This is a genomic window from Serratia sp. SSNIH1 (assembly GCF_002935055.1).
GTDB classification, from domain to species: domain Bacteria; phylum Pseudomonadota; class Gammaproteobacteria; order Enterobacterales; family Enterobacteriaceae; genus Serratia; species Serratia nevei.
Genome location: NZ_CP026383.1, coordinates 5068032 through 5180162 on the forward strand (window position 1 = coordinate 5068032; position 112131 = coordinate 5180162).

A 112131-nucleotide genomic window follows, 5' to 3' on the forward strand; every position below is an offset into this window, starting at 1 on the left:
CAAGTTCAACTTATTACGTAAGCAAACTGAAGGGGACCCGCTGCAAACGCAAACCAGTATAGCGGTTCTGTCTACTCAACATGAAGCCGCAGATAAAAGGTGTACTGAACAGGCAATAGAATTTCACTGACAGTAAAATTCTATTGCCAAATACCGAAAGGAATGCTTTACTTATCACAGGTCAGGCGTTCCGCCTGAGCTGTGTTCTTTAAAATGATTGTTCTCATCGTAACAGCGAAGGTCTAGCGTAATTGCCTGCTTATCAGGCCGCTCCTTCATCCGGTGTTGGAGATTTTGACGGGCAGACTAGCGTCATCGGTCAGTCTGAAGCACGTTCGTCATGATGGTGATTTGTAGCCAGTCGCGATACACGGCTACTAGGCAACTGCACTATCGGAATTAACGGGGCTTCATCGTCGCGAAGACTGGTGTTGGGCTTGCGCATCGGGTTGGCTCCTTTCGGCCATCGCCTTGTTACGGGGCTTCGGCGTTTTGCCGATTCAAAGGAGAGCAACATGAATCACGATACTTTAAAGAACACCATCGCAACGCTTGAAAAGCTGCGCGATGCTCACTGCAGCCAACTCGATGCTGGCGCTCTGGCAGAGCTGGAAGATGTATTGCGTCAGTTACGCATACATCTTGACAGCCCGGTAAGAAGCGGGTTCCGGTTTGACGATATCGTCTTCCGGGCACTGCGTATTATTGACGTTGTAGTTCGTTTGATCACAAACATTGATGATTGGATGAAATAATGCAACAGAGCCAAGACGCAGCAGGCCCAATATTTATTTGCGGAGTTAATTATGAATATCGGACAGGCTATCAAGTTATGCAGAACCAGAAGGGGAATATCACAGACGGATTTAGCTCGGAAGGCAGAATGTTCTGTTTCTTATCTTTCCATGCTCGAAAACAATAAGCGAGATCCGACGCTTTCAACCCTTAACAGCATTGCTTCTGCTCTCAACATTCCTGTTAGCATTATTTTCTTTATTGCAGCAGAGGCCGGTGATCTTAACGGTATTGATAAAGGACTCCAGGGAGAACTTGCGCGTACTGCGTTGGAGCTGCTTAATGATTCACACTCCGTCTGACTCCCCCTTCTATAGCAAACGACGCATCAGCAGTATGACAGCGCTATCAAAAGCGCTGAACATCTCTCCTATCGAACTCCTTAATCTAGCCAATCGTGCGGACCATATGTACCGACTCGCCAGCACGATCACTAAGCCTGACGGAAGTACGCGCCAGACTTGGGATGCATATGCACCTCTAAAAAAAGTACAACGCAATATCAGGCGCAATATTCTTGATTACGTTGTTTATCCAGCATATTTGACAGGTAGTCTGAAAGGTTGTGATTATAAAACCAATGCAACTTTACACGCTGGTTCTACGATTGTTATTAATGAAGATATCACGCGTTTTTTCCCGTCAACTTCAGACACAATAGTGCATAACATATGGCAACATTTCTTTGGCTTCGATAATGAAGTAGCTGAATGTTTAACCAAGCTGACGACCCGACAAGGGGAACTACCTCAGGGTGCCATCACTAGTTCATTTCTGGCTAACTTGGCGTTTTGGAAAGATGAACCGGCACTGCAAGCCAGTTTTCGAGCAAGAGGAATAATTTATTCCCGCTACGTTGATGATATCGCCGTCTCGTCAGTAAACTTTCTTGATAAACCAGCTAAAACGAATGTGATAGCCTCGATTTATGGCATGCTTTCCAGGCATGGTTACCAGCCTAAACGAGCTAAACACGAAATCAGAACATCTGGGCAACGGATGGAAGTTACCAAACTTTCGGTGAATTCAAAACCCGGTCTCTCTTCCGCTAAGCAAAGTCAGATACGATCGGCAGTCCATCATTTGGAGCAAGCCATTCTTAGGGGCGAAATTATCGAGTTCGATAAGGGCCCTTATGCACAAACATTGGGACTAGTTCATTTATTGGCCAGATTCCATCCTGGCAAAGCAAAAAAACTTAAACAGCGCTTGCTTGCTCTTAAGAGTGCGGGGCGCACGAATATGTATCCATAGTGTAAGAACCAGGGCAAAAATTTTTTACTAAGGCGAAGGCATGGCAATCTTTGACATTGAAAAGGACGAATTACTTCGGCTCTCCGATACTCAGCTAGAAGAGTTGATAGCTCGGCTAGCTGAAGCTGAAGTGACAATGTATGGCCATAGCCCAGCATGCGTAAATTGGTCTGGTTCAATTACCGCCCCTGACGGAGGAATTGATATCCATGTTCAGATTCCAGTTGATCAACTGAAGGCTGGTTTTCTTGTAAGGCCTGATACGGTCTTTCAGGCAAAGAAACATAAGATGCCAAAGGCTGCAATTGAGAAGGAAATAGGCACCGGCAAAGCACTTTCCCCCATCATATCTGAACAAGCCAGAAAGCAAGGCAGCTACATCATTGTCAGCCTGGGTGATGATTGCTCGCCGTCAGGAAAGGCTGATCGTCTCAAAGCGATGAGGGACGCAGTAAAAGATGATCCTAACAAAAGCACTCTTCATCTTGATTTCTACGACCGTTCCAAACTCATTCAATGGCTGCGCCAACATCCATCAGTCATGCTGTGGGTAAAAGGGAAGCTTGGACAAGGGTATTCCGGTTGGCAACCCTACGGAGCTTGGAGCAATCCACCCCAAGGTGTTATAGACACTTTAATCTCAGCCCCAGGTGTAACCATTACTTTACCGTCGGGAAAGGGGCAAAAACTCAAAATTGATGAAGCAATTAGCCCAATGCGTGCTCTTATTCGTTCGACGAAGAAGGCGGTTCGTATTACAGGATTATCTGGTGTCGGGAAGACTCGGATCGTTCAGGCGCTCTTTGATGAAACTGTTGGAACAGATGCGCTTGACCGGACAGTAGCTATTTATGTTGATACTGGCTCTGAGCCAGTACCGTCGGCTACAGCAATGCTTGATAAGCTGATCGCTGAGGACCGACGAGCAGTTATGATCCTTGATAATTGCCCGTCAGAGCTCCATGCTTCGCTTGCCAGCAAGGTATCAGCCGCAGGAAAAGAAGTAAGCCTCATCACGATCGAGTACGACATTAGGGATGACAAACCACAGACAACTGAGGTCATCCATATTGAGACAGATGGTCCAGAGGTGGCAGAGCAACTTCTTATTCGTCGCTTCCCTTCAATTGGTCAAAATAATGCCCGTCGTATTGCTGAGTTTGCAGATGGGAATGCAAGAGTTGCTTTGGCTATAGCTGAGAGAGGGGAGGAAGGCGAGAGTTTGGCTCTACTTTCTGATGCGCAGTTATTTAATCGCTTGTTTGAACAGCGTAATCATCCTGATGGTAATTTACGGGAGCAAGCTGAAATATTGTCACTGGTGTATTCATTCTCGGTATCTAGTCCAGATGCTGCTACCGATGAACTGGAAATATTAGGGGCGCTTTTTGGGTATTCCAGAACCCAGTTATTTAAAGCCGTTACGAAGCTGATGGAACGTCATATCGTTCAGAAAAGATCGCACTGGAGAGCTATCTTACCTCATGCCATTGCTAACAGATTGGCAGCATCCGCACTCGACAGTATTCCCGTTGATCAACTTAGGGCGACTTTTGAAGCTCCAGATTGTGAGCGTTTATTAATGTCTTTTTCGCATCGCTTGGGGTTGTTGCATGACCATCCTGTTGCGAAAGAAATTGTAGAAGCCTGGCTTCAGCCTAAAGGGATGTTAGGAAGAATAGCCGAGTTAAATGATATTTCGTTACGAATACTTGGGTATATCGGACCGGTTGCACCTGAAGCATTGCTCAACAGAGTTGAGGCCGTACTCTCATCATCTGATTTCAAAGGTATGGAACCGGGCTACAATCCTCAGCGACGTAGTATTCTGCGTCTTTTACAATTGATGGCATACGAACCGAACGCCTTTGAACGATGCGCCGGGCTTCTTATTCAAATGGCAGAGGACGAAGCCGATAATAATGACCTGGATTCTGCTCGAAACATGGTCCCAAGGTTTTTCCAGGCGTATCTGTCTGGTACTCATGCATCCCTAAGTCAGCGTATTGCTTTAATGAACGAATGCATTGCATCAAGCATTATTACGCGTAGATCTTTGGGCTTAAAGATGCTGTCAACTGCCCTGGATGGCCCACCGTGGTCAGGGTTTGGGGTTGGTGAGTTTGGAGCTCGACCAAGAGACTATGGATACGAACCCAACTATGATGAACTTGTCGAATGGCGCAGCGCCTTTATTGACGTCATTATCCAATTAGCGGCATCCGGAGATCCTGAGCTTGAAAGGCCTGCAAGATCAATCCTAGCTGACAAATTCAGGGGAATTTGGTTTCAAGAAGCAATGCGAGACAAACTCGTCGATGCTGCCCGTACATTAAATGCTTTAAGTCCTTGGGGGGAAGGTTGGAAAGCCGTTCGTTCAACGGTCTATTTTGACTATACCAAGCATGGCGATGGAGATGATGTTGAGCCGTTGCCGGATAATCTTGCTGCCTTAGAGAAGGAGTTGGAGCCCATTGCGTTAATTCCAACAATAAAGACATACGTGTTGAGTACAAATCATGATTATTGGGCACTGGATGCGGATTTTGATCATGAGGACTCCGATAAATATACCGCAGCCGGAAAACGACTTGAAGCTAAAGCACTTCAATTGGGACAGGACTTTGCCGCATCAAATCATGTACTTGAGGCGTTAGGAGCAGATCTGTTCTCCATCGGTGGAATGCCTTATCGTGCTGTCTTTGGTCGAGGACTTGCTCGAGGGGCACATGATCTACGTATTGGCTGGCAGCGACTTGTTGAACAAATTGAAAAACAGCCAGATGCTAACAAAGACTTTGGAGTTATTGGGGGATTCATCGAAGAAGTTGACTCTGTCGATCCATCATTAGCACAGAAGTTTCTCGACCAATGTGCGCAACATCCTGAACTTCGACAGGTATTGGTTGGCTTGCATCCTTGGCGGACATTTACGGTAACTGATTTTGATCGCTGCATAAAGCATTTGCATGATCCAGACATTAGCCCTTTCATGTATGAGCCTATTCTATGGCGAGAACAATATGCCAATTTGCCGAGAATTCGTCTTCTCGAGCTTGCTGAGCAACTCCTGAGTAAAGCAAGCGGAGACAATGTCATTTTGCATGCGCTCTCCATGAGACTGCATGGTAAAGACAAATCGGTAGATACGCTTGGCGCAGACTTTCGGTTGATTGGTCTTGCTGCTGCAATCCAGCGGGTTAAAAACAGCGACAAAGGCCAAAGAGGGACAATTGATTTTTACATGGAGCGAGTTATCGATGCTGCATTGCGTTTCGATGGTAATGAGGCAAAAAAAATTGAGTGGTTGGACGCAATTTTCAATGTCATTGATGAACACTATGGATATTTTTTGGGGTTCGAGAAGACTATAGCAACAACTGTTGCGTTAATGCCTGAATCATTTCTCAATTGCATTTTTGAATGCACCGAGGAAAAGCAGCAGGGAAGACAGTTCTTTATTCGACGTGGCGGTTTACGCCGTTCTCCTCTTGCTGATGTAAGTACTAGCGTCTTGATTGAATGGTGCCGTGCCAAAAATGATCCCAGTGTTTGGGCTGCCATTGCGGCTGGTGTGACTCTCTGGTCAAAGAATGATGAACAGAATGTACTAACCCTACACGAAGCTGCTATAGAACTATTAGAGGCCTCTCCTGAGCCATTAGCTGTGCTGGAGTCTTTTGCTGAGCGAATCACTCCATCCTCCTGGACTGGTAGCCTGGCGAACATAATGCAAGCTAGATCAAGCGCCATCGGTGCGCTGAGTAAACACGAGCGTCCAGATATCGCCGAGGCTGCCAAAACAGTTTGTGAAAAAATGAGTCAGTGGGTCGAACACCAAAAAGAACGTGAACAAAGGGAAGATAGTGAAAGGGAACAGCGGTTTGAATAAAGGCTAGAAGCCTATACAAACGTTCTGCGATAAGGAGAAAGTAATGGAATCTGCACGTGATAAACGTACCCGTGAGATTGTGGAGGCAGAGGATCTTTGGTTGCTTGATAGCGTTGATACTGAAGGTTACGTATGCTGGGGATGTGGTATAACCATGCATCCTGCTGCATGGGAAAAAGATAAAAAAGTTAGAGCCTATTTTAAAAAGAAACGCCATATTCAACATCATCATGAATGTGATGCTGATGCTGAAAGCACAGTAATTCGCCAGGGCCAGAAGGAGAGTGTCCGCAACATACTGGACAGTGCTCCAGGTTTAATGCCCTCGGGATTAAAGTTGATTGAACAGCGCCCGGTTGTTGAACCAGGTATCGCTGGTGGTGAAAGTAAGTCCAGTTCGACGCGTTCAGCATCCTCAGCATCTGGTGAAGGTTATTCACCCGAACGACAATCCCGGCGTCAAGTGAATGCTATTCGTAATATTTGCCGTGCCTTCATTCGCTTCCCGCATGACCGGGGAATGTCGCTTAACGTTCCCGGTATTAGTGGTCAAATCTACATGACGGCATTTAAAAAGCTCCGAAAAGAGGTTCAACCCTACCCGGAGCCGAAGATCTTTTATGCACCACTACTCTGGAACAAATTTTCTGAAAATGATGAAAAACTCATCATTCCACTGTCTGGCGAATGGGGAAAAGATGAGGCAGGTAAACCTAAACCAACCCGAAGCTACCAGATCCACATCGAATGGGCTAACTGGTCAAAAGCCAAGCGTACCGTGGTTCGTAAAGAGCTGGAGGCTGCTCGTACAGAGGCGATAGAGGCCAAAGGCAAAGGACTAAAAGATAAAGCTTGGGTCTTCTTTATCGGCGAGCAAAATGCTGAAAATCCGGAAATCTTCTACGTTTGCGATTATCGACTCATCTGCGCGATTGTAGGACATATCACTTATCCCTGACGTGAAAAAGCCTTCCCATACAGGGAAGGCCTATGCCGACTTACAGATCGATTTGGCTACAGCCGAAATTACGGTCCCCTTCACCAAAAACTTTGCTTTCAACTTTAGTGAGGTAGTCCAGTCGGGTTAACAGCGACTGGTAGTTCTGCTGGAAATCAGTACTATTGGTATCCAGCACATACTTACAGTTATCAGGAAAATGGACCAGACCAAGGTGATCGTCTCTCGCCAGCCTCAGGGCGCTGTACCAGGCTCCCGTGATCATCCCTCTCAGGTTATCGTCCCGATCGTAATCCCCGAGGTGGTAGTAAGCGTCTTTGTTGAACAACAGGCAAATGTGGTAGTGGCATTTGCCTGACTCAGAATACTCTTTTGCCCACATAATATATAAAGGGCAACGGTAAATGCGTTTACCCTCACGCTCCTTACGGGTACGGTCAGCCTCCAGCTTAGCCCTGAGGGATTCACGCATCCGGGATATCACCCCAGGTTCCAGATTAGGGAAACAACAAATATTGTCACCATTATCAACTATTTTAGGATAGTGAAGATCGACACGTACCGCCGTTAACCTGGGGTAACGGTTAGTCAAATAACATAATAATTTATTAATCTTGTTTCTGTATTCGAGAACGTGTTCTCCATGCGTACCTTGATATGTTTTCATAAGATATACCTGCAGTAGGTCCTACGGTCTGCTATAGACCGTACAAGGATGCCATACAGGCAGGGCTATTCTTGGTCACTATTGTCGGTATATACTGATATCAGATCTTAGTACGGACATACTGTTCTGATTACTACTCTTACCGGTTAATACAGGTAGTAAGGGTATAAGACCATTATATAATACCTATCCAACATCTAAATTTGAGACGAAGGTAGCCCCAGCCTATGATGGCTGTTAAAAAGTTACTCTGTAATTATTTTTAGAATTAACCGATAATCCCGTTATTCCAGTGCCGCTTCACAGTCGATAAACTGATGCCCAGTTTCTTTGCAGTCTCAGCCTGAGTAAATCTTCCTGACTTAAGTTTTGCGATATCACTCCGATAGTTACTCCCCTCCTTTCGTCCTAGTTTTTTTTTAATATGCCGATATCGACTTTTGGTTGATTTCAGATTGTGGATGTCAATCGTATCTTGACGAGCAATCAAAAAAGACACACAACTTTCTGCAGAAGGTTCTATCCTTGAGGCAGGATGGTAGCTGTAGATAAAAATGTCTTTTTGAAGGCAAAAAAATAAAATCTCCTCTAAGTCCTCCACTGTTCTGCCAAGACAGCTTAAGTCTGGAATGACAAGTGTGTCCTGTCGGTTCATTTCATGGTTAATCAGTTGCCTGAGCAAACGTTGTTTTGAAACAGCCTGCTTAACATCTACCTGCTCGATCACAATATGTTCAGGTAGGATATGAAACCTCTTACATATCTCTAGAAGCTGGTGATGAACTGCTACGTGCTCTTGCTGTCCGCCAATGCACATAGTGTAGAAAAATGAACGCATCTGCTGCACTCCGATGTCAGAAATTATTTTTTGATACCTGAACTTTGACTTCTGTACAAAAAACAGCCACAAGAATAGATAATAATTACCATTTTCATTTATCTCTTGAAAGTGTATTAAATGTCCCAGAATTATTTTCTCTCTTCAGCTAATCTTAATTTATATTCTCCTGTGAGTATGGGTTGATAATTATGTCATCCGGTGTATTGACACAACTGAAAGCATCTGTTTTGCGGATCACAGGCAGCATAAGTACCATCTCATTGACATGGTAAATATCTATCCAGCAAATAACCGGATAAGGCATCACAACCTCCTTTCTTCTCAGAACTTCATTTACTCCAAATATAATCAATTGGGATGTGGAAAATAGTCGAACCTCTCCAACATCAAAGTAATAGCCCTCAAAAGAAGTTTTATGGATAAGAATAATGTTTGAATCTCCTAAGACACTTTTTTTTGTTGCATCAAATTTTCTCTGATTGTAAATGTAGATTGCTTTTTCCATATCATAACCTTCCCTTAACGAGGAAAGTCGCTCACGTATAACAGTCTGTTCATCCTTACCCATAAATTCATCATTGGCGTTCAGTTGAAAATAATCCAAGACGGGGATATTTAACGGGCTCCTGATATTAGTTTTCCAGATTAATGAAAAATGTTCTTCCAGAGTTATTTCTTTTTCACCTCTACTCCGATTAATGCTTTCTTTTATAGAAAATTTTAAGAGGTCATTTTTTAGTTCCTTTATTGACCAGTGATGACGGTTACATTTTTCTAATATAGGGATAGCCAAATCCACAGATTCCGCTATAACGGAAGAAAGGGATGTATTTGTTAGCCTAGAATAATTATTAATTACCCCTAACGCTGATTCATTTTTGATCGTGAAGGTGTATTTCTTTTTAGCAATAATCTTTACTCCTCGTAATTTAGATTGCTACTCATGTCTTATAGTTTAGCCTTCTGGACCTTTTCAAAGGCTATTTGCATAAAACTACTCATAATGACGTACAGCTACGATATGGACCTCTCACTCATCGGAAACTGATCCAGTAAAGAAGGTCACTAAGCAACCACCCACAGGATTTCAGACCAATGGACTTACGCGGTGGAAACTTACCAGACTGTTCCAGTTTCCACGCTGTTGAGCGAGAAATAGAGGTAATATATTGCCGCTCTTTTTCTCGTACTAATCGATCGCAAGTTTCACCATAATCTCTTAAGACTTTGATACGTTGTTCATTAGTTAACTTAAAAGGCATCATTTGAGTTTCCTTGTTGATAGCGTGAAATTATCATGCTCGTGCCAGGAAGCATGCGCAACATCCACGATACTCATTAAGGATTGCGGTCAAAAAACACATAATAATCAGCTACTTAACAAATCATTACTTTTGCCTTATTAAGGGATATCTTGCTATGACTGAGGGAGTGTGTACTCAGAAAACCATATATTACAAAAGTGATATTTGAGGGATTCATAATGGAGAAGAGGAGAATCATTGAAGGGGGATGGCTTAAACCACCCTTCATAAAATAAAACTCTCACATATGTTCTGAGAATTACGAGTATATAAATAACTCTCAGATTAAAAGAGATTACTGTTTAGCATCCATTTTTTTGAATTCTGTACACCAGGCCTCAACAGTCTTTAACTGGAAGGAGTAAACAATATCATGTGACTTTGCGAGGGAGTCTAATTTTTTAACAAAATCCTTTGCAGTAAATTTGTATTCTGGATAACACTCTTTGCTAAGAAGATAAATTGCATTTAATGCTACCGGTCTGATTTTAGTATCACCATTGTTATTTTTAAATTTTTTTTCATTATTTGACAACTCTTTTTTTAGTTCGTTATTTTCGGTTCTAAACATTTCAATGTCTTTGATAAAATTTCCTTTATCAACAAGGAAGTTCTCCTTATCTTTATGATAATTTTTTATATCACCTAAAAGATTATTGTTTTCCCTTCTTAAATCATTATTTATCCTCAGTAGTTCTTCAAAATTTTCTCTTGTAAAATCAGGCTTATCAAACATTTTTTATCCTTATAAAATCAATAAATAGCTTACCACCAAAATAAATTACGATACACAATGTGAAATTAACTGGACTAATCTATCCCCAAACACCTACAATCCTAGCAGCAGCTATAAGGAAATTTTTCATGAGAAAACATACATCATCTCAAGTGACCAAAGCAAAAATCCTCCGAGCCGTTGCCAGCTCAACCGCGATAGAAACCGGCGTTTCTGTGCAAAAAATTGAGCAGCAACTCAAAAAAAATCAGGCACAGGCGAAAGCCGTTGGCCTCGCTCGCTAGTCTGGCAAGATATCGCTCACCAACTGCATCATAGGGCTGTAGTTGCCTGAAACACCCGCCTGTATTGCCTTGAAGTAAAACGTCTTGTGCTCATCCCACAGACTGTAGTCCAGTAAGCCCTTCCCCGCCATAACCGACAGTACATCGCAAAGTAGCCTCGACAGACGCCCGTTACCTTCTCTGAATGGGTGGATCAAAATAAACTCCACATGGCATTCAGCCAGATAACTAACCAGCTCCGGGCGAGCCAGGGATTTCAGTTCACTAGACCGAGAAAGAAATTGCCTCTCGAAACCATCCAGAAGCAGTGGAATTCTGTCAGCAGCGGCAAACTGGAAACCGTCCTTAGTTAAGTTGGCATTACGCAATCTCCCCGCCCAGTCGTATACATTCCCCAGCCATTGACGATGCCAGCCACTGATATGCTCAAAAGCCAGCGCCGCTGGCGGCTGGCCTTCGATAAATAGCTGTTCATAAAGCATCAGCAGCAGGCCAGACTCCAGCGACTCCATTTCCTCTTCATCAATGATTCCCAGCTTATTAGCCAGCACTAAGTCTCCAGAACCCGGCTGATACCGTTCTTCTGCTGAATTAAGCTCATATTTTGCCAAGCTCTTACCTCCGTCCAAACAAGTTCACAACGTTGTTTTCCTGCTGTCGCTGATAGTTGTTGACCCTATCTTCCCAGATCTCAAGCGCTCTGCGCTTTTCAGGCAAGTAATCATAACGATCATAGTGTTTTGAGCTGACGTCATTCAGAGCATGGTTCTGAATACGGTCGCGGATCTCTTTGCTGATCCCCGCCTCCCCCATCAGCGTTTTGCAGGTGCGACGTAAATCTCGCGCTGTGAAAATTTTAAACTCAGGATTAAAGGCCCGGAAATACATGATGGAACGCGCCAGGCTATCAGTACGCACCGGGCGCTCACCGTTGGTTGATAGCGGGAAAATATAGGGACTGTTGCTTTCTTTAGTCAGCTCTTTCACTGAGGCTAATTCCTGTAGCGCCGATTCAGTCAGCGGTATCAGGTGCTCACGCTTGTTTTTCGATACATCGGCTATGACCAATAATGTCTTTTGCTGCCAGTCAATCGCGTTCCACTGGCTGGCAATCATTTCAAATGGTCGCTGCCCGCCAGCATAAACACAGAAGCGAATAAGATGCTGCATCAATGACCCAACGTTAGTTGCCTGAGCGAACTGCTCCATGACAAAACGAAGCTCTTCCAGCGTTAACCATGTATCACCCACTTTTTCTGCCGAGGACTGTTTCGGTATGGCCGATACCGGATTGACTTCAAGCCCGAACGTAATGCCCACGCTGGTATTCATCGGATCGTTATCGGCTTTCAGGCCGTAGTTAAATGCCGCCATCAGGTAGGAACGAATTCGGTTCGCATGGACCACCGCATCTCGCTGGATAATGCCTGAGAGGATGGTTTTGATCTGTAGAGGTGTTACATCCTTCGCTTTGGTTTCGCGAGGAATAACCGAATAGCACTCTTTTTCAAGACGCTTCAGTACATCGGCCCAGGTCCGTTTATTGTCGAGCTTCATCTTGTTCACATAGCCGTGTACCAGTTCTTTAAACGATCCCTGCGAACGATGAAGCTGCATGATGTGCTGCTCGGCCAGGCGCTGTTGCTCAAGCTCTTGCTGGGGCTCTTTTCCTTCAACAAGCCAGGCTCCGTACTTTTTCGCCAGCTCATTGGCCGTTACAAGTTTCATCTCAGGCCAGATGCCTAACTGGATGAACTTCTCTTTCTTCCCTTTCTCAACGTAGTAACGGAAATAAAAAACCTTGCTGCCTGACGGCTGAACCTTAACGCCAAGTCTGCCGGTGCCACGCTGAGCGCTGTTGCTCCACACGTAGTACGACGTACTTTTTGTCTTCAATCCACGTATAGCAGTCTCGGTAAGATTAGCGGCCATGAGGTTACCTTTATGAGGATAAGCGTTACCTGACCCAATGCCCATTTTGGGTCAGGTAATGGGTCAGGTAACGATAGTACAATGAGGAGATGAGAGAACCAATCAGAAACAAAAATAACATCATAACCGATTGATTATAGACAATTAAAAATACAACAAGTGTCAATGACGAACGATTAGAAACATGCCAATTTTATGACTCATAATCGCTTGGTCGTTGGTTCAAACCCAACAGGGGCCACCAAATTTTAGCTTTAAAATCATATAAAAAAGCCACTTTTCTCGAAGTGGCTTTTTTATTTTTTGCTCGCAGTGGCGGCAAAATGGCGGCGGTAATGCCGGCCCCCTCAGCTATCTTTCCCCTCTTAACCAGCCTATAGCCAGGCTCACCAGGAAGCCGGCAAAGAAGATCGCGACAGCCACAGCGATAGATTTCCACCACTCATCAAACCAGAACAAGGCAACAAATGCCGCTATAGAGAACAGGCCAATGACTATGGACTCAGCCAAGTCAGCAGTTTGCCGGCCAACAAATTTAACGAACTTCACAAGAAAGGATTTTAGCCAGTTCATTGATTTTATTACTTAACGATAGGAAGTCATCATCACTTGATCATTAGTTAAAATCCAACCGCTGGCTTTTGATTGATCTATCCGCTATCGCTCGCCTCTCACAAGGCTACACAAAGCAATAGTGACAAACACCAGCAACAGGAATATTACCGCGCTCAGAATTCGTTGCCACCATTCGTCGAACCAGAACAGTGAGCCAAACGCAGCGACAGAAAATATCCCGCCCAAAATCGCTTCCACAAGGTGCGACAATCCTTTACCGAGCTTACTGCCCCAAGACTTTAGATAGCTCATGATTCACACCTTCACAGAACATTTTCGATTTGCTGGTATAGGCAACAAAGGGTTCAAGATACTCCTCCGCCAGAAAGTAGATCATGTCCAAATTTCGTGGCGTGAGCTTATGGTACGTTGAGGGATATTGTTCCCGCAAACGACGCGAAGAAACGGCGGCCTGTTCAATAATTCCTTGTAAAATAATGATGTTTAGCCCAGCAATGGTGACACCTTTGAATACTCATTTGAAAAGTGTGCTGCCGATAACCTTTTTCAAAATATGGTGTGTGATTTGCTGAACCAGAATGAACTGCGTCCCCATACGTCCTGTAGGATAACCCTCTGCATGGTTTAATTTTTGGCTTAGCGCAATTTGTGTTTGCAGATCCATTCGCTGATAGCAGTCACGGATAATCACCACTATCAGCTCACGCAGCGGGGTTTCGATACCATAGCCAGCACGAACGACCTTAATAAATCGTTCCGTTTCAATTTAATTGCGGTGCTTAAGCTCTCGGCCGCCGAGCCCTGCTCCCTGCCATGTCCTACGAGCACTATAGGCAATGCCCCTTGGTAAAGACTCTATTCCCTCAAGAATTCCTTGAGCTACGGCTTTCGCATCCATAACAATCCCTTATAAGCACGCTGGCCGTACCCTATACCAACTTCGCCTAAAATATCAACACATCTCTTTCATCCTCTTAGAAAGTCCCGCCATAATGACTTTTTTGTTTCCCGCCGCCGTGCCACACTTCTCTTTCGGCATTCCTGATTTATTCCGACTCATAAGGGCCCCGCATGATCGTCATCTGCGACCACGACAACCTCGACGCCTGGCTGGCGCTGCGCACCGCGCTGTGGCCCTCCAGCTCGCCTGAAGATCACCGCGCGGAAATGCGCGAGATACTGGCTTCACCGCACCACTCCGCGTTTATGGCGCGGGGGCTGGACGGCGCTTTCGTTGGCTTTGCCGAGGTCGCGCTGCGCTACGATTACGTCAACGGCTGCGAATCGTCGCCGGTGGCGTTTTTGGAAGGGATTTATACCGTCGAGGGCGCCCGCCGCCAGGGCTGGGCCGCGCGCTTAATCGCACAGGTGCAGGAGTGGGCGAAGCAGCAGGGGTGCAGCGAGCTGGCGTCGGATACCGACATCGCCAATCTGGACTCCCAGCGCCTGCATGCGGCGCTGGGCTTTGCCGAAACGGAGCGGGTGGTGTTTTACCGCAAAACGCTGGGCTGATCAGGCGGTCTTGCTTTGCCGCTGATGCGCCAGCTGCTCGGCGCGCAGCAGGATCTCCTGCAGATCGTCCTCGTCGATATCGAACAGATCCCCCTCCATCAGTGCCTCGTGCAGATCGGCGCGGGTGATGGCAACGGCATCGATCGGCAGATTGGCCGGTTTGGCCTCCGCCGGCGCCAGCCCGTGCGGGTAGCGTCGCCCGGCCAGGTTATTGAACAGAATGGCCAGCGCCGCCAGCAGCACCGAGTTCAGCAGCACCGGGTACAGCACGAAGTGGTAGCCCATCTGGTGAATGCCGGGGCCGCCGAGGATGGCGGTCAGCGCCACCGCGCCCCCCGGGGGATGCAGGCAACGCAGCTTGAACATCAGGCCGATGGCCGCCGCCGCCGCTATGCCGCAAGCCAGCCCTGGATCGGGGATCAGCAGGCCGGCGCTGACGCCCACCGTCGCCGCCAGCGCATTGCCGCCGACGATCGACCAGGGCTGCGCCAGCGGGCTGTTGGGCACGCCGAACAGCAACACCGCCGAAGCGCCCATCGGCGCGATAAACCACAGGTTCACCTCACCCAAAATAAAGTGGCTGATCCAGCCGGCGAGCATCAACCCCAAACCGGCGCCGGCGCTGGAAATCAGCATCTCTCGCTTGCCCACCGCCAGCGGGTGCGGCCACAGGCGCGCAACGCCCACTTTTACCCGTTCTATCCACTGCGTCTTCATGTTACCCAATACGACTCAATTCACGTGTTGGCAACAAATATATCACATCATCCTGAAGGAGCTCACGGCACCGGAAACCGCGCCGCCCAAGAACTTTTTGCTAACAGATTGATTTTTAGCCTCCCCTCGACAATGATGAATGTTCCCCCCTTAACCCCGAGGAACCGCCGATGTCTCAACCGATCACCGAGCTTTATACCGACAGTGAATTTTTCAGCCCGTACGCCATGTCCGCCTTTGTCGTGCTGACGGAAAAAGGCATTCCGTTCACCGTGAAGCCGGTGGATCTGGCGAAAGAAGAGAACAAAGAGGCGGCCTACGCGGCGCTGTCGCTCACCCGCCGGGTGCCGACGCTGGCGATCGGCGAGTTTCAGCTCTCGGAGTCTTCGGCGATCGCCGAATACCTGGAAGACATCCACCCGGCCCACGCCGTTTATCCGCGCGACGTGAAGCTGCGCGCCAAGGCGCGCGAGATCCAGGCCTGGCTGCGCAGCGATCTGCTGCCGATCCGCGCCGAGCGCTCGACCGAAGTGGTGTTCAACAACGGCAAGTTCCCGCCGCTGTCCGAAGCCGCGCAGGAGGCCGCGCGCAAGCTGATCGCCGCCGTGGAAAAACTGCTGAGCCACGGGCAGGACAATCTGTTCAGGGAGTGGTGCATCGCCGACACCGATCTGGCGCTGATGCTCAATCGGCTGGTGATGCACGGCGATCCGGTGCCGGAGCGCGTGCGCCACTATGCGCACAAGCAGTGGCAGCGTCCGTCGGTACAGGCGTGGCTGGCGTTATCGGAAAAACGGCGCGCCTGAGAAAAAAATCGGCGGCCACGACGCCGCCGTTCTCAATGCCGAGAAACAACATCACTGCTTGAGGGAAGGCAAATCACCATCCAGAGGGCAGATAGCCTAACAATGAAGCGATGGCGTACACCGCGCTGGCCAGGTACAGCAGCACAATGCTGACCTGCAGCAGCGGGTGCGTGATCCAGTTGCACTGCCAGCGCGGGGTCTGGTCGCCATGTTTCCGCGCGCCGCGCAGGATCAACATCGGCATGATCGACAGGATCACCCCGCTGAACACCCCGGCGAAGTAGAGCGCGTTGACGAACGACACCAGCCCGCTGTAGGCCAGCACGAACGGCGGCACTACCACCAGCAGCAGCACACCGAAGCGGCGCAGCGGCAGCTCGTCGTTGCCCAGCCGAAACTTGTCGAAAATATTGGTCAGGAAGCTGCCGCCCAATCCCCAGTACGAGGTCAGCATCGCACACAGCGCGAAGATGTTGGCGGAGAAGAACGCCCACTGCCCCAGCGCCTGGCCCCAGGAGATGGTGGCCACGTCGGAGATGTCACCCAGCCCGCTGAGCGCGATCACCGACATCGGCACCGCCGCCAGCAAAATGAAGGTCACCACCATACCGACGATGATCGCCTTCGGCAGTTGCTCCGGCTTGTCGGCAAAGCCGCGCGCCATTTCCGGCACGATGTACTGCGCCGAGAAGCAGAACACCACCACGTTGAACACCGGCACCATATAGCGCCAGTCACCGTCCAGCAGGTTGCGCATCTGGGTGGTGTCTTTCAGCAGCGTTGCCGCCACCAGCGCGGTCAACATCACCACCATGCCGATGCTGATGAACTTCTCGCCGCGGCCGATCGCTTTCAAACCGAGGTACAGCACGCCGGCGGCGGGCACGAAGAACAGCAAGCTGCCCAGCGCCGGCGAGATGCCGAACAGCGATTGCAGCAGCTTGCCGCTGCCGGTCATGTAGGCGGTAAGTGCCCCGACGCTGTTGACGCACACCGAAGCGAACATCAGCCAGGCGCCCAGGCCGCCGACATAGCGCTTCGCCAGCCCGCTCAGCTGCAGATGCGCGCGAGTGCGCAGCGTGGATTCGGCGACGTACAGCATAGTGATGGTGGTCAGGCTCCCCACCAGCACCAGCCAGAACAGCAGCGGCAGGAAACCGGCCTTGCTGGAGGCGTAGGCGATGGAGAGCACCCCGGCGCCGATGTTGGTGCCGACGATCATCGCCACCCCTTCGAGGAAGCTTAACGATTTGGCGGGTGCAGGTGCTCGCACCCCGGCGGCAAGCGCCGGAGAAACAGAGATATTATCAGACATGCATCATCCTTTATCGCCCGGCGACGCTGGCCGCCGGGATGGGTTAACGTCCTGACGCTCAACAGCTCACATCGATACACAGGTATTTCAGCTCCAGATATTCTTCTATCCCGTAGCGCGATCCTTCACGCCCGAGCCCTGACTGCTTCACGCCGCCGAACGGCGCCACTTCGTTGGAAATCAGCCCGGTGTTGATGCCGACCATGCCGTACTCCAGCGCCTCCGGCACGCGCCACTGGCGCGCGGCGTTCTGCGTGAACAGGTAGGCGGCCAGGCCGAATTCGGTGTCGTTGGCCATGGCGATGGCTTCCGCCTCGTCATGGAAGCGGAACAGCGGCGCCACCGGCCCGAAGGTCTCTTCTTTGGCAAAGCGCATCTTCTGCGTTACGCCGGTCACCACCGTCGGCTGGAAGAAAGTGCCGCCCAGCGCGTGCGGCTGGCCGCCGGTGGCGATCTGCGCCCCTTTGATCAACGCGTCGTCGATATGGCTCTGCACCTTCGCCACCGCATCGCTGTCGATCAGCGGCCCCTGGGTGGTGCCTTCTTGGCTGCCGTCGCCGACTTTCAGCTGCTCGACCGCCGCCACCAGTTTCTCCGCCAGCCGCTCGTAGATGCCGTCCTGCACGTAGATGCGGTTGGCGCAGACGCAGGTCTGGCCGCTGTTGCGGAACTTGGAGGCCATGATGCCCGCCACCGCCGCGTCCAAATTGGCGTCGTCGAACACGATGACCGGCGCGTTACCGCCCAGCTCCAGCGACAGTTTCTTGATGCTCGGCGCGCACTGCGCCATCAGGATGCGGCCGACCTCGGTCGAACCGGTAAAGCTCAGCTTGCGCACCACTGGGCTGTCGCACAGCACCTTGCCCACCTGCGCCGCTTCCCCGGTCACCACCTGCAAAACGCCGGCGGGAATACCGGCGTCCTGCGCCAGTTTGGCCAGCGCCAACGCGGTCAACGGCGTTTGCTCAGCCGGTTTGACGATGATGGCGCAGCCTGCCGCCAGCGCCGGCGCCACCTTGCGGGTGATCATCGCCGCCGGGAAATTCCACGGGGTGATGGCCGCGCACACGCCGATCGGCTGCTTCACCACCACCAGGCGCTGCGAAGCCTGCGGCGCCTGCAATACCGCACCGTCCACCCGCTTGGCCTCTTCGGCGAACCAGGTGATGAACGACGCGGCGTACGCCACTTCGCCGCGCGCTTCCGCCAGCGATTTGCCCTGCTCGGCGGTCATCAGCTGCGCCAGATCTTCCTGCGCGGCCAGCACCTTGTCGGCCCAGGCCAACAGCAGCGCGGAACGCTGCTTGGCGGTCAGCTGTTTCCACTCGTTTTGCGCCCGCTGCGCCGCCGCGATCGCCTGCTGGGTTTCCTCTTCGCTGACCAGCGGAATGCTGGCCAGTTCGGCGCCGGTGGCCGGGTTGATCACCGCTTCGCGCTTGCCGCTCAGGGCATCGCACCATTCACCGTTGATCAGACACTGGCTGCGCAGCAGCTCGGGATTGTTCAATTTCATGCCGTTCGCTCCTTAGTGGGCCAGCGCGCGAGACAGGATGCCCATCGCCTTGGTGAACTGATCGTCCGGGATGGTCAGCGGGTACAGGAAGCGAATCACGTTGCCGTTCACGCCGCAGCTCAGCAGCAGCAGCCCTTCTTCCATCGCCTTCTGCTGCACCTGACGGGTGATATCGGCAGATGGTTTGCCGGTGGCCGGATCGTTGAACTCCACCGCCACCATCGAGCCTTGCGCGCGCACATCGGCGATCGCCGGGCTGGTTTTGCGCGCCTGCTGCAACACTTCCACCAGGTGCTGCCCCAAACGCTGGGCGCGCTGGCACAGCTGCTCTTCGTCGATCACGTCCAGCACCGCATGCGCCGCAGCCACCGCCAGCGGGTTACCGGCATAGGTACCGCCCAGCCCGCCCGGCGCCGGCGCGTCCATTACCTCGGCGCGGCCCGCCACCGCCGACAGCGGCATGCCGCCCGCCAGGCTTTTCGCCATGGTGATCAGATCCGGTTTAACGCTGTAGTGCTCCATGGCGAACAGCTTGCCGGTACGGGCGAAGCCGGTCTGCACTTCGTCGGCGATCAGCAGGATGCCATGCTGGTCGCACAGCGCGCGCAGCGCCTGCATGAACTCGGCCGGCGCCACGTTGAAGCCGCCTTCGCCCTGCACCGGCTCCAGCACGATCGCCGCCACCTGCTTGGGATCGATATCCGCTTTAAACAGGCGATCCAGGCTGTTCATCGCGTCTTCGGTGGTCACGCCGTACAGCGCATTCGGGTACTGGCCGTGGAACACCGAGCCGGGGAATGGGCCAAAGCCCAGTTTGTAAGGCGCCACTTTGCCGGTCAGCGCCATGGTCATATAGGTGCGGCCGTGGAAACCGCCGCCGAAGGTGATCAACCCCGGGCGGCCGGTGTAAGCGCGGGCGATCTTCACCGCGTTTTCCACCGCTTCCGCGCCGGTGGTGAAGAAGGCGGTTTTACACGGGCCGGCGATCGGCGCGCGCTGGTTGATTCGCTCCGCCAACGAAACATAGCTTTCGTAAGGAACGATCTGATAGGCGGTGTGGGTGAAGGCCTGCAGCTGCTTTTCAATCGCGGCGATCACCTTCGGGTGGCGGTGGCCGGTGTTCAGCACGGCGATCCCCGAGGCGAAATCGATCACTTCTTTGCCTTCCACATCCCACAGCGTGGCGTTCTCTGCGCGCTCGGCGTAAAAACCACACATCACGCCCACTCCGCGCGGGGTGGCGTCCTGACGGCGTTGATTCAATTCTGCGTTTTTCATGCTGTTCTCTCCGGTCGGTGCCAGTTACACGTTTCGTTCACATTCGTGAAACAATGCCGTTTATTTACACAGGATGTGGCCCTATAATCGAGTGCCAGTTACGAATAATTGAGGGATCCAATTGCGCTCATTGAGTGGTGATCTGTTGCTGCAGCGCCTCGGCGAGCAACCCGATGACAAGCTGCACAAGCGGCTTTACAACGCGATCCGCACCAGCATTCTCGACGGCAGCCTGCCGCCCTCCAGCCGCCTGCCCGCCTCGCGCGATCTGGCGCAGGAGCTCAGCCTGTCCCGCAACACTGTGTTAACCGTTTATGAACAACTGCTGGCGGAAGGTTACGTGTCGGCGCGCGCCGGCAGCGGCACCTTCGTCGCCGACACGGTGCCGGACAGCTGCCTCTCCACCGGCGGCGCCCCGGCGGACGGCAGTGGGCAACCGCACCGCGTCGAACTGTCGGAGCGCGGCACCACCCTGCTGCACCACGCCAGTGCCAGCCCCAAACAGTGGGGGGCATTCATTCCCGGCGTGCCCGACGTCAACGCCTTCCCCCATCAGCTGTTCAGCAAGATTCAGGCGCGCCTCAGCCGCCGCCCGGCGCCGCAGCGGCTGACCTACAGCAATCAGGGCGGTAGCCCGGAGCTGCAGCATGCGCTGGTGGAGTATTTACGGGTGGCGCGCTCGGTGCGCTGTTCGCCGGAACAGATCCTGATCACCGAGGGCATCCATCAGGCGATCGATCTGGTGACGCGCATGTTGTGCAATCCGGGGGATGACGCCTGGATCGAAGAGCCGGGCTATTGGGGGATCCGCAATATCCTGCGCATCAATGCGCTGAACATCTGCCCGCTGGCGGTGGACGAAGCCGGGCTGGTACCGCCGGAGCAGCCGACCAACCCACCGCGGCTGATCTTCGTGACCCCGTCGCACCAGTATCCGCTCGGCTCGGTGATGAGCCTGGCTCGCCGCCAACGGCTGCTGGCGCTGGCGCGCAACGCCGGCGGCTGGATCGTCGAGGACGACTACGACAGCGAATTCCGCTTTTCCGGCCAACCGATCCCGGCGCTGCAAGGGCTGGAGGCCGACGCGCCGGTGATTTACATCGGCACCTTCAGCAAAACGCTCTACCCGGCGCTGCGCCTCGGCTATGTGGTGTTGCCGCCGCCGCTGGTGCAGGCGCTGAAAACCGCCCACGCCGAGCTGTACCGCGGCGGGCACCTGCTGATCCAGAGCGCGCTGGCGGAGTTTATTCAGGCAGGACACTACACCGCGCATATCCGCCGCATGCGGTTGCTGTACGCCCGGCGGCGCGCCTTCCTGACCGGATTGATCGAACAGCACCTCGGCAAACAGGCGCTCAGCGAATTCAACAGCAACGCCGGATTGCACCTGATCCTCAACCTGCCGGACGAGGCCGACGACGTGGCGATCGCCGCCGCCGCCGGCGCGCAGGGGGTGCTGGTGAGGCCGCTGTCGCGCTACTACATGCTGCCCAACCGCCGGCGCGGCCTGCTGATGGGGTTTGCCTGCGTACCGGAAGAGCAGATGGCCGCAGCCTTCACCCAACTGTTGGCCTGCATTAACGCCCCTAGATGAAAAAGGCGGCCCCCTAGGGCCGCCTTTGCGCGTTACCAGGCCTGAAGCCGCCAGCCGTCCGCCTGCCGGTTCAGGCGGTGCGTCGGCCGCAGCGCCTGCAGGAAGTCTTCGTCGTGCGATACCACCAGCATCGCGCCGGGGAAATCCGCCAGGGCAGTTTCGATCGCCAGCAACGACGCCAGATCCAGGTGGTTGGTCGGTTCGTCCAGCAACAGCAGCTGCGCCGGTTGTCGCCGCCACAGCGCGCAGGCCAGCGCCGCCTTGAGCCGTTCGCCGCCGCTCAGCGAGCCCAGCGGCAGCGCGATGCGATCCGCGCCAAGCTGCAGCTGCGCCAGCCGGGTGCGCAACGCGCCTTCCGCCAGCGGCGAATCCTGCAGCCCCAGATGGTCCATCACCGATAGGCTCGGGTCGAGCTGCGACAGAGTTTGATCGAGGTAGGCCGTCGACAGCGGGCAATGACAATGGCCGGAAAGCGCCGTCAGCTGACCGAGAACGGTTTTCAGCAAGGTGGATTTGCCGCAGCCGTTGGGGCCGGTCAACGCCACGCGCATCGGGCCGTCGATACGCAGATCCAGCGGCGGCGCGCTGACGAACGGCAGCTGCAGCTGATCAAGCACCAGCACCTGCTTGTTCGCGCTCACTTCGCTGCCCGGCAGTGCCAGCAACACCGGTTGCTCGTCCTCCACCCTCTGATAGGCCTCGCGCACCGCCGCATCGAGGCTGGCGCGCTGATCCTGATGCTGTTTGCGCAGCGTGCCGAGGCTCTCCTTCGCCGCCGATTTGTAGGCCACCCGTTCGAAGGAGGCGATGTTCAGCGTATCGACGACGCGCAGCGTTTGCGCCGAGCGCCGCTGGCTCATGTCGTGCTCTTTCTGCTGACGGGCCCGGGTGCGGCGGCGCTCCTCGCGCGCATGTTCCAGATCGGCGCGCGCCGCCTGCAGCTCCGTGTCGCGCTGGCGCCGGTAGTCGTCGTAGTTGCCGCCGTAGCTGCGCAGCGCGCCGGGCGTCAGTTCGACGATGCGCTCCATACGCCCCAGCAGCTGCCGGTCATGGCTGGCGATCAGCAGCCCGCCGTGCCACTGATCCAGCTGCTGATACAGCCAGGCGCGCCCGGCGCTGTCGAGGTGGTTGGTCGGTTCGTCCAGCAGCAGATAATCCGCCTCCCCCAGAAAAGCGCCGCACAGCGCCGCACGCATCCGTTCGCCGCCGCTCAGTGAGCTTGCGACTCGCAGCGGCTCGAAGGCCGGCAACCCGGCGGCGGCAAAGGCGCTTTGCAGGCGATCGTTGAGATCCCAGCGCCCTTCCAGACGTTCGATGTCGTCCGCCAACGGCCGCCCCTGCTCGATGCGCGCCAGCGCAGCGAAGACCTCGCCGTAGCCCAGCAGCTGCGCCAGCGTGGTGTTCACCGCGCTCTCCGGCTGCTGCGCAACGTAAGCCAATACGGCATGGGATTCGACGTGCCCGGTGCCCGGCCGATCCCGCCCGGCGATCAGGCGCAACAGCTGGGTTTTGCCGACGCCGTTGCGCCCCACCAGGCCACAGCGCGACCGATCGAAAGCGAGATCCAGCGGGCCGAACAGCGTTTCGCCGTCAGCAAATTGGCAGGTCAGTTGATGTAAAACGAAATAAGGGGACTGCGCAAAATGAGCCATAAGCACTCCTGAATGAGATCAAAACATCCCCACAGGGCGCGGGAGCGCACAGCGTGGGACCCGATATCAACAGGTGTGGTTGTTCATTTTCGGTTATGGCTCCGCAGAGAGAAGGAATTTACAACGCGCAAAGGTTAACCGATCTTTTGTTCGTTATGCAAACGGTGCCTGAGATTCATGACGTCTATCACATTCGGCACAACGCAGATTCCCAAGCGGCGCGACAACGGCTAGATTTATCTCATCCGACCACTTGTGTTCACATAATAATAACAGATGCTCATCCCCAATCGCTTTCAACCTGCAGCTAGGCGGCAAGTTCGGGCGTTCCCAGGAGCTTACTCAAGTAAGTGACTGGGGCGAGCGAACGCAGGCAACAACGCTGCAGGTTGAAAGAGGCGGGGGATGAACGATGGAGAGTGCAATGAGCAATTATCCTCACCTGCTGGCGCCGCTGGATCTCGGCTTCACCACCCTGAAAAACCGGGTGCTGATGGGATCGATGCATACCGGCCTGGAAGAGCTGCCTGACGGCCCGCAACGCCTGGCCGCGTTCTATGCCGAGCGCGCCGCCGCCGGCGTGGCCCTGATCGTCACCGGCGGCATCGCGCCCAACGACAAAGGCGTGGTGTATCGCGGCGGTTCCACCCTTAACAGCGAGGCGCAGCTGCCTCACCATCGGCCGGTCACCGAGGCCGTTCATCGCGCGGGCGGCAAGATAGCGCTGCAGATCCTGCATGCCGGCCGCTACAGCTATCAGCCACACCCGGTGGGCCCTTCCGCGCTGCAGGCGCCGATCAATCCCTTCGCACCAAGCGCGCTGAGTGAAGCGGAGATCGAGCAGACCATCGCCGACTTCGCCCGCTGCGCGGCGCTGGCGCAACAGGCCGGCTACGACGGCGTTGAGGTGATGGGTTCCGAAGGCTACCTGATCAACCAATTTTTGGCGGCGCGCACCAACCAGCGCGACGATCGCTGGGGCGGCAGCTTCACCAACCGCATGCGCTTCGCCGTCGAGATCGTACGGGCGGTACGCCAGGCGGTAGGCGCAGAATTCATTCTGATCTACCGGCTGTCGATGCTCGATCTGGTGGAAGACGGCTCCAGCTGGCAGGAGATTGAACAGCTGGCGCTGGCGGTCGAACAGGCGGGCGCCACGATCATCAATACCGGCATCGGCTGGCACGAGGCACGCATCCCGACCATCGCCACCATGGTGCCGCGCGCCGGGTTCAGCTGGGTGACCCGCAAGCTGATGGGCAAGGTGGGTATTCCGCTGATCACCACCAACCGCATCAACGATCCGGCGGTGGCCGAGCAGGTGCTGGCGGACGGCTGCGCCGACATGGTGTCGATGGCGCGCCCGTTCCTCGCCGACGCCGCCTTTGTGCAGAAAGCCGCCGAGGGACGCGCCGACGAGATCAATACCTGTATCGGTTGCAACCAGGCCTGTCTCGACCAGATTTTTGAAGGCAAGCTGACGTCTTGCCTGGTCAACCCGCGCGCCTGCCGCGAAACCGAAATGCCGTTGACCATGGCGGAGAAACCGAAAAAGCTGGCGGTGATCGGCGCCGGCCCCGCCGGGCTGGCCTTTGCCACCACCGCCGCCAGCCGCGGCCATCAGGTGACGCTGTTCGACGCCGCCGATCAGATCGGCGGCCAATTCAACATCGCCAAGCAGATCCCCGGCAAGGAAGAATTCCATGAAACCCTGCGTTACTTCCGCCGCCAGCTGGCGCTGCGCGAAGTGACGGTCAGGCTGGGCGTCAAGGTCGAGGCGGCGGATTTAAGCGAATTCGACGAAGTGATCCTCGCCTGCGGCATCGTGCCGCGTACCCCGGACATCCCCGGCATCGGCCACGCCAAGGTGCTGAGCTATCTGGACGTGCTGCGCGATAAAAAACCGGTCGGCCAGCGGGTGGCGATCGTCGGCGCCGGCGGCATCGGCTTCGACACCGCCGAGTACCTCAGCCAGCACGGCGTGTCCAGCAGCCTGGATCAGGCGGAATTCAACCGCGAATGGGGCATCGACGGCCGCCTTGAGCAGCGCGGCGGGCTGGCGGCGCAAGGGCCGCAGGCACCGCGCGCCGCGCGGCAAATCTATCTGTTACAGCGCAAAACCAGCAAGGTGGGCGAAGGCCTGGGGAAAACCACCGGTTGGATCCACCGCGCCAGCCTGGCGATGCGCGGCGTGAAAATGCTCAACAGCGTCAGCTATCGGCTGATCGACGACGAAGGACTGCACATCACCCGCGCCGAGCAGGACAGCTGTCTGCCGGTAGACACGGTGGTCATCTGCGCCGGGCAGGAACCGCGCCGCGAGCTGCAGCAGCCGCTGCTGGCGATGGGGAAAACCGTGCATCTGATCGGCGGCGCCGACGTGGCCGCCGAGCTGGACGCTCGCCGCGCGATCGATCAGGGTACGCGGCTGGCGATGGCGCTGTAAAAAAGGGGCGCACAGCGCCCCTTGGTCATCACGCTCAGCGACGCGCGCCGGATTTCACCGCTCTCAAGATCACGAACTTCTTGTTCGAGGCTACCAGCGTGCAGTTGCCGAACAGACGCTTGAGCTTCTGGTGATAGTCGAGGTGGCGGTTGCCGACGATGCGTAACTCGCCGCCCACCTGTAGGCAGCGCTTGGCGTCGCAGAACATCTGCCAGGCGGTGTGATCGGTAATGGCGTGCTGCTGGTGGAACGGCGGGTTACACAGCACCGCCTGCACGCTTTCGCGCTCGATGCCCGCCAGCGCGTTGTTCACCTCAAACTGGCAACGATCCAGCTCTTGCGGCAGGTTGTGCTCCACGTTCAGCTCGCTGGAGGCCACCGCCATGTAAGATTCATCGACGAAGGTCACCTGCGCTTCCGGGTTTTGCGCCAGCGCCGTCAGGCCAATCACGCCGTTGCCGCAGCCCAGATCGACGATATGGCCGTTCAGGCCACGCGGCAGATGATCCATAAACAGGCGCGCGCCGATATCCAGGCTGCCGCGCGAGAAGACGTTGGCGTGGTTATGGATAAGCCAATCGGTGCCGTCCAGCGTCCAGTCGGTGGTTTCCGCTGCCGCCGGTGGGACGATGTCCGCCGCCTGACAGAAGATCAGGCGCGCTTTCTTCCACGCCAGGCTGGTGCGCGTCGGGCCCAGTACCTTTTCAAACAGCTGCATCGTCGAGGTATGCACGTCGCGCGCTTTGGCGCCGGCGACGATCAGCGTGTCTTCGGTCACAACGTAGCGCAGCGCGCGCAGCTGCTGTTCCAGCAGCGCCAGCGCTTTCGGTACGCGAATCAACACCACCGCCGGCGCCGCCGGCAGCTCGGCCAGGCTGTCCAACAGCGTGACCTGCTCGGGATCCAGACCGTTGAGCTTCAGGTTGTGGCGCGTCGCCAGCTGGCTCATGTACGAGTCGCTGACGCTGTAAGGGCGATGCGCGTGCAGCGCACAGGCTAGGGTGCCGAAGTTATCGTTGAAAATCAGCACCGGACGGCCGCCGATATCTACGTTTTCAAGCTGTTGCAGCAGATATTCGTCCGCTGCTTCCCACGCCTGCAGTTGGGTGGATTCTTCCTGTTGGGGATAACGCTCCAGCTCAAGTTGCTGTGTTCCCAGATCGAGTTGGCTCATTGCCCCTCCTGACTGATAAAATTTGGGCTGTTTATCCCCTAAAAACGCCCGTCAGTAAAATGTTTTTTCGGATAAATTGCGTATGCCAGGATTTGAGCGAAAAAACAGCATAGAATGACCGGCTGAATGGCCGTTGATACGGAACAAGAATGTCTGAATTGACCTACCTGCAAGGCTACCCAACGCATCTGCAAAGCCAGGTGCAGCAACTGATCCATCAGAACCGGCTGGGAGACGTGCTGCTGCAGCGCTATCCGCAGGTGCACGACTGCACCACCGACAAGTCGCTGTATCAGTTTACCGTCGATCTGAAAAACCAGTATCTGCGCAACGCCCAGCCGCTGAGCAAGGTGGCCTACGACAGCAAGATCCACGTCATGAAGCACGCGCTGGGCCTGCACACCGCCATCTCGCGCGTGCAGGGCGGCAAGCTGAAGGCCAAGGCGGAAATCCGCGTGGCGACGGTGTTCAAGGTCGCGCCCGAACCCTTCCTGCGGATGATCGTGGTGCATGAGCTGGCGCACCTGAAAGAGAAAGATCACAACAAGGCGTTCTACAGCCTGTGCTGCCATATGGAGCCGGATTACCACCAGCTGGAGTTCGATACCCGGCTGTATCTGACGCACCTTTCGCTGTTCGGCGAGCTGTATGCATAGCGAGTGAGGCCGTGATAATCTGCGGTTTTAAGCCTGGACCGGAGCTCGCCATGATTCGTTTTGCCGTCGTCGGCACCAACTGGATTACGGAACGTTTTATTGATGCCGCCCATGAAAGCGGCAAACTCAAGCTGAGCGCCGTGTACTCACGCTCGCTGGAACAGGCGCAGGCGTTTGGCGCCAACTATCAGGTCACGCAGTTTTTCGACTCGCTCGAGGCGATGGCGCAGTCCGACGCCATAGACGCGGTGTATATCGCCAGCCCCAATTCCCTGCACTGCCCGCAATCGCTGCTGTTCCTGCGCCATAAAAAGCACGTGATCTGCGAAAAGCCGCTGGCCTCCAACCAGCGCGAAGCGGAACAGCTGGTAGCCTGCGCGCGGGAAAATCAGGTGGTGCTGTTCGAAGCGTTCAAAAGCGCCTACTTGCCGAATTTCCTGGCGCTGCAGCAGGCATTGCCGAAAGTCGGCCGGCTGCGTAAAGCCTTTATCAACTATTGCCAATACTCTTCGCGCTATCCGCGCTATCTCGCCGGCGAGAACCCCAACACCTTTAACCCCCAGTTCTCCAACGGCTCGATCATGGACATCGGCTACTACTGCCTGGCCAGCGCGGTAGCGCTGTTCGGCGCGCCACAGTCGGTGCTGGCCAGCGCCACGCTGCTGGATACCGGCGTGGACGCCCACGGCACCGTCTGCCTGAACTACGGCGATTTCGACGTCACGCTTTCCCATTCCAAGGTCAGCGACTCGGCGATCCCCAGCGAGATCCAGGGGGAAGAAGGCACGCTGATTATCGACAAGATTTCCGAGTGTCAGGGCGTGGCGCTGACGCCGCGCGGCGGCAACCGCCAGGATCTGAGCCAGACACAGCACATCAATACCATGCTGTATGAAGCGCTGACCTTCGCCGAGCTGATTGAGAAGCATCAGGTGGAACACCCGGGGCTGGAGAATTCGCTGATCGTCGCCCGCCTGCTGACCGACATCCGCCGCCAGACCGGCGTCGTCTTCCCCGCCGACGGAGAATGAGATGAAACCGCTGCTCGTGATGCAAACCGGCGACGCGCCGCAGGCCATTCGCCAGGAACTGGCCAATTTTGAAGGTATGTTCCTGCAACAGGGCAATATCGACGCCGAACGCGCGCACATCGTGCATCTGCCCGCCGGCGAACGGCCGTTGCCGCCGGCCGCCTATTGCGGCGTTGTCATTACCGGCTCACCGGCGATGGTGACCGAACAGCTGCCGTGGAGCGAGGAAGCCGCCGAATGGCTGCGTCAGGCGATGGCGCTCAAACTGCCGCTGTTCGGCGTCTGCTACGGCCACCAGCTGTTGGCCTACGCGCTCGGCGGCGAAGTGGGCTATCACCCGCAGGGTATGGAGGTCGGTACGCTGGAGATCGAACTGCTGCCCGCCGCGGCCGAAGACCGGCGGCTCACCCTGCTGCCGCCGCGTTTCAAGGCCAACCTTATCCATTCGCAGAGCGTGCTGACGCCGCCCGCCGGCGCCCAGACGCTGGCGCGTTCGCAGCAGGACGCGCACCAGATCCTGCGCTATGGCGATCACGCCCTGACCACCCAGTTCCATCCGGAATTCAACGGCGCGGTGATGAGCCAGTATCTGCAGTGGCTCGGCGAACTGCATCCCGAGCAGCAAGCCCGCTATCAACAGCAACAACAACAGGTTAGCGACACGCCGTTCAGCCGTCTGCTGCTGCAGGGATTCGTCGTCAGCCTCGGCGCGCAAAAAGCGATGGCCGGCTAACGCGATTCACGTTGACCGCCGACACATTTTGCATTACTTTCTGCTCTGCAAAGGGGAGTAACTTCATTGCCGGTCAATCGTCATTACGATGCGCAAGCATCCGGTTACCGGGCAACCTGATGTCAAAGGTGTAACCACCTTCATCAACGTTGTAAGTGAGACCTTGCCGGAAGGCGAGGTTTGCTTGCAGCGTTCACAGAGCGGCTGGCGTCTTCCGACGTTGGCCGTTTTTGTTTTTGAAGGATACCTCTGATGATGAATTCCGTTGGCACACCGTGGTTATGGGGCAGCTTCGCCGCCGTCATCGTCGTGATGCTCGCAATCGACCTCCTGTTGCAGGGCCGTAAAGGCGCGCACACCATGACCCTGAAGCAGGCCGCCAGCTGGTCGCTGGTGTGGGTCAGCCTCTCCCTGCTGTTCAATTTCGGTTTCTGGTACTACCTGAATGAAACCGCCGGGCGCGCCGTCGCCGATACCCAAGCGCTGGCCTTCCTGACCGGCTACCTGATCGAAAAAGCGTTGGCGGTGGATAACGTGTTCGTCTGGCTGATGCTGTTCAGCTACTTCGCCGTGCCGGCCAACCTGCAGCGGCGGGTGCTGATCTACGGTGTGCTAGGGGCGATCGTGCTGCGTACCATCATGATCTTCGCCGGCAGCTGGCTGGTCAGCCAGTTCCAGTGGCTGCTGTATCTGTTCGGCGCCTTCCTGCTGTTCACCGGTATCAAGATGGCGCTGGCGAAGGAAGATGACTCGGCGATCGGCGACAAGCCGCTGGTGAAATGGCTGCGCAGCCACCTGCGCATGACCGACAGCCTGGAAGGCGAGCGCTTCTTCGTACGCCGCAACGGCATCCTGTTCGCCACCCCGCTGGTGCTGGTGCTGATCCTGGTCGAACTGAGCGACGTGATCTTCGCAGTGGACAGCATTCCGGCGATCTTCGCCGTGACTACCGATCCGTTCATCGTCCTGACCTCCAACCTGTTCGCCATCATGGGTCTGCGCGCCATGTACTTCCTGCTGGCCAACGTAGCGGAGCGTTTCTCGATGCTGAAATATGGCCTGTCGGTGATCCTGGTGTTTATCGGCATCAAGATGCTGATTATCGACTTCTTCCACATCCCGATCGGCGTGTCGCTCGGCGTGGTGGCAAGCATCCTGACGCTTACCTTGCTGATCAACGCCTGGGTCAATCGCCGCAACGATCGCCTGGCGAATAAATAACCACAATCTGTTATCCGGGGCGCTAGTCGCCCCGCGATTGTTTGGCAATTCCCCCAAAACGCCAAACGTTATTGCGATCACACAAATGTAACCAGTATGTTATCAAGTGTTGATCCGCGCTCAGAATTTCATCCCCGCCTCTTTCCAACATCATTCGATTGCTGAATACTGATTCGGCAAACACACTTAGTTACAGAATCATATAAAGCTACCCGGCGTCGTTCCCGCCGCGGCGGCCAGATAACATCAGGAAGAAAGCACTATGCAAAAACTATTACAAAGGATCACGCAGGGTAGCCTGGTCAAACAAATCATGGTCGGCCTGGTGGCCGGCATTCTGGTGGCGCTGGTTTCGCCGGCAGCCGCGGCCGCCGTCGGCCTGCTCGGCACCCTGTTCGTCGGCGCGCTGAAAGCGGTAGCGCCGGTGCTGGTGCTGATTCTGGTGATGGCCTCGATCGCCAACCATAAACAGGGGCAGAAGACCAACATTCGCCCGATCCTGTTCCTCTACCTGCTGGGCACCTTTGCCGCCGCGCTGGTGGCGGTCGTCGTCAGCTTTATCTTCCCTTCTACGCTGGCGCTGACCACCGGCGCGACGGACATTACCCCGCCGGGCGGCATTGTGGAGGTGATGAAAGGTCTGTTGATGAGCGTGGTGGCCAACCCGTTCCATGCGCTGATTAACGCCAACTACATTGGTATTCTGGCGTGGGCCGTCGGGCTGGGGCTGGCGCTGCGCCACGCTTCCGAAACCACCAAGGGGCTGATCAACGACATGTCCCATGCGGTTACGCTGGTGGTGCGCGCGGTGATCCGCTGTGCGCCGCTTGGCATCTTCGGCCTGGTGGCTTCCACGCTGGCGGAAACCGGCTTCGGCGTGCTGTGGGGCTACGCCCAGCTGCTGATGGTACTGCTCGGCTGCATGCTGCTGGTGGCGCTGGTGCTCAACCCGCTGATCGTTTACTGGAAAATCCGCCGCAACCCGTATCCGCTGGTGTTCGCCTGCCTGCGCGAGAGCGGCGTGACCGCCTTCTTCACCCGCAGCTCCGCCGCCAACATCCCGGTGAACATGGAGCTGTGCAAGAAGCTGAACCTGAATGAGGACACCTACTCGGTTTCCATCCCGCTGGGCGCCACCATCAACATGGCCGGCGCGGCGATCACCATCACCGTGCTGACGCTGGCGGCGGTGAACACGCTGGGCATCGCGGTGGACGTCCCGACCGCTCTGCTGCTGAGCGTGGTGGCCGCCCTGTGCGCCTGCGGCGCCTCCGGCGTGGCCGGCGGCTCGCTGCTGCTGATCCCGTTGGCGTGCAACATGTTCGGCATTCCGAACGACGTGGCGATGCAGGTGGTGGCGGTCGGCTTTATCATCGGCGTGCTGCAGGATTCGGCGGAAACCGCCCTCAACTCCTCCACCGACGTGCTGTTCACCGCCGCCGCCTGCCAGGCGGAAGACCAGCGGCTGGCGAACGAAGACCCGCTGAAGGTGCGTTAATCGCGCGTTGCTTCATAAAAAGGCGCTCCCTCGAGCGCCTTTTTTGTCAGCTTTACAGCGTCACCCCGCTTTTAAAGATCGCCAGCTCGCGAAAGTCGTTGGTTTCATTACGCGCCGGGCGGCCGTTGGCGATCTCGACGATCAGATCGACGAAGCGGCTGAGCAAGGTCTCCATTGCCACGCCGTGGATCAGGCCGCCGGCGTCGAAATCGATCCAGTGCGGTTTCTTCGTCGCCAGCTCGCTGTTGGTGGCCAGCTTCACCGTCGGCACAAAGCCGCCGTACGGCGTGCCGCGCCCGGTGCTGAACAGCACCATATGGCAGCCGGCACCGGCCAGCGCGCTGGTCGCCACCGCGTCGTTGCCCGGCGCGCTGAGCAAATTCAGCCCCGGCACGCGCAGCCGCTCACCGTACTTCAGCACGTCCACCACCAGGCTCAGGCCCGCTTTTTGGGTGCAGCCGAGCGATTTCTCTTCCAGCGTGGTAATGCCGCCGGCCTTATTGCCCGGCGACGGGTTCTCGTATATCGGCTGTTGATGGGCGATAAAATAGCGTTTGAAATCGTTGATCATGTCGACGGTTTTGTCGAAGGTCTCCCCATCGCGGCAGCGGCTCATCAGAATGCGCTCGGCGCCGAACATCTCCGGCACTTCGGTCAGCACCGTGGTGCCGCCGTTGGCGATCGCATAATCGGAAAAGCGCCCCAGCAACGGGTTGGCGGTGATACCCGACAATCCGTCCGAACCGCCGCACTCCAGGCCGAACTTCAGCTCGCTCAGGCGGCCCGGTTCGCGGCGATCGTGGCGCATCTCCCGGTACAGCTCGTGCAACAGCGCCAGCCCGGCCTCCACCTCGTCGTCCTGCTGTTGGCACACCATAAAGCGCAGCCGCCGCTCGTCCGCCATCCCCAGCGTGGCGCGAAAGGCATCCACCTGATTGTTCTCGCACCCCAGCCCGATCACCAGCACCGCGCCGGCGTTGGGATGGCGCGCCATGTTCTGCAGCATGATGCGGGTGTTGGCATGATCCTGCCCCAGCTGCGAGCAGCCGAACGGGTGGCTGAACAGATGCACGCCGTCGATCCCGTCCGCCTGTGTTTGCTGCAAAAAGCGCTGCTGGATTTGGCGAGCGATACCGTTGACGCAGCCGACGGTCGGCACGATCCACAGCTCGTTGCGGATCCCCACTTCGCCGTTGGCCCGGCGGTACAGCTGCACCTCGCGATCCGCCGCCTGCGGCGGCAGCGCCGGGAACTGAGGCTGGTAGCGGTAGCTGTCCAGATCGCTCAGGTTGGTTTTGACGTTTTGCGAATGAATATGCTCCCCAGGCGCAATGGCCGCGAGCGCATGGCCGATCGGCTGGCCATATTTGATGATGTCTTCGCCCTCGTCGATCGGGCCGAGCGCAAACTTGTGCCCGCGCGCCACCGGCTGCGCCAGTTGGATGACCGCGCCTTCCAGCTCAACGCGCTCTCCGGCAGCCAGATCGCGCAGCGCCACCGCCACGTTATCCTGCTCGTGAATCTTTATCGTACTTTGCATAAACCGGTCCCGGATAACGGCTACGCCAGTTCTATGGCGAAATAGTTTTTGGCGTTGTCGAAGCAGATGTTTTTCACCATCTCGCCCAGCAGCGCGATATCCGCCGGCGCTTCGCCGTCCACCACCCAGCGGCCGATCATCTGGCAAAGGATGCGACGGAAGTACTCATGGCGCGTATACGACAGGAAGCTGCGACTGTCGGTCAGCATGCCGACGAAGCGGCTCAGCAGCCCGAGCTGGGCCAGCTGCGTCATTTGGCGCTGCATGCCGTCCTTCTGATCGTTGAACCACCAGCCGGAGCCGAACTGCATCTTGCCCGGCGTGCCTTCCCCCTGAAAATTGCCGATCATGGTGCCGATCACTTCGTTATCGCGCGGGTTGAGGCAATAGAGAATGGTTTTCGGCAGGCCGCCCTGCCGCGCCTGGGCATCCAGCAGCCGCGACAGCGGCTCCGCCAGCGGCCGATCGTTGATCGAGTCGAAGCCGATATCCGGCCCGACGGCGGCCAACATGCGGCTGTTGTTATTGCGCAGCGCGCCGATGTGATATTGCTGCACCCAGCCGCGGCGCCGGTATTCGCCGGCCAGGAACAGCAGCACCGCGCTTTTGAACTGCGCACTCTGTTCCGGCGTCGGTAGCTCGCCGTTCAGGCGACGCAGCAGGATCGCATCCAGCGTCGCTTCATCGGCTTCGCCGAACACCACCACGTCCAGCGCATGGTCGGCCACCTTGCAGCCGTGGGCGGCGAAGTGATCCATACGCTTGTACAGGGCGTCACACAGCGTGCTGAAGCGACCGATGGCGATGTCCGCCGCCGCCTCCAGCTGCCGCAGATAGTCATTGAAGCCGGGCGCATCGATGGTGAAGGCCTTGTCCGGCCGCCAGCTCGGCAACACCTTGATATCGAAGCTATGATCGTCGGCGATCGCCCGATGGTGGCGCAGATCGTCAATCGGATCGTCGGTGGTACCGACCATTTTCACGTTCATCTGCCGCATGATGCCGCGCGCGCGAAACTCATCCTGCGCCAGCAGCGCATTGCCGCGCTGCCAGATCTCATCCGCCGTGCTCGGCGACAGCAGCGTTCCAGTGATGCCGAACGGCCGGCGCAGCTCCAGATGCGTCCAGTGATAGAGCGGGTTACCAATGGTGTGCGGCACCGTGGCGGCCCAGGCGTCGAATTTCTCGCGATCGCCCGCATCGCCGGTGCACAGCCGCTCCGCCACGCCGTTGGTGCGCATCGCCCGCCATTTATAGTGATCGCCCCGCAGCCAGATATCGTACAGGTTGCTGAAGCGGGTATTCTCCGCGATCTGCTGCGGCGGCAAATGGCAGTGGTAATCGAAAATCGGCTGCTGCGCCGCGTAGTCATGGTACAAACGCCGGGCAAATTCGCTGTCCAGCAGGAAATCTTCGCTCAAAAACGTCGCCATCTCGGGCTCCTTACCTTACTTGCCGTGGGGCACAGGGATCGAATCACAAAAGTTATCACACCAATTTTAGCAATCGTCCAGCAAATTTTTCCCGCCATCTGCCGTTTTGCTGCCCTCCAATCCCTTTTTTGCTCGTTTTTACGGCAAATGTGCGGCATAAACGCCCTATTTCACCGGCGACAGTATCGCTCAGGCGAATAATTCCTTTTGTGATATCACTCAACTTTTAAACCTGTATGACAGGTTATTGTCTCGCCAGCCGCATCGCCGGCCATACCTTCAAACGGGGAGACATTTCGGATGCGTAAAATTAAAGGGTTACGCTGGTACATGATCGGGCTGGTGACCATCGGCACCGTGCTGGGTTACCTGACCCGCAACGCCATCGCCGTGGCGGCGCCGACGCTGGAAGATACGCTGCACATCACCACCCAGCAGTATTCCTATATCGTCGCCGCCTATTCCGCCTGCTACACCGTGATGCAGCCGGTGGCGGGCTATGTGTTGGACGTGCTCGGCACCAAGGTCGGTTACGCCATGTTCGCCATTCTTTGGGCGGTGTTCTGTATGGGCACCGCGCTGGCCAACAGCTGGGGCGGGCTGGCGCTGGCGCGCGGCGCGGTCGGCATGGCCGAGGCGGCGATGATCCCCGCCGGGCTGAAGGCCAGCAGCGAGTGGTTTCCGGCCAAAGAGCGTTCGATCGCCGTCGGCTATTTCAACGTCGGTTCGTCGATCGGCGGCATGCTCGCCCCGCCGCTGGTGGTGTGGGCCATCGTGGCGCACAGCTGGGAGATGGCGTTCATCATCACCGGCGTGCTGAGCCTGATCTGGGCCATCTGCTGGCTGCTGTTCTACAAGCACCCGAAAGATCAGAAGAAACTGAGCCAGGAAGAGCGCCGTTACATCCTCGAAGGCCAGGAAGCGCAGCACCAGACCTCAAACGCCAAAAAGATGTCCGCCTGGCAGATCGTGCGCAACCGCCAGTTCTGGGGCATCGCGCTGCCGCGCTTTCTGGCGGAACCGGCCTGGGGCACCTTCAACGCCTGGATCCCACTGTTCATGTTCAAGGCCTACGGCTTTAATCTGAAAGAGATCGCCATGTTCGCCTGGATGCCGATGCTGTTCGCCGATCTCGGCTGCATCGTCGGCGGCTACCTGCCGCCGCTGTTCCAGAAATATTTCAAGGTCAATCTGATCGTCTCGCGCAAGCTGGTGGTGACGATGGGGGCGGTGCTGATGATCGGCCCCGGCATGATCGGCCTGTTCACCAGCCCTTACGCGGCTATCGCGCTACTGTGCGTCGGCGGCTTCGCCCATCAGGCGCTGTCCGGCGCGCTGATCACCCTCTCTTCCGACGTGTTCGGCCGCAATGAGGTGGCGACCGCCAACGGCCTGACCGGCATGGCGGCCTGGACCGCCAGCACGCTGTTCGCCCTGGTGGTCGGCGCCCTGGCGGACACCCTCGGCTTCAGCCCGTTGTTCGCCGCGCTGTCGGTCTTCGACATTCTCGGCGCCATCGTCATCTGGACGGTGCTGCAAAACCGCCCGGCCGCCGAAGCGCTGCCTGCCGCGCTGCAGCCGGCCCCGGCGCGCAGCTGATCCCGCCGCCCGGCCGCCGCGCCGGGCCTTTTGCTCCTCTGGCAGCGGTGCCGAATAAGTGGTATAACAAATCCGATGGCCACGCGCCCCCTCCCACCGCACCGTATAGAGCATTCACTATGGAATTCACCGAAACCAGACGCCTGTATCAGCAACTGGCCGCCGAGCTTAAGCAACGTATCGAAAGCGGCCGCTACCCGGTAGGCGACAAGCTGCCGGCCGAGCGATACATCGCCGAAGAGATGAATGTCAGCCGCACCGTGGTGCGCGAAGCGATCATCATGCTGGAAGTGGAAGGCTATGTGGACGTGCGCAAGGGATCCGGGATCCACGTGGTGTCCAACCAGCAAAAACACCTGGTGGTGCCGGGCGACAGCATCGAGTTCGCCACCGCCGGTCCGTTTGAGCTGCTGCAGGCGCGCCAGCTGATCGAAAGCAACATCGCCGAATTCGCCGCCACCCAGGTGACCAAACAAGATATCGTGCAGCTGATGGAGATCCAGGAGCACGCCCGCAAAGAGGATCGCTTCCGCGACTCGCAGTGGGATCTGAAGTTCCACGTGCAGGTGGCGCTGGCCACCCAGAACACCGCCATGGCCACCATCGTAGAAAAAATGTGGGTGCAGCGGGTCAACAACCCTTACTGGAAAAAACTGCACGAGCATATCGACGAACGTTCGATCGCCAGCTGGTGCGACGATCACGATCAAATCCTCAAGGCGCTGATGCGCAAAGATCCTTACGCCGCCAAACTGGCGATGTGGCAGCACCTGGAAAACACCAAGCAGATGCTGTTTAACGCCACCAGCGACGACTTCGAATACAACGCCGACCGCTACCTGTTCGCCGAGAATCCGGTGGTGCATCTGGATGGCATGAGCCACGAGCCGAAATAGCCCAAGCGGTCAAAAACCGTCGGCTTATGTCAGGTAATGTAAAATCCGCTGAATCGATGCCGGAACCGCCGTTTGCCGTGTACTATTTCACCGTCGGCAACGTAGATTTCCCTGTTGCCAATCGTGCTATTTTGGTAGAGTTAGCCCACTTTTTTACCCATTGCTGCGGGGGCGGGACGCGAATAAATGCGCTGGTTGTTTGCCATGCTGATTGCTGTTTTCTGCTGGACCGGTTCGGTCTCCGGCCAACAGCTATGCGTGGCGTTACCCAAGCCAACTCCCAGCGCGCTGAGCAGCCTGCCGCTGCTGGCGGAGCCGGCGCTTTCCCCCTATGATCATGTGTATCGGGCACCGGCCGAAGCGCACCGCAAAGCCCCCGGCAAGTTGCTGCTGCTGCTGCCCAGAGCGCACTCTTTCCCCGGTTCGCTGCTCGCGTCCTCCCTGACGGCACCGGTCTATACCCTGGCCGCAGAGCCGGGCTACCGAATTCGTTTCCCCCGCCAGGACACCCCGGCCCCCAACCGGCTTGCCCAGGTCGACTGGATGCTGGACGCCTCCAGGCAACAGAGCCGGCAGGCCGGCTGGAAAGAAAGCAATATGCAGTACCGTGGCACGCTGACTTACCACCTATGACCGGTGTCGCACCGCTTAGAAACCTTAAAGCAACGCCGTTTCATCGTTATCAGCATTAGGATCGCCGCGCGCTTTCAGCCCACGCCCGCTCCGCCGCTGAGATAAAAATAAACAATGACGTTTTAGGAACACCGGATGGACATCATTAAAGAACTGATACATGCCTTATGGCAGCAGGATTTTGAGACGCTGGCGAACCCTTCGTTGGTGTGGACCCTCTACATCCTGCTGTTCATGATCCTGTTTTTGGAAAACGGCCTGCTGCCGGCCGCTTTCCTGCCGGGCGACAGCCTGCTGATCCTGGTCGGCGTACTGATCGCCAAAGGCACCATGGGCTTCCCGCTGACCATCGTTATCCTGACCGTCGCCGCCAGCCTGGGGTGCTGGGTCAGTTACATACAGGGCCGATGGCTCGGCAATACGCGAACGGTGCAAGGCTGGCTTTCGCATCTGCCGGCCCACTACCATCAGCGTGCGCATAACCTGTTCCACCGCCACGGCCTTTCCGCCCTGTTGGTCGGCCGCTTCCTGGCCTTCGTGCGTACCCTGCTGCCAACCATCGCCGGCCTGTCCGGCCTGAGCAACGCACGCTTCCAGTTCTTCAACTGGATGAGCGGCCTGCTGTGGGTCTTGATTCTGACGACGCTGGGCTTCGCCCTCGGAAAAACCCCGGTGTTCCGCAAGTATGAAGATCAGCTGATGTTCTGCCTGATGATGTTGCCGCTGGTGTTGCTGGTGGTCGGGCTGGTCGGCTCGCTGATCGTGCTGTGGCGCAAGAAACGCGCCAGCGGCCAGAACCCGGGGAAAGGGGCGTGACAGCAAAGCGCCCGCGCTGGCAATACGTCTTGATGATCGCGCTCGCCCTGCTGGCGTTGGCGACGCTGTTGGTGCCCTGCATGGTGCGTACCGAGAGCGAGCTGCGCATTCGCGCCAGCCAGCAAGGGCTGTCGCTGCCCGACGGTTTTTACGTCTACCAGCGCCTGGATGAGCGCGGCATCCGCATCAAAAGCATTACGCCGGAAGGCGATGGCCTGGTCATCCGTCTGGATTCGCCGGAGCAGCAATTGCTGGCGCGCGAAGCGCTGCAAACCATCCTACCGCCCGGTTACCACATCGCGTTGAGCGAGTCCCCCGTGCCGTCGCATTGGGTACGCGAATTTGCGCGTTCCCCACTCAACCTGGGATAATCCCCCTTCATATGAAGGGGTTTCCTTTCATTGCCATTATCTTCATTTTCATTCGCATCGATTAGCTCAAGAATTAATCAGTCGGCACCGAGTCACGGCTGATTCTTTGGGGGCACGCCGGTTTCATGACTATGCTGAAGGGTAACTTCAGCCGGCGATGAACGCCCTCCTCTCGCGCTGCTGCCTTCGGCAGTCAGGAAAGCGGATGCCTGTTCAGGCATCCCATGAAAAGGAACTGAAAGATGAAATTACGCCACTCACTGTTACTGCTGTTGCCACTCTGCACGCTGCCGGCGTTCGCTTCGGCCGCTGAGGGCGGCTGCGCCGCCAAAGCGCAAGACATCCAGCAGCAAATCGACTACGCCACCCAACACGGCAACACCCACCGCGTGGACGGGCTGAAAAAAGCGCTGAGCGAAGTGCAGACTCACTGTACCGAAGCCGGCCTGCAGGCCGAACGCCAGAAAAATATCGCGGAAAAGCAGCGTAAGGTCGACGAGCGCCGACAGGAGCTGAAAGAAGCGCAGCAAACCGGCAAGCTGGACAAGGTCGCCAAGAAGCAGCAAAAGCTGGCGGAAGCGCAGGCTGAGTTGAAACGCGCCCAGGCGGAATAATTTTTTTACACCAGCGGATTTATCGATGAGAGCCCCATCACACGGGATTTCTTAAGCATATGGAATTGATGTCTGGAGTTATCTGCTGGCCATCACCCCTTTGCTCCGGCGAAAAAATCCGCTATGTTAAAAGTCTGTCGAAATAAACGTTAAGGAATAATCACATGGCACATGATTCAAATGCAGAAAACTTACGCGCTGAACTGAAGTCCTTAGCCGATACGCTCGAGGAAGTGCTGAACTCCTCCACCGACAAGCCGAAAGCCGAGCTGGAGAAGCTGCGTTCGAAAGCGGAAGGCGCGCTGAAAGAGACCCGCGCTCGCCTGAGCGACGCCGGTGACAAGCTGGCTTCGCAAACCAAACAGATCGCCGGTCAGGCCGACGATTACGTGCGCGACAACCCGTGGACCGGCATCGGTATCGGCGCGGCGGTCGGCGTCGTGCTGGGCGTGCTGCTCGCGCGTCGTTAATCATGGCTGAACAACCGCAAGTGCGCGCGCAGGGCCCCGCTAAAGGGGTCCTGGATATCGGTCAGCGCATCATCACGATCCTGGTCGGCATGGTGGAAACCCGTGTCCGGCTGGCGGTGGTCGAGCTGGAAGAGGAGAAAGTCAATCTCATTCAGCTGCTGATCATGGCCGGCATGACGCTGCTGTTCACCGCCTTCGGTTTGATGAGCCTGCTGATCCTGATCTTCTGGGCCATCGATCCGGTCTACCGGCTGGTGGCGCTGGGCGCCACGACCGGCGTGCTGCTGTTCCTGGCCGTGGTCGGCACCATCTGGACGCTGGTCAAGGCCCGTCGCACCACGCTGCTCGGCGCCACGCGCAAGCAGCTGGAACTCGACCGCGCCGAACTGGAGCGCGAGCCATGAGCCGCCGCCGCTACCTGGAATGGAAAAAAGAGAGGCTGATTCGCCAGATCCAGCAGCAACGCCTGGATCTGGCCGAACACAAGTCTCTGTGGCTGGAGAAGACCGAACGCATCGACCGCGGCTGGCAAACGGTGTTTGGCCTGCGCCGCTATCTGGTGCTCGGTTCCAGCGTCATGGCGCTGTACGGCATCCGCCACCCCAGCAAGATGATCCGCTGGTCGCGCCGCGCGTTCGGTGCCTGGAGTGCTATCCGCCTGTTTAAAAAGACCTTCTCCGCCAAGTAAGCCCCACATTTTTCCTTCAAACATCCTGTTGCTCCGCCCTCGTTTTCCCCCTAAAACAGCGCTGCTTATCCCGAGGGCCGGGCAACCTGCTGACCAGCGTCAGTTTATTAGCACGCTAAAGATTCAGATTTTTTGAAAAATTACGACAGTTTTACTTGCTAACAACCTGAGCACTTCCCGCTTAACATTCACTCCATCAATACGATATGGGCCGGACAGGGTGAGAGACCCGATATACCGCCCGTTGATATGACTACCGCCGAACAGGCGCACAAAAACACTTTGGAGTAGATGATGAAAAAATTAGAAGATACAGGTTTGCTGGTTGCTCGTATTCTGATGCCAATCCTGTTTATCGTGGCAGGCTACGGCAAAATGGGTGACGCTTATGCCGGTACCCAACAGTACATGCAATCGATGGGCGTGCCTGGCTTCTTGCTGCCGCTGACCATCCTGCTGGAATTTGGCGGCGGTCTGGCGATCCTGTTCGGTTTCCTGACCCGCACCGTAGCGCTGTTCACTGCCGGCTTCACCATTCTGACCGCGCTGCTGTTCCACACTGACTTTGCGGAAGGCGTAAACCAGCTGATGTTCATGAAAAACCTGACCATCGCCGGCGGCTTCATCGTGTTGGCGGTCGCAGGCCCGGGCGGCTTCAGCATCGACCGTCTTCTGAATAAGAAATGGTAATCTAAACTGTCATTCAGGGCCCGGCATGCCGGGCCCTGTCGCTTTTCACTCGGACACCAAGGAGATTCCCATGGGACAACTCGTCGATGGCGTTTGGCAAGACATCTGGTATGACACGAAGTCTACCGGCGGCCGTTTCAAACGTTCAACCGCTCAGTTTCGCAATTGGGTGACCGCCGACGGTCAGCCGGGCGAACACGGCGTGGGCGGCTTCCAGGCCGAAGCCGGCCGTTATCACCTGTACGTTTCTCTCGCCTGCCCCTGGGCGCACCGCACGCTGCTGATGCGCAAACTGAAAGGGCTGGAGCAGATCATTCCGGTCTCGGTGGTGCACCCGCTGATGCTGGAAAACGGCTGGACCTTCGGCCAGGATTTTCCTGAAACCACCGGCGATCCGCTGTATCACGCCGACTTCCTGTATCAGATCTACCTGCAGGCCGATCCGCACTACAGCGGGCGCGTGACCGTGCCGGTGCTGTGGGATAAACAGCGGCAAACCATCGTCAGCAACGAATCCGCCGACATCATCCGCATGTTCAACAGCGCGTTTGACGGCGTGGGCGCCCGCGCGGGCGATTACTACCCGGCCGAGCTGCGCGGCAAAATCGATGAGCTGAACGGTTGGATTTACGATCAAGTGAACAACGGCGTGTACAAGGCCGGTTTCGCCACCAGCCAGGAAGCCTATGACGAAGCGGTCAACGGGGTCTTCAACGCGCTGGAGCGCCTGGAGCAAATCCTGGGGCAGCACCGCTACCTGACCGGCGATCGGCTGACCGAAGCCGACCTGCGCCTGTGGACCACGCTGGTGCGCTTCGATCCGGTGTACGTCACCCACTTCAAGTGCGATAAACACCGCATCAGCGACTACCTGAACCTGTACGGTTTCCTGCGCGACATCTACCAGATGCCGGGCATCGCCGACACGGTCAGCCTGCCGCACATTCGCAACCACTACTACCGCAGCCACGCCACCATCAACCCGCACGGCATCATTTCCATCGGGCCGGCGCAGGATCTGGACGAGCCGCACGGCCGCGATCGGTTCTTCGGCTAAGGCAAAAAAATCCCCTTGCCGCCCGGCAAGGGGATCTCATGCCACCGACGTTAGCGCTGCGCGAACAGGCGCGGAATTTCGCGCAGGAACCAGGCTTTCGCCTCCCCCATGCTGTCGCGCCGCCAGGCCATGATGATGTCGGCTTCGCGGCTGTATTCCGGCCCCACCACGCGAAGCCGTCCGGCCTCGATATCTTTTTCCACCATCGGGTACGGCATGGTCGCCACCCCCAATCCGGCCAGCAGCGCCAGACGTTTGTCTTCGATGGTGCTCACCGTCAGACGCTGCTGCTTATCCAGCAGCTGCACGGTCAACACCGGGCGCTCGCGGGCGGTATCCGCCACCGCGATGCCACGGTACTTCACGCGGGTCACCTCGGACAGCGGCTCCGGCTCCTGGTGGATAGGATGATCCGGCGCGGCGACGTAGACGCTCATCACCTTGTACAGTTTGCGGGTGTTGATCTCCGACGACGCGCGAAAATGCATGTCCGGCGCGATCACGATGTCGGCGCGCCCCTGTTCCAGCCGCTCCCAGGCGCCCGCCAGCACTTCGGTGAAAATCGACACCTGGGTGTTGGCCTTCAGCGCCAGCTTGTCCACCAGCGGAAACAGCAGGCTCGGCGGTGACAGCGCTTCGCTGACGATGGTCAGGTGGGTTTCCCAACCGCGCGCCAGCGCCTCGGCGTCGGTGGTCAGCTTGTCAGCCGCTTCCAGCAGCACCCGCCCGCGCTCCAGCAACATGCGCCCCACGTTGGTGAACTTGGTGCGGTGGCCCGAGCGGTCGAACAGCACCACGTCCAATTCTTCTTCCAATTTTTGCATGGTGTAGCTGAGCGCCGACGGCACCCGGCCCAATTCGTCGGCGGCCGCGGCGAAGCTGCCGCGCCGGTCGATCGCGTCCATCACTCTCAGCGCCTCAAGCGTGAGTGCCCGATCTCTGGCCATCACATCCCTCTGTCAGGAAATTTGAATATGCCGACCAGATTAACTGGCTAACAATCCGACGTCCAGATGCTTACCATTTGGATAATGAATTTAGAGAGCCGATTGCCATGATTACATGCAGAACAGCACAACAATGCGGGCAAGCTGACTTTGGTTGGCTGCAGGCTCGCTACACCTTTTCCTTTGGTCACTACTTCGATCCCAAACTGATGGGCTATGCGTCGCTCCGGGTGCTGAATCAGGAAGTGCTGGCGCCGGGCGCGTCGTTCCAGCCGCGCACCTATCCCAGCGTGGATATCCTGAACCTGATCCTGCAGGGCGAGGCGGAATACCGCGACAGCGACGGCAACGCCGCGCGCGCCAAAGCCGGCGAAGCGCTGCTGCTGGCCACCCAGCCGGGCCTGAGCTACAGCGAACAGAACGTCAGCAGCGATACGCCGCTGACCCGCCTGCAGCTGTGGCTGGACGCCTGCCCGGAACGCAGCAACGAGCGGGTGCAGCGCCTGACGCTGCCGGCGGCGGGCAACCTGCTGCTGGCCTCACCGGACGGCGCGCAGGGCAGCCTGCAGCTGCGCCAGCAGGTCTGGATCCACCATCTCGCTCTGCAGCCGGGCGAAGAGCAAACGCTGACGATTAACGGGCCGCGCGCCTATTTGCAGTCGATTCACGGCACCATCGCCGCCACCGGCGAACGCCACGAAGTGCAGCGCCTGACCTGCGGCGACGGCGCCTTCGTGCGCGAGGAGAATCGCCTGACGATCCGCGCCGAAACGCCGCTGCGCGCGCTGCTGATTGACCTGCCGGTGTAAACCGGCCGGAAAGTAAAAGACCACCTCCTGAGGAGGTGGCTTTACACGACGCCCCCTAAAAGGGGGCCATTTTCGAGTTAATCCTGCAACAACTCCATCTGCTGTTCGATCTCTTGGTCCTTCTTATCCTGATGCCTCACGTATCGCCTGATAATTTCTTCGTTTACTCCTACCGTATCGACAAAGTATCCCCTTGCCCAAAAATGATTGCCCCACAACTTCTTTCGTATATGTGGAAAACGATTGTAAAGCCGGATTGCACTGCGTCCTTTCAGGACGCCCATCAACGTCGAAATCGATAGCTTCGGGGGGACTATCACGACCAGATGCACATGATCTGGCTGAATATTTAGCTCAAGAACTTCACAGTCCTTCATGTTGCAGAGGATATAAATTGTTCGGTAGAGCTCTTTACCCACCTTGTCGCGGAGGATTTTAAATCGATACTTCGGCGTCCACACCAGGTGGTATTTGCAACGCCAGAACACATGTGATGAACTCCTGTATAAACCCATGTTGGTGATTTCCTTCTTACTTGTGGTGAGTAAGCTGGAATATTCCGGCATGGGTTTCCTTCAGGCTAGAGCCTCACAGGTTCAATCACCACCTCCTTAGGAGGTGGTTTAAGGCTTACAACGAAAAACCCCGCGCAACTGACGTTGCGCGGGGTTTTCTTTTGTCGAGGGAGTTGACCGGTAAGCCGGGTTCTGTCGTGGACAGTCATTCCTCTAGGCCAGCAATCGCTCACTGGCTCAAGCAGCCTACCCGGGTTCAGTACGGGCCGTACCATGTGAACCCCTATTTGGCCTTGCTCCGGGTGGAGTTTACCGTGCCACGAACTGTTGCCAGCCGCGCGGTGCGCTCTTACCGCACCCTTTCACCCTTACCTGATCCCGCTTGCGCGGGCCATCGGCGGTTTGCTCTCTGTTGCACTAGTCGTAGGCTTGCGCCTCCCAGGCGTTACCTGGCACCCTGCCCTATGGAGCCCGGACTTTCCTCCCCTCCATCTGTCTCCCCGAAGAGGACGGCAATGAAGCGGCGACTGTCTGGTCAACTCCGGCGCGGATAGTAGCGTCGCGGCGGCGGCAGGTCAACCGCTTTACGGCTGTTGTTGCTCCAGCGCGTGCTTATACAGCGCATTTTTCTTCACGCCGTGGATTTCGGCCGCCAGCGCCGCCGCCTTTTTCAGCGGCAGCTCTTTTTGCAGGAGCGCCAGCGTGCGCAGCGCCTCGAGCGGCAGCGCATCCTCCTGCGCCTTGTGGCCTTCGACGATCAGCACCATCTCGCCGCGGCGGCGCACTTCATCTTCCTGCACCCACGCCAGCAGTTCGCCCACCGGTGCGCCGTGGATAGATTCCCAGGTTTTGGTCAGCTCGCGCGCCAGCACCACATAGCGCTGCGGGCCCCAGACGGTGACCATGTCCTGCAGGCTTTCCAGCAGACGGTGAGTGGATTCGTAGAAAATCAGCGTGCGCGGTTCCTCCGCCAGCGCCATCAGCGTATCCTTGCGCCCCTTGGTTTTCGCCGGCAGGAAGCCTTCGTAGCAGAAGCGGTCGGAAGCGACGCCCGCAGCGCACAGCGCGGTGGTGGCGGCGCAGGCGCCCGGCAGCGGCACCACGCGAATGCCGGCCTCGCGGCAGCGGCGCACCAGGTGATAACCGGGATCGTTGATCAGCGGCGTGCCGGCGTCGGACACCAGCGCGATGCTCTGGCCTTCCTGCAGTTTCGCCAGCAGCTGATCGGCTTTTTGCTGTTCGTTGTGGTCATGCAGCGCGAACAGACGCGCGTTGATCGCGAAGTGTTGCAGCAGCAATCCGGTATGGCGCGTGTCTTCCGCCGCGATCAGATCAACGCTTTTCAGTACCTCTAACGCACGGTGAGTGATATCGCCCAGATTGCCGATGGGGGTGGGCACCACATACAGCGTTGATGCAGAAATGACTGATTGTTGGTGTTGATTCATTGTTTCATCCGGGTTGCCGATTTAATATTGAGCATCTTGAAAAAAACATCACTGGATACAGTATGCTTTCCTCAACATTCGTTCGTACCAAAGCAGGGCGTTCCAAGCCTGTCCGACTTACCGCAGTCATCGCGGCCGCCCTTTTCCTGGCAGGCTGTCCAAGTCGGGCCCCGCAAACGCCGCCCGCCAATATACAGGACGAAGCGAGCGCCAGCTCCGATTACTACCTGCAGCAGTTGCAGCAAAGCAGCGATGATAACAAGGCTGACTGGCAATTACTTGCTATTCGCGCCTTGCTGCGTGAAGGAAAACTGCCTCAGGCCGGCGACCAGTTGAATCAGCTGCCGAAAAATCTCAGCGGCGCGCAGCAGACTGAACGCCAGTTGCTGACCGCCGAACTGCAGATCGCCAACAAGAGCTACGTCAGCGCCCGCAGCACGCTGGGCCATCTGGACAGCGCTTCGCTGTCGCCGAATCAGAAGGTGCGCTACTACCAGGCGCAGATCGCCGCCAATCAGGGCAAAGCGTCGCTGCCCTTGATCCGCGCCTATATCGCTCAAGAGCCGTTGCTGACCGGCAAACCGCACCAGGAAAACCTGGATCAGACCTGGCAGGCGCTGCTGCAGCTGACGCCGCAGGAGATGAACAGCCTGGTGATCAACGCCGACGAGAACGTGCTGCAAGGCTGGCTGGATCTGCTGCGCGTCTATCAGGACAACAAGCAGGATCCCGATCTGCTGAAGGCCGGCATCAAAGACTGGCAGAACCGTTATCCGAAAAACCCGGCGGCCAAAACGCTGCCCGCTCGCCTGAACCAGGTGCTGAACTTCACCCAGGCCTCTACCTCGAAAATCGCCCTGCTGCTGCCGTTGAACGGCCAGGCGAAAGTGTTCGCCGACGCCATCCAACAAGGCTTCGAAGCGGCGAAAAACGGCGGTTCCATGCCGGCGCCGCAGCCTCAAGCCGCGCAACCAGCCAGCGTGCAGGCCCCAACGGCGCCGGCCGACCAGGCCGCCGCGGGTGACATCAACGCCAACGGCGCGGTCAGCCCTTCGGCGCAAGAGAGCCAGCCTGCGGTGACCGCCGCGCAACCGGCGGCGCCGTCCAGTGCGCCGATAACGCCGCTGCAGGCCGCTAACGCACAGGTCAAAGTGTACGACACCACCAGCCAGCCGCTGGCCGCCTTGCTGAGCCAGGCGCAGCAGGATGGCGCCACCCTGGTGGTCGGCCCGCTGCTGAAAGAGAACGTCGATCAGCTGTCCGCCAGCACCACCACGCTGAACGTGCTGGCGCTCAACCAGCCGGAAACGCCGAAGGACAACCTGAACATCTGTTACTTTGCCCTATCGCCGGAAGATGAAGCGCGCGACGCCGCACGCCACATCTGGGAACAGCAGAAGCGTCAACCGCTGCTGCTGGTGCCGCGCGGCGCCTTCGGCGATCGCGTCGCCAAGGCCTTTAACCAGGAATGGCAGAAGCAAGGCGGGCAAACCGTGCTGCGTCAGGACATCGGCTCCGCCGGCGAACTGCGCCAGATGGTCAACAGCGGCGGCATCCGCATGACCGGCACGCCGATATCGAGCGCCCCGGCGCCGCAGAGCGTGACCATCGCCGGATTGACCATTCCTGCACCGCCGAGCGACGTGCCCGCTGCGACCGACGGCAGCGTCGACGCGGTGTATATCGTCGCCACCCAGTCTCAGCTGACGCTGATCAAACCGATGATCGACATGGCCACCAGCTCGCGCGGCAAGCCGGCGATGTACGCCAGCTCGCGCAGCTATCAGGCCGGTGCGGGCCCGGACTTCCGCCTGGAAATGGAAGGCCTGCAGTTCAGCGACATCCCGCTGCTGGCCGGCTCAAATCCTCAGCTGTTGCAGCAGGCCAGCGCGCGCTTCCGTAACGACTACTCGCTGGTGCGCCTGTACGCGATGGGGATGGATGCCTGGACATTGGCCAACCACTTTGCTGAAATGCGCCAGCTGCCGGGCTTCCAGGTTTCCGGCACCACCGGTACGCTGAGCGCGTCGCCGAACTGCGTGATCAACCGCAAACTGCCTTGGCTGCAATACCGTCAGGGTACGGTCGTTCCGGTCTCTTGAACCCACGCGCCTCAGGGGCGGGCTATGAGTTACTGGCCCGCCGTCACCTGGAACACGCCGGGCTCACCTTCTGCGCCGCCAACGTCGCGGTACGCGGCGGTGAGCTCGACCTCATCATGCGCGACGGCGCCACCTGGGTGTTCGTCGAAGTGCGCTACCGCCGCAACGACGCCTTCGGCGGCGCGGCCGCCAGCGTCACCTTTCGCAAACAACAGCGGTTGCTGCATGCCGCCGCCGTCTGGCTGGCGGGGCGCGGAGCCAGTTTTGACACATCATCTTGCCGTTTTGATGTTTTGGCCATTACCGGTAGCCAGTTAGAATGGATACCCAACGCCTTCAATGCGGATTAATCGGGGTTTTGCGGCGCAGACCGGCCCTTTGACTTAGTGGATTAATACAACGTGCTGGATAGAATTAAAGTCTGTTTTACCGAAAGCATCCAAACCCAGATCGCGGCGGCGGAAGCATTGCCGGACGCCATTTCCCGCGCTGCGATGACGCTGGTTCAATCCTTACTCAACGGCAACAAAATCCTGTGCTGCGGCAACGGCACCTCGGCGGCCAACGCGCAGCACTTCGCCGCCAGCATGATCAACCGTTTTGAAACCGAGCGCCCCAGCCTGCCGGCCATCGCCCTCAACGCCGACAACGTGGTGCTGACGGCGATCAGCAACGATCGGCTGCACGACGAAGTGTACGCCAAGCAGGTGCGCGCGCTCGGGCACACCGGCGACGTGCTGCTGGCGATTTCCACCCGCGGCAACAGCCGTGATATTGTGAAAGCGGTCGAGGCGGCCGTCACGCGCGATATGACCATCGTCGCGCTCACCGGCTACGACGGCGGCGAGCTGGCCGGGCTGCTCGGCCAGCAGGATGTCGAGATCCGCATCCCGTCGCACCGCAGCTCGCGCATTCAGGAAATGCATATGCTGACCGTAAACTGCCTGTGCGATCTGATAGACAATACGTTATTCCCCCACCAGGACGATTAAGGAACTGAGATGAAGCTAAAAGCCACATTTGCAGTGCTGTCCAGCGCCCTGCTGTTGCAAGGCTGTATCGCCGGCGTCGTCGTCGGCAGTGCGGCCGTCGCGACCAAAACCGCCACCGACCCGCGCAGCGTCGGGACCCAGGTGGATGACGGCACGCTGGAAGCCAGGGTCGAAAGCGCTCTGAGCAAAGACCAGCAGTTGAAGAAAGACGCCCGGGTGGTCGCCACCGCCTATCAGGGCAAAGTGCTGTTGACCGGCCAGTCGCCTAACGCCGATCTCACCGCGCGCGCCAAGCAGATCGCCATGGGCGTGGAAGGCACGACCGAAGTGTATAACGAAATCCGTCAGGGCACGCCGGTCAGCCTGAGCACCGCGTCCTCCGACACCTGGATCACCACCAAGGTGCGTTCGCAGCTGCTCACCAGCGATACGGTGAAATCGTCCAACGTGAAGGTCACCACCGAAAATGGCGAAGTGTTCTTGCTGGGCCTGGTCACCCAACAGGAAGGACAGTCGGCGGCGCAGATCGCCAGCCAGGTCAGCGGCGTGAAGCACGTCACCACCGCCTTTACCTATGTGAAGTAATCCGTTCTGGCGGGAGCGGCGCCGTGCCGTTCCCGCCCGTTTAATCCAGCTTGTTCTCGCTTAAAAACGCTTCCCCGCCCAGCTGCCGCATCTGGCGCATGATCCACTGCTGTCGCTGTATCACATAACCGGACGGCGCATCGGCCCTGAAGCGATGCGGATTCGGCAATACCGCCGCCAGCAGCGCCGCTTCGGCCGCGGTCAGCCGTTTGGCCGGCTTATGGAAAAAGCGTTGTGATGCCTCCTCTACGCCAAACACCCCGTCGCCGAACTCGACGATGTTCAGGTACACCGTCAGAATGCGCCGCTTGGTCCACACCAGCTCGATGCCCGACGTCAATCCGGCCTCCAGCCCTTTGCGCAGCCAGCTGCGGCCATCCCACAGAAACAGGTTCTTGGCGGTTTGCTGCGACAGCGTGGACGCGCCGCGGATGCGCGTCGGGCGCTTCTCGTTGTGGCTGAGCGCCTTTTCAATGGCCGCCACGTCGAAGCCCCAATGGTCTGGAAACTTCTGATCCTCCGCCGCCATCACCGCCAGCGCCATTTGCGGCGAGATGTCGTCCATCGACACCCAGTCCGAATGGGCGACGTAGCCGAAGTCGCCGCTCAGCCAGGCGCTGACTTGCCGCTCCACCATCACGGCGGAAAACGGCACCGGCAGGAAGGCAAAGGCCGCAATGCCCAACACCCACAGGCCGAGAATCGCGATGACCCCGCGCTTCAGCCAATACCCTGGGCGCAGTCGCCGCCATCCGCCGAGCGATTTTCTCATTCAGCCAGTTCCAGCACCCGCGCCACCAGCTTATCGATGCCGAGGGCCGCCTGCGCGATCGACGGCGCCAGCATATAGGCCGGCGTGGTCACGACTTTGTGTTCGCTGTCCACCACGATATCGTCCACCGGACAAATCACCGGCTCGCCGCCCATGGCGTCAATCACTTCTCCCAGGTCCGGATCGTTGCCAATGGTCAGCCGCGCTTGTTGATTCAGCAGTTTCGGCAACAGCGCCGGCGCGATGCACATCAGGCCAATTGGTTTGCCGGCCTTATGCATCTCGCGCGTCAGACGCGCCAAATCTTCATCGACCCAACATTCCGCGCCGGCTTCGGCGAAATTGCTGAGGTTCTTGGCGGCGCCGAAGCCGCCGGGCACGATCAGCGCATCCAGCTGCGCGGCGTCCGCCAGCGCCAGCGGCTGCACCGCGCCGCGGGCAATGCGCGCCGACTCAATCAGAACATTGCGCGACTCCGCCATCTCCTCACCTGATAAGTGATTAATAACATGGCATTGTGGTTTATCGGGCGCAAAGCACACCGCCTGCTCGCCGGCACGGTCCAACGCCAGCAGCGTCAGCACCGCTTCATGGATCTCCGTACCGTCATAAACGCCGCTGCCGCTGAGGACGACACCCACCTTTTTCATCACTCTTACTCCTGTCGCTGCTGTCAACTGGTTCGTGCTCGGAGTTGACAAACACTAATCTACATCACACATTTTAATGAATCTTCTAACAAGAGCGCTTACATTTGCTATGTTGTTGGCTGTATGATGTTTAGGAATTCGCTACAACCTGCTCGACCAGAACACTGAAACCAATACGCAGGTTCACAATTTCCCTGGTGTTGGCGCAATATTCGCGCACCCCGGCTTAGGTCGGGGTCATTTTTTTTCAGCGTTCTCTACCCAAGCCCGCAGTACCTGCACGTCGTTGCGCCACTCTTGCTTCAACTCATCCACCCAATCCTGCACGTTATCCCACCAGGCCGGCAGCGTCGGCGTTTGAATCTGTTGCGCCAGCTGCTGCAGGTGACGCAGACCGACCGAACCGGCGGCGCCTTTGATCTTGTGCCCTTCCTCGGTGATGCCTTTCTGATCGCGCGCCGTCATGTTGGAGTCCAGCACCGCCAGATAGCCCGGCATCATCTGTTCGAACATCTCCAGGCTTTGGTGGATCAGCTGCGGGCCAACCAGGTCCATGTACTGTTCCAGCATCGCGGTATCGAGTAACGACTCATTAATCTGCATCGCCTTGTGCTCCGTTTTCTTTGAAGTGTGAGAAGGTTGATGATCCCAATAGTGTTTGATGACCTGGGTCAACGCCGGCACCGACAGCGGCTTGCTCAGCACATCGTCCATGCCCGCCTCGAGGTACTCTTTTTTGTCTTTCAGCACGTTGGCGGTCAGGGCCACCAGCGGCGGCAGCGCCTGCCCGGCGTAGCGTTCGCGCAGCGCCCGGGCGATGTCCAGCCCGGTCATGTCCGGCAGCTGGATGTCCAGCAGCACCAAATCGAACTCGTCCGGATCGAACATCGCCAGCGCGTCGTGGCCGTTCATCGCCACCTCGACGCTGTTGCCCAGTTTCTCCAGCACCGAGCGCGCCACGATCACGTTCAGCTCGATATCCTCCACCAGCAGGATGTGCAGCGCCGGCAACGGCAGTTCCTCTTCCTCCGGCGCCGCGCTGGCGGCTTCCTGCACCGCCGGCGCCTGGATGGTCAGAGTGAAGCAAGAACCGTGCCCCTGTTCGCTGCGCACGGTGATGTCGCCGCCCATGCTCTGCGCCAGTCGCTTGGAGACCGCCAGCCCGATGCCGGTGCCGGTGGCCGGACGGCCGCCGCGCTGATCTTTCACCTGGTAATACATGGCGAAGATCTTGTCCTGCTCGTCCTGCGGGATGCCCATGCCCGAGTCTTCCACCTCGAACACCAGCTTTTCCTCCTGCGCCTCGCGCCGCACGCGCACCACGATTTGCCCCTGCTGGGTGAATTTCACCGCGTTGCCGATCAGGTTCCACAAAATCTGCCGCAGGCGCGTACCGTCGGTCACGATCTGCTGCGGCAGCGGCGTCTGCGGCTCCATGATGAACTGCAGCCCTTTCGGCTGCGCCAACAGGCCGGAGAGGTTCTCCAGATCCGCCAGGAAGCCGGTGAAGTCCACCGGCTGGTTGTCGAGCTGCACCTTGCGCCGCTCGAGCTTATCCATTTCGATAATGTCGTTGAAGATATTGCCGAGGGTGATGGCGCTGACGTGAATGGTCTTCAGGTATTTCAGCTGCTCGTCGTTCAGCTCGGTATCGAGCAGGATGCGGCTCAGGCCGACGATGCCGTTAAGCGGCGTACGCAGCTCGTGGCTGATCGTGGAGATAAAGGTGGTCTTCTCCCTGCTGGCGTTCTCCAGCGCGTCCTGGTAGCGCTTACGCTCGGTAATATCGCGGCCGAAGCCCATCAGCCCGTGGCGTTTGCCCACCCGGTCGTAAAACGGCACCTTGCGCAGCTCGAAACAGGCCTTGCGGCCATCGGGATACACCAGCCACTGTTCGTAGGTCAGCGAGACGTTGTGGCGGAACACCTTCTCGTCGGTCTCAATGACCTTTTCGGCGATCTCCCGGCCGTAGACGTCGAACGGCGTCAGGCCGATCAGCTGCTTCTCGCTCTTGCCGGTCAGCAGCTCCATCGCGCGGTTGCAGCCGGAAAATTCTTTGTCTTCGTTGCGGTAGTAGACCAGATCCGGCGAGGCATCGAGGAAGGAACGCAGCAGCGCCGATTGCTGGCCCAGCTCAATCTGTGCCAGTTCACGCTGTTCCATCTCTTCCGTCAGTTTCTCCATCACCTGCAGGCGCTCTTCTTCCGCCTTGATACGGTCGGCGATCTCCTGGTTCAGCTGGCTGATATTGTCTTTGAGCTGCTGATTGAGCTCCAGATCGCGGTGGCGCATCTCTTCCAGCTTGTCCACCAGCCGCGCCAGCCGCTGGCGCGATTCCTCCAGCTGCTCCACCACCACCGAGAGGAAGTAGACCGCCCACGGGGTGATCAACAGGCCGAAGAAGATCGAACGCACCACGTCGATGCTTTCCACTTCGCCGCGCAGCAGCATGGTCACCGCCATCTGCACCACCATAGCCAGCACCACCAGCGCCGAGGCCAGCAGCAGCGAGAAGCGCACCAACCCCAGTTTCACCATTAAATCGACGTAGTACTGGGCCAACACCCGGATTTGCTTCATAGCGGCTCCCATCAGACACAATCTTTTGAATCATACCGTAAATTTTTCCGCTGTGTCTGAGAGTCAAGTCCTGCTAACGTAAAATAGCGGCGTCTGGCGTGCAACGGGCGGTTCATTGCCGCCGAAACCATGAAAAACCACGTTGATCGTTCCGCTCATACTTAGGGATTAATCAATTGTAACTAAAAGACTTTTTATGTGACACCCCCCACACCGCAGCCGCTTGAGAATACCCTTACGTTAATATATTAATGATGCACCGTGCATGACGAATGCTTTCGCAGACACGGATAGCGAAGCCTTGAGGCTTGAAGTAAGGGAAAGGATGTTATCCCGCGGTTTACTTTCACCTGCAGCCGCGTTGTGGCCAGCCCGGCAGGCTTCCTCATTTCCCTGATGTGAGGATTGACCATGTTAACCATCTATCGCACTACCCTGTTCGTCCTGTCTCTGACCGTTATTTTGCCCCTGAAGGCCACCACTACCGTGACCGGCTATCTGAATGAGGAGCAACAACAAATCGCTACGCTGTTGCCGCCGCCGCCTTCAACGGATACGCCGCAGAATCGGGCGGATCTGCAGGCGGTACTGACCATACAGGCTGGCCGTACGGCGGAACAAGTCGCCAAGGCCAAGCGGGATGATCACCTGGAAGACGCCGCCTTCCCCTTCGCTCGCGATATCTTCGGCCCGACGTTCACCGTCGATCGCCATCCGCTCACCGCCGCCCTGTTCCGCCGGGTCTATCAAGACTTTGAACAAAGCCTGATGCCCGCCAAAGCTTTCTATGGTCGCCAGCGCCCCTATGAGGCCGACCGCCGCGTGAAACCGCTGCTGCCACCGCCGGAAGGCGATTCCTACCCCAGCGGACACGCGATGGACAGCTACCTGACGGCGATCCTGCTGGCGCAGATGGTGCCGGAAAAACGCAGTGCGCTGTTTGAACGGGCGGCAAGCAATGCGCAAAGCCGGGTGATTGCCGGTGTGCACTATCCGAGCGATCTGGAAGGCGGTAAGCTGGCGGCGACGGCGCTCGCCGCACGGCTGTTGGCGAACCCGCAGCTACAGGCCGATTTGCAGCGCGCCCGCGCGGAGGTACGCACCAACCTGCAGTTATAACGTCGGTGAATAACGCAGGGCGGCATCCAGCGCGCTGCCCTGCCCGCCGTATTGCTGCAGATAAGCGCCCACCGCCTGCATGCCGCTCCAGCGGTTTTCGCACCACAGCGGCGCCAGCAGCGTGGGCCGACGGGCGCTGGCAGACAGGCGGTGATACACCACCTCGCCAGGCGTGTGGCGGATCATCTCCCCGGCGCTGACGGCGTAGTCCTCCAGCGCCAGGTCGGGCAAACGCCCGGCTCGCCACGCGCGGGCCAGGGTACTGCCGGTCACGACGTGCAGCGGATGCAGCTTGATGCCATCCACGCCGGACGCCACCACCCGCTGCAGCGTGAGCAGATGATCGCGCTGGTTTTCTCCCGGCAGCCCGACGATCAGATGGCAGCACACCTTCAGCCCGCGCTGCCGGGCCCGTTGCGCGGTCTGCTGATAGCAGCGGAAATCATGGCCGCGGTTGATGCGTTTGAGCGTTTTATCGTGCGCCGTCTGCAGCCCCAGCTCCAGCCACACTTCATAACCCTCCTCGCGATACCCCGTCAGCAGATCCAATGCGGCGGGCGGCACGCAGTCCGGCCGGGTACCGACGCACAGGCCGACCATCTCGCTCTGCGCCAACGCCTGCCGATACATCGACGCCAGCAGTTCGACCTCCGCATAGGTGCTGGTATAGGCCTGGAAATAGGCCAAATAGCGCCGCGCCCGGTTGACCCGCGCGGCCTGCTGCGCCAGCTGTTCAGCGATACTTTGCCGCTGCATCGCCTCATCGGCGAACGAAGCGACGTTGCAAAACGTACAGCCGCCGCGCCCCAACGTGCCGTCGCGGTTAGGGCAGCTGAATCCGCCGTGCAGCGTGAGTTTATGGATCTTTTCGCCATAGCGGCGCTGGAGATCTGCGCCAAACATATTGACTAATTGCGGCAACTGCATAATCTTGGTGATTCTCTGTGTTCAAAGCCGCGATGCTAATAAGAAACGGCTTTTCCCGCGATGACAGAGATCAACGCTTTCCCCGCAAGGCGCCACCAGGCATAACTATTCATCATAAACGCAAATAAATTCACTATAATTCTGATGAATTATTCTAATCGTCGCGCAACCGTTAACGGCAATATGACAATGCGGTGAAAAACAGTGACAAACATCAACAAAGAAATATTTTATAGAATAAAATTCTGCCATTAACCCCCGCACTAGCATGGTGCAGAGATTAAGGGGTTGCACTATAGTGAGACAGCTCACACTTCTGTGGGGATCGGCGTTGCCCCACGACAGTGCAAAAACGCATTAAAACACTTATTTTTCAAACAAATAAACATCATTAATTCGATAAGAATCTATCTTAAGCCCACATTTGACCTGCGAATTCTTTCTCGCTAAGTTGGAAGTCCGCTGGAAGCTTTCTGGACGGGCAAACGTCTCGTCATATTTATGCAGTAATTGAAGACTCCCTCTTAAAACAAGTCCTATACCACTTGTGAGACCGTCACGAGAGGCCATTGATGGAGGGCGGAAAAGCAGATTGGCGGGGTTAACTTGCTGATTGGACTTCTGCCTGAAATTGGGAAGCCCCCTCGCAGTAGGTTGTGAGAGTCACGCAGAGCCTGGGGAGGTTCACTGATATGTTGTACGATAAATCCCAAGAGAGGGACAACTGTGGTTTCGGCCTGATCGCCCACATAGAAGGCGAACCTAGCCACAAGGTGGTTCGCACCGCCATTCACGCGCTGGCCCGCATGCAACACCGCGGCGCGATCCTGGCCGACGGCAAGACCGGCGACGGCTGCGGCCTGTTGCTGCAAAAACCCGATCGCTTCTTCCGCATGGTGGCAGAAGAGCGCGGCTGGCGTTTAGCCAAGAACTACGCCGTCGGCATGATGTTCCTCAGCCAGAATGAAGAGGAAGCGCGCCTCAGCCGCCGCATCGTGGAAGAAGAGCTGCAAAACGAAACGCTGTCGATCGTCGGCTGGCGTGAAGTGCCGACCAACCCGGACGTGCTGGGTGAAATCGCCCTCTCCTCCCTGCCGCGCATCGAGCAAATCTTCGTTAACGCCCCGGCCGGCTGGCGCCCGCGCGATATGGAGCGCCGCCTGTTCGTGGCGCGCCGCCGCATCGAAAAACGGGTGCAGGACAACAGCTTCTACGTCTGCAGCTTCTCCAACCTGGTGACGATCTATAAAGGCCTGTGCATGCCTGCGGATCTGCCGCGCTTCTATCTCGATCTGGCGGACCTGCGCCTGGAATCGGCCATTTGCCTGTTCCACCAACGCTTCTCCACCAACACCGTGCCGCGCTGGCCGCTGGCGCAGCCGTTCCGCTACCTGGCGCACAACGGCGAAATCAACACCATCACCGGCAACCGCCAATGGGCGCGCGCACGTACCTATAAATTCCAAACGCCGCTGATCCCGGATCTGCAGGCCGCCGCGCCGTTCGTCAACGAAACCGGCTCCGATTCCAGCTCGCTGGACAACATGCTGGAGCTGCTGCTGGCGGGCGGGATGGATCTCATCCGCGCCATGCGCTTGCTGGTGCCGCCGGCCTGGCAGAACAACCCGGACATGGACGGCGATCTGCGCGCCTTCTTCGACTTCAACTCGATGCACATGGAGCCGTGGGACGGCCCGGCCGGCATCGTGATGTCCGACGGCCGCTACGCCGCCTGTAACCTCGATCGCAACGGCCTGCGCCCGGCGCGCTATGTCATCACCAAAGACAAGCTGATCACCTGCGCCTCCGAAGTCGGCATCTGGGATTACCAGCCGGACGAAGTGGTGGAAAAAGGCCGCGTCGGCCCCGGCGAGCTGATGGTGATCGACACCCGCAGCGGCCGCATCCTGCACTCGGCGGAGACCGACAACGATCTGAAAAGCCGCCATCCGTATAAAGAGTGGATGGAGAAAAACGTCAAACGTCTGGTGCCGTTCGAAGATCTGCCGGACGATCAGGTCGGCAGCCGCGAGCTCGACGACGCGCAGCTCGAAACCTACCAGAAACAGTTCGGCTACAGCAGCGAAGAGCTGGATCAGGTGATCCGCGTGCTGGGCGAGATTGGCCAGGAAGCCACCGGTTCGATGGGCGACGATACCCCGTTCGCCGTGCTCTCCAGCCGGCCGCGCATCGTTTACGACTATTTCCGCCAGCAGTTCGCGCAGGTCACCAACCCGCCGATCGATCCGCTGCGCGAAGCGCACGTCATGTCGCTGGCCACCAGCATCGGCCGTGAAATGAACGTGTTCTGCGAAGCCGAAGGCCAGGCGCACCGCCTGAGCTTCAAATCGCCGATCCTGCTGTACTCCGATTTCAAACAGCTCACCACGCTGGAAGGCGAATACTATCGCGCCGAGACGCTCGATCTGACCTTCGATCCGCAGCAGCAGGATCTGGAGCAAACCATTCGCGCCCTGTGCGACGAAGCGGAACGCAAGGTGCGCGAAGGTGCGGTGCTGTTGGTGCTGTCCGACCGCGCCATCGCGCCCGGCCGCCTGCCGATACCGGCCCCGATGGCGGTTGGCGCCGTGCAAACTCGCCTGGTAGAGAAAAGCCTGCGCTGCGACGCCAACCTGATCGTTGAAACCGCCAGCGCCCGCGATCCGCACCACTTCGCCGTGCTGCTCGGCTTCGGCGCGACCGCCATCTACCCGTACCTGGCCTATGAAACCCTGGCCAAGCTGGTGGACAGCCAGGCGATCGACAAGAAATACCGCGATGTGATGCTGAACTACCGCAACGGCATCAACAAAGGCCTGTACAAGATCATGTCCAAAATGGGCATCTCGACCATCGCCTCTTACCGCTGCTCCAAGCTGTTCGAAGCGGTCGGCCTGCACCGCGATCTGGCGGATCTGTGCTTCCAGGGCGTGGTCAGCCGCATCGGCGGCGCCAGCTTCAGCGATTTCCAGCAGGATCTGCAGAACCTCTCCAAGCGCGCCTGGCTGAAACGCAAGCCGCTGGAGCAAGGCGGCCTGCTGAAGTTCGTGCACGGCGGCGAATACCACGCCTACAACCCGGACGTGGTGAACTCGCTGCAAAAAGCGGTGCACAGCGGGGAATACAGTGACTATCAGGCCTACGCCAAACTGGTGAACGAGCGGCCGGTCGCCATGCTGCGCGATCTGCTGGCCATCACGCCGAAAGGCGAACCGATCCCGGTCGATCAGGTTGAACCGGCGGAGTCGCTGTTCAAACGCTTCGACACCGCGGCGATGTCGATCGGCGCACTGAGCCCGGAAGCGCACGAGTCGCTGGCGATCGCCATGAACGGCCTCGGCGGCTTCTCCAACTCCGGCGAAGGCGGCGAAGATCCGGCGCGCTACCGCACCAACAAGGTGTCGCGCATCAAACAGGTAGCCTCCGGCCGCTTCGGCGTGACGCCGGCCTACCTGGTGAACGCCGACGTGATCCAGATTAAGGTGGCGCAGGGCGCCAAGCCGGGCGAAGGCGGCCAGCTGCCGGGCGACAAGGTCACTCCGTACATCGCCAGACTGCGTTACTCGGTGCCGGGCGTGACCCTGATCTCCCCGCCGCCGCACCACGACATCTACTCGATCGAAGACCTGGCGCAGCTGATCTTCGACCTGAAGCAGGTCAACCCGAAGGCGGTGATCTCGGTGAAACTGGTGTCCGAACCGGGCGTCGGCACCATCGCCACCGGCGTGGCAAAAGCCTATGCCGATCTCATCACCATCGCCGGTTACGACGGCGGCACCGGCGCCAGCCCGCTGTCCTCGGTGAAATACGCCGGCTGTCCTTGGGAGCTGGGCCTGGTGGAAACCCAGCAGGCGCTGGTGGCCAACGGCCTGCGCCACAAGATCCGCCTGCAGGTGGACGGCGGCCTGAAAACCGGCGTGGACATCGTCAAGGCGGCGATCCTGGGTGCGGAAAGCTTCGGCTTCGGCACCGGGCCGATGGTGGCGCTGGGTTGTAAATACCTGCGCATCTGCCACCTCAACAACTGCGCGACCGGCGTCGCGACTCAGGACGACAAGCTGCGCCGCGATCACTACCACGGCCTGCCGGAACGCGTGACGAATTACTTCCAGTTTATCGCGCGTGAAACCCGCGAGATCATGGCGCAACTGGGCGTGAGCCAACTGGTGGATCTGATCGGCCGCACCGAGTTCCTGACCGAGCTGGACGGCATCTCTGCCAAGCAGAACAAGCTGGATCTGTCGCCGCTGCTGAAAACCGCCACGCCGCATCCGGGTAAAGCGGTGTACTGCACCGAAAGCAGCAACCCGGCGTTCGACAAGGGTCTGCTGAACAAAGAACTGCTGGCGCAGGCGCAACCGCATATCGAAGCGAAGCAGGGTAAAACCTTCTACTTCGACATTCGCAACACCGACCGCTCCGTGGGCGCCATGCTGTCCGGCGCTATCGCCGACGTGCACGGCGATCAGGGCATGGCGGCCGATCCGATCAAGGCGCACTTCTCCGGCACCGCCGGGCAGAGCTTCGGCGTCTGGAACGCCGGCGGCGTCGAGCTGACCCTGACCGGCGACGCCAACGACTATGTCGGCAAAGGCATGGCCGGCGGCAGCATCGCGGTGCGTCCACCGATCGGCTCCGCCTTCCGTAGCCATGAAGCCAGCATCGTTGGCAACACCTGCCTGTACGGCGCCACCGGCGGCAAGCTGTTCGCCGCCGGCCGCGCGGGCGAACGCTTCGCGGTGCGCAACTCCGGCGCCATCACCGTGGTGGAAGGCATCGGCGACAACGGCTGCGAATACATGACCGGCGGCATCGTCTGCGTGTTGGGTAAAACCGGCATCAACTTCGGTGCGGGCATGACCGGCGGCTTCGCCTACGTGCTGGACGAAGACGGCGAGTTCCGCAAGCGCGTGAACCCGGAGCTGGTGGAAGTGCTGGATGTCGATCAGCTGGCGATCCATGAGGAGCACCTGCGCGGCCTGATCACCGAACACGTGCAGGCGACCGGCTCTTCCCGCGCGGAAGAGATCCTGGCCAACTGGCCGGAGTGGGCGCCGAAGTTCGCCCTGGTCAAACCGAAGTCCAGCGATGTCAAAGCGCTGTTGGGTCACCGTAGCCGTTCCGCAGCCGAGCTGCGGGTGCAGGCGCAGTAAGAGGTAGGTCATTAATGAGCCAGAACGTTTACCAATTTATCGACCTGCAGCGTGTTGATCCGCCAAAGAAACCGCTGAAGATCCGCAAAATCGAGTTCGTCGAGATCTACGAACCGTTTTCGGAAACCCAGGCCAAGGCCCAGGCGGACCGCTGTCTGTCCTGCGGCAACCCGTATTGCGAGTGGAAGTGCCCGGTGCACAACTACATCCCGAACTGGCTGAAGCTGGCCAACGAAGGCCGCATCATGGAAGCGGCGGACCTGGCGCATCAGACCAACAGCCTGCCGGAAGTGTGCGGCCGCGTGTGCCCGCAGGATCGCCTGTGCGAAGGCTCCTGCACCCTGAACGACGAGTTCGGCGCGGTCACCATCGGCAATATCGAACGCTACATCAGCGATAAAGCCATCGAAATGGGCTGGAAGCCGGACATGTCGCACGTGCAGCCGACCGGCAAGCGCGTGGCGATTGTCGGTGCCGGCCCTGCCGGGCTGGCCTGCGCCGACGTATTGACCCGCAACGGCGTCAAGGCGGTGGTATATGACCGTCATCCGGAGATCGGCGGCCTGCTGACCTTCGGCATCCCGGCCTTCAAGCTGGAAAAGGAAGTGATGGTCAAACGCCGCGGCATCTTCAGCGAGATGGGCATCGAGTTCCAGCTGAACACCGAAGTGGGCAAAGACATCAGCATGGAGACCTTGCTGAGCGAGTACGATGCAGTATTCCTCGGCGTCGGCACCTATCAGTCGATGCGCGGCGGCCTGGAGAACGAGGAAGCGCAGGGCGTGTACGACGCGCTGCCGTTCCTGATCGCCAACACCAAGCAGCTGATGGGCTATGAAACCGAGCAGCACGAGCCTTACGTCAGCATGGAAGGCAAGCGCGTGGTGGTGCTGGGCGGCGGCGATACCGCCATGGACTGCGTGCGTACCTCGGTGCGCCAGGGCGCGACGCAGGTCACCTGCGCCTACCGCCGCGACGAAGCCAACATGCCGGGTTCCAAGCGCGAAGTGAAAAACGCCCGGGAAGAAGGGGTAGATTTCCAGTTTAACCTGCAGCCGCTGAGCATCGAGCTGAACAGCGCCGGCCGCGTGGCCGGGGTGAAGATGGTACGCACCCAGCTGGGCGCACCGGATGCCAACGGCCGTCAGGCGGCGGAGCAGGTGCCGGGTTCCGAACACGTGATCGACGCCGACGCGGTGGTGATGGCATTCGGCTTCCGCCCACACCGTATGGACTGGCTGGCGGCGCACGACGTGCAGCTCGATAAACAGGGCCGCATCCTGGCGCCGGAAGGCAGCGACAACGCGTTCCAGACCAGCAACCCGAAAATCTTCGCCGGCGGCGACGCGGTGCGCGGTTCCGACCTGGTGGTGACGGCGATCGCCGAAGGCCGCAAGGCGGCAGACGGCATCATGAACTACCTGGAAGTGTAAACCTTCCGTACCGCCAGAGGCCCGGCACATTGCCGGGCCTCTGTTTTTAGCCTGCCACGCTTTGTAACAACCTCCCCTCACCTCACCGCTTCAACGCGCTATAGTATTGAGTTAGCACCATTGCGGGGCGCGGCTGCGCCTGACACCGAGATAAGGATAGCGAACATGAAATGCTCCATTTCCCTGTTGGCCGGCGCACTGCTGGCCGTCAGTTTCAGCGCTTCAGCCATGGCGCTGGATTCGCAGGAGGTCGGTTACAATATCGAAGCGCGCGGCGCGCGGCCGGTCGTGGCACAGTTGGGCAAGGCCGGGCAGTTCAGCGCCGTGGAAAACAGCATCCGGTTGGGGGACGACAGCTGGATTGCCCTGGCGCCCAAGCTGGCCGGCGGCGGCAATGCCGGATTTACCGCCGGCATTAAATCTGCCCTCTCCGCGGCCCTGATCTACAACCCGGCGGCGGTATTGCAGGCGCTCAACAAAGGCAACGATCTCCCGCTCAATGACATCTGCACCGCGCCGCCGGAAGTGCAAGGCGACACCGCCATCACCAGCTTCCGTGAGCGCGCGGCCCGTGCCTTGTCCACCGTGCGCGTAGGCGATCTCAGCGCGCCGCGCGATGCCTGCATTGCCGCCTTGAAAGGCTGATCCGTTTCTGCCGGGCAAAAAAAAGCACCCCATAGGGTGCTTTTTCGTTTGTTCGCGCGGGATTACTTCACCACGCGCAGCGCCGGGCGGCCACCGCGCGGCGGCTGCGGCGGCTCGTCGTCCGGGCCGTTGTCTTCCGCGGTATCCGGGCGATCGCCGTCGATCACCGACATCAGGGTTTCCGAAGGGATCGTCTCATTGTCCAGGCCTTCGAACACGCCTTCGCTCTCGTCGTAGGCGGCTTCCGGTTCGAACATCGTGCCGGCGCCGTTTTCACGCGCATAGATCGCCAGCACGGCGGCCATCGGCACCGAAACCTGACGCGGCACGCCGCCGAAGCGCGCGTTGAACTGCACGTCTTCGTTGCCCAACGCCAGGTTGCCTACCGCGCGCGGCGCGATATTCAGCACGATCTGGCCGTCACGCGCGAACTCCATCGGCACCTGCACGTCCGGGCGAGTCACGTCGACCACCAGGTGCGGCGTCAGCTGGTTATCCAGCAGCCAGTCATAGAACGCCCGCAGCAGATACGGGCGACGCGGCGTCATCTGAGACATGTCCATCGCGCTTAGCCCCGGGTTTGCAGGCGCATTTCACGCTCGGCTTCGGTCAGGGAAGCCAGGAAAGCGTCGCGTTCGAAGACGCGGGTCATGTAGCCTTTCAGCTCTTTGGAGCCGGCACCGCTCAATTCAATGCCCAGCTGCGGCAGACGCCACAACAGCGGCGCCAGGTAGCAATCCACCAGGCTGAACTCTTCGCTCATGAAATACGGCGCCTGACCGAAGATCGGCGCGATCGCCAACAGCTCTTCACGCAGCTGACGACGGGCGGATTCCGCTTCCTGACCGCTGCTCTTCTCGATCTTGTCCATCAGCGAGTACCAGTTCTTCTCGATGCGCAGCATCATCAGACGGCTCTCGCCACGGGCAACCGGGTAAACCGGCATCAGCGGCGGGTGCGGGAAGCGCTCATCCAGGTATTCCATGATGATGCGGGATTCATACAGGGTCAGTTCGCGATCGACCAGCGTAGGCACCGTCTGGTAAGGGTTGAGGTCAATCAGATCTTGCGGCAGGTTATCCATTTCGACCTGCTCGATCTCGACGCTGACACCTTTCTCCGCCAGTACGATACGTACTTGATGGCTAAAAATGTCGGTCGGGCCAGAGAACAGCGTCATTACCGAACGTTTGTTGGCAGCGACAGCCATGAAAACCTCCAAGTTATCTAGAAAATACTGCGAATAGCCAACTGACAGGCTGCTATCCTGAATAATCTTGCCGCAGGCCGGCAGCACGCAGCGCGACCCGAGCCCATGAAAAACCGGCCCAGGAGGTCAACTGCACGGCGAACAGGCGCAAAAGTGGGTGATAGTTTACCAGATTTTGCTTGTTTTGTGGGGACGGTGCGGCGAATTCATGTTGAATTGTCTGATATGCCACAGATTTTAGTCGGGGGCGGCGGATTTCAGGCATAAAAAAACCCGGTGAAGCACCGGGTTTTTTGCGTAAATCGCACTGCCGAAGCAGCGGAAATTAACGCTTGGAGAACTGCGGACGACGACGTGCTTTACGCAGACCGACTTTCTTACGTTCAACCTGACGAGCGTCACGGGTGACGAAGCCAGCTTTACGCAGTTCAGAACGCAGAGTCTCATCGTACTCCATCAGTGCACGGGTGATACCGTGACGGATGGCGCCAGCTTGACCGGAGATACCACCACCTTTAACGGTGATGTACAGATCCAGTTTGCCAACCATGTCGACCAGTTCCAGCGGCTGACGAACTACCATGCGGGCAGTTTCGCGACCGAAGTACTGTTCCAGGCTGCGCTGGTTGATAACGATGTTACCGTTGCCCGGCTTGATGAAGACGCGAGCGGCGGAGCTTTTGCGGCGACCAGTGCCGTAGTATTGATTTTCAGCCATTGCCATTAATCCCGATTAAATGTCCAGAACTTGCGGTTGCTGTGCCGCGTGATTGTGCTCGGTGCCCGCGTAAACTTTCAGTTTACGGAACATAGCACGACCCAGCGGGCCCTTTGGCAGCATGCCTTTAACCGCGATTTCAATCACGCGCTCAGGACGGCGGGCAATCATCTCTTCAAAGGTCGCTTGCTTGATACCACCGATGTGGCCGGTGTGGTGGTAGTACACTTTGTCTGTACGCTTGTTGCCGGTTACAGCAACTTTGTCAGCGTTCAGAACGATGATGTAATCACCGGTATCCACGTGCGGGGTGTATTCCGCTTTATGCTTGCCGCGCAGGCGACGAGCCAGTTCAGTAGCGAGACGGCCTAAAGTTTTACCATCTGCATCAACAACGTACCAGTCGCGTTTTACGGTTTCTGGTTTAGCTGTAAAAGTTTTCATTAGAAAGCTTACCCAATAATTAGTTACACGTTGGTGAACACCCAAACGCTCGAAAACAGTTGAGGCTCACACGACCATACAAGTCCAGCAAACCTACCCCTTCGAATAGCCATTGCCGGCACTATAAAGTTTTTGGGAAAAAAAACTTTGTTGTAACGTGGGGTCGCAAGATTATAGAGAAGTCGCTCACAAAGATCGAACGGTTTTTGAATGGAAAATAAATTTATCGCCGGCGGCGGACAACCGGCGATACGGCGGCGGCAAGCCCGGCAGGCTCAGGGCAAATGCGGCAGCTTGAGGTACTCTTCGCTCTGCATTTCCTGCAGGCGCGACAGGCAGCGCTGGAATTCAAATTTCAGCTGCACCCCCTGATAGATCTCGAACATCGACGCTTCGGCGCCGATCACCAGCTTGATGTGCCGCTCGTAGAATTCGTCCACCAACGCCAGGAAACGGCGCGCGGTATTCTCTTTCAGCGGCCCCATCACCTGCACATTATACAGGATCACGCTGTGATACAGCCGCGACAGCGCGATGTAGTCCAGTTGGCTGCGCGCTTCTTCGCACAGCGTGTGGAAATCCACCGCCAGCACGCCGTCCACCGAACGGATAGCCTGCAGCGGCCGATGGTTGATCTGCAGCACCGGCGCATCCTCCCCCGCCTTGCCCGCCAGCTTGACGAACATCCGATCCAGCGTCTCGCGCGTCTGGTCGCTCAGCGGCGTCAGGTAGAGGTGCGCCTGGGTCAGGGTACGCAGACGATAGTCGATGCCCGCGTCGACGTTCATCACGTCGCAGTACTCGTTGATCAGATCGATGGCCGGCAGGAAACGCGCCCGCTGCAGACCGTTGCGGTACAGATCGTCCGGCGGGATGTTCGACGTGGCCACCAGCGTAATGCCGCGCGCGAACAGCGCCTGCAGCAGCGTGGCCAGCAGCATGGCGTCGGTGATGTCGGACACGAAGAATTCGTCGAAGCACAGCACGTCGGTCTCGGCCTTAAAGCCGTCGGCGACGATTTCCAGCGGGTTTTCCCGCCCCTGCAGCTCGGTCAGCTCTTCATGCACCCGCAGCATGAAGCGATGAAAGTGCAGACGCATTTTGCGATCGCCCGGCAAACTGTGGAAGAACATATCCATCAACCAGGTTTTGCCGCGCCCGACGCCGCCCCACATATACAGCCCCTGCACCGGGCGCTGCGGCGCCGTGTCGCCGCCCTTGCCCAGCAAGCGGCTGAGCTTACCGCGCAGCCCGCCGGCAGGCGCGCTCGCCGCCGGCTTTTGCAACAGAGCCTGATAAATGCGATCCAGTTGAGTGACGGCCCGGCGTTGAACCTCATCGGCCTGATATTCCCCCGCATCCAGCGCCTGCTGGTAGCGAGATAACGGTGATAGTGCCTGCATCTGTTCGATGTTCCCTAAGAACGCTTAGAAATTATTTAGCCAACGTTGGCGGCAAGTTGATGCTGATTCGCACCGTTATCGCCACAAATGTCCGCTGCGGGCGCCGCTGAAAACCCTGTAAAAATTAGGTGGAAGCGCATCAGGATTCCACTCGGACAAGGTTAACGGTTATAGTGGATATTATTAAGTGAAAAATCCCTGCGGAACAACGAAGTCAAAATAGGAGTCATCATGACCTGGGAGTATGCGCTGATTGGTTTGGTCGTCGGTATCGTGATTGGTGCGGTGGCGATGCGTTTTGGCAACCGTAAATTACGTCAACAACAAGTCCTGCAGAACGAGTTGGACAAGAGCAAAACCGAGCTGGAAGAGTACCGTCAGGAGCTGGTCGGCCACTTTGCCCGTAGCGCCGAGCTGCTGGACAACATGGCGCGCGATTATCGTCAGCTGTATCAGCACATGGCGAAAAGCTCGAACAACCTGCTGCCGGATCTGCCGATGCAGGAAAATCCGTTCCGCTATCGCCTGACCGAAGCGGAAGCAGACAACGATCAAGCGCCGGTGGAAATGCCGCGCGACTATTCGGAAGGCGCCTCCGGCCTGCTGCGCGGGCAAAGCGCGCGCCGCGACTGACCCCCTTCGCCCGCGGGGCCACCCGCGGGCTTCCTCCGTTTACCGTCTTGACCTTCCCTCGCATTACCTTTACTGAACTTTGCACGCAAATTCACGGTCTTACCCTTCACTATGACAAGGTGATTGCCTTATCATCAAATTTTCATCGGCAGGTATTGAGAGAGTTATAATCAATGAAGAAAAAGTCGTTAATTCTTAGTGCATTGGCAATGAGCCTCGGCCTGACGCTCAGCTCCGTACCGGTGGCCAACGCGGCCCTGCCCGTCGCCGTTCAGGGGCAGCCGCTGCCGAGCCTGGCGCCGATGCTGGAAAAAGTCTTGCCCGCCGTAGTGAGCGTGCATGTCGCCGGCACTCAGGTGCAGCGTCAACAACTGCCGGAAGAGTTCAGACGCTTCTTCGGCCCTAACTTCCCCGGCCAGCAGCAAAGCTCCCGTCCGTTTGAAGGGCTGGGTTCCGGCGTGATCATCGACGCCGCCAAAGGCTATGTGCTGACCAACAACCACGTCATCAACAACGCCGATAAAATCCGCGTACAGTTGAACGACGGTCGCGAGCTGGACGCCAAGCTGGTCGGCCGCGATGAGCAATCCGACATCGCCCTGCTGCAGCTCAGCGACACCAAAAACCTGACCGCCATCAAGATGGCCGACTCCGATCAGCTGCGCGTCGGCGACTTTGCCGTCGCGGTCGGCAACCCGTTTGGCCTGGGCCAAACCGCCACTTCCGGCATTATCTCGGCGCTGGGCCGCTCCGGCCTGAATCTGGAAGGGCTGGAAAACTTCATTCAGACCGACGCCTCCATCAACCGTGGCAACTCCGGCGGCGCGCTGGTTAACCTGAACGGCGAGCTGATCGGCATCAATACCGCCATTCTGGCGCCGAGCGGCGGCAACGTCGGCATCGGCTTCGCCATTCCGAGCAATATGGCGCAGAACCTGAGCCAGCAGCTGATTGAATTCGGCGAAGTGAAACGCGGCCTGCTAGGCATCAAGGGCAGCGAAATGACCCCGGATATGGCCAAAGCCTTCAACACCGACGCGCAGCGCGGCGCCTTCGTCAGCGAAGTGCTGCCGAAATCCGCCGCCGCCAAGGCGGGCATCAAGGCCGGGGATATCCTGGTCTCCGTCGACGGTAAACCGGTGAGCAGCTTCGCCGAACTGCGCGCCAAAGTCGGCACCACCGCGCCGGGCAAAACCCTCAAGGTGGGCCTGCTGCGCGACGGCAAACCGCAGGAAGTTTCGGTCACGCTGGACAACAGCGAGAGCGCCTCGACCAATGCCGAAACGCTGTCGCCGGCGCTGCAGGGGGTTTCCCTCAGCAACGGTGCGCTGCCGAGCGGCGACAAGGGCGTGAAGGTAGAGAACGTGGATAAAGGCTCGACGGCGGCGCAAATCGGCCTGCAAAAAGGCGACGTGATCATCGGCGTCAACCGCCAGCGCGTGGACAGCATCACCGTGCTGCGCAAGGTGCTGGAAGCCAAGCCACCGGTGATGGCGCTCAATATCGTGCGCGGTACTGAAACCATTTATCTGCTGCTGCGTTAATTTGTGCAAAAACCGGGCTCGGTGACATACTGCGCCCGGTTAACTCATGCTATCCTCCGAACATCGTTCACCACACCACGAAAACTCCATGTTTGCTAAGCTCTTGCGTTCTGTCGTTATCGGTCTCATCGTTGCCGGCCTGCTGTTGGCTGCCCTGCCCATGCTGCGCTCTTCCAACGGCCTGTTTGCAGAGAAAACCGAGAATACCAGCGACGAAACACCGGTGAGCTACAACAAGGCGGTGCGCCGCGCCGCGCCCGCCGTGGTCAACATCTACAACCGCAACCTGAACGGCGCCGCCAACGTGCTGTCGCTCGGCTCCGGCGTGATCATGAACGAACGCGGCTATATCATCACCAACCGCCACGTGATCAAAGACGCCCAGCAGATCACCGTGGTGTTGCAGGACGGCCGCCGCTACGAAGCGCTGCTGGTCGGCTCCGACGGCCTGACCGATTTGGCGGTACTGAAGATCGACCCCGGCAACCTGCCGGTGATCCCGACCAACAAAAACCGCGTTGCCCACGTCGGCGACGTGGTGCTGGCGATCGGCAACCCGTATAACCTGGGGCAGACCGTCACTCAGGGCATCCTCAGCGCCACCGGGCGCATCAGTATGAGCACCACCGGCCGACAGACTTTCCTGCAGACCGACGCCTCAATCAACCGCGGCAACTCCGGCGGTGCGCTGGTCAACTCGCTGGGCGAGCTGATCGGCATCAACACCCTGACCTATGACAAAATCACCGACGGCGAAACGCCGGAGGGCCTCGGCTTCGCCATTCCGATCGAACTGGCCACCAAAATCATGGATAAGCTGATCCGCGACGGCCGCGTGATCCGTGGCTATTTCGGCATTCAGGGTAAGGAGATCATTCCGCTGCGCTCCTCCAATTCCGGCATCGATCGCCTGCAGGGCATCATCGTGACCGAAATTACGCCGAACGGCCCGGCGAGCAGCGCCGGTTTCCAGATCAACGACATCATCATCAACGTGGATAACAAACCGGCGGTGTCCGTGCTGGAGACCATGGATCAGGTCGCGGAGATCAGGCCGGGCACCGAGATACCGGTTATCGTGCTGCGCGACGGCAAACGCATTACGTTGAAAATGACGGTGGGTGAATTCCCGGAAGACAGCAATTAAAAAAAGGGCCGGCATTGATAGCCGGCCCTTGATTTTCATCCTGCCGACGCAGCCGCGCCGGCGCTAATCACTTACTCGCCTTTCACGCGCTCGATGTTCGCACCCAGCGCGCGCAGCTTGTCTTCAATACGCTCATAGCCGCGATCGATGTGGTAGATGCGATCGACGACGGTCACGCCGTCGGCGATGCAGCCGGCGATCACCAGGCTGGCGGAAGCGCGCAGATCGGTCGCCATTACCTGAGCGCCGGACAGCTGCTCAACGCCGTGGCAAATCACGGTGTTGCTCTCGATTTCCGCGTGCGCGCCCATGCGGATCAGTTCCGGCACGTGCATGAAGCGGTTTTCGAAGATGGTCTCGGTGATGACACCGGTGCCTTCCGCCACCAGGTTCAGCAGGCTGAACTGGGCCTGCATGTCGGTCGGGAAGCCCGGGTGCGGCGCGGTGCGCACGGTGACCGCTTTCGGGCGTTTGCCGTGCATGTCCAGGCTGATCCAGTCTTCACCCACTTCGATATCGGCCCCGGCTTCGCGCAGCTTGGCCAGCACCGCATCCAGCGTGTCCGGACGGGTGTTGCGGCACATCACTTTGCCACCGGAAACTGCGGCGGCGATCAGGAAGGTGCCGGTCTCGATGCGGTCAGGCAGCACGCGGTACACGCCGCCGCCCAGACGCTCGACGCCCTCGATGGTGATTTTGTCGCTGCCGGCGCCGCTGATCTTCGCGCCCAGCGTGTTGAGGAAGTTGGCGGTATCGACAATTTCCGGCTCACGCGCGGCGTTCTCGATAACGGTGGTGCCGGTCGCCAGGGTCGCGGCGCTCATGATGGTCACGGTCGCGCCCACGCTCACCTTGTCCATGACGATGTGCGCGCCCTTCAGGCGGCCCTCGACGGACGCCTTGACGTAACCTTCTTCCAGCTTGATCTCGGCACCCAACTGCTCCAGGCCGGTGATGTGCAGATCGACCGGACGCGCACCGATCGCGCAGCCGCCCGGCAGGGAAACCTGGCCGCGACCAAAGCGCGCCACCAGTGGCCCCAGCGCCCAGATGGATGCGCGCATGGTTTTCACCAGATCGTAAGGGGCACAGAACTCGTTCACCCCGCTGGCGTCCACGAAGACCGAACCGTTGCGCTCAATCTTGGTACCCAACTGGTTGAGTAGTTTAATGGTGGTGTCGATGTCCTTCAGCTTAGGGACATTCTGCAGCTCAACCGGCTCTTCCGCCAACAGGGCGGCGAACAGGATCGGCAGGGCGGCGTTTTTGGCCCCGGAAATAGACACTTCACCGCTCAGGCGAGTCCGACCCTGCACACGAAATTTATCCATCTGACTACTCTCTGTTATCTAATCTGAAGCTGCCCGCCCGGCAGGGCAAACAGTCTTAAAATCCGTTGAGTTTGCGGTCTCGCTGCCACTCTTCAGGGGTGTACGCCTTGATAGACAAGGCATGAATGCGGTTGTCCGCAATGTATTCCATCAGCGGTGCGTAAACCGTCTGCTGTTTTTTGACGCGGCTCATACCGGCGAACAGTTCACCGACCACGATCGCCTGAAAATGGCTGCCGTCGCCCGTCACATGTACTTCATCCAGTGCCAATGCCTGCATCAGCACGTCTTTAATCTCGTTGGTTTCCATAGTATCCAGTTCTGCCGCTAAAGGATCATAAACAGCCTAGTATCTTAGTGGAATACGATGTTTTCTTAAACTAAAGAAAAAGCCCCTGCATAACAGGGGCTTTGTATCGTTTTACCACGCAAGCGCGGCGTAAAACGCCGCTAAACGGCGGTATCGACAGGTATTATCGCCTGCAGGTTGTAGAGCGCGATCAGCGTTTTCAGGCGCTCGGTGGCGCCGAAAATTTTTAGCGCTACGCCGCGCTCGCGCTGCTCTTCCTGCAGATGCAGCAACAGCGCCAGCCCGGCGGAGTCCACGCGCTCCAGTTGCGCTACGTCGATCGCGGTTTTACCCGCCATCAGCGCGTCGCGCTGCCGCCACAGCGGCTGCAGCGTTTCCCGGTCCAGTTCACCGCGCAGGATCAGCGTCTGCTGCTGTGATTCGAAGCTGAGCGCTGCCGACATCAGTTTTTCTTGTCCAGCGTAATAGGCTGCGCGGCAGCGGCCTGCAGCTGTTTGGTCAGGCCATCGATGCCCTGAGTACGCAGCGTGGATGCCCACTCGTTCTGCTTGGTGGTGATCATGCTGACGCCTTCGGCGATCATGTCATACGCCTGCCAATAGCCGGTTTTGCTGTTCTTGCGCCATTGGAAATCCAGACGTACCGGCGGGCGGCCGCCGTTGTCGATGATGGTGACGCGAATGGCCACGATGTCGGCATTGCCCAGCGGCTGTTCAGGCGCGATCTGGTAAGTCTGGCCGTGGTACATCGCCAGCGCCTGGCCGTAAGCCTGCTCCAGGTAAGCCTGGAAGGCGGTGAAGTAGGCTTCGCGCTGCGCAGGCGTCGCGTCTTTGTAGTAACGGCCCAGCACCAGCGCGCCGGCGTATTTCACCTGCACGAACGGCATCAGTTCCTGATGCACGATGGAGCGCAGGTAGTTCGGGTCCTGCTTGATCTTCGGCTGTTCGTTCTTCAAACGGCTGAAGGTCTTCTGCGCCGCGTCTTGCATCATGCTGTAAGGATTGGTTTGGTCGGCTGCGCTCGCCAGCGGTGCAACCACCAGCAGAGCCACCATCAGTAAACGTTTAAACATGCAGGTATCCTCTCTTAATGATTTGGAACAACGGGTTGCGGTGCGACGCCGGCAGCCGGCTCAGCGGCCGCGTCTCCCGATTTGGCGCTGTCCTGACCGCCGCTTTTATACAGGAACTGGCCGATCAGATCTTCCAGAACCATGGCTGATTTGGTGTCCTGGATGGTGCCGCCGTCTTTCAGAATGGTGGTGCCCATGTCAGGATCTTCGAAGCCCACGTTAAGCGCCAGATATTGCTCGCCCAGCAGGCCGGAGGTGCGGATCGCCAGCGAGCTGGTATCCGGGATTTGGTCGTACTTTTTCTGGATATCCAGCGCCACGCGCGGCGTGTAGGTTTTCGGATCGAGCTCGATGTCCGCCACGCGGCCGATCACCACGCCACCGATCTTCACCGGCGAACGCGGTTTCAGGCCGCCGATGTTGTCGAACGTCGCGTAAATGCGGTAGGTCGGCTCGCTGCCGATCGATTTAAGGTTCGCCACCTGCAGGCAGATAAACACGATGGCGCACAGCGCGATCAGCATAAATGCCCCAACCCAGATTTCACTCTTCTTCGTTTGCATCGAATCAATTCCCAAACATCAGTGCTGTCAGCACGAAATCCAATCCCAACACCGCCAGTGACGAATGCACCACGGTACGCGTCGTCGCCCGGCTAATCCCTTCAGAGGTAGGCACGGCGTCGTACCCGTTGAAAATGGCAATCCAGGCTACGGTAATGGCGAATACCACGCTTTTGATCAGGCAGTTGAGCAGATCTTTTTTCCACTCCACGGCGCCCTGCATCGCCGACCAGAAGAAGCCGCTGTCGATGCCCTTCCAATCCACGCCGACCACCGAGCCGCCCCAGATGCCGATCGCCACGAAAATGATGGTCAACAGCGGCATGCTGATCAGCCCCGCCCAGAAACGCGGCGCCACGATGCGCCGCAGCGGATCGACCGCCATCATTTCCAGGCTGGAGATCTGCTCCGTCGCCTTCATCAGGCCGATTTCTGCCGTGAGCGCGGAACCGGCGCGGCCGGCGAACAGCAGCGCCGTCACCACCGGCCCCAGTTCGCGCAGCAGCGACAGCGCCACCATCATGCCGAGGCTGGCCTCGGCGCTGTAGGTGGTGAGCACGATATAGCCCTGCAGGCCCAGCACCATGCCGATGAACAGCCCGGAGACCATGATGATCAGCAGCGACTGTACGCCGACGCTGTAGAGCTGTTTCAACAACAGCGGCCACTGCTTGCCGGGTTCCGGCCGGCCAATCAACGCGTTGAACAGCATCAACCCGGCGCGGCCGAAGCTGGCGCTGGTGTTGATGCCACTGCGCCCCAAGGACGCTAACGCTCTTAATAACATGAGCTTATTTACTCCCTAAGCCTAGCAGTTCGGTCTGATAATCCCCGGCCGGATAGCGGAACGGCACCGGCCCATCCGCTATACCATCCAGGAACTGGCGCACGCGCGCATCAGGATTGTTCTGCAATTGCTGCGTGGTGCCTTCGGCGATCACCCGGTGATCGGCCACGATGTAAGCGTAGTCGGCGATGCTCAACACCTCCGGCACGTCGTGCGACACCACGATGCAGGTAATGCCCAGCGCATGGTTCAACTCGTCGATCAGCTTGACCAGCACCCCCATGGTGATCGGATCCTGGCCGACGAAGGGTTCATCGAACATGATCATCTCAGGGTCCAGCGCGATCGCGCGCGCCAACGCCGCCCGGCGCGCCATGCCGCCGGAAAGCTCATTGGGCATCAGCTGGGCCGCGCCGCGCAGCCCTACCGCCTCCAGCTTCATCAGCACCGTGCTGCGCAGCAGGGGTTCAGGCAGGTTGCTGTGCTCGCGCAGCGGGTAGGCCACGTTTTCGAATACGGTCAAATCGGTGAACAGCGCGCCCGACTGGAACAGCATGCTCATCTTTTTGCGCGCGTCGTATAACTGACGGCGGGACAACGCGGGAATGTTGTCGCCGTCGAACCAAATCTCCCCGCTGTCCGGCGTCAGCTGGCCGCCAATCAGGCGCAGCAGCGTGGTTTTGCCGATGCCCGATGGCCCCATGATTGCCGTGACCTTGCCTCGGGGCACCGTCAGGTTGATGTCTTCAAATATCCGCCGGTCGCCGCGCGAGAAGCTCATGTCGCGCACTTCGACCAAATTATCTGCCTTATGGAGCATGTTAATGGACCCCTTTACGACTCATCTGTTGCTGAATCTACCCGTGATGTTAAAGCAATGGGCGCAATCCGTCTCATCTTTACAAAAACTTACTGCCATTTCGCGACCAATGGTGCCATTGGTTTTACTTTTCCGCGCCACCCGGTCAAAATTGGCGCCATAACGAAAAAAAACGAAACTGTTCAACTATTAGCCGGGAAAAACCGTTGCTGTAGCTCTAACGCGCGCAACGGAGGGCAAGCAATACCGCCGCATTGACGGCTTTAACCAACGAACCGGGATAATACCCGACAAAGGACCCTGCATGTTTCTCGCGATAGCATTATTAATCGTTGGTTTATTTCTACTGGTGTATGGTGCAGACCGCTTAGTTTATGGTGCTGCCGTGATTTCCCGCTCGCTCGGCGTCCCGCCGTTGATCATCGGCATGACCATTGTCGGCATCGGCACTTCGCTGCCGGAGCTGATCGTGTCCACCACCGCCGCGCTGAACGGGCAGATAGATATGGCCGTTGGCAACGTATTAGGTTCCAACATTACCAACATTTTATTGATCCTGGGCGTGGCGGCGCTGATTCACCCGCTGGCCGCGCGCTCCGAGATACTGCGGCGCGAACTGCCGCTGATGTTAGCGGTCACAGTATTGTGCGGTTTCGTGTTGATGGACGGCACCCTGAGCAGGCTGGACGGCGTGCTGCTGCTGGCCGCCGCCGCCGGCTTCATCCTGCTGATGCTGAAAATCGCCCGGCTGGCGCAGCGCGAGGGCAGCGACAGCCTGACCATGGAACAGATCGCCGAGCTGCCGCAGGACAGCAGCAACACCGTGGCGGTGCTGTGGCTGGTGTTGGCGTTTATCATTCTGCCGCTCTCTTCCAGGATGGTGGTCGATAACGCGACGGTGATTGCGCACTATTTCGGCCTGAGCGAACTGGTGGTCGGGTTGACCATTATCGCCATCGGCACCAGCCTGCCCGAACTGGCCACCTCCATCGCCGGGGCGCTGAAGGGCGAGGATGATATGGCGATTGGTAATATCATCGGCTCCAATATTTTCAACACGGTGATCGTGCTGGGCGTCCCCGCCCTGCTGTCGCCGGGTAGCGTGGACGCCGCCGCCTTCCAGCGCGATTACTGGGTGATGCTGGCGGCCAGCGTGCTGCTGAGCGTGCTGTGCATCGGCCGCAAACACCGCATCGGCCACCTGGCGGGCGCGCTGTTATTATGCGGCTTTATTGCGTATCTTGCGGTGCTGTTCTTTAACCCTTTCAGTACTTTCGGCTAAACCGACGGGAATGAGTATGTCGAACATTGAGTTGCAACCGGGCTTCGATTTTCAGCAGGCCGGCAAAGAAGTGCTTCAGATAGAGCGTGAAGGGCTGGCTCAGCTCGACAGCTACATCAACGCAGACTTCACCCGCGCCTGCGAAACGATCGCTGCCTGTGGCGGCAAAGTGGTGGTGATGGGCATGGGCAAATCCGGCCATATCGGCTGCAAGATCGCCGCGACCTTCGCCAGCACCGGCACCCCCTCATTCTTCGTTCACCCGGCGGAGGCCAGCCATGGCGATTTGGGCATGGTCACCCCGCAGGACATCGTGCTCGCTATCTCCAACTCCGGCGAATCCAGCGAGATCCTGGCGCTGATCCCGGTATTGAAACGCCAGCAGATCACCCTCATCTGTATGACTAACAATCCGGAAAGCTCGATGGGCAAAGCGGCGGATATCCACCTGTGCATCAAGGTGCCGCAGGAAGCCTGCCCGCTGGGGCTGGCGCCGACCACCAGCACCACCGCCACGCTGGTGATGGGCGATGCGCTGGCCGTCGCGCTGCTGAAAGCGCGTGGTTTCACGCCGGAAGATTTCGCGCTGTCGCATCCGGGTGGCGCACTCGGCCGCAAACTGCTGCTGCGAGTTAGCGATATCATGCACAGCGGCGACGAAATGCCCCACGTCAGCGCCGACGCTTCGTTGCGCGACGCGCTGCTGGAAATTACCCGAAAAAATCTGGGCCTGACGGTAATTTGCGACGATCTGATGAAAATCGCCGGCATCTTCACCGATGGCGACCTGCGCCGGGTGTTCGACATGGGCATCAACCTGCACGAGGCGAAGATCGCCGACGTCATGACGCCGGGCGGCGTGCGGGTGCGTCCCAACATCCTGGCGGTCGATGCATTGAACCTGATGCAACAACGCCACATCACCGCGCTGCTGGTTGCCGATGGCGACCAGTTGCTGGGTGTGGTACATATGCATGACATGCTGCGCGCCGGCGTCGTTTAATTAAGGAATAGAACGGAATGGGTATGGTAGAAACCTGCTACGGGCCGGTAGAACAAGAGGTTATGGCGCGTGCCGGGAACATCCGCCTGTTGATTTGCGACGTTGACGGCGTGCTGTCGGACGGCCTGATCTTCATGGGCAACAACGGTGAAGAACTGAAGGCGTTCAACGTGCGCGACGGTTACGGCATCCGCTGCTTGAAAACCTCGGACATCGAAGTGGCGATCATCACCGGCCGCTCCGCCAAGCTGCTGGAAGACCGCGCGCAGACGCTCGGTATCACCCATCTGTATCAGGGGCAATCCGATAAGCTTTTGGCCTTCCGCGAACTGTTGGATAAACTGTCGTTAACGGCAGATCAGGTCGCCTATATCGGCGATGACCTGATCGACTGGCCGGTGATGGCGCAGGTCGGCCTGGCGGTCGCGGTGGCGGACGCACATCCGCTGTTGACGCCGCGCGCCCACTACGTCACCCGCATTGCCGGCGGCCGCGGCGCGGTGCGCGAACTGTGCGACATCATTCTTTTGGCTCAAAATAAGCTGGAGGACGCCAAAGGGCTGTCGATATGAGTAAAACCAAACTGTGGATCACCATCCTGTTGACGGTGATCGTTCTGGCGCTGATCGGCTGGAACATGACGGACTTCAGCGACGAAACGGCCCCTGGCCCGGTCAACGATCAGGATCCGACCTACCAGAGCCAGCACACGGTCACCGTGGTGTACAACCCGGCCGGCAAGCTGAATTACAAACTGGTGGCGGAAGACGCGAAGTATTACACCGCCGGCGAGCTGAGCTGGTTCACCCAGCCGGTGATGACGCTGTTCGATGAGAATGCGGTGGCCACCTGGTCAGTTCGCGCCGATCGCGCCAAACTGACTAAAGACCGGATGCTGTATCTGTATGGTCACGTCGAGGTAAACAGCCTGACCACCACCTCACAGCTGGAAAAAATTAAGACGGACAACGCTCAGGTAAACCTGGTCACCCAGGACGTCACCTCCGATGACGAAGTCACGCTTTACGGGACCAATTTTACCTCTAACGGCATGAAAATGCGTGGGAACCTGCGGACCAAAACCGCTGAGCTGATTGATAAGGTTAAGACCAACTATGAAATTCAGAACCAAAAACCAACTCCGTAACCTGTTGCTCGGCAGCTTAGTTTTGGCCGCCAGCGCCCCCGCTCTGGCGCTGAAATCCGACTCCAGCCAGCCGGTGAGCATCGACTCGCTCAAGCAGTCGTTGGACATGCAAAGCAACGTCAGTACCTTCACCGACAACGTGGTGATCAAGCAAGGCACCATCGATATTCGCGCCGACAAGGTGGTGGTCACCCGTCCGGGCGGAGATCAGAATAAGACCTATATTGAAGCGTTCGGCAACCCGGTAACCTTCTACCAGATGCAGGACAGCGGCAAGCCGGTCAAAGGCCACGCGCAGAAAGTGCGTTACGACGTGGCGACCCAGCTGGTGACCCTGACGGGCAACGCCTATCTGGAGCAGCTCGACAGCAACGTGAAAGGCGATCGCATCACCTATCTGGTGCAACAGCAGCAAATGCAGGCGTTCAGCGATAAAGGCAAACGCGTGACAACGGTTCTGGTACCGTCGCAGTTGCAAGACAAAAACGGGCAAAAAAAGAGTAACTAATCACTTATGGCAACACTCATCGCAGAAAACCTGGCGAAAGCCTACAAGGGCCGTAAAGTTGTCGAAGACGTCAGCCTGAAAGTGAAATCCGGCGAGATCGTCGGCCTGCTCGGGCCGAACGGCGCCGGTAAAACCACCACCTTCTACATGGTGGTCGGCATCGTGCCGCGCGACGCCGGGCGCATCGTGATCGACGAAGAAGACATCAGCCTGCTGCCGCTGCACGCCCGCGCGCGCCGCGGCATCGGTTACCTGCCGCAGGAAGCGTCGATCTTCCGCCGCCTGAGCGTGTACGACAACCTGATGGCGGTGCTGGAGATTCGCCCCGACCTCACCAGCGAACAACGCGAAGACCGCGCCAAAGAGCTGATGGAAGAGTTCCACATCTCCCATCTGCGCGACAGCCTCGGCCAGGCGCTGTCCGGCGGTGAACGCCGCCGCGTCGAAATCGCCCGCGCGCTGGCGGCCAACCCGAAATTCATTCTGCTGGACGAACCCTTCGCCGGGGTGGATCCGATTTCCGTTATCGACATCAAAAAAATCATCGAGCACCTGCGTGACAGCGGCCAGGGCGTGCTGATCACCGACCACAACGTGCGCGAGACGCTGGACGTATGTGAACGCGCCTACATCGTCAGCCAGGGCAAACTGATTGCCCACGGCACGCCGGATGCTATTCTGGCCGACGAGCAGGTAAAACGCGTTTATCTGGGCGAAGAGTTCCGCCTCTGAGCGCCGGCGCGCCCTGCGGGGCGACACCGTTAACGGAAGTAGACAGAAGACTATGAAGCAAGGTTTGCAACTCAGGCTCAGCCAACAGCTGGCCATGACTCCTCAGCTCCAGCAGGCGATCCGCCTGCTGCAGTTGTCCACGCTTGAGCTTCAGCAAGAGATCCAGCTGGCGCTGGAGAGCAATCCGCTGCTTGAACAGACCGATCTGCACGACGAAATCGACGCCAAAGAAATCCAGGAGACCGAGGGACTCGATACCCGCGAGGCGCTGGAACAGAAAGACATGCCGGAAGAGCTGCCGCTGGACGCCACCTGGGATGAGATCTACACCGCCGGCACGCCGTCCGGCACCGGCACCGACTACAGCGACGACGAGCTGCCGGTCTATCAGGGCGAGACTACCCAAACGCTGCAGGATTACCTGATGTGGCAGGTGGATCTGACGCCGTTCTCCGATACCGACGCCGCCATCGCCACCTCCATCGTCGACGCGGTGGACGACACCGGTTATCTCACCGTGCCGCTGGAAGACATTCTGGAAAGCCTGGGCGATGAGAACGTGACCCTCGAGGAAGTCGAGGCGGTGTTGAAGCGCGTGCAGCGTTTCGATCCGATCGGCGTCGCCGCGCGCGATCTGCGCGATTGCCTGCTGGTGCAGCTCTCCCAATACGCTAAAGACACTCCTTATCTGGCCGAAGCGCGGCTGATCATCAGCGACCATCTGGATCTGTTGGCCAACCACGACTTTCGCAGCCTGATGCGATCAACCCGGCTAAAAGAAGATACACTGAAAGAAGCGATGCTGCTGATTCAGTCGCTCGATCCGCGCCCGGGGCAGTCGATCAATACCGGCGAATCGGAGTACGTAATTCCGGACGTGCTGGTGCGCAAGACGCAGAACACGTGGACGGTCGAGCTCAACGGCGACAGCATACCGCGATTGAAGATCAATCAGCAGTACGCCGCGCTGGGCAACAACGCCCGCAGCGAAGCCGACGGCCAGTTCATCCGCAGCAACCTGCAGGAAGCCAAGTGGCTGATTAAAAGCCTGGAGAGCCGCAACGAGACGCTGCTGAAGGTCACCCGCTGCATCGTCAGCCAACAGCAGGCGTTCTTCGAGCAAGGCGAAGAGTTTATGAAACCCATGGTGTTAGCGGATATCGCCCAGGCCGTGGAGATGCATGAATCGACGATCTCGCGCGTCACCACGCAGAAGTTTCTGCACAGCCCGCGCGGCATTTTCGAATTGAAATATTTCTTCTCCAGCCACGTGAATACCGACAGCGGCGGCGAAGCCTCCTCGACGGCGATCCGCGCGTTGGTGAAGAAATTGATTGCGGCGGAAAACCCCGCCAAACCACTCAGCGACAGCAAGCTGGCCACCCTGCTTTCCGATCAGGGGATCATCGTGGCGCGGCGCACCGTCGCCAAGTACCGAGAGTCTTTGTCCATCCCGCCGTCGAACCAGCGTAAACAGTTGGTTTGACCTCTATTGAGAAGGAAGACACTATGCAGCTCAACATTACCGGACACCACATCGAAATCACCGATCCGTTGCGCGAGTTCGTGAACAACAAGTTCGCCAAACTCGAACAGTATTTTGATCGCATCAATCAGGTGTATGTTGTATTAAGTGTGGAAAAAGTGCAGCAAATTGCGGAAGCAACGGTGCACGTGAATGGAGGCGAGTTGCACGCCACCTCGGAAGACGAGAATATGTATGCCGCAATTGATACGCTGATCGACAAATTGGCACGTCAATTGAACAAACATAAAGACAAATTGAAGCAACACTGACACCCTAACCCATTCCGTGAGGTTGCCTCCGTCGCAGCCTCGCCCTTCGGCGCGTGACCCGCATGGGTGGCGCGCCGAACGGTAATCAGGGTTAAAACCGACGAAAAACCGCCTTGCCGGGTACGCCCGGCAGCGCGGTTTTAAGTGAAGATGAGATGAACAACGAATATATGCAATTAAGCTCGGTGTTAAACATCGAGTGCACCAAAAGCTCGGTACACTGCACCAGCAAGAAGCGGGCTTTGGAAATTATCAGCGAACTGGCCGCCAAACAGCTCAATCTGCCTTCGCAGGTGGTGTTTGACGCGGTTCTCACCCGGGAGCGCATGGGCAGCACCGGTATCGGCAACGGTATCGCCATTCCCCACGGCAAACTGGAAGAGGACACACTGCGGGCCGTTGGCGTGTTTATCCGTCTCGACCAACCCATCGCTTTCGACGCCATCGACAACCAGCCGGTCGATCTGCTGTTCGCGCTGCTGGTGCCTGCCGATCAGTGCAAAACCCATTTGCATACCCTGTCGCTGGTCGCCAAACGCCTGGCCGACAAAACCGTATGCCGCCGCCTGCGCGCCGCGCAGAGCGACGAAGAGCTTTACCAAATCATCACCGAGTGAGGCCCGGCCGGCGTGACTTCCAGCCCGGATAACGCTACTGTTTCACGATGACGGATCCGGCTGCGGCCGGAATAACAAAGTTTCCACCGGTGGCGATGAACGCCGCCGCGATGCCAGGGGAGTTGCCACATGGTGCTGATGATTGTCAGCGGCCGTTCCGGTTCCGGAAAATCCGTCGCCTTGCGGGCGCTGGAAGACATGGGTTTTTACTGCGTTGACAACCTGCCGGTGGTGCTGCTGCCGCAGCTCGCCAACACGCTGGCGGAACGCAATATCTCCGCGGCGGTCAGCATCGACGTGCGCAACATGCCGGAATCGCCGGAAGTGTTCGAATACGCGATGACTCAGCTGCCGGACAGCTTCTCGCCGCAGCTGCTGTTCCTCGACGCCGATCGCAACACGCTGATCCGCCGTTACAGCGACACCCGCCGCCTGCATCCGCTCTCCAGCAAAAACCTGTCGCTGGAAAGCGCCATCGACGAAGAGAGCGATCTGCTCGAACCGCTGCGCTCGCGGGCTGACCTGATTATCGACACCTCGGAAATGTCGGTGCACGAACTGGCCGAGATGCTGCGCACCCGCCTGCTGGGTAAGCGTGAGCGCGAGCTGACCATGGTGTTCGAATCCTTCGGCTTCAAGCACGGCATTCCGATCGACGCCGACTACGTGTTCGACGTGCGTTTCCTGCCTAACCCGCACTGGGATCCGAAGCTGCGGCCGATGACCGGTCTGGACAAGCCGGTCGCGTCGTTCCTCGATCGTCATACCGAAGTGCACAACTTCATCTACCAGACCCGCAGCTACCTGGAGCAATGGCTGCCGATGCTGGAAACCAACAACCGCAGCTACCTGACGGTCGCCATTGGCTGTACCGGCGGTAAACACCGCTCGGTGTACGTGGCGGAACAGCTGGCCGATTACTTCCGCTCGCGCGGCAAGAACGTGCAGTCGCGCCACCGCACGCTGGAAAAGCGCAAACAATGACGGTCAAACAGACGGTTGAAATCAAAAACAAGCTGGGCATGCACGCGCGCCCGGCGATGAAACTGTTCGAGCTGGTGCAAAGCTTCGACGCCGAGGTGATGCTGCGCAACGAAAGCGGCACCGAAGCCGAAGCCAGCAGCGTCATCGCGCTGCTGATGCTGGACTCCGCCCAGGGCCGGCATATCGAAGTCGAAGCGACCGGCCCCGACGAAGTCAACGCGCTGGCGGCGGTGGTCGAGCTGTTCAACTCCGGGTTTGATGAAGATTAGTCACTGAGGGCGCTTCTGCGCCCAATCACTCACATGCCCCTCAACTCCGGCTCAGGCAGTCCAGCGCTACCGCTTTAAAGCTGTCGAAGCTGTCGCTGCCCAACAGGCGGCTCATTGAGCGTTCACGCACGAAGGTGACGAACAGCTCGTAGATCGCCATCGCCTCTTCATAGTCGCTCTTGCTGATCGCCAGCAGGAAAATCACGTGCGCGACCTCGCCTTCTCCCCAGGCGACGCCCTGCGGCGCCAGCAGCGTCACCACCACGGTCTTTTTGGCCAGCAGCCCCAGCGAGTGCGGCAGCGCGATGCCCTCGCCCAGCAGCGTGGAAACGATCGCTTCGCGTTCGACCAGCGACGGATAGAAGTCCGCGCCGACGTACCCCTCCTGCTCCAGCTGGCCGCACACCCGGCTGAACAGCTCCGCCTGCGTCAACGGCTCGTTGAGCACCATGAAATGCTCGGCGTCGAAGAACTTCTCCAGCATGTACGGTCGGGTGCGATCCACCAGCACCAGCTTGCCCAGTTGCTCCAGCTGGTAATCGGTCGGGAACGGCGACATCACCACCACCGGCTTGTTCTTTTCGCCGATGCGGGCGTTGGAAATCACGAAGTCTTCGTCGATATGTGCAAGCATCTCGTAATCGCGCAGTGAGACGATGCGCGTCATCACCAGCTGCGGATACTTGCGCGCAATCTGCGCCTGGATCATGCGCACCGTCGAGTTGCCGGTATCGCACACCAGCATCACCTGCGGGTGGCGTTCATAACCGATGTTGTAATGCCGCTCCAGCCCCACGCCGATGTGCAGCACCAGATAGCCAATTTCGTTCTCGCTCAGGGTATAGGGGGTGTATTTACCCCAGCTGGAGACCGCCGCCAGCGTCACGTCGTAAGCCATCGGATAGTGCTGCTTGATGTTGGCCAGCAGCGGATTGGGGATATTGATCTGGTATTTCACCCGCGTAATCATGGTCTTGATATGGGTGAGCAGATCGGCCCGCAGCTGCTCGTCGCCCTGCAGGTTGTAGTTATAGTGTGCGTTGATGTAGGACAGGATGTAGTCCACCAGCGCTTCTTCATCGTCGGCGTTGATCTCGGTCGGCTGCACGTCCTGCACGCGCCGCGCGGCAATGTTGACCCGCAAATAGGCCTCTTCGGCCATCGAGATCTCTTTGCCGGAGGCCGAACGCAGCTCCGCCGCCAGGCGGGTCGACACCTGACGCACCGCGTCGTCGCCGTCTTCCACCTCGAAGTCCGGCAGCGGATAGCCGTCGTTGATGCGCCGCAGCGCCACCGCGCAGTAGAAGATCAGGTACTGCTCGCCCTCGTCCGTCAGGCGAATGGCATATTGCGACAGCAGCGGGTGCAGCAATCCGGCGAACGCCGCTACCTGCGGCTGCAGCAGGATCTCGTTGTTGAGCAGCGGGTTCTCGGCGTCGGCCAGCTGCAGCTGGAACAGCAGATCGGTGAGACAGGCGCGGATCGCCATCTCAGCGCCGAACAGCTTCATACCGTAGCGCGGCTTGGTTTCGATCGTCAATTGATAGTGCGCCAGACGCTCTCTCACCTCAGCCATGTCGTTTTGCAACGTACCGCGGCTGACGAACCACTCGTCGGCCAAATCTTCCAGTTTAAGGGAGAAGGCTGAGGTCAAAAAACGCACCAGCAGATAATGCACCCGCTCCTGCGCGCTGCGCGGGGTGGCGTGCTTGCGGCGCTCCTGATGCTGCAGAGCGCTGAACAGCGCGGCGTTATCGACCTGCAGGCGATAGCCGGCCCCGCGGCTATGCACGAAACGCGCGCCGTATTTGTCCAGAATCTCGTTCAGCGCGGTGATGTCCGCCCGCACCGTGCGGGTGGACACGGCGAAACGCTTCGCCAGCTCATCCTGCGGCAAAGTCTCGGTTTGCAAAGCATCGAACAAGTAAGCCAAACGCGGGTAAGGAAATCGCACCATTCTGTGTCCGTCAATCAGGCAACCCGCCCGGTGAACCGGGCGGGCCACGGGTTACTTCGGCGGCGGCAGGAACGCCATTTGCGAGGGGCTGCCGATCGGCAGATAGCCGCCCACAAAGCTGAGTTTGCCGTCCGTCGGGTTTACGCTGAAGCGGGTAACGTTATCGCTGCGCTGGTTCAACGCATACAGATAGCGGCCATCCGGGCTCAGCGCCAGCGAACGCGGGTAATCGCCACGCGTCCAGGTTTCAGCCACCGGCCTCAACTCACCGCCGGCGCCCACGCTGAACTGGGCAATGCTGTTGTGCAGCCGGTTGGCGACGTACAGCGTGTCGCCGTTCTTACTGAGCGCCAGCCCCGAAGCGAAGCTGGTGCCCTGATACTCGGCGGGCAGCGCGGAAACCGCATGCAGTTGTTTCAGAGTACCTTTTTGGCGATCAAAACGGTAGCTGGTCAACGTCGAGGCCTCTTCGTTCACCAGCAGCACGGTTTCGCCGTCCGGATGGAACACAAAGTGACGCGGCCCCGCGCCGGCGGAAGAGGCGGCGATCCACGGCGGATCGTTCGGCGTCAGCCGGCCGCTCGCGGCGTCAAAGCGCCATTGGTAGATGCGATCCAACCCCAGATCGGTGGAGAACGCGAACTTACCGCTCGGATCGCTGGCGATCATATGGGCATGCGGACCATTGTGATCGCTGATGGCGAAGCTGCCGTTCACCGCCGCCGCCGGTTTGGCCGCGCCCGCCGGGCCCTGCTGTTGCTGCACCGAGCTGGCGGCGCCCAGGCTGCCGTCCGCTTCGATCGGGAAAGCCGCCACGCTGCCGCTGACGTAGTTGGCCACCAGCAGATACCGCCCGTCCGGCGTCGATGAGAGATACACCGGCCCCGCCCCCTGCGAATCCACCTGGTTGAGCTGCGTCAGGCCGCCGTCGGCCGGATTGACCCGATAAGCGGTGATGCCGCCGTGTTTGCCGCCGTTGAAATCGGCCACTTCGCTGGCGACATACAGCGTCTTGCCATCGGCGCCCAGCGTCAACTGCGCCGGATTCGGCACTTTGCTGACCAGCGTAGTGTGGCTCAGCGCGCCGCTGGCCGGATCGACCTGCACCCGGTAAACGCCTTCGCCGTTGGGATTGTAGGTGCCGATATAGGCGAAATGAGATGACGTGGAATTCATTGCATCCTCAGCATGCAGCGCCGGGCCGGTCACGGCCAGCAGCGCCAGGAACAACGCGGTGCGTCGGGTTGGAACCTGCCAGTTTCGCATAGTAATCCTCAGTATATATCCGTCATCTTTCAAGCCGCAGCGTTGTTGGCTGCCCGCACTCACCCCAGTCACTTACTTAAGTAAGCTCCTGGGGCTCCTGCGCTTGCCGCCTAGCTGCAACTTGAAAGCTATAGGCTATAGGTAACGGCGGCGCGGCATGCCGCGCCAGGGGAAAACCTTCGCCTCCCAGCGTTATCCCCGTCATACTTGAAGTTGCTTCTGTGTTGGCTGCGCAGTGACTCGGCCCATCCATGGGCCTCACCCCTTCGGGGCCGCTGCAAGCAGCGTTTAAATCTGCTCCCGGCAGATTTTTCACCCCAGTCACTTACCTAAGTAAGCTCCTGGGGACTCATGCTCTTGCCGCCGGGAAGCAACTCCAATTATTTAGGGCATACCTCATCCCATTGTGCGTTCAGCCCACCAGCTTTTTGGTCATCGCCAGCAGGGTTTTCACGTCCTGCGGACGCGTGTCGCCGCTGGCGGCGTCGATGATCGAGCTGTAGATATGCGGGATCACGCGTTTCACGCCGGCCGCCAGTGCAATCTCGACGATCGGCTCGTAGTTCTCCAGATCGATGCCGCCGGTCGGCTCCAGCATAAAGTCATGCTCGGCGCAGGCCTTGGCTACGTACTGGTATTCGTCCTTGCACTTCAAGCCGCCCATCGGGAAATACTTGATCGAGCTACCGCCCATGTCCTTCAGCAAGGCGATGGCGGTTTCCACCGGCACGATGCCGTCAGGCGCTGCGGCACTCAAGGGGCCGGTAGAAATCTTCACCCAGCCGACGCGGCCGGTCGGCGATACCAGGCCGTTGACCACGCTGTCGTTCTGGCCCAGCAGCGCGCGGCTGGCGCCGACGCCGGTAAACACCTGGTTAACGTGCTGCGGCTGCACCTGCTGAGCGATTAGGCTGACCATCGCCGACTGTTTCGGATCGCCGGCACCCAGGCCGACCGACAGCGCGTTTTCAATCAGGCGCGCATAGCGCAGCATGTCGGTCACCGCACTGTCGACGTCCGGGTAGTTCTTGGAAAGCACGCCCACCAGCACATGGCCTTCCGCCGCGGCGTAGATGTCCTGCGCGTTGGCTTTGGAGCCGGCCAACACGTTCAGGCAGACGCGGTCGCGATAGTAGTTAGGCTGCAGCTTCATGCTTGTTTCTCCGTAAACAGGTTTTTGATACAGCTAAAGACGGTCATCAGCTGTTGCTCGTCGACGCTGCGCACGTCGACCTCAATCTTGCCCTCGTTGGCCTTGTAACCGCGGAAGTAGATGGCAATATCGCCGGTTTTCAGCGCCTGGACGATGTCATAGGTCGACCGCCCCAGCACCGCTTCATCGAAGGCGATCTCGGCGCGGGCGATATCGCGGCCGGCGCTGTCCCAGACGGTCTTGGCGCTGACGCCGGTCAGGGTATTGAGGCCGTCGAGGAACGGCGTCATCCGCTCCACCATCTGTTGCCCGGTGGTTTTCTCAAGCGTCAGATAGCTTTCAATCGCCTGCGTCAGGCCGAGGATGCCCTCTTTGCCGACCTTCATCGCCCGGCCGATGCCGCCGGACTGCAGCTTCACCCACTCGACGTACTGTTTTTTGCCGATCACGAGACCGCTGGTCGGCCCCTCGATGGCTTTGGCGCCGCTGTAGATCACCAGATCGGCCCCCATCTGGTAGTAACACATCAGATCTTCTTCCGCCGCGGCGTCGACGATCAGCGGCAGATTATGCTTGCGCGCCACTACCGCCGCCTGTTCGACGGACAAAATGCTTTTCTGCACGCAGTGGTGCGATTTGACGTACAGGATCGCCGCCGTCTGCGGCGTGATGCAGGCTTCAATCTGCTCCGGCGAACATTCGTTGGCGTAGCCCGCCTCCACCACCTTGCCGCCGCCCAGTGCCACCATGGTGTCCACCGGCGCGCCGAAGTTGACGTTGTGACCGCGCGGCAACACGATCTCGCGCGGCACGGCGATCGGCGCCGAGTGCAGGTTCACCAGCAGATTGGCGTTATCTTTGACGATCGCTGCCGCCACCGACTGGGCGATGCCCGCCGAGGCGCAGGAAACGATCACCGCGTCCTCCACGTTGAGCAGATCGGCGATGTAGGCGCCGGTCTTGTTGACCAGATCCTTGATTTCGAAATAGTGATTCAGGCCGTAGTCAACGGCGTCGATCACGTCCTGGCGCGGCGTGGAAACGCCAAGAATGGTCATGCGGCCGGAGGTGTTGATCACCTGCTTCAAACCGTATTTTTCATAAATCGAAGACATGGGCTGCCTCCCCTTGTTCGGTTAATAGGATTTCCCCGGCCACCACCGCGGCCAGCGGCACCAACAGCTGTTCGCCCTCGGCGGTTTGCCCTTCGGCGTCGGCGAACACCTGTGGTTCGCGGCGCAGTTCAAACAGCGTGAAATCGGCGTCATAGCCCGGCTCCAACCGCCCTTTGCCGCTCAGCTGCAGCGCCGACGCGGCGTTCTCCGTGACGCAGGCGATCACCTGCGGCAGCGTCAGGCCGACGCTGAAAAATTTGGACATCACCGTCGCCAGGCTGTGCACCGGCCCGTTCATGCGGTTGCGGCAGTAAATATCGGAGCTGATGGTATGCGGCAAAATGCCCAGCTTGATCGCCTGGCGCGCCACCTCGAAGCTGAAGCTGGCGGTGCCGTGCCCTACGTCGAGCAACACGCCGCGCCGCAGCGCGCGCTGGATCGACTCGCGCAGCGTGCCCGCCGGCGTCAGAATGCGGTTCGGTTTACCGTTGTAGCAGTGGGTGATGATGTCGCCACGGGTCAGCAGATCGGCGATCTCGTCCAGATTCGGCGGGTTGTTGCCGATATGCACCATCAGCGGCAGCTGGCGGTTTTCCCGCTGGATCTCTTTGGCCAACACCAGCGGCCGGGTGCCGTTCTTGCCCACCACGCTGCTGCTCATGCGCGCCTTGATGCCGATGATAAAACCGGGATGGTTGGCGATGGCCTGGCCGGCCTCGTGCTTGTCGATGTCCGTCAACTCCGCCAGCTCGTTCTGCCGCAGCAGGCCGATGCGCGAGATGTTGAGGAAGGCGAAAACGTTGGTTTTGGCGCTGCGCGTCAGCTGATAAAAGGCGTCGATATCGTCGGCGCCGGTGCTGCCGGCATCGACCACGCTGGTAACGCCACTGGCGACGCCAACCCGATCCGGCTCGTCATGGTAAATCGGCGAGTCGGGATAGCAGTGCACGTGCGCATCGATCCAACCGGCGCTCAGGCGGCAGTTGCCCGCCAGATCCAGTTGGCGAACGGCGCTGACGTCCGCCGCCAACCGCCCGACCGAGGCTATTTTGCCGTCTTTCACCGCCAGATCGATCAGCGTGTCGTCCGCCAGTCTGGCGCCTCTGATTACTAAGTCATACATACCGCATTGCTCCTGTTAGCCCGGGCGCCGCCGCAGCATCGGGCGGCGCCTGGCGCAGGCCTCTTAAGAAATGGCTACCGGGAAGATCGCCCCCAGGATCATCGCGCCGAGGATCGCTCCGCCGGTGATCGGTTTACCCCAGATATAGAACAGCAGCGCGCCGAGCAGCGAACCGATGCCGATCGGGATCGAGGCGGTCATCGCCGACAGGATGATCAACGGCCCGAGGAAGCGGCCCGACGAGTTGCCCGCGCCCATCATCACGTCCGCCCCGTAGGTGGAGTTGCTCTGATTGATGGTGAATTTGCGCGCCAGGATGATCACGTAACCGATCGCCAGGCCGATGATCAGGCCGGTGGCCAGCGAAGCGGCGAAGTTGGCGACCGGGAACACGATGCCGGCCCCCAGCAGCAACGCCGGTACGCCCAGCCCGACGCCGGTCTGGATCGCGCCACCGATGTCCAGGATACCCACCAGCGAGCCTTCGATGATGCGCGCGAACAGGAAGCTGGCGCCGAACGCCGCCACCGCGCCATACACGCCGGTATCCATCCCCGCCCGCAGCATGGAAACGAACGCCACTTCGTTAAAGGCGCCGATGCCGTACAGGTAGTACATGTGCGTCCCGGCGAACACGCCGGAGGACAGCAGGCCAACAAAAATCGGGAATGACCAGTCGGCGTACCAGAAGCCTTTTTGGGTTTGCTCTTCCATCATCCCGCTCCTTATTTACCGCTCAGGGTGTTGTGAATGGCGTCCAGCCAGCCCGGCACGCCGAGGCTGAAGGACTCGAGAACTTTCATGTCGAAGCCGCGGAAGAAGCCGCTCAGCACGAACAGCAGCACGATCACCGCCATCATGATCTTGGTGATCTTGTTCCAGCCACTCTCTTCCACGCCTTTGCCGATCAGAATGCCCAGCACCAGGCCCGGTACGGCGTTGCCCATGATCAGCTGCGCCAGGCCGCCGAAGATGGTGCCCCAGAAGCCGGAACGGCGCCCGGCGTCGATCGCCGCCAGCCAGAAGATCACCGGCATCACGGTGTTCACCAGCAGGTTGGCCGCCGGCACCAGCACCTTGATCGCGGTGACCTGCAGCGCGGCAGGCACGGCGGAAGCGGTGGTGTTGAGGAACGCCACCACCAGCATGCCGATGATGCCGCAGGCAATAGCCATTTTTTTCGGATCGTGCAGCGTTTGCGCCAGATTGCGGTTCTTGACCATCAGGGCCGCCGCGCCCCAGTGCGGGATGATGCGGTGGTCGACGTCCTGCGTGAAGGAACCCGCCGCCACGGAAGACGCCCAGGCGTTGAAGAAGAAGCCCAGACCGAATGAGAAGTGGGAAGCCGGATCGCCCTCGCAGGAATTCAGCTCGCCCAGGGTGCGAAACGCCCCCATGCCCTGTGTTGTCGGTGCGTGGAACATGCGCGCGGCGCCGGCCCCTACGCCGACCCCCACCAGCCCACCGATAATAATCGATTTAAATAAGATGATTAAAAACATCAGTATACCCTTTCATTTATGCTAACGTTTTTATTTCGTGACGAAGACAACCTTCTCGGTATTGATAATGGTTACGTTCACGGTTATTTCCAGAGAAACGGCATAGCGCTTTCTTTCACGCGGCAAAAAGAAGAAAAGAAATTTCTCTTTAGTTATTTTCTCTTCCGCTTTCACTACGCTGACGTCCTGCGGCTCGATACGCAGCAGAATATTGTTGGTGGACTTTAATACCGCGCCCTGCACATTAGCCAAGGCGGAAGCAAAAGCTTTCGCTTTGCTGTCGCCTTTACCCTCCACCTTTACCGATGTGGTATATTGCTCTTTCATTATGGATTGCCATGTTTTTTGACGTAGGCTTCCACCAGTTTCTGGCCCAGCTCTTCTTTATCCATAAAGCCGAAGCCCAGCACGTTGTAGCCTTCGTTAATTGCCGTCACGCCCTCTTCCACCGAACGCATGCCATATTTAGCCTTGTAGCCGTGTTTGGTTTGCGCGGTAATCGCGCCGGCGCCGCCGCTGCCGCAAAAAGAGATGCCCAGCTGCGCGTTTTCCGCTTTCATGACGTCGCCCAGCTTCATGTCCGCCGCGACGCCGGGGATGACCACCGCTTTTCCGCCTGCACTTTCAACGCCTTGGCCAACTTTTTGCCCTTTGCCCAGGCGATCGCCGATCACTACGGTAATTTGACCCATGGTATATTCTCCTGATTGAAATCGATGCGTTAACCGCTATGCGTTATTATCTTTCGCCACTTCGAAGTGCACTGACAGCAAATAGGCTTCTTCGATAGGCAATGTGCCAAACTGATTCACCACGCGCTCCGCCATTTGCATGGATTCGGCAGAGATTTCGTCGAACAACGATTTATCCACCTCCGGCAACGGCTCACCGGTTATTGAACGCAGCACCATGGCGCGAATATGCGATTCCAGCATCTGTTGCTGCACCGCATTGGTATAAATATTTTCAGCATTCAGCATTGCGGTAATATCCGCCAACACCCGAGCAGCGATCGCTCCGGCTTCGCTGACATCGGATTGTTCAATTTCTTTTATCGAAGCAGATCCATCATTCACTTTTCAGTACCCCTAGATCCTACATTAATCAGTAAGCCGTAAAGCGCATCACCTGAATAACCCGCTTTCTATGATGTCTTTACCCTACCCCCGGTAGGATTTTCTGTGTAGACCGGTTTTTTCCAGTTCGAAGTGGAAATCGAATGACGCGCGGGGATCCATTTCGCAAAACGGCACTGCGGTGAAAAAGTCAATGAGATAACAAATAGATAACCGGACTAACCGTTTCTTTTGCCACGATTGACGATAAAAGCCTTCGTGATCGGGATCTCTTTCTTTTCTCGCCCCAACCGCCTACTATCAATAGGACAAATCGACATTACCCACACCCCCGCTCCTCTGGCGCGGGGGTGTTGCTTTGTGTTGTTTTTCCGAATTTATGGGTGCACAGACTGGCACCCTTTGATTTGACTGGAGAGTGGAATGACCAAACCCATCATTACTATTAATGAGCTGGATGCGGAACGCCTGGATGCGCTATTGGAACAACCGGCCTTTGCCAACACCGACGTCGCCGCCGCGCTGAACGACGAGTTGGATCGCGCGGAAATCCTGCCGCCGGAGAAAATGCCGGCCAACGTGGTGACCATGAACAGCCGCGTGCGTTTTCGCGATCTGCACACCGATGAAGAGCACGTGCGCACGCTGGTTTACCCGGCATCGCTGAAAGACAGCCACGATCAGCTGTCAGTGATGGCGCCGCTGGGCGCAGCGCTGCTCGGCATGCACGTCGGCAAGCAGATCTCCTGGCAATTGCCGAACGGTGAAGAAGCGCGGATTGAAGTGCTGGAATTGCTGTACCAGCCGGAAGCGGCGGGCGAATACCACCGTTAAGCGGTTCTCAGGGCGGCATCCGGCCGCCCTTTCTGTTTCAGAGGCAGATAGCGATTAGCACGGCGATCAGCAGCAGCACGTAGATTTTGGCATGCAGCGCATCGCTCACCTTAGGCAAACAGCGCCTGGCAAACACGATCCCCGCAATCCCCGCGACCACCAGCAACCCCAGAATGTTGAGATTGACGTAGCCCAGATACTGCGGCCCGCTCATCTCGTGCCACCCCAACACGATATACATCAGCGCCCCGATCACCGCCACCGGGATCGACAGCGGGTTGGCGGCGCTGACGCAATACTTCATGTCGTAACCATGGCGGCGCAGCAGCGGCACGGTCATCACGCTGCCGCCCACCCCCAGCAGGGTGGCGATGCCGCCGATCAGCGGCCCGCCGCCCCACAGCGTGACGGTGGACAGTTCGGCGCGCGCCGGTTTGATCAAAAAACCCCGGCGGAACAGGCAGTCGGCGATGGTCACTGCCATATAGACCACAAACAGCCCGCGGATCACGCCGTCCGCCAGCAGCGAAGAGGCGAACGCGCCCAGCGCCGCGCCGATGCCGATGAAAAAGATCAGCGGCACGATGGTTTCACGCAGCAGGTTGCCGCTGCGCCAGTTGGTCAGCGTGGCGTAACTCGCGTTGAGGATCATCACCGCCGTCGAGGTCGCCACCGCGATATGCATCGCCTGGCCGGGCTGCTCGCCCGAGGCGGAGATCAAGTGATAGACGAAAGGCACCACCACAAAGCCGCCGCCGAAGCCGAACAGAATGGTGGTGATGCCGGTCAGAAAACCGGCACCCAGTACAATCAAGGTTTCAATCATGGCCGTGCGCCCGCACGAAGTCGTCGAACCCGGCGCAGAACTGCCCCGCCAACGGGTGGAAACGATCGCCGACGAACAACCCCAGATACTGCTCGCGCACGGCGTCATGGTCCACCAGCTCAATGCCCGCCTGTTCTGCCTGCGCCAGCGTCTGCGCGTCCGGGAAACCCCAGTAGCGTGAATCGCCCTGCTTTTCCGCCGCTATCGCTTCGCTATGCTCCGCCCGCATCAGCTGACGCGCCAGGAAAGTGCCGCTCTGCACGCCCAACAGCATCATGTTTTCCAGGAACGACAGATCGTGACGCAGCTCGGCGGGCAGGCGGGCGATCACCGGGCCGGCGTCCCAGTGTTCATCCATTTCATGCAGCGTTACCGCACAGTCCCTGTCACCGTTCATCATCGCGCGGAACAGCGTCATCACCCCGCGATAGCGCGGCAAATCCCCCGGATGCAGGTTCCAGAGCAGCTTGCCGCGTCGGCTGAAGGCGCGCACATAGTCGGCGGAGAATTTCTGATAACAGCGCAGGGAGATCACCCCATCCATATGCCCCAGGCTGCTGATAAACGCGGTGTCGTTGATGTCGAGAACGCGATGCGCTTTGACCCCGGCGGCGGCCAGGAACAGCGCCGGCGGCTGATAGGCGCCCTCGCAGGCGGCGGCGTTGCGGCCCACGAACGGGAACACGAAATCGTTCAGCACTTCGCGCTCATACAGCCCCAGGCGGCGAACCGCCGGCTCCTGCGTGCGCCCGGCGCTTTTCGCCAGGGGAAAATACACCGTAAAGGCACACTCGCCTTTCAGGGCGGCGATCAGATCCTGGCACACCAGCCAGGAGAAAATGTCGTTGCCGACAAAGAGCGCTACGTTTTTCATACTTCAGCCTTCTTTGCGTTGAAAATAGGGTTGTTGAATACGATCTTGCTGATATCCCGCGTGATGGATTCCATCGCCGAGGTGTAAAACAGGTCGCCCTTGGCGGGCGCGCCGAGCGAGTAGAGATGCTGCTCGCGGCCGCGCCGGTCGGCGATTTTCAGCGTGTGCGGGTTGCACTTCACGCCGCCGAACAGGTTCTCTTGCACCAGCCCGTCTTGCAGCAGCTGATGGCTCAGGCGGTTGGGCGGCAGTTGATAGGAAGGCGTGGTGCAGTTGAACAGATACTGCGCGTGCACCCGCGTCTCATGGCAACGGAGGGTAAACCCGTCCTCTCCCTTGCTGATATCCGCCAGGCCACCGCAGGCGCGCAGGCGTTGGCTCTCCAGCGCCGCCACGATCTTGTTGGCGTTCTTGATCGGCATGGCGTGCCGATTGCGCATCCAGGAGGAGTTGTAAAAGCGCATGAAGACCTGCCGGTTGTTGGCATCCATCTTGACCCAGGCGGCGCACACCGCCGGGTGGATCGCCGCCAGATAGCTGCAAATATGCTCCCGGGCAAAACGCGCGCGATTGAGGCTGTCCGACAGATCGCGGTAACAATCGCGCCTTTCCCCCAGCGCCGAGAGCACCGTCAACCGTTCCGGCCCCGGATAGTGGCGCGCCAGCGCGGCATTGATCGCATGCACCAGCTGATGCGCATCAATGAAATCGCTGCCGGCGACAAAGCGCCGCACCCCCTCCACAAACGCCTCCGGCGGCGGACGCATCAGCGCCGGCTGCACGCTGGGGAACAGGCCCGAGCGCGATAAAGCGCAGATGTCGGTCGCCCCCAGGCGCTCCATCAGCTCTACGATGGCGTCAATCGCCGTCAGGCTGCAGCCGATCACGCCGATAGTCGAATAAGGGTTGATCGGCGGCAGATCCTGGTGGGCCTGATAGGCGATCACCCCGTCCACCGGATAGAGACATTCCGGCGGGTTGTGCCCTGAGCACAGCACCAGCGCGTTCATCTGCTCGACGCCGCCGCAGGCGGTGGTCAGCCGATAGCCGGCTTCGTGCGGCGCGATGGCATTCACTTCGGCGGTCACGAAATTCAGCGTCACGTTACTGTCCGCCGCCATATAAATCGTCATGTCGCGAATAAAATCGAGATATTCCCGATACAGCCAGCGCGGCGGATAACGATCCTGGCAAAACTGCGGGAAATGCATGGCAATCCAATCAACAAAGTGCGCATCGTCGAAAATATCCGCCGACATGTTTTCCGGCGTCATATTTAATATATGGCTGTCAAAATCGCTGCTGTATGCCATACCGCCCTTGAAGCCCTGCTTGTCGAAAACCTTCAGAGATAGCGGTCTTTTGCAATGATTAACCGACTTATTTTTTATAAAGTTATACGCAAAAGAGATCCCGGCGGCTCCGCCGCCAATCACACCGAACTTATACATGAAATATCACCTTATAGTCATTGAACTGCGCTAAGAACTATTGCTTCAGGTGTTGGAATAAAATGACGCTTTATTCCTTATTAACTTCTTGTATTACGAGAACGAGAACGTTCGTCCCACCCCGGTGTGAAAACTTGCACGGGTTACCTGGCCGATAAAATAGCGGCGCCCCGAGCAAGCGTTATTTTTCTGCCCCGATAGTAGGGCGACGGCCGTTGGCTTGCTTTATATGAAGGGCCAACTATCATTGCGTTTCGGCCAATCTGCCCGCCAAAGAGGACACATGCGCAATGTCCGCATTGATGACATCGACCACGTAACGCGCGCGGTGATCGCCATCGGCACCGACTACCCGCCGGGGCATCTGCTGCCGATGCACAGCCACCGGCGCGCGCAGTTGCTGTACGGCGCCACCGGCGTCATGCACGTTTTCACCCAGCAAGGCAATTGGGTCGTCCCGCCGCAGCATGCAGTGTGGCTGCCGCCGCAGATGCCGCACGCGGTGAGGATGGTCGGCGTCACCACCCGCAGCCTGTACCTCGAACCCGGCGCGTTGCCCGCAGAACGGCCGCAGGTCTGCCAGGTGGTCAGCGTCACCCCGCTGATGCGCCAGCTGTTGATGGCGGCGGTGGATATGCCGCTGGAGTATGAGCAAGACGGGCGCGACGGAGCGCTGGCAACGCTGCTGCTGCATGAGCTGGCCCGGCTGCAACCCTTGCCGTTGCACATCCCGCTGCCCGCCGATCCTCGGCTGGGCGAGCTATGCCACGCCTTTTTGCAGCACCCCGACGCCCACGACTCCGCGCAGCGGTGGGCGCCTCGTCTGTACATGAGCATTCGCACCTTCAGCCGCTTCTTTCGCGCGCAGACCGGCCTGCCGTTTTCGCAATGGCGCCAACGCGCCTGCGTGGTGCTGGCGCTGGCGCTGCTGGCCGAAGGGCGCAGCGTAACGCAGGTGGCGATGGAAATGGGATATGACAGCAGCGCGGCGTTTTCAACCATGTTTCGCCGCGTGCTGGGGCAGGCACCCTCCTCCTATCTGACGGAAGACGGGCGCGACGGTTGACGGGTTAGCGGAATTTCTTGTGGTTGGCGTCGCGGGTCTGTTTGAACCCCTGCGCCAGCTGCTTCGCTTCGGCGACTTTGCCCTGATTGGCCAGCGCCAGCGCCTGATCGATCTGGCCGATCAGGGTATCCAGCCCGCGGCGGAAATCTTTCATCTCCGGGCTGTCGGCGGCTTTGCTCTCCAGCTTCGGCGGAGTGCCCTGTTTGGCGTCCTGCGCGGCGGCGCGCATGTTTTGCAGGCTCTGTGTGAGGGTAGCGGCGGAATCGGTATTCAGCACCGTTTTGTAGTTTTCCGCCAGGGTGTCCATATCGTCGCCCAGATCGGCGGCGGCCGCCAGCGAACTGGCCGCCAGCAGCGTCAACGCCGCCAGCGCTTTCAGGGTATTCTGCATGTTTGCTCACCTTCCAGTTATTGTTTTAATTAACCCACCGTTACCATAGGCAAGGCCGGGCAAAACCGAAACCGGAGATTTGTAAGCAAGGTTGAGACGGGATAACGCGCAGCCGGCGGGCACCAGCCGCGCAGAGGATCATTGACCGGCGATCTTCATTTCCGGCAGCAGCACCGAACCGCACTGGATATTGCTGCGGGTTTCGATATCGCTGCCGACGCTGACGATGTTGCGCAGCATGTCTTTCAGGTTGCCGGCGATGGTGATCTCGCTGACCGGATATTGGATCTCGCCGTTTTCCACCCAGAAGCCGGCGGCGCCGCGCGAGTAATCGCCGGTAACGCCGCTGACGCCCTGGCCCATCAGCTCGGTCACCACCAGGCCGGTGCCAAGCTGTTTCAACATGCCGGCGAAGTCCGCGCCCTGCCCGGCAATGCGCCAGTTATGGATGCCGCCGGCATGGCCGGTGCTGTGCAGGCCCAGCTTGCGCGCCGAGTAGCTGGTCATCAGCCAGGTTTGCAGCACGCCGTCCTTGACGATATCGCGCCGCTGGGTGCGCACGCCCTCGCTGTCGAACGGCGTCGACGCCAGCCCTTTCAGCAGGTGCGGATGCTCCTCGACGGTCAGCCACGCCGGCAGGATCTGTTTGCCGAGCGAGTCCAGCAGGAAGGTCGACTTGCGGTAAACGCTGCTGCCGCTGATGGCGCCTACCAGATGGCCGAACAGCCCGGTGGCCACCTCGGAGGCGAACAGCACCGGCGCCTTCATGGTCGACAGTTTGCGCGGCGCGAGGCGCGCCAGCGTGCGGCGGGCGCACTCCTGCCCCACCCACTCGGGGCTTTGCAAATCGCCCATCGCACGGCCGATGGTGTAAGCGTAATCTCGCTCCATATCGCCGCCCTGCTCCGCAATGACGCAGCTGGACAGCGAGTGGCGGCTGGAACAGTAGCTTTGCAGCATGCCGTGGCTGTTGCCGAACACCTTGATGCCGTAGTGGCTGTTGAAGCTGCCGCCTTCGGTGTTGGTGATGCGCTTGTCCGCCGCCAGCGAAGCCTGCTCGGCGCGCGCCGCCAGCTCGATGCCGCGATCGGCGTCCAGCTCGATCGGGTGGAACAGATCGAGATCCGGCGCCTCGAACGCCAGCAGATCTTTCTCCGCCGGGCCGGCGCAGGGATCTTCAGAGGTGTAGCGCGCGATATCCAACGCCGCCTGCACGGTGCGGGCGATGGCGTCCGGGCTGAGATCGGTGGAAGAGGCGCTGCCTTTGCGCTGACGGTGATACACGGTGATGCCCAGCGCGCCATCGCTGTTGAACTCGACGTTTTCCACCTCGCCGAAGCGGGTACTGACGCTGATGCCGGTCGATTTGGTGACCGCGACTTCCGCCGCGTCGGAACCGGCGCGGGCCAGCTCCAGCGCCTGAGAGACGGCCTGTTCCAGCGCCTTGCGCTGTTCTGCAACTTGAGTGACTACTTTCATCAATCTGCCATAATTAATCAGAAAATCGTTGAGAAAAGTGCCGGAGCGGCGTAGTTGTGCACGCGGGGCGGCGCGCAAAAATCCTGAGATCTCTGCCGTTGAGTCTAACAGGAACCGCGTTGAATTTCGCATAAAGCCGGCAACCTGTTAGGATTAGCCTCTTTTTAACGGAGCCTACCATGAACAAACAGCCTGAAGACTGGCTCGACGATGTCCCGGAGAATGAAAACGAGGACGATGACGAGATTATCTGGGTCAGTAAAAGTGAGATTAAACGTGATGCCGAAGCGCTGAAAGACCTGGGGGCCGAAATGGTCGATCTGGGCAAAAACGCGCTGGACCGCATTCCGTTGGACGAAGATCTGCGTGCCGCCATCGAGCTGGCGCAAAAGATCAAGAAAGAGGGCCGCCGCCGTCAGCTACAGCTGATCGGCAAGATGCTGCGCGCCCGCGATATCGAGCCGATCCAGACCGCGCTCGACAAGCTGAAAAACCGCCACAACCAGCAGGTTTCGCTGTTCCATAAACTGGAAGCGCTGCGCGACCGCCTGGTGGAAGAAGGCGATGACGTCATTCCGTCTATCCTGGATCTGTATCCGGCCGCCGATCGCCAACAGCTGCGTTCACTGGTGCGCAACGCGCAGAAAGAGAAGGCCGCCAACAAGCCGCCTAAGGCTTACCGCCAGATCTTCCAATACCTGCGCGAGCTGGCCGAAGCGGCCGAAGCGGCCGACTAAGCGCCGCCGCCATCCCGGGATGAAGCCGTTTCATCCCCGGTGATGGGCCGGCTCGCCGCTGCTTTCGCGGATATTGAAGCGCAAGCTGCCTTCCAGCTCTTCTTCCGCCTCTTCAAACAGCAGAATGATCGCGCCGAAACGACGCTTGCTGCGGGCATTCAGGTGAGTGAACTCGATTTCCACCGGCAGGCCGATATCGCCGGTCACCACGTCCCACAGCGCGTCGAGGTTAGCGCCGAACCCCTCGTCCAGCGCAAACTTGCGCGCGAAATCGCGGTAGAAGGCCGGCACATCCTGGATCTGTTCAAAATCAAACTCTACTTTTGCCATCAAACTCACTCCACACGAATGAAGTTTTTGTAATGGTCGCGCGTGACGAAGATCAGACCGTCGCTCGAATACAGCAGGCGATCGGCGCCACGCCGGCCACACTGGTAATTGATGTCCGCTTCGCGCCAGACCCGGCCGCCGGCGCTCGGCAATTGCCCTTCACGGTTAGAGAATCGATCGCCGCCAATCGCCTTGCCCGGCAATACCGCACAGAGGTTGCCTGAACGCGGATCCCAGCCCTGCTCGCGCGCCTGCTTCTTGGTGACGTAATAGTCCGGCAGCCGCTGATGCTGCTGCAGGTAACTCACCACCGTTTGCTGCAGCGTGAGCCGATCGATGCTCTGCTGCTGCCCCGCTGGGGCCTGGACCACCGCCGGATTGCCGCCGATCGCACGGTGCTCGTTGCCGCGCAGCGCGCTGAAGACAGCGATGACCACGGCGATGACAATCGCCACCAGAATCCGCTTGTTCATGACATTCCCTGAAATTATGCCGCCGAAGGCGCCGCAGCTCCCCCAGGCTAGTTAGGTATATAGTCGACCTGGATGAAACTAAGATGACCGGCAAGTAACGTTTTCGCGGCGGCTAAGGTTTCATCCATTCATGACAATGATGCCACTTTCCAGCCGTTCTGGCACTCGGAGTCTCTCTGAAAACGGGCCGCCTCTTATGAGACGGCCGCCGTACCAGGCGCTGCTTTCAGTATAGTCAGGGAAGGCGCCGCATAACGCGGCGCAAAAGGCGGGAACGCATCAATCGATCAAGGCGTGGCGATAGCGATGCAGCATGTCGGCCAGGCGTTTCACCGGCCCGGTAACGCTGAGCGGCGCCTGATTGTCCACCAGCCTCTGCTGGTACTCGTTCATTTCGCCCAGCAAGCGATCGTAGTAATAGGCGCGCTTGACGTCGTTCTTGGCGGAGACCACCCGATCGGCGGTGCTGCGGATCCGGCGGTGGAAGGCCGACAGCTCTTCGCTGGCCGGAATTTCCGCCCGCTGCATGCGCTGGTGGGCGATGATCAGGTTCAGCGCCAGACGATACTTGGCGATGTCGTTCGGGAACATCATCAGCAGCTGGTTGAGCTGTTGATACAGCGCTGGCAGGTGGTTCTGCCGACGGCGCGCCGCCTTGGTGGTCAGCGCCGACACCGCGCTGCTGACGAACTGATTGAGCAGCGTGCGGCCGGTACGCTCGCGCGAATTGTCGCGGATCAGCAGCAGCACCATCAGCCCGACGCAGCTACCGAGGAACTGGCCGAGCGCCCCATCGAGAAACTGGGTGACGTTGAACTCCATCGGGTTGCTCAGCACCAGAATGTTGATCGTCCCCGCCAACAGCCCCAGCGAACCGAGCCGCCGCTTCTGCACCTCGATGCCGATGAAAAACGCCAGCAGGCCGAGGCTGAGACACAGCAGCAAAATGCTCTGCTGCGTCGCCGGCAGGATCACCATGAAGAACAGGGAACCGACCGGGATCGCCGCCAGCATGCCCAGCACGAAATCCATCGCCACCATGCGCGGCGCCGGGGTGCGCATCGCCAGCGAGGTGATTACCGCGATGATCACCATAAAACCGCTGCCGGACGTCCAGCCGGTCCACAGCCACAGCAGGCTGCCGAACGCCGTCGCCACAAAGGTGCGCAGGCCGTTGATCATCGCGTGATGCCCTTCCGCCGAGGTCGGCTTGACCACGGTTTCATTGCTCAACACGCCCTCTTCCACCGCGCTGATGCTGCCGTTGGTGTGTACGCCCTTCGACAGCAGCAGGTAGCGCGTCGCCGCGCCGACCCAGCCGGTGAGGGTCGGCAGCGTTTCCTCGGAGCGATGCGTGGTCAGCACCTGGCGCAACAGCTTCATGCGCTTGTGGATCTCCTGCGGGTTTTCCGCCGGCACCATCAGCTGCTCCCGCAGGCTCGCTTGCAGCGCGTCCGGGTGATTCAGCAGGATCAGATAGGTTTCGCAAGCCTGGGTGATCAGCGTCAGCGACAGGGTATGCAGCGCCTTCACCCGGCGGTTGACCTTCTGCCAGCGCGAGGACTCCATCATCAGGTTGTTGCGCATGCCGTCCAGCGCCGTGGTGCTCTTCACCAGATTGCTCCAGGCGCGGTCGATGTCTTCTTTGTCGGCGTTACTGATGCACATCTGCATCAGGCGATATTGATCCACCAACAGCTGATCCACTGCTCGATCGATGTCCTGCTTGATCGAACGCGGCGAGAACAGCAGATCCGCCAATACGGCGCTGACGATCCCCAGCACGATCTCGCTGCAACGCTCGATGGCGAACTGCGGCGCTTCCAGCAGATGGGCCTCGCTGGTGGCGACCGTCACGATGATGATCAGCGCGGTATAACCGGCCAGGCCCCAGGCGTAGGAGTTCTCCACCTTGATCAGCGAAGAGAGCCAGGTGCAGAAACCGGCCCAGATACAGCACAGCAGCAGCATCACCACCGGCGCACGGGCGGTGGTGATGATAATGATCAGGCCGACGAAGCAGCCGATAAAGGTGCCGATGATGCGCAGCCAGCCGCGGTGGCGGATGGCGCCGGAGAAGGGTTCGCCGCCGGCGGCAAAGGCCGGGCCGGCGGCGACGATGGCGGCGGTCATCGCCGACCAGCGCGGGGTTTCCAGATTGAGATGAAAGCCGACGAACAGCGCAAACACAATCGCGAAGCTGAGTTTGAAGGCAAATCTCAGCCGGATAAAGGTTGGGCTGTTCATTAGCCGAACTCACGCAGCCGGTGCATCAGGCGCACAAAGGGCGAACCGCTGTCGGCATTGCGATCGTTCTTGCCGACGATCACCACGGTGGCGGTAGTGCCGGCCGGGTACGGATGCTGTTGGTCCTTGGCGTCCAGCAGGATCTTCACCGGCACACGCTGCGCCAGACGCACCCACTCCAGGTTGCTGTCGATCGAGGCCAGCCCTTTGTTGTTGACTGTGCTGCTGCTGTTGTTCACCGCCGCCGCCACGCTGTCGACGGTGCCGTGCATGATGCGGTTGCTGCCGAGCGGGGTGATCTCCGCACGGTCGCCCTTATTCAGGCCGTTCAGCTTGGTTTCTTCCAGGTACGCCAGGATGTAGAAGGAATCTTTCTTCACCAGCGCCACCGCGACCGATCCACGGGTGATGTATTCCCCGGCGTGGACGTTGAGGTTGGTGATCCAGCCATCGGCCGGGGCGCGCACCGTGGTGCGCTCCAGATCCAGCTGCGCCAGCTCGCGCGCCGCCACGGCCTTCGCCAGCTGGTGTTGCACGGTCTGCAGCGAGTTGTTCGACTGGTCGATTTCTTCCTGCGACATCGCCTGCACGCCCAGCTTCACGCGGCGGCCGGCCTCACGCCGTTTTTCCGCCGCCAGCGCTTGATAGTAGGCGACGTCGGCGCCGGCTTCCGCCAGCGCCTGCTCATAGCGCGGCCGATCGACCACGAACAGCACCTGCCCTTTCTTCACCAGCTGGTTGTCCACCACCGGCACGTCGGTCAGCAGGCCGCTGACGTCCGGCGCGATCGCCACCACGTCGGCGGTAAATTTGGCGTCACGCGTCCACGGCGACTCGGTGTAGAACACCCAAGCCTTAAATACCGCGGCGATACCCAGCAGCACAAAAATCAAAGTGATCGCGATTCGGGTTATTTTTATCGAAAAATTTTTCACAGCGACCTCAAACAAAAAGACATGAAATCAGATAAAACAAGCAGCAATACAGCGCGGTGTTAAACAGCGCCGGATGCCAGACAAAATCGTAAATCCCCGTCGGCTGCAGCAGGCGGCGCAAGAGAAAAAACAGCGCCAGCGACACCAGCAGCTCGAAAAACACCGGCGGAAACGACAGTCCGAAGATGACCATAACCGGAAGCAAACTCATCACTTTTTCCTTATTGTTCACTACGCCGGGGAAAGACACATCTCGCCATTCACATTCTCTTTACATTTTAGCGTGCGCGCGCCACAAATCTTGACCGGACAGCTTGTCCAGGTCACGAACCCGAAAAAAGGTTAAACTTTGGGGCAGACATCCACGACAGGGATTGCGAGGGTGCCGGAGGAGCGGCAGGATTACGTCGCCGATCGCTCTCGCACGTTGGTAAGGTCTATTCACCCGACCACGTTATATTAGCCTGCTTACTATCAAGGCATCAACAATCTGTGATCTAAATCACTTTTAAGCCAGAGTGAATAATGGAAAGATTAAAACGGATGTCGGTATTCGCCAAAGTGGTTGAGTTCGGGTCGTTTACCGCGGCCGCGCGCCAACTCGACATGAGCGTTTCATCGATCAGCCAAACCGTCTCGAAACTGGAAAATGAGCTGCAGGTCAAGCTGTTGAACCGCAGCACGCGCAGCATCGGCCTGACCGAGGCCGGCAAAATCTACTATCAGGGCTGCCGACGCATGCTGCAGGAAGTCAGCGAAGTGCATGAGCAGCTGTATGCGTTTAACAATACGCCTGCCGGCACGCTGCGCATCGGCAGTTCATCCACCATGGCGCAAAACGTGCTGGCGAACATGACTGCCGAGATGATGAAAGAGTACCCGGGCCTGACGGTCAACCTGGTGACCGGCATTCCTGCTCCGGACCTGATCACTGATGGATTGGATCTGGTGATCCGCACCGGCGCGCTGCAGGACTCCAGCCTGTTCTCCCGTCGCCTGGGGCAGATGCCGATGGTGGTGTGCGCCGCCAAAAGCTACCTCAGCCAGCACGGCACGCCGCAGAAGCCGAGCGACATGGTCAACTTTTCCTGGCTGGAGTACAGCGTGCGCCCCGACAGCGAATTTGAACTGATGTCGCCGGAGGGCATCACCACGCGCATTTCACCGCAGGGGCGCTTCGTCACCAACGACTCCTCCACCATGATCCGTTGGCTGAAAAACGGCGCCGGCATCGCCTACGCCCCGCTGATGTGGGTGATCGAAGAGATCAAGCGCGGCGAGATCGAGATCCTGTTCAAAAGCTACCATTCGGATCCGCGGCCGATCTACGCGCTCTATACCGAGAAGGACAAACTGCCGCTGAAGGTGCAGGTGTGTATCAACTACCTAACCGACTATTTCGAACGCGTGGCGGCGGTCTATCAGGGCTATCGCTGAGCGGCGCTCAAATAGCGGTGCGCCAGCGCGCCCAGCAGCATCAGCGCCAGCATGCCGAGGCCCCATAGCAGCCAGACGGCGTAGCCGGCCCAGTTCAGCAGCAGAGGAAAATAGCTCGCCAGCCCGCTGCCCAGCTGTTTCAGCCACGGCAGCCAGGCGTCCAGCACCGTCTGCGGCACCAGGCTCAGCGTACCGTTCACCGGCAACGATGCATTCCCGGCTGCCTCCGCCAACGCCGGGAGCCAGGCCAGCACGCCGGCCACGCCCCAGGCCAGCAGCGTCCATAGCGCCATGGCACCCAGCAGCAGCGCGGCTGTCCAACCGCCCCGGTTCACGGTACACCGCCGCCGCACTGCGGGCAAAAGCGGCTGCCCGGCGGCAACGGCGCGGCGCACTGGCCGCAGGTGGCGCTCACCGCGGCAAATGGCTGACCGCAGCGATGACAATAACGTGCGCCCGGTTTATTCACCGCCTGGCATTCCGAACACTGCGACCCCGGCTCGCCATGCTGGTTATAGCGGTTGCCATGATGCCCGCCGCGGTGACCCGCGCGCTGATGACCGCCGTTAACACCGCCTTGACCCAACAACCTTTTCAGTAAGCTCATCCCGCCTCTCCTCTGTACATTGACGCTGAAGCTCACTGTAAACCCTGGAGTAAACTCCAGGGTAAAGCCCGACGATGAGGATTTACGTTTCATTACATCGAAAAAGTGGCAAGGCTTTGATGCCGTTAACAAAAGCACCATCGGCATTATCCCACGCCGCCGCGCTGCGTTATGCTGCGGGAACCTCTCCCTGCATCAGGAATAACCATGAAAAAAATCATACTGGACTGTGACCCGGGGCATGACGACGCCATCGCCCTGCTGCTGGCCTGGGGCAATCCGCAGATCGACCTGCTGGCGGTCACCACCGTGGTGGGCAATCAGACGCTGGACAAAGTGACGCGCAACGCGCTGGCGGTGGCACGCATCGCCAATATCACCGGCGTGCCCTTCGCCGCCGGCTGCCCGCGCCCGCTGGTGCGCAATATCGAAGTGGCACCCGACATTCACGGCGATTCCGGCCTCGATGGCCCGGTGCTGCCGGAACCCCACCTGCAGCTGGACTCGCGCCACGCGGTGGATCTGATCATCGATACCGTGATGGCTCACCCGCCCGGCAGCGTGACGCTGGTGCCGACCGGCGGCCTGACCAATATCGCCATGGCAGTGCGCAAAGAGCCGCGCATTGCCGAGCGGGTCAAGGAAGTGGTGCTGATGGGCGGCGGCTACCACGTGGGCAACTGGAGCGCGGTGGCGGAGTTCAATATCAAAATCGATCCTGAGGCGGCGCACATCGTGTTTAACGAAAAATGGCCGCTGACCATGGTCGGGCTGGATCTCACCCACCAGGCTTTGGCCACGCCGGCAGTCTGCGAGCGCATCGCCACCCTCGGTACCCGGCCGGCCGCCTTCGTCGGCGAACTGCTGGCATTCTTTGGCCGTATGTACCAACAGGCGCAGGGCTTCAGTGCCCCGCCGGTACACGATCCTTGCGCAGTCGCCTACGTGATCGATCCGAGCGTGATGACGGTGCGCAAAGCGCCGGTGGATATCGAACTGACCGGCACCCTGACGTTGGGCATGACGGTCGCGGACTTCCGCGCGCCGCCGCCGCCGGACTGCCACACCCAGGTCGCGGTCAAGCTGGATCAGGATAAATTCTGGGATCTGGTGGTAGATGCGCTGGAGCGGATTGGCGAAATGGAGTGAGATCTGTGAAACATGGATTAACGCGCTTTTACAGGCGCGTTGGTCCGTCTGGCATGATGGCAACAGGGATAGGCAGACCATCGCTCCGTTATTTACAAGAGCACAGAACAATCTTAAAAAAATTTAATTTAATAAAATTCAAAAAAAACCATAGCAACAAGAATAGTCTTAATAAAAATAAAAAATGGCGTGATAAAGAAAATGTGAAATAAGATAATGAACGGCGATAAATAAAATAACGCCCGCCGCACCGCCATTAGCAACAATGATTTAACAAAAAAATGCTTATCTCATTGGCTCCGTCAGCTGTTTGCCCAGACGCTAGTTGCCGCTCACACGGCGTTTCATTACGCACAAAATAATCACAACAAATTGATTTAAATGCAAAAATAAAACAATGGATTAAAAATTGACTGGAGCGAGATAAATTTGAGAAAATGACACCCCTGTTTTTAAAATAAAGAAAACACCTTTTTTCAGGCAGCTGAATACGGCTTCCCCTTTTTATATAAGCCGTCCCCGCGCTCACAGGGGGAAAGTATTTATCACTTCGATATGAAGTCTTTTAAATTCCTATAAAGCATTTTAGGCATTGAAGCTTCAGCGAATTTAAACCCCAGGATAAGGATAGGGAATCCTCAAAAAATGCATTCAATGAACGATATCGAGACATGGCGAGTTAACCATGACCGATAAAGCCCCCGTTAACGCACCGGCTATCGCCGTGTTGCCCCTGCTGCTGATCTGGATGGCGGTGCTCCTGCCGGTCTATCACCCCAACATGGGCGGCGGCGGCCTGGCGCTGCCGCAAAATATTCTGGCCTGGAGCGTCATGGCACTGACCACGCTGATCGTGACCTTCACCGTTTGCCTTGGCCGTCCCCGTCTTTCGCTTACCCCCACGGCACGCCTGTTGCTGCTCGGCATCGCCGTGCTGGCGCTGCCGCTGCTGTATACCCGCCCCGAGTGGCGCGAAGATGCCCTGTGGCGCTGCGCCGGTTTGCTAGGCGGTTGGCTGTTCTATATCGCCTGTCTGCAGCTGCGCCTGACAGCCCGGCAGCGCAACCTGTTGCTGTACGGCCTGCTGTTCGCCGTCGGCGTTCAGACGTTGCTGGCGGCGCTACAGCTGTTCGCCCCTGCTCTGGCCTGGGTATCTCCTAACGGCAGCCGGGTCTACGGCGTCTTTCAGCAACCGAACGTGCTAGGCAGCTTTATCGCCACCGGGCTGGCTTTGGCGCTCTGGCTGCTGCTTGCCCCTCTCTCTGCGCAGACGCAGCGGCGGCAACTCCCGTTGCTCGCGCTGCTGGCCGCTTTCTCCGCCCTGCTGGTGCTGATCCAGTCGCGCGCCGCCTGGCTGGGCGGTGCCCTGGCGGCGGCGTTGATGCTGTGGCGTTTTGCCCGCCAGCACCCGGCCGTGAGCCGCTGGGCCGGCGGTGCGCTGCTGTTGGGCGTGGCGCTCGGTACCACGGTGTTGCTCACCGGTTTCGGTCTGGATGGCCGCGCGGGTCTGATCGGTCGGGAGCTTTCCAATAGCGCTCGCCTGACCATGCTCCATGACGTCGCCGCCATGATCCTGGCCAAACCACTGCTGGGCTGGGGCTACGGCGGCTTTGAATACAGCTTCGCGCACTTCCGTCTGCAGACAATGCCCTGGCGAGAAGTGTTGGAAGTCGCCGGGCACCCGCACAATGAAATCCTGCTCTGGTGGGTTGAGGGCGGCCTGCCGGCGCTGGCGGGTATCATTATCGTCCTCGTCGCCGGCGCGCTGCTGTTGAAACGCGCCTGGCAACGGGATCGCGAGCAGCCGGCCGGTGCGCGCATCGGGCTGTTTCTGGTGCTGCTGCCAATGCTGGTACACACCCAGCTGGAATACCCTTTCTATCTGTCTACGCCGCATTGGCTGGTGTTTCTGCTGCTGCTGGCGCTGCTGGACGGCCAAACCGGCGAGCCGCGCCCGCTGCCGTTCGCCAAAGCCCTGAGCCTACCGGTGGCGATGGCGGCCATCGGCGTGCTGGTGATGGCGGTCTTTGCCTGGCAAGGGCGCATGGCGCTCACCCAATCGGAACGTACCATGCTGGCTACCATCGACAGCATCGAGCAGATGCCGCCGCCGGCCGCCTGGATCTACCGGGAGCGCAAAACCTTCGACGAGCAATCTCACGCGCTGCTGGTCTATAACCAAACGCGTGATGATGCCCTGTTGACCGGCTATCGGCAGTGGGCCAACGCCTATCTGCAGCGCCGTATCGACGCCAACGTCTACGCCACGCTGATCATGATCTTGCGCTATCAGGGGGATCAGGCGGAAGCCGACGCTCGCCAGCGGGAAGCCGCTTTCCTGTTTTCTCGGGATGCGCGGTTTAGGTAGGAAAAGTGAGGTGAGAGCGTGTTGCTCTCACCTGCCGTCTTGAGACTCACGCGGCAAAATCGCGCACGTTTTATCCAACAGCGATTCTACCGAGGCGCGGTTGCCCACGTCCCAGCCGCGCTTCGAGGCCAGCAAGATAAACCCCCGTTGGCCGGCAAACGTGGTCGGAACGACGGCCACGCCATATTCCGCCAGCTGCTGCGGCGAGAGATGAAAATAATCCGCCAGATCCTTAATCGGATAAATGCCCATCGCGGTTGGCTGCATCACACGGCGCGCATAGTAGGTGTGGCGCAACAGCTTATCCGGCAAGGGACGCCATTGTTCCTCTATGTAGGGGCGTTCCGCCTGCAGCTGGCGTCGCACGTCCTCACGCAGACAGGTCAGGTGGATATGCAATTGGTTCTGGCTGCGTCCATAAGCGGAGTTGATCGCCATACCCAGCCTGTCGTCCGGCACCGGCCCACCATACTCGGCGGCCAGCCGGTAACGCATCAGCCATGCATAGCCAAAATAGTCCGTCCGCTCCCCGGCCAGCAACTGCGGGCTTTCAATGCCGGAAAGCGGCGCCGTCGGCACCAGAATGAAGTGATAGGGGTAACGCGGGTTTTGCAGCACGCTAAAACCCTGCGCTTTCCCCTGCGGCATATAAATCTGCTCACACGGGGCCGGATCGCGCTTTTGCTGATAGTTGGCCATGCAGAGCTTATCGACCACGCCCCACAGCGCATCGGAACGGGCGCAGCCCGTCAGGGAAAGAACGCCCAGCAACAGCAACCAACGCTGGGTAGACACACCAAAGCACGCCATCGTCATCTTTCTCGGCATCATCGCCGCACAGCACTCTTTGCGTGGGCGAGAAAAAACTCAAAATGGGGAATGAACAAGGGGCCAGTGCATGGCCCCTTGAGGAAAGATTACGCCGTGCCGCCGACGGTCAGCGTATCCAGTTTCAGCGTCGGTTGGCCGACGCCTACCGGCACGCTCTGGCCTTCCTTGCCACACACGCCCACGCCTTTATCGAGCGCCAAGTCGTTGCCGACCATCGAGATCTGCTGCATCGCCTCAATGCCGGAGCCGATCAGCGTCGCCCCTTTCACCGGTTTGGTGATGCGGCCCTTCTCGATCAGGTAGGCTTCGGTGGTGGAGAACACGAACTTGCCGGAGGTGATGTCCACCTGGCCGCCGCCAAAGTTCGGCGCGTACAGCCCGTACTCGACGCTGGCGATGATCTCTTCCGGCGTCGATTGGCCCGCCAGCATATAGGTGTTGGTCATACGCGGCATCGGCAGATGCGCGTAGGACTCGCGACGGCCGTTGCCGGTCGGCGCGACGCCCATCAACCGCGCGTTGAGCTTGTCCTGCATGTAGCCTTTCAGCACACCGTTTTCGATCAGCACGTTGTACTGGCCCGGTACGCCTTCGTCGTCGATCGCCAGCGAACCGCGCCGCCCTTGCAGGGTGCCGTCATCCACCACGGTGCACAGCTCGGAAGCCACCAGCTCGCCCATATGGCCGCTGAACACCGAGGTGCCACGCCGATTG

Annotated in this window: 115 protein-coding genes, 1 other RNA gene and 2 pseudogenes (1 of these 118 cut by a window edge); 56 read left to right on the forward strand and 62 right to left on the reverse strand. The window is 58.8% G+C overall.

The annotated features are described in order from the left end of the window. Window positions 1–515: 515 nt before the first annotated feature. The 5 genes from C3F38_RS24400 to C3F38_RS24420 are packed head-to-tail and all read left to right on the forward strand — an operon-like array spanning window position 516 to window position 6899. Complete coding sequence (locus C3F38_RS24400; protein ID WP_055317743.1) at window positions 516–755, forward strand: hypothetical protein; 240 nt, start codon at window positions 516–518, stop codon at window positions 753–755. Window positions 756–806: 51 nt separating this feature from the next. Continuing rightward, window positions 807–1097, forward strand: a complete 291-nt coding sequence (locus C3F38_RS24405; RefSeq protein WP_004104673.1) for a helix-turn-helix domain-containing protein — start codon at window positions 807–809, stop codon at window positions 1095–1097. Beyond that, window positions 1078–2049 (forward strand): reverse transcriptase family protein, encoded by a 972-nt coding sequence (locus C3F38_RS24410; RefSeq protein WP_071934108.1) that lies wholly within the window; start codon window positions 1078–1080, stop codon window positions 2047–2049. Before C3F38_RS24405 ends, C3F38_RS24410 begins: the two co-directional genes overlap by 20 nt. Window positions 2050–2089: 40 nt before the next feature. Continuing rightward, a complete protein-coding gene (locus C3F38_RS24415; protein WP_057523620.1) occupies window positions 2090–5941 on the forward strand; it encodes a hypothetical protein in 3852 nt (1283 codons plus the stop codon). A gap of 43 nt (window positions 5942–5984) precedes the next feature. Next, window positions 5985–6899, forward strand: a complete 915-nt coding sequence (locus C3F38_RS24420) for a hypothetical protein (protein ID WP_055317696.1) — start codon at window positions 5985–5987, stop codon at window positions 6897–6899. Between the two features lie 40 nt (window positions 6900–6939). Here C3F38_RS24420 and C3F38_RS24425 read toward each other — a convergent pair whose 3' ends face one another. From C3F38_RS24425 to C3F38_RS24445, 5 genes and pseudogenes are all read right to left on the reverse strand, one after another. Next, a complete protein-coding gene (locus tag C3F38_RS24425; RefSeq protein ID WP_055317695.1) occupies window positions 6940–7566 on the reverse strand; it encodes an inovirus Gp2 family protein in 627 nt (208 codons plus the stop codon). Between the two features lie 268 nt (window positions 7567–7834). Continuing rightward, window positions 7835–8449 (reverse strand): annotated as a pseudogene (locus C3F38_RS24430) (recombinase family protein); the annotation flags it as partial. 109 nt (window positions 8450–8558) lie between these two features. Then, window positions 8559–9308: pseudogene (locus tag C3F38_RS24435) on the reverse strand (hypothetical protein); the annotation flags it as partial. 133 nt (window positions 9309–9441) lie between these two features. Next, window positions 9442–9672, reverse strand: a complete 231-nt coding sequence (locus tag C3F38_RS24440) for an AlpA family transcriptional regulator (RefSeq protein WP_080479054.1) — start codon at window positions 9670–9672, stop codon at window positions 9442–9444. A 334-nt stretch (window positions 9673–10006) separates the two neighbouring features. Then, window positions 10007–10447, reverse strand: coding sequence for a hypothetical protein (locus C3F38_RS24445; protein ID WP_055317693.1), 441 nt, complete (start codon window positions 10445–10447; stop codon window positions 10007–10009). Between the two features lie 128 nt (window positions 10448–10575). Between C3F38_RS24445 and C3F38_RS24450 the strand changes: the two genes are divergently transcribed. Beyond that, the gene (locus tag C3F38_RS24450; RefSeq protein ID WP_100247371.1) at window positions 10576–10731 is read left to right on the forward strand and encodes a hypothetical protein; all 156 of its coding nucleotides are present in this window, start codon (window positions 10576–10578) and stop codon (window positions 10729–10731) included. On the opposite strand, the gene C3F38_RS24455 is transcribed toward C3F38_RS24450, so the two are convergent. From C3F38_RS24455 to C3F38_RS24470, 4 genes are all read right to left on the reverse strand, one after another. Next, window positions 10728–11342, reverse strand: coding sequence for a Fic family protein (locus tag C3F38_RS24455; RefSeq protein ID WP_170310514.1), 615 nt, complete (start codon window positions 11340–11342; stop codon window positions 10728–10730). The genes C3F38_RS24450 and C3F38_RS24455 overlap by 4 nt on opposite strands. 4 nt (window positions 11343–11346) lie before the next feature. Then, window positions 11347–12663 carry a site-specific integrase gene (locus tag C3F38_RS24460; protein ID WP_055317692.1) on the reverse strand — a complete coding sequence of 439 codons (1317 nt, stop codon included), beginning with the start codon at window positions 12661–12663 and terminating at the stop codon, window positions 11347–11349. A gap of 351 nt (window positions 12664–13014) precedes the next feature. Next, window positions 13015–13236, reverse strand: a complete 222-nt coding sequence (locus C3F38_RS24465) for a hypothetical protein (protein ID WP_038879525.1) — start codon at window positions 13234–13236, stop codon at window positions 13015–13017. 84 nt (window positions 13237–13320) lie between these two features. Beyond that, a complete protein-coding gene (locus C3F38_RS24470) occupies window positions 13321–13530 on the reverse strand; it encodes a hypothetical protein (RefSeq protein WP_047729812.1) in 210 nt (69 codons plus the stop codon). Window positions 13531–14310: 780 nt separating this feature from the next. Between C3F38_RS24470 and aac(6') the strand changes: the two genes are divergently transcribed. Further along, a complete protein-coding gene (aac(6'), locus tag C3F38_RS24475) occupies window positions 14311–14751 on the forward strand; it encodes an aminoglycoside 6'-N-acetyltransferase (protein WP_047729810.1) in 441 nt (146 codons plus the stop codon). On the opposite strand, the gene C3F38_RS24480 is transcribed toward aac(6'), so the two are convergent. Beyond that, window positions 14752–15468 (reverse strand): HPP family protein, encoded by a 717-nt coding sequence (locus tag C3F38_RS24480; RefSeq protein ID WP_055317691.1) that lies wholly within the window; start codon window positions 15466–15468, stop codon window positions 14752–14754. 170 nt (window positions 15469–15638) lie between these two features. Between C3F38_RS24480 and yfcF the strand changes: the two genes are divergently transcribed. Further along, window positions 15639–16274: a glutathione transferase gene (yfcF, locus tag C3F38_RS24485; protein WP_004937171.1), complete on the forward strand. Its 636-nt coding sequence runs from the start codon at window positions 15639–15641 to the stop codon at window positions 16272–16274. Between the two features lie 73 nt (window positions 16275–16347). On the opposite strand, the gene C3F38_RS24490 is transcribed toward yfcF, so the two are convergent. Genes C3F38_RS24490 through C3F38_RS24500 form a run of 3 tightly spaced genes read right to left on the reverse strand, consistent with a single transcriptional unit; the run spans window position 16348 to window position 20380 of the window. Then, a complete protein-coding gene (locus C3F38_RS24490) occupies window positions 16348–17589 on the reverse strand; it encodes an amino acid permease (RefSeq protein WP_038879536.1) in 1242 nt (413 codons plus the stop codon). A 58-nt stretch (window positions 17590–17647) separates the two neighbouring features. Continuing rightward, the gene (locus tag C3F38_RS24495; RefSeq protein ID WP_038879538.1) at window positions 17648–19102 is read right to left on the reverse strand and encodes an NAD-dependent succinate-semialdehyde dehydrogenase; all 1455 of its coding nucleotides are present in this window, start codon (window positions 19100–19102) and stop codon (window positions 17648–17650) included. Between the two features lie 12 nt (window positions 19103–19114). Further along, window positions 19115–20380, reverse strand: coding sequence for a 4-aminobutyrate--2-oxoglutarate transaminase (locus C3F38_RS24500; RefSeq protein ID WP_048234933.1), 1266 nt, complete (start codon window positions 20378–20380; stop codon window positions 19115–19117). Between the two features lie 121 nt (window positions 20381–20501). Here C3F38_RS24500 and C3F38_RS24505 point away from each other — a divergent pair, with 121 nt between their 5' ends. Beyond that, entirely contained in the window at window positions 20502–21974 is a 1473-nt protein-coding gene (locus C3F38_RS24505) for a PLP-dependent aminotransferase family protein (RefSeq protein ID WP_055317690.1), read from the forward strand. A 32-nt stretch (window positions 21975–22006) separates the two neighbouring features. On the opposite strand, the gene C3F38_RS24510 is transcribed toward C3F38_RS24505, so the two are convergent. Next, window positions 22007–23626 (reverse strand): ABC-F family ATP-binding cassette domain-containing protein, encoded by a 1620-nt coding sequence (locus C3F38_RS24510; protein WP_055317689.1) that lies wholly within the window; start codon window positions 23624–23626, stop codon window positions 22007–22009. A 424-nt stretch (window positions 23627–24050) separates the two neighbouring features. Here C3F38_RS24510 and C3F38_RS24520 point away from each other — a divergent pair, with 424 nt between their 5' ends. After that, entirely contained in the window at window positions 24051–26072 is a 2022-nt protein-coding gene (locus C3F38_RS24520; RefSeq protein ID WP_048234927.1) for an FAD-dependent oxidoreductase, read from the forward strand. Between the two features lie 34 nt (window positions 26073–26106). Here the strand turns inward: C3F38_RS24520 and rlmG are convergent, their stop codons facing one another. After that, complete coding sequence (gene rlmG / locus C3F38_RS24525; protein WP_047729803.1) at window positions 26107–27246, reverse strand: 23S rRNA (guanine(1835)-N(2))-methyltransferase RlmG; 1140 nt, start codon at window positions 27244–27246, stop codon at window positions 26107–26109. A 149-nt stretch (window positions 27247–27395) separates the two neighbouring features. Here rlmG and C3F38_RS24530 point away from each other — a divergent pair, with 149 nt between their 5' ends. The 5 genes from C3F38_RS24530 to sstT all read left to right on the forward strand — a co-directional run bounded on the left by C3F38_RS24530 (window position 27396) and on the right by sstT (window position 32385). Continuing rightward, on the forward strand, window positions 27396–27902 hold the full coding sequence (locus C3F38_RS24530; RefSeq protein WP_004937154.1) for a M48 family metallopeptidase: 507 nt from the start codon (window positions 27396–27398) through the stop codon (window positions 27900–27902). Window positions 27903–27952: 50 nt separating this feature from the next. Beyond that, window positions 27953–28933, forward strand: a complete 981-nt coding sequence (locus C3F38_RS24535; protein ID WP_047729802.1) for a Gfo/Idh/MocA family protein — start codon at window positions 27953–27955, stop codon at window positions 28931–28933. Window position 28934: 1 nt separating this feature from the next. After that, the gene (locus C3F38_RS24540; RefSeq protein ID WP_038879559.1) at window positions 28935–29666 is read left to right on the forward strand and encodes a glutamine amidotransferase; all 732 of its coding nucleotides are present in this window, start codon (window positions 28935–28937) and stop codon (window positions 29664–29666) included. 252 nt (window positions 29667–29918) lie between these two features. Continuing rightward, the gene (locus C3F38_RS24545; protein ID WP_038879562.1) at window positions 29919–30887 is read left to right on the forward strand and encodes a TerC family protein; all 969 of its coding nucleotides are present in this window, start codon (window positions 29919–29921) and stop codon (window positions 30885–30887) included. A 262-nt stretch (window positions 30888–31149) separates the two neighbouring features. After that, window positions 31150–32385 carry a serine/threonine transporter SstT gene (sstT, locus tag C3F38_RS24550; RefSeq protein WP_038879565.1) on the forward strand — a complete coding sequence of 412 codons (1236 nt, stop codon included), beginning with the start codon at window positions 31150–31152 and terminating at the stop codon, window positions 32383–32385. 52 nt (window positions 32386–32437) lie between these two features. Here the strand turns inward: sstT and C3F38_RS24555 are convergent, their stop codons facing one another. From C3F38_RS24555 to C3F38_RS26320, 3 genes are read right to left on the reverse strand one after another with little or no spacing between them, the layout of a single operon-like run. Continuing rightward, window positions 32438–33925 carry a UxaA family hydrolase gene (locus C3F38_RS24555; RefSeq protein ID WP_055317496.1) on the reverse strand — a complete coding sequence of 496 codons (1488 nt, stop codon included), beginning with the start codon at window positions 33923–33925 and terminating at the stop codon, window positions 32438–32440. A 20-nt stretch (window positions 33926–33945) separates the two neighbouring features. Then, entirely contained in the window at window positions 33946–35358 is a 1413-nt protein-coding gene (gene uxaC, locus C3F38_RS24560) for a glucuronate isomerase (RefSeq protein WP_038879570.1), read from the reverse strand. A gap of 55 nt (window positions 35359–35413) precedes the next feature. Then, the gene (locus C3F38_RS26320; protein ID WP_154235531.1) at window positions 35414–35581 is read right to left on the reverse strand and encodes a hypothetical protein; all 168 of its coding nucleotides are present in this window, start codon (window positions 35579–35581) and stop codon (window positions 35414–35416) included. A 77-nt stretch (window positions 35582–35658) separates the two neighbouring features. Between C3F38_RS26320 and C3F38_RS24565 the strand changes: the two genes are divergently transcribed. From C3F38_RS24565 to C3F38_RS24615, 11 genes are all read left to right on the forward strand, one after another. After that, window positions 35659–36957, forward strand: coding sequence for an MFS transporter (locus C3F38_RS24565; protein WP_055317495.1), 1299 nt, complete (start codon window positions 35659–35661; stop codon window positions 36955–36957). Window positions 36958–37076: 119 nt separating this feature from the next. Then, entirely contained in the window at window positions 37077–37853 is a 777-nt protein-coding gene (exuR, locus tag C3F38_RS24570) for a transcriptional regulator ExuR (RefSeq protein WP_038879576.1), read from the forward strand. 186 nt (window positions 37854–38039) lie between these two features. Continuing rightward, entirely contained in the window at window positions 38040–38486 is a 447-nt protein-coding gene (locus C3F38_RS24575) for a hypothetical protein (protein ID WP_055317494.1), read from the forward strand. A 135-nt stretch (window positions 38487–38621) separates the two neighbouring features. Further along, the gene (locus C3F38_RS24580; RefSeq protein ID WP_033644523.1) at window positions 38622–39302 is read left to right on the forward strand and encodes a DedA family protein; all 681 of its coding nucleotides are present in this window, start codon (window positions 38622–38624) and stop codon (window positions 39300–39302) included. Then, window positions 39299–39673, forward strand: coding sequence for an EnvZ/OmpR regulon moderator MzrA (gene mzrA / locus C3F38_RS24585; protein WP_004937130.1), 375 nt, complete (start codon window positions 39299–39301; stop codon window positions 39671–39673). Before C3F38_RS24580 ends, mzrA begins: the two co-directional genes overlap by 4 nt. 242 nt (window positions 39674–39915) lie before the next feature. Next, window positions 39916–40287 (forward strand): DUF1090 domain-containing protein, encoded by a 372-nt coding sequence (locus tag C3F38_RS24590; protein ID WP_038879584.1) that lies wholly within the window; start codon window positions 39916–39918, stop codon window positions 40285–40287. Between the two features lie 164 nt (window positions 40288–40451). Beyond that, window positions 40452–40757 carry a YqjD family protein gene (locus C3F38_RS24595; RefSeq protein WP_004937125.1) on the forward strand — a complete coding sequence of 102 codons (306 nt, stop codon included), beginning with the start codon at window positions 40452–40454 and terminating at the stop codon, window positions 40755–40757. Between the two features lie 2 nt (window positions 40758–40759). Next, window positions 40760–41161 (forward strand): phage holin family protein, encoded by a 402-nt coding sequence (locus tag C3F38_RS24600; RefSeq protein WP_038879587.1) that lies wholly within the window; start codon window positions 40760–40762, stop codon window positions 41159–41161. Further along, window positions 41158–41445 carry a YqjK-like family protein gene (locus tag C3F38_RS24605; protein ID WP_004937121.1) on the forward strand — a complete coding sequence of 96 codons (288 nt, stop codon included), beginning with the start codon at window positions 41158–41160 and terminating at the stop codon, window positions 41443–41445. The genes C3F38_RS24600 and C3F38_RS24605 overlap by 4 nt, the downstream gene beginning before the upstream one ends. Before the next feature lie 294 nt (window positions 41446–41739). Further along, window positions 41740–42135 carry a DoxX family protein gene (locus C3F38_RS24610; RefSeq protein WP_004937119.1) on the forward strand — a complete coding sequence of 132 codons (396 nt, stop codon included), beginning with the start codon at window positions 41740–41742 and terminating at the stop codon, window positions 42133–42135. Between the two features lie 70 nt (window positions 42136–42205). Next, the gene (locus C3F38_RS24615; RefSeq protein WP_055317493.1) at window positions 42206–43192 is read left to right on the forward strand and encodes a glutathione S-transferase family protein; all 987 of its coding nucleotides are present in this window, start codon (window positions 42206–42208) and stop codon (window positions 43190–43192) included. Between the two features lie 50 nt (window positions 43193–43242). On the opposite strand, the gene C3F38_RS24620 is transcribed toward C3F38_RS24615, so the two are convergent. Then, the gene (locus tag C3F38_RS24620) at window positions 43243–44139 is read right to left on the reverse strand and encodes a LysR family transcriptional regulator (RefSeq protein WP_004937113.1); all 897 of its coding nucleotides are present in this window, start codon (window positions 44137–44139) and stop codon (window positions 43243–43245) included. A gap of 107 nt (window positions 44140–44246) precedes the next feature. Here C3F38_RS24620 and C3F38_RS24625 point away from each other — a divergent pair, with 107 nt between their 5' ends. Further along, complete coding sequence (locus C3F38_RS24625) at window positions 44247–44948, forward strand: pirin family protein (protein WP_055317492.1); 702 nt, start codon at window positions 44247–44249, stop codon at window positions 44946–44948. 77 nt (window positions 44949–45025) lie between these two features. On the opposite strand, the gene tnpA is transcribed toward C3F38_RS24625, so the two are convergent. The 3 genes from tnpA to rsmI all read right to left on the reverse strand — a co-directional run bounded on the left by tnpA (window position 45026) and on the right by rsmI (window position 46911). Then, on the reverse strand, window positions 45026–45463 hold the full coding sequence (gene tnpA / locus C3F38_RS24630) for an IS200/IS605 family transposase (protein WP_038874510.1): 438 nt from the start codon (window positions 45461–45463) through the stop codon (window positions 45026–45028). Between the two features lie 165 nt (window positions 45464–45628). Further along, window positions 45629–46006: RNase P RNA component class A (gene rnpB, locus C3F38_RS24635), an RNA gene on the reverse strand. Between the two features lie 41 nt (window positions 46007–46047). Then, a complete protein-coding gene (gene rsmI, locus C3F38_RS24640) occupies window positions 46048–46911 on the reverse strand; it encodes a 16S rRNA (cytidine(1402)-2'-O)-methyltransferase (protein WP_004937108.1) in 864 nt (287 codons plus the stop codon). A gap of 62 nt (window positions 46912–46973) precedes the next feature. On the opposite strand from rsmI, the gene C3F38_RS24645 reads away from it, so the two are divergent. The 4 genes from C3F38_RS24645 to dolP are packed head-to-tail and all read left to right on the forward strand — an operon-like array spanning window position 46974 to window position 50590. Then, window positions 46974–49013 carry a penicillin-binding protein activator gene (locus C3F38_RS24645; protein WP_047729795.1) on the forward strand — a complete coding sequence of 680 codons (2040 nt, stop codon included), beginning with the start codon at window positions 46974–46976 and terminating at the stop codon, window positions 49011–49013. Beyond that, window positions 49010–49363 (forward strand): YraN family protein, encoded by a 354-nt coding sequence (locus C3F38_RS24650; protein WP_094300729.1) that lies wholly within the window; start codon window positions 49010–49012, stop codon window positions 49361–49363. Before C3F38_RS24645 ends, C3F38_RS24650 begins: the two co-directional genes overlap by 4 nt. A 51-nt stretch (window positions 49364–49414) precedes the next feature. After that, a complete protein-coding gene (gene diaA, locus C3F38_RS24655) occupies window positions 49415–50005 on the forward strand; it encodes a DnaA initiator-associating protein DiaA (protein ID WP_004937103.1) in 591 nt (196 codons plus the stop codon). 9 nt (window positions 50006–50014) lie between these two features. After that, window positions 50015–50590 carry a division/outer membrane stress-associated lipid-binding lipoprotein gene (gene dolP, locus C3F38_RS24660; protein WP_004937101.1) on the forward strand — a complete coding sequence of 192 codons (576 nt, stop codon included), beginning with the start codon at window positions 50015–50017 and terminating at the stop codon, window positions 50588–50590. Window positions 50591–50630: 40 nt separating this feature from the next. Here dolP and mtgA read toward each other — a convergent pair whose 3' ends face one another. The 3 genes from mtgA to arcB form a co-directional block, all read right to left on the reverse strand. Continuing rightward, the gene (gene mtgA, locus C3F38_RS24665) at window positions 50631–51362 is read right to left on the reverse strand and encodes a monofunctional biosynthetic peptidoglycan transglycosylase (RefSeq protein WP_047729794.1); all 732 of its coding nucleotides are present in this window, start codon (window positions 51360–51362) and stop codon (window positions 50631–50633) included. Then, the gene (gene elbB, locus C3F38_RS24670) at window positions 51359–52012 is read right to left on the reverse strand and encodes an isoprenoid biosynthesis glyoxalase ElbB (protein WP_047729793.1); all 654 of its coding nucleotides are present in this window, start codon (window positions 52010–52012) and stop codon (window positions 51359–51361) included. The genes mtgA and elbB overlap by 4 nt, the downstream gene beginning before the upstream one ends. A gap of 237 nt (window positions 52013–52249) precedes the next feature. After that, on the reverse strand, window positions 52250–54592 hold the full coding sequence (gene arcB, locus C3F38_RS24675; RefSeq protein WP_055316828.1) for an aerobic respiration two-component sensor histidine kinase ArcB: 2343 nt from the start codon (window positions 54590–54592) through the stop codon (window positions 52250–52252). A gap of 411 nt (window positions 54593–55003) precedes the next feature. On the opposite strand from arcB, the gene C3F38_RS24680 reads away from it, so the two are divergent. Next, window positions 55004–55711, forward strand: a complete 708-nt coding sequence (locus tag C3F38_RS24680) for a phosphatase PAP2 family protein (protein WP_047729791.1) — start codon at window positions 55004–55006, stop codon at window positions 55709–55711. On the opposite strand, the gene C3F38_RS24685 is transcribed toward C3F38_RS24680, so the two are convergent. Then, the gene (locus C3F38_RS24685; protein ID WP_055312487.1) at window positions 55706–56638 is read right to left on the reverse strand and encodes a TIGR01212 family radical SAM protein; all 933 of its coding nucleotides are present in this window, start codon (window positions 56636–56638) and stop codon (window positions 55706–55708) included. The genes C3F38_RS24680 and C3F38_RS24685 overlap by 6 nt on opposite strands. A 692-nt stretch (window positions 56639–57330) precedes the next feature. Here C3F38_RS24685 and gltB point away from each other — a divergent pair. The 3 genes from gltB (at window position 57331) to C3F38_RS24705 (ending at window position 63869) form a co-directional block, all read left to right on the forward strand. Beyond that, window positions 57331–61791 (forward strand): glutamate synthase large subunit, encoded by a 4461-nt coding sequence (gene gltB / locus C3F38_RS24695; RefSeq protein WP_055316829.1) that lies wholly within the window; start codon window positions 57331–57333, stop codon window positions 61789–61791. 14 nt (window positions 61792–61805) lie between these two features. Further along, entirely contained in the window at window positions 61806–63224 is a 1419-nt protein-coding gene (locus C3F38_RS24700) for a glutamate synthase small subunit (RefSeq protein WP_038879621.1), read from the forward strand. Between the two features lie 165 nt (window positions 63225–63389). Beyond that, window positions 63390–63869: a hypothetical protein gene (locus C3F38_RS24705; RefSeq protein ID WP_038879622.1), complete on the forward strand. Its 480-nt coding sequence runs from the start codon at window positions 63390–63392 to the stop codon at window positions 63867–63869. 62 nt (window positions 63870–63931) lie between these two features. On the opposite strand, the gene sspB is transcribed toward C3F38_RS24705, so the two are convergent. The 5 genes from sspB to zapE all read right to left on the reverse strand — a co-directional run bounded on the left by sspB (window position 63932) and on the right by zapE (window position 67644). Further along, complete coding sequence (gene sspB / locus C3F38_RS24710; RefSeq protein ID WP_004937084.1) at window positions 63932–64432, reverse strand: ClpXP protease specificity-enhancing factor; 501 nt, start codon at window positions 64430–64432, stop codon at window positions 63932–63934. 5 nt (window positions 64433–64437) lie between these two features. Then, entirely contained in the window at window positions 64438–65079 is a 642-nt protein-coding gene (gene sspA, locus C3F38_RS24715; RefSeq protein WP_004937082.1) for a stringent starvation protein SspA, read from the reverse strand. 325 nt (window positions 65080–65404) lie between these two features. Next, on the reverse strand, window positions 65405–65797 hold the full coding sequence (gene rpsI / locus C3F38_RS24720) for a 30S ribosomal protein S9 (protein WP_004937080.1): 393 nt from the start codon (window positions 65795–65797) through the stop codon (window positions 65405–65407). 15 nt (window positions 65798–65812) lie between these two features. Next, window positions 65813–66241, reverse strand: coding sequence for a 50S ribosomal protein L13 (gene rplM, locus C3F38_RS24725; RefSeq protein ID WP_004937079.1), 429 nt, complete (start codon window positions 66239–66241; stop codon window positions 65813–65815). Between the two features lie 275 nt (window positions 66242–66516). Next, the gene (zapE, locus tag C3F38_RS24730) at window positions 66517–67644 is read right to left on the reverse strand and encodes a cell division protein ZapE (protein WP_047729785.1); all 1128 of its coding nucleotides are present in this window, start codon (window positions 67642–67644) and stop codon (window positions 66517–66519) included. A 231-nt stretch (window positions 67645–67875) separates the two neighbouring features. Between zapE and zapG the strand changes: the two genes are divergently transcribed. The 3 genes from zapG (at window position 67876) to degS (ending at window position 70968) form a co-directional block, all read left to right on the forward strand. Then, window positions 67876–68277 (forward strand): Z-ring associated protein ZapG, encoded by a 402-nt coding sequence (gene zapG / locus C3F38_RS24735; protein ID WP_004937074.1) that lies wholly within the window; start codon window positions 67876–67878, stop codon window positions 68275–68277. Between the two features lie 173 nt (window positions 68278–68450). Next, window positions 68451–69821, forward strand: a complete 1371-nt coding sequence (degQ, locus tag C3F38_RS24740) for a serine endoprotease DegQ (RefSeq protein WP_038879628.1) — start codon at window positions 68451–68453, stop codon at window positions 69819–69821. 88 nt (window positions 69822–69909) lie between these two features. Next, entirely contained in the window at window positions 69910–70968 is a 1059-nt protein-coding gene (gene degS, locus C3F38_RS24745; RefSeq protein ID WP_019453130.1) for an outer membrane-stress sensor serine endopeptidase DegS, read from the forward strand. A 71-nt stretch (window positions 70969–71039) separates the two neighbouring features. Here the strand turns inward: degS and murA are convergent, their stop codons facing one another. From murA to mlaF, 7 genes are all read right to left on the reverse strand, one after another. Beyond that, entirely contained in the window at window positions 71040–72299 is a 1260-nt protein-coding gene (gene murA / locus C3F38_RS24750) for a UDP-N-acetylglucosamine 1-carboxyvinyltransferase (RefSeq protein WP_004937068.1), read from the reverse strand. Between the two features lie 55 nt (window positions 72300–72354). Next, complete coding sequence (gene ibaG, locus C3F38_RS24755; RefSeq protein WP_004937066.1) at window positions 72355–72609, reverse strand: BolA family iron metabolism protein IbaG; 255 nt, start codon at window positions 72607–72609, stop codon at window positions 72355–72357. A gap of 140 nt (window positions 72610–72749) precedes the next feature. Continuing rightward, window positions 72750–73052, reverse strand: coding sequence for a lipid asymmetry maintenance protein MlaB (gene mlaB, locus C3F38_RS24760; RefSeq protein WP_038879636.1), 303 nt, complete (start codon window positions 73050–73052; stop codon window positions 72750–72752). Beyond that, the gene (gene mlaC / locus C3F38_RS24765) at window positions 73052–73681 is read right to left on the reverse strand and encodes a phospholipid-binding protein MlaC (protein WP_038879639.1); all 630 of its coding nucleotides are present in this window, start codon (window positions 73679–73681) and stop codon (window positions 73052–73054) included. The genes mlaB and mlaC overlap by 1 nt, the downstream gene beginning before the upstream one ends. Window positions 73682–73695: 14 nt before the next feature. After that, window positions 73696–74244, reverse strand: a complete 549-nt coding sequence (gene mlaD / locus C3F38_RS24770; protein WP_055316831.1) for an outer membrane lipid asymmetry maintenance protein MlaD — start codon at window positions 74242–74244, stop codon at window positions 73696–73698. A 4-nt stretch (window positions 74245–74248) separates the two neighbouring features. After that, window positions 74249–75031 (reverse strand): lipid asymmetry maintenance ABC transporter permease subunit MlaE, encoded by a 783-nt coding sequence (mlaE, locus tag C3F38_RS24775; protein ID WP_038879645.1) that lies wholly within the window; start codon window positions 75029–75031, stop codon window positions 74249–74251. Between the two features lie 4 nt (window positions 75032–75035). Next, entirely contained in the window at window positions 75036–75851 is an 816-nt protein-coding gene (gene mlaF, locus C3F38_RS24780; RefSeq protein ID WP_038879647.1) for a phospholipid ABC transporter ATP-binding protein MlaF, read from the reverse strand. Window positions 75852–76155: 304 nt separating this feature from the next. Between mlaF and C3F38_RS24785 the strand changes: the two genes are divergently transcribed. From C3F38_RS24785 to npr, 11 genes are all read left to right on the forward strand, one after another. Next, window positions 76156–77133, forward strand: a complete 978-nt coding sequence (locus C3F38_RS24785; protein ID WP_025160120.1) for a calcium/sodium antiporter — start codon at window positions 76156–76158, stop codon at window positions 77131–77133. Between the two features lie 16 nt (window positions 77134–77149). After that, a complete protein-coding gene (gene kdsD / locus C3F38_RS24790; RefSeq protein WP_038879650.1) occupies window positions 77150–78136 on the forward strand; it encodes an arabinose-5-phosphate isomerase KdsD in 987 nt (328 codons plus the stop codon). Window positions 78137–78153: 17 nt separating this feature from the next. Further along, the gene (gene kdsC, locus C3F38_RS24795; RefSeq protein ID WP_021505108.1) at window positions 78154–78708 is read left to right on the forward strand and encodes a 3-deoxy-manno-octulosonate-8-phosphatase KdsC; all 555 of its coding nucleotides are present in this window, start codon (window positions 78154–78156) and stop codon (window positions 78706–78708) included. Continuing rightward, the gene (gene lptC / locus C3F38_RS24800; protein WP_038879652.1) at window positions 78705–79283 is read left to right on the forward strand and encodes an LPS export ABC transporter periplasmic protein LptC; all 579 of its coding nucleotides are present in this window, start codon (window positions 78705–78707) and stop codon (window positions 79281–79283) included. The genes kdsC and lptC overlap by 4 nt, the downstream gene beginning before the upstream one ends. After that, entirely contained in the window at window positions 79252–79791 is a 540-nt protein-coding gene (gene lptA / locus C3F38_RS24805; RefSeq protein ID WP_025304377.1) for a lipopolysaccharide ABC transporter substrate-binding protein LptA, read from the forward strand. Before lptC ends, lptA begins: the two co-directional genes overlap by 32 nt. A 6-nt stretch (window positions 79792–79797) precedes the next feature. Beyond that, window positions 79798–80523 (forward strand): LPS export ABC transporter ATP-binding protein, encoded by a 726-nt coding sequence (lptB, locus tag C3F38_RS24810; protein ID WP_055316833.1) that lies wholly within the window; start codon window positions 79798–79800, stop codon window positions 80521–80523. Window positions 80524–80575: 52 nt separating this feature from the next. Beyond that, window positions 80576–82009 carry an RNA polymerase factor sigma-54 gene (gene rpoN / locus C3F38_RS24815; RefSeq protein ID WP_038879655.1) on the forward strand — a complete coding sequence of 478 codons (1434 nt, stop codon included), beginning with the start codon at window positions 80576–80578 and terminating at the stop codon, window positions 82007–82009. 23 nt (window positions 82010–82032) lie between these two features. Beyond that, entirely contained in the window at window positions 82033–82320 is a 288-nt protein-coding gene (gene hpf, locus C3F38_RS24820; RefSeq protein WP_004937038.1) for a ribosome hibernation promoting factor, read from the forward strand. A gap of 155 nt (window positions 82321–82475) precedes the next feature. Next, window positions 82476–82937 (forward strand): PTS IIA-like nitrogen regulatory protein PtsN, encoded by a 462-nt coding sequence (gene ptsN / locus C3F38_RS24825; RefSeq protein ID WP_016930212.1) that lies wholly within the window; start codon window positions 82476–82478, stop codon window positions 82935–82937. 129 nt (window positions 82938–83066) lie between these two features. Beyond that, window positions 83067–83921 (forward strand): RNase adapter RapZ, encoded by an 855-nt coding sequence (rapZ, locus tag C3F38_RS24830; protein WP_015379177.1) that lies wholly within the window; start codon window positions 83067–83069, stop codon window positions 83919–83921. Beyond that, window positions 83918–84190 (forward strand): PTS phosphocarrier protein NPr, encoded by a 273-nt coding sequence (npr, locus tag C3F38_RS24835; RefSeq protein WP_004937034.1) that lies wholly within the window; start codon window positions 83918–83920, stop codon window positions 84188–84190. Before rapZ ends, npr begins: the two co-directional genes overlap by 4 nt. 40 nt (window positions 84191–84230) lie before the next feature. Here the strand turns inward: npr and C3F38_RS24840 are convergent, their stop codons facing one another. The 10 genes from C3F38_RS24840 to C3F38_RS24890 all read right to left on the reverse strand — a co-directional run bounded on the left by C3F38_RS24840 (window position 84231) and on the right by C3F38_RS24890 (window position 93382). Next, complete coding sequence (locus C3F38_RS24840) at window positions 84231–86147, reverse strand: transcription antiterminator (protein WP_047729784.1); 1917 nt, start codon at window positions 86145–86147, stop codon at window positions 84231–84233. Between the two features lie 51 nt (window positions 86148–86198). Then, window positions 86199–87413, reverse strand: coding sequence for a lactonase family protein (locus C3F38_RS24845; protein ID WP_055316835.1), 1215 nt, complete (start codon window positions 87411–87413; stop codon window positions 86199–86201). A 412-nt stretch (window positions 87414–87825) separates the two neighbouring features. Continuing rightward, complete coding sequence (locus C3F38_RS24855; protein ID WP_033648993.1) at window positions 87826–88566, reverse strand: KDGP aldolase family protein; 741 nt, start codon at window positions 88564–88566, stop codon at window positions 87826–87828. After that, window positions 88563–89681 carry a DgaE family pyridoxal phosphate-dependent ammonia lyase gene (locus C3F38_RS24860; protein ID WP_048234895.1) on the reverse strand — a complete coding sequence of 373 codons (1119 nt, stop codon included), beginning with the start codon at window positions 89679–89681 and terminating at the stop codon, window positions 88563–88565. Before C3F38_RS24860 ends, C3F38_RS24855 begins: the two co-directional genes overlap by 4 nt. Next, window positions 89665–90804: an amidohydrolase/deacetylase family metallohydrolase gene (locus C3F38_RS24865; protein WP_055316837.1), complete on the reverse strand. Its 1140-nt coding sequence runs from the start codon at window positions 90802–90804 to the stop codon at window positions 89665–89667. Before C3F38_RS24865 ends, C3F38_RS24860 begins: the two co-directional genes overlap by 17 nt. Window positions 90805–90867: 63 nt before the next feature. Then, the gene (locus C3F38_RS24870; RefSeq protein ID WP_004937013.1) at window positions 90868–91518 is read right to left on the reverse strand and encodes a DUF4310 family protein; all 651 of its coding nucleotides are present in this window, start codon (window positions 91516–91518) and stop codon (window positions 90868–90870) included. A gap of 11 nt (window positions 91519–91529) precedes the next feature. Next, window positions 91530–92306: a DUF4311 domain-containing protein gene (locus C3F38_RS24875; RefSeq protein WP_004937006.1), complete on the reverse strand. Its 777-nt coding sequence runs from the start codon at window positions 92304–92306 to the stop codon at window positions 91530–91532. 30 nt (window positions 92307–92336) lie between these two features. After that, on the reverse strand, window positions 92337–92633 hold the full coding sequence (locus C3F38_RS24880; protein ID WP_047729783.1) for a DUF4312 family protein: 297 nt from the start codon (window positions 92631–92633) through the stop codon (window positions 92337–92339). Further along, the gene (locus C3F38_RS24885) at window positions 92633–92998 is read right to left on the reverse strand and encodes a glycine-rich SFCGS family protein (protein WP_019453148.1); all 366 of its coding nucleotides are present in this window, start codon (window positions 92996–92998) and stop codon (window positions 92633–92635) included. Before C3F38_RS24885 ends, C3F38_RS24880 begins: the two co-directional genes overlap by 1 nt. A gap of 36 nt (window positions 92999–93034) precedes the next feature. Next, entirely contained in the window at window positions 93035–93382 is a 348-nt protein-coding gene (locus C3F38_RS24890) for a glycine dehydrogenase (protein ID WP_047729782.1), read from the reverse strand. Between the two features lie 423 nt (window positions 93383–93805). Here C3F38_RS24890 and rnk point away from each other — a divergent pair, with 423 nt between their 5' ends. Continuing rightward, window positions 93806–94216, forward strand: coding sequence for a nucleoside diphosphate kinase regulator (gene rnk / locus C3F38_RS24895; RefSeq protein WP_004936993.1), 411 nt, complete (start codon window positions 93806–93808; stop codon window positions 94214–94216). A gap of 37 nt (window positions 94217–94253) precedes the next feature. On the opposite strand, the gene C3F38_RS24900 is transcribed toward rnk, so the two are convergent. Genes C3F38_RS24900 through C3F38_RS24910 form a run of 3 tightly spaced genes read right to left on the reverse strand, consistent with a single transcriptional unit; the run spans window position 94254 to window position 97367 of the window. Next, window positions 94254–95042, reverse strand: a complete 789-nt coding sequence (locus tag C3F38_RS24900) for a sulfite exporter TauE/SafE family protein (RefSeq protein ID WP_047729781.1) — start codon at window positions 95040–95042, stop codon at window positions 94254–94256. Then, window positions 95035–95916: a formyltransferase family protein gene (locus C3F38_RS24905; protein WP_047729780.1), complete on the reverse strand. Its 882-nt coding sequence runs from the start codon at window positions 95914–95916 to the stop codon at window positions 95035–95037. Before C3F38_RS24905 ends, C3F38_RS24900 begins: the two co-directional genes overlap by 8 nt. Then, window positions 95913–97367 (reverse strand): FAD/NAD(P)-binding protein, encoded by a 1455-nt coding sequence (locus tag C3F38_RS24910; protein WP_055316839.1) that lies wholly within the window; start codon window positions 97365–97367, stop codon window positions 95913–95915. The genes C3F38_RS24905 and C3F38_RS24910 overlap by 4 nt, the downstream gene beginning before the upstream one ends. A gap of 283 nt (window positions 97368–97650) precedes the next feature. Between C3F38_RS24910 and C3F38_RS24915 the strand changes: the two genes are divergently transcribed. Continuing rightward, window positions 97651–98433: a helix-turn-helix domain-containing protein gene (locus C3F38_RS24915; RefSeq protein WP_047729778.1), complete on the forward strand. Its 783-nt coding sequence runs from the start codon at window positions 97651–97653 to the stop codon at window positions 98431–98433. Window positions 98434–98437: 4 nt separating this feature from the next. On the opposite strand, the gene cybC is transcribed toward C3F38_RS24915, so the two are convergent. Continuing rightward, a complete protein-coding gene (gene cybC, locus C3F38_RS24920) occupies window positions 98438–98824 on the reverse strand; it encodes a cytochrome b562 (protein WP_055316841.1) in 387 nt (128 codons plus the stop codon). Between the two features lie 138 nt (window positions 98825–98962). Then, the gene (gene pmbA, locus C3F38_RS24925; protein ID WP_055312541.1) at window positions 98963–100303 is read right to left on the reverse strand and encodes a metalloprotease PmbA; all 1341 of its coding nucleotides are present in this window, start codon (window positions 100301–100303) and stop codon (window positions 98963–98965) included. Between the two features lie 179 nt (window positions 100304–100482). Here pmbA and yjgA point away from each other — a divergent pair, with 179 nt between their 5' ends. Next, window positions 100483–101040, forward strand: coding sequence for a ribosome biogenesis factor YjgA (gene yjgA / locus C3F38_RS24930; protein WP_055316843.1), 558 nt, complete (start codon window positions 100483–100485; stop codon window positions 101038–101040). Window positions 101041–101070: 30 nt separating this feature from the next. Here the strand turns inward: yjgA and C3F38_RS24935 are convergent, their stop codons facing one another. From C3F38_RS24935 to aaeX, 5 genes are all read right to left on the reverse strand, one after another. Continuing rightward, window positions 101071–101370 carry a barstar family protein gene (locus C3F38_RS24935; RefSeq protein WP_047730838.1) on the reverse strand — a complete coding sequence of 100 codons (300 nt, stop codon included), beginning with the start codon at window positions 101368–101370 and terminating at the stop codon, window positions 101071–101073. A 5-nt stretch (window positions 101371–101375) separates the two neighbouring features. Continuing rightward, window positions 101376–101843, reverse strand: coding sequence for a ribonuclease (locus C3F38_RS24940; RefSeq protein ID WP_055316845.1), 468 nt, complete (start codon window positions 101841–101843; stop codon window positions 101376–101378). 279 nt (window positions 101844–102122) lie between these two features. Next, a complete protein-coding gene (aaeB, locus tag C3F38_RS24945; RefSeq protein ID WP_047729774.1) occupies window positions 102123–104090 on the reverse strand; it encodes a p-hydroxybenzoic acid efflux pump subunit AaeB in 1968 nt (655 codons plus the stop codon). Further along, window positions 104090–105025, reverse strand: coding sequence for a p-hydroxybenzoic acid efflux pump subunit AaeA (gene aaeA / locus C3F38_RS24950; protein WP_055316848.1), 936 nt, complete (start codon window positions 105023–105025; stop codon window positions 104090–104092). The genes aaeB and aaeA overlap by 1 nt, the downstream gene beginning before the upstream one ends. A 7-nt stretch (window positions 105026–105032) precedes the next feature. Then, window positions 105033–105236 (reverse strand): p-hydroxybenzoic acid efflux pump operon protein AaeX, encoded by a 204-nt coding sequence (aaeX, locus tag C3F38_RS24955; RefSeq protein ID WP_004936952.1) that lies wholly within the window; start codon window positions 105234–105236, stop codon window positions 105033–105035. Between the two features lie 314 nt (window positions 105237–105550). On the opposite strand from aaeX, the gene aaeR reads away from it, so the two are divergent. Further along, the gene (aaeR, locus tag C3F38_RS24960; protein ID WP_004936950.1) at window positions 105551–106462 is read left to right on the forward strand and encodes an HTH-type transcriptional activator AaeR; all 912 of its coding nucleotides are present in this window, start codon (window positions 105551–105553) and stop codon (window positions 106460–106462) included. On the opposite strand, the gene C3F38_RS24965 is transcribed toward aaeR, so the two are convergent. Both C3F38_RS24965 and C3F38_RS24970 read right to left on the reverse strand, forming a co-directional pair. Then, window positions 106453–106797: a hypothetical protein gene (locus tag C3F38_RS24965; protein ID WP_055316850.1), complete on the reverse strand. Its 345-nt coding sequence runs from the start codon at window positions 106795–106797 to the stop codon at window positions 106453–106455. The genes aaeR and C3F38_RS24965 overlap by 10 nt on opposite strands. Further along, the gene (locus C3F38_RS24970; RefSeq protein ID WP_038879708.1) at window positions 106794–107069 is read right to left on the reverse strand and encodes a zinc ribbon domain-containing protein; all 276 of its coding nucleotides are present in this window, start codon (window positions 107067–107069) and stop codon (window positions 106794–106796) included. Before C3F38_RS24970 ends, C3F38_RS24965 begins: the two co-directional genes overlap by 4 nt. A 207-nt stretch (window positions 107070–107276) precedes the next feature. Here C3F38_RS24970 and C3F38_RS24975 point away from each other — a divergent pair, with 207 nt between their 5' ends. The 3 genes from C3F38_RS24975 to C3F38_RS24980 all read left to right on the forward strand — a co-directional run bounded on the left by C3F38_RS24975 (window position 107277) and on the right by C3F38_RS24980 (window position 110586). Continuing rightward, a complete protein-coding gene (locus C3F38_RS24975; protein WP_038879711.1) occupies window positions 107277–108218 on the forward strand; it encodes a nucleoside hydrolase in 942 nt (313 codons plus the stop codon). 5 nt (window positions 108219–108223) lie between these two features. Continuing rightward, window positions 108224–108430 (forward strand): hypothetical protein, encoded by a 207-nt coding sequence (locus C3F38_RS26325; protein ID WP_139108043.1) that lies wholly within the window; start codon window positions 108224–108226, stop codon window positions 108428–108430. 473 nt (window positions 108431–108903) lie between these two features. Then, complete coding sequence (locus C3F38_RS24980; RefSeq protein WP_055316852.1) at window positions 108904–110586, forward strand: PglL family O-oligosaccharyltransferase; 1683 nt, start codon at window positions 108904–108906, stop codon at window positions 110584–110586. Between the two features lie 27 nt (window positions 110587–110613). Here the strand turns inward: C3F38_RS24980 and C3F38_RS24985 are convergent, their stop codons facing one another. Beyond that, on the reverse strand, window positions 110614–111396 hold the full coding sequence (locus C3F38_RS24985) for a CDP-diacylglycerol diphosphatase (protein WP_055316856.1): 783 nt from the start codon (window positions 111394–111396) through the stop codon (window positions 110614–110616). A gap of 107 nt (window positions 111397–111503) precedes the next feature. Then, a protein-coding gene (gene tldD / locus C3F38_RS24990) for a metalloprotease TldD (RefSeq protein WP_047729771.1) crosses the window boundary here: on the reverse strand, window positions 111504–112131 show its final stretch. Its footprint extends 818 nt past the window's final position; 628 of the gene's 1446 nt are visible here — the last part of the coding sequence; the start codon falls outside the window, past its right edge; it ends in the stop codon at window positions 111504–111506.

What these genes read in the sequence shown, in the direction of transcription:
- C3F38_RS24400 (WP_055317743.1), top strand. Translation starts at nt 516, where the DNA reads ATGAATCACGATACTTTAAAGAACACCATCGCAACGCTTGAAAAGCTG.
- C3F38_RS24405 (WP_004104673.1), top strand. Translation starts at nt 807, where the DNA reads ATGAATATCGGACAGGCTATCAAGTTATGCAGAACCAGAAGGGGAATA.
- C3F38_RS24410 (WP_071934108.1), top strand. Translation starts at nt 1,078, where the DNA reads ATGATTCACACTCCGTCTGACTCCCCCTTCTATAGCAAACGACGCATC.
- C3F38_RS24415 (WP_057523620.1), top strand. Translation starts at nt 2,090, where the DNA reads ATGGCAATCTTTGACATTGAAAAGGACGAATTACTTCGGCTCTCCGAT.
- C3F38_RS24420 (WP_055317696.1), top strand. Translation starts at nt 5,985, where the DNA reads ATGGAATCTGCACGTGATAAACGTACCCGTGAGATTGTGGAGGCAGAG.
- C3F38_RS24425 (WP_055317695.1), bottom strand. Translation starts at nt 7,566, where the DNA reads ATGAAAACATATCAAGGTACGCATGGAGAACACGTTCTCGAATACAGA.
- C3F38_RS24440 (WP_080479054.1), bottom strand. Translation starts at nt 9,672, where the DNA reads ATGATGCCTTTTAAGTTAACTAATGAACAACGTATCAAAGTCTTAAGA.
- C3F38_RS24445 (WP_055317693.1), bottom strand. Translation starts at nt 10,447, where the DNA reads ATGTTTGATAAGCCTGATTTTACAAGAGAAAATTTTGAAGAACTACTG.
- C3F38_RS24450 (WP_100247371.1), top strand. Translation starts at nt 10,576, where the DNA reads ATGAGAAAACATACATCATCTCAAGTGACCAAAGCAAAAATCCTCCGA.
- C3F38_RS24460 (WP_055317692.1), bottom strand. Translation starts at nt 12,663, where the DNA reads ATGGCCGCTAATCTTACCGAGACTGCTATACGTGGATTGAAGACAAAA.
- C3F38_RS24465 (WP_038879525.1), bottom strand. Translation starts at nt 13,236, where the DNA reads ATGAACTGGCTAAAATCCTTTCTTGTGAAGTTCGTTAAATTTGTTGGC.
- C3F38_RS24470 (WP_047729812.1), bottom strand. Translation starts at nt 13,530, where the DNA reads ATGAGCTATCTAAAGTCTTGGGGCAGTAAGCTCGGTAAAGGATTGTCG.
- C3F38_RS24480 (WP_055317691.1), bottom strand. Translation starts at nt 15,468, where the DNA reads ATGAAGACGCAGTGGATAGAACGGGTAAAAGTGGGCGTTGCGCGCCTG.
- yfcF (WP_004937171.1), top strand. Translation starts at nt 15,639, where the DNA reads ATGTCTCAACCGATCACCGAGCTTTATACCGACAGTGAATTTTTCAGC.
- C3F38_RS24490 (WP_038879536.1), bottom strand. Translation starts at nt 17,589, where the DNA reads ATGTCTGATAATATCTCTGTTTCTCCGGCGCTTGCCGCCGGGGTGCGA.
- C3F38_RS24495 (WP_038879538.1), bottom strand. Translation starts at nt 19,102, where the DNA reads ATGAAATTGAACAATCCCGAGCTGCTGCGCAGCCAGTGTCTGATCAAC.
- C3F38_RS24500 (WP_048234933.1), bottom strand. Translation starts at nt 20,380, where the DNA reads ATGAAAAACGCAGAATTGAATCAACGCCGTCAGGACGCCACCCCGCGC.
- C3F38_RS24510 (WP_055317689.1), bottom strand. Translation starts at nt 23,626, where the DNA reads ATGGCTCATTTTGCGCAGTCCCCTTATTTCGTTTTACATCAACTGACC.
- C3F38_RS24520 (WP_048234927.1), top strand. Translation starts at nt 24,051, where the DNA reads ATGAGCAATTATCCTCACCTGCTGGCGCCGCTGGATCTCGGCTTCACC.
- rlmG (WP_047729803.1), bottom strand. Translation starts at nt 27,246, where the DNA reads ATGAGCCAACTCGATCTGGGAACACAGCAACTTGAGCTGGAGCGTTAT.
- C3F38_RS24530 (WP_004937154.1), top strand. Translation starts at nt 27,396, where the DNA reads ATGTCTGAATTGACCTACCTGCAAGGCTACCCAACGCATCTGCAAAGC.
- C3F38_RS24535 (WP_047729802.1), top strand. Translation starts at nt 27,953, where the DNA reads ATGATTCGTTTTGCCGTCGTCGGCACCAACTGGATTACGGAACGTTTT.
- C3F38_RS24540 (WP_038879559.1), top strand. Translation starts at nt 28,935, where the DNA reads ATGAAACCGCTGCTCGTGATGCAAACCGGCGACGCGCCGCAGGCCATT.
- C3F38_RS24545 (WP_038879562.1), top strand. Translation starts at nt 29,919, where the DNA reads ATGATGAATTCCGTTGGCACACCGTGGTTATGGGGCAGCTTCGCCGCC.
- sstT (WP_038879565.1), top strand. Translation starts at nt 31,150, where the DNA reads ATGCAAAAACTATTACAAAGGATCACGCAGGGTAGCCTGGTCAAACAA.
- C3F38_RS24555 (WP_055317496.1), bottom strand. Translation starts at nt 33,925, where the DNA reads ATGCAAAGTACGATAAAGATTCACGAGCAGGATAACGTGGCGGTGGCG.
- uxaC (WP_038879570.1), bottom strand. Translation starts at nt 35,358, where the DNA reads ATGGCGACGTTTTTGAGCGAAGATTTCCTGCTGGACAGCGAATTTGCC.
- C3F38_RS24565 (WP_055317495.1), top strand. Translation starts at nt 35,659, where the DNA reads ATGCGTAAAATTAAAGGGTTACGCTGGTACATGATCGGGCTGGTGACC.
- exuR (WP_038879576.1), top strand. Translation starts at nt 37,077, where the DNA reads ATGGAATTCACCGAAACCAGACGCCTGTATCAGCAACTGGCCGCCGAG.
- C3F38_RS24575 (WP_055317494.1), top strand. Translation starts at nt 38,040, where the DNA reads ATGCGCTGGTTGTTTGCCATGCTGATTGCTGTTTTCTGCTGGACCGGT.
- C3F38_RS24580 (WP_033644523.1), top strand. Translation starts at nt 38,622, where the DNA reads ATGGACATCATTAAAGAACTGATACATGCCTTATGGCAGCAGGATTTT.
- C3F38_RS24590 (WP_038879584.1), top strand. Translation starts at nt 39,916, where the DNA reads ATGAAATTACGCCACTCACTGTTACTGCTGTTGCCACTCTGCACGCTG.
- C3F38_RS24595 (WP_004937125.1), top strand. Translation starts at nt 40,452, where the DNA reads ATGGCACATGATTCAAATGCAGAAAACTTACGCGCTGAACTGAAGTCC.
- C3F38_RS24600 (WP_038879587.1), top strand. Translation starts at nt 40,760, where the DNA reads ATGGCTGAACAACCGCAAGTGCGCGCGCAGGGCCCCGCTAAAGGGGTC.
- C3F38_RS24605 (WP_004937121.1), top strand. Translation starts at nt 41,158, where the DNA reads ATGAGCCGCCGCCGCTACCTGGAATGGAAAAAAGAGAGGCTGATTCGC.
- C3F38_RS24610 (WP_004937119.1), top strand. Translation starts at nt 41,740, where the DNA reads ATGAAAAAATTAGAAGATACAGGTTTGCTGGTTGCTCGTATTCTGATG.
- C3F38_RS24615 (WP_055317493.1), top strand. Translation starts at nt 42,206, where the DNA reads ATGGGACAACTCGTCGATGGCGTTTGGCAAGACATCTGGTATGACACG.
- C3F38_RS24620 (WP_004937113.1), bottom strand. Translation starts at nt 44,139, where the DNA reads ATGGCCAGAGATCGGGCACTCACGCTTGAGGCGCTGAGAGTGATGGAC.
- C3F38_RS24625 (WP_055317492.1), top strand. Translation starts at nt 44,247, where the DNA reads ATGATTACATGCAGAACAGCACAACAATGCGGGCAAGCTGACTTTGGT.
- tnpA (WP_038874510.1), bottom strand. Translation starts at nt 45,463, where the DNA reads ATGGGTTTATACAGGAGTTCATCACATGTGTTCTGGCGTTGCAAATAC.
- rsmI (WP_004937108.1), bottom strand. Translation starts at nt 46,911, where the DNA reads ATGAATCAACACCAACAATCAGTCATTTCTGCATCAACGCTGTATGTG.
- C3F38_RS24645 (WP_047729795.1), top strand. Translation starts at nt 46,974, where the DNA reads ATGCTTTCCTCAACATTCGTTCGTACCAAAGCAGGGCGTTCCAAGCCT.
- dolP (WP_004937101.1), top strand. Translation starts at nt 50,015, where the DNA reads ATGAAGCTAAAAGCCACATTTGCAGTGCTGTCCAGCGCCCTGCTGTTG.
- mtgA (WP_047729794.1), bottom strand. Translation starts at nt 51,362, where the DNA reads ATGAGAAAATCGCTCGGCGGATGGCGGCGACTGCGCCCAGGGTATTGG.
- elbB (WP_047729793.1), bottom strand. Translation starts at nt 52,012, where the DNA reads ATGAAAAAGGTGGGTGTCGTCCTCAGCGGCAGCGGCGTTTATGACGGT.
- arcB (WP_055316828.1), bottom strand. Translation starts at nt 54,592, where the DNA reads ATGAAGCAAATCCGGGTGTTGGCCCAGTACTACGTCGATTTAATGGTG.
- C3F38_RS24680 (WP_047729791.1), top strand. Translation starts at nt 55,004, where the DNA reads ATGTTAACCATCTATCGCACTACCCTGTTCGTCCTGTCTCTGACCGTT.
- C3F38_RS24685 (WP_055312487.1), bottom strand. Translation starts at nt 56,638, where the DNA reads ATGCAGTTGCCGCAATTAGTCAATATGTTTGGCGCAGATCTCCAGCGC.
- gltB (WP_055316829.1), top strand. Translation starts at nt 57,331, where the DNA reads ATGTTGTACGATAAATCCCAAGAGAGGGACAACTGTGGTTTCGGCCTG.
- C3F38_RS24700 (WP_038879621.1), top strand. Translation starts at nt 61,806, where the DNA reads ATGAGCCAGAACGTTTACCAATTTATCGACCTGCAGCGTGTTGATCCG.
- C3F38_RS24705 (WP_038879622.1), top strand. Translation starts at nt 63,390, where the DNA reads ATGAAATGCTCCATTTCCCTGTTGGCCGGCGCACTGCTGGCCGTCAGT.
- sspB (WP_004937084.1), bottom strand. Translation starts at nt 64,432, where the DNA reads ATGGACATGTCTCAGATGACGCCGCGTCGCCCGTATCTGCTGCGGGCG.
- sspA (WP_004937082.1), bottom strand. Translation starts at nt 65,079, where the DNA reads ATGGCTGTCGCTGCCAACAAACGTTCGGTAATGACGCTGTTCTCTGGC.
- rpsI (WP_004937080.1), bottom strand. Translation starts at nt 65,797, where the DNA reads ATGGCTGAAAATCAATACTACGGCACTGGTCGCCGCAAAAGCTCCGCC.
- rplM (WP_004937079.1), bottom strand. Translation starts at nt 66,241, where the DNA reads ATGAAAACTTTTACAGCTAAACCAGAAACCGTAAAACGCGACTGGTAC.
- zapE (WP_047729785.1), bottom strand. Translation starts at nt 67,644, where the DNA reads ATGCAGGCACTATCACCGTTATCTCGCTACCAGCAGGCGCTGGATGCG.
- zapG (WP_004937074.1), top strand. Translation starts at nt 67,876, where the DNA reads ATGACCTGGGAGTATGCGCTGATTGGTTTGGTCGTCGGTATCGTGATT.
- degQ (WP_038879628.1), top strand. Translation starts at nt 68,451, where the DNA reads ATGAAGAAAAAGTCGTTAATTCTTAGTGCATTGGCAATGAGCCTCGGC.
- degS (WP_019453130.1), top strand. Translation starts at nt 69,910, where the DNA reads ATGTTTGCTAAGCTCTTGCGTTCTGTCGTTATCGGTCTCATCGTTGCC.
- murA (WP_004937068.1), bottom strand. Translation starts at nt 72,299, where the DNA reads ATGGATAAATTTCGTGTGCAGGGTCGGACTCGCCTGAGCGGTGAAGTG.
- ibaG (WP_004937066.1), bottom strand. Translation starts at nt 72,609, where the DNA reads ATGGAAACCAACGAGATTAAAGACGTGCTGATGCAGGCATTGGCACTG.
- mlaB (WP_038879636.1), bottom strand. Translation starts at nt 73,052, where the DNA reads ATGTCGGCAGCGCTCAGCTTCGAATCACAGCAGCAGACGCTGATCCTG.
- mlaC (WP_038879639.1), bottom strand. Translation starts at nt 73,681, where the DNA reads ATGTTTAAACGTTTACTGATGGTGGCTCTGCTGGTGGTTGCACCGCTG.
- mlaD (WP_055316831.1), bottom strand. Translation starts at nt 74,244, where the DNA reads ATGCAAACGAAGAAGAGTGAAATCTGGGTTGGGGCATTTATGCTGATC.
- mlaE (WP_038879645.1), bottom strand. Translation starts at nt 75,031, where the DNA reads ATGTTATTAAGAGCGTTAGCGTCCTTGGGGCGCAGTGGCATCAACACC.
- mlaF (WP_038879647.1), bottom strand. Translation starts at nt 75,851, where the DNA reads ATGCTCCATAAGGCAGATAATTTGGTCGAAGTGCGCGACATGAGCTTC.
- C3F38_RS24785 (WP_025160120.1), top strand. Translation starts at nt 76,156, where the DNA reads ATGTTTCTCGCGATAGCATTATTAATCGTTGGTTTATTTCTACTGGTG.
- kdsD (WP_038879650.1), top strand. Translation starts at nt 77,150, where the DNA reads ATGTCGAACATTGAGTTGCAACCGGGCTTCGATTTTCAGCAGGCCGGC.
- kdsC (WP_021505108.1), top strand. Translation starts at nt 78,154, where the DNA reads ATGGGTATGGTAGAAACCTGCTACGGGCCGGTAGAACAAGAGGTTATG.
- lptC (WP_038879652.1), top strand. Translation starts at nt 78,705, where the DNA reads ATGAGTAAAACCAAACTGTGGATCACCATCCTGTTGACGGTGATCGTT.
- lptA (WP_025304377.1), top strand. Translation starts at nt 79,252, where the DNA reads ATGAAATTCAGAACCAAAAACCAACTCCGTAACCTGTTGCTCGGCAGC.
- lptB (WP_055316833.1), top strand. Translation starts at nt 79,798, where the DNA reads ATGGCAACACTCATCGCAGAAAACCTGGCGAAAGCCTACAAGGGCCGT.
- rpoN (WP_038879655.1), top strand. Translation starts at nt 80,576, where the DNA reads ATGAAGCAAGGTTTGCAACTCAGGCTCAGCCAACAGCTGGCCATGACT.
- hpf (WP_004937038.1), top strand. Translation starts at nt 82,033, where the DNA reads ATGCAGCTCAACATTACCGGACACCACATCGAAATCACCGATCCGTTG.
- ptsN (WP_016930212.1), top strand. Translation starts at nt 82,476, where the DNA reads ATGAACAACGAATATATGCAATTAAGCTCGGTGTTAAACATCGAGTGC.
- rapZ (WP_015379177.1), top strand. Translation starts at nt 83,067, where the DNA reads ATGGTGCTGATGATTGTCAGCGGCCGTTCCGGTTCCGGAAAATCCGTC.
- npr (WP_004937034.1), top strand. Translation starts at nt 83,918, where the DNA reads ATGACGGTCAAACAGACGGTTGAAATCAAAAACAAGCTGGGCATGCAC.
- C3F38_RS24840 (WP_047729784.1), bottom strand. Translation starts at nt 86,147, where the DNA reads ATGGTGCGATTTCCTTACCCGCGTTTGGCTTACTTGTTCGATGCTTTG.
- C3F38_RS24845 (WP_055316835.1), bottom strand. Translation starts at nt 87,413, where the DNA reads ATGCGAAACTGGCAGGTTCCAACCCGACGCACCGCGTTGTTCCTGGCG.
- C3F38_RS24855 (WP_033648993.1), bottom strand. Translation starts at nt 88,566, where the DNA reads ATGAAGCTGCAGCCTAACTACTATCGCGACCGCGTCTGCCTGAACGTG.
- C3F38_RS24860 (WP_048234895.1), bottom strand. Translation starts at nt 89,681, where the DNA reads ATGTCTTCGATTTATGAAAAATACGGTTTGAAGCAGGTGATCAACACC.
- C3F38_RS24865 (WP_055316837.1), bottom strand. Translation starts at nt 90,804, where the DNA reads ATGTATGACTTAGTAATCAGAGGCGCCAGACTGGCGGACGACACGCTG.
- C3F38_RS24870 (WP_004937013.1), bottom strand. Translation starts at nt 91,518, where the DNA reads ATGGAAGAGCAAACCCAAAAAGGCTTCTGGTACGCCGACTGGTCATTC.
- C3F38_RS24875 (WP_004937006.1), bottom strand. Translation starts at nt 92,306, where the DNA reads ATGTTTTTAATCATCTTATTTAAATCGATTATTATCGGTGGGCTGGTG.
- C3F38_RS24880 (WP_047729783.1), bottom strand. Translation starts at nt 92,633, where the DNA reads ATGAAAGAGCAATATACCACATCGGTAAAGGTGGAGGGTAAAGGCGAC.
- C3F38_RS24885 (WP_019453148.1), bottom strand. Translation starts at nt 92,998, where the DNA reads ATGGGTCAAATTACCGTAGTGATCGGCGATCGCCTGGGCAAAGGGCAA.
- rnk (WP_004936993.1), top strand. Translation starts at nt 93,806, where the DNA reads ATGACCAAACCCATCATTACTATTAATGAGCTGGATGCGGAACGCCTG.
- C3F38_RS24900 (WP_047729781.1), bottom strand. Translation starts at nt 95,042, where the DNA reads ATGATTGAAACCTTGATTGTACTGGGTGCCGGTTTTCTGACCGGCATC.
- C3F38_RS24905 (WP_047729780.1), bottom strand. Translation starts at nt 95,916, where the DNA reads ATGAAAAACGTAGCGCTCTTTGTCGGCAACGACATTTTCTCCTGGCTG.
- C3F38_RS24910 (WP_055316839.1), bottom strand. Translation starts at nt 97,367, where the DNA reads ATGTATAAGTTCGGTGTGATTGGCGGCGGAGCCGCCGGGATCTCTTTT.
- C3F38_RS24915 (WP_047729778.1), top strand. Translation starts at nt 97,651, where the DNA reads ATGCGCAATGTCCGCATTGATGACATCGACCACGTAACGCGCGCGGTG.
- cybC (WP_055316841.1), bottom strand. Translation starts at nt 98,824, where the DNA reads ATGCAGAATACCCTGAAAGCGCTGGCGGCGTTGACGCTGCTGGCGGCC.
- pmbA (WP_055312541.1), bottom strand. Translation starts at nt 100,303, where the DNA reads ATGAAAGTAGTCACTCAAGTTGCAGAACAGCGCAAGGCGCTGGAACAG.
- yjgA (WP_055316843.1), top strand. Translation starts at nt 100,483, where the DNA reads ATGAACAAACAGCCTGAAGACTGGCTCGACGATGTCCCGGAGAATGAA.
- C3F38_RS24935 (WP_047730838.1), bottom strand. Translation starts at nt 101,370, where the DNA reads ATGGCAAAAGTAGAGTTTGATTTTGAACAGATCCAGGATGTGCCGGCC.
- C3F38_RS24940 (WP_055316845.1), bottom strand. Translation starts at nt 101,843, where the DNA reads ATGAACAAGCGGATTCTGGTGGCGATTGTCATCGCCGTGGTCATCGCT.
- aaeB (WP_047729774.1), bottom strand. Translation starts at nt 104,090, where the DNA reads ATGAACAGCCCAACCTTTATCCGGCTGAGATTTGCCTTCAAACTCAGC.
- aaeX (WP_004936952.1), bottom strand. Translation starts at nt 105,236, where the DNA reads ATGAGTTTGCTTCCGGTTATGGTCATCTTCGGACTGTCGTTTCCGCCG.
- aaeR (WP_004936950.1), top strand. Translation starts at nt 105,551, where the DNA reads ATGGAAAGATTAAAACGGATGTCGGTATTCGCCAAAGTGGTTGAGTTC.
- C3F38_RS24970 (WP_038879708.1), bottom strand. Translation starts at nt 107,069, where the DNA reads ATGAGCTTACTGAAAAGGTTGTTGGGTCAAGGCGGTGTTAACGGCGGT.
- C3F38_RS24975 (WP_038879711.1), top strand. Translation starts at nt 107,277, where the DNA reads ATGAAAAAAATCATACTGGACTGTGACCCGGGGCATGACGACGCCATC.
- C3F38_RS24980 (WP_055316852.1), top strand. Translation starts at nt 108,904, where the DNA reads ATGACCGATAAAGCCCCCGTTAACGCACCGGCTATCGCCGTGTTGCCC.
- C3F38_RS24985 (WP_055316856.1), bottom strand. Translation starts at nt 111,396, where the DNA reads ATGGCGTGCTTTGGTGTGTCTACCCAGCGTTGGTTGCTGTTGCTGGGC.